Below are 115,343 nucleotides of genomic sequence, written 5' to 3'. Positions count from 1 at the left end.
ATATGGATATAATAACGATTGATCTCAATAATCTAATAAAAGAGCATATTTGCTGTGCCATAGACAGTAAAACAAGTGCTATCGGAATAGCCGCCAAGAAAGAATGGCTCAAAGACAGAATCCCTGAAGGACTGAAATTTAAGAAATTGAATGCCCGAGGTAAGGTATTTATTGAATATATCCCCGTTGAAAAGGGATGGTTACCAATCAAAGCAAAAGGATATATGCTTATAAACTGTCATTGGGTATCGGGTAGCTTCAAAGGTAATGGTTACGGCTCTGAATTATTGAAAGAATGCGAAGATGAAGCAAAAAGCCTCGGAATGAAAGGAATTATTGTTTTAACAACAAATAAAAAGAAACCGTTTTTGTCTGATAAATCATTCTATCTAAAATCTGGTTATGAATTAGTTGACTCAGCCCCACCCTATTTTGAACTTGTTGCTAAACGCTTTGAGAATGATGCAGAATTACCCACCTTCACTGATTCTGCGAAAAAAGGCTTTCCTGAGGAGATAAAAGGCATCGATATATTCTACACTGCACAATGCCCTTTTACAATTCCTTATATAGAGCTTCTAAAGCCTGTAATATTATCATCTGATATTTCTGTTCGCACACACCAAATAAAGTCACGGGAGGAAGCGCAATCCCATTTTTGCCCTGTTACAACATATAGCGTATTTATAGATGGAAAATTCCATACTCAAGAAATACTTACCCCTAAGAAATTGGAACAAATTATATATAAAATTCAAGCTCAATAAAAAAGCCTTTGCTCAAATATATGAGCAAAGGCTTTTAATTATAAATTACTATAAATTACTCGTTTTTCATTATACTATTCCCTGACTAATAGTTGCTCTCGCAACTTTCATAAATCCGGCAATATTTGCACCTTTCACATAATTAATATATCCATCGCTCTCGGTTCCATGTTTTACACACTGTTCGTGGATGCTATACATTATTTGATGCAGTTTTTGATCTACTTCCTCCGCAGTCCATTGATAATGCATAGCATTCTGAGTCATTTCTAAACCTGATGTTGCTACTCCACCCGCATTAACTGCCTTACCCGGTGCAAAAAGAATTTTATTATCAATAAACAACTTTATTGCTTCTTCGGTACAGCCCATATTCGAAATTTCGGCTACACACTGCACTCCATTAGCTAAAAGCAGTTTTGCATCCTCTTCACCCAATTCATTCTGAATAGCACAAGTAAGAGCTATATCCACTTTTTGTTCCCAAGGGCGTTTTCCTTCATAAAACTTCGCTTCGGGAAAAGCCTTTGCATAAGGTGCTACAATATCCTCACCTGTATACCGCAATTCAAGCATATAGTCTATCTTTTTAGGAGAAAGACCCTCGGGGTCATGAATATAACCATCGGGACCCGAGATCGTAACTACCTTGGCACCTAATTCCGTCGCTTTAAGAGCTGCCCCCCAAGCTACATTACCAAATCCGGATATAGCAACAGTTTTACCGACAAGGCTGATTCCTTTGCCTGCAAGCATCTCTTTTACAAAATAAAGACCTCCAAATCCTGTAGCTTCGGGACGAATAAGAGAACCTCCGTACTCAATTCCTTTTCCTGTGAAAGCACCTGTATTTTCACGAGCCAGTTTTTTATACATACCATATAAATATCCTATTTCGCGGGCACCAACACCTATATCTCCGGCTGGCACATCGGTATCGGGTCCTATGTTACGCCATAACTCTAACATAAAAGATTGGCAAAAACGCATCACCTCTCCATCAGATTTACCTTTACAGTTGAAGTCCGAACCTCCTTTAGCTCCACCCATTGGTAAAGTAGTGAGAGCATTCTTAAAGGTTTGCTCGAAACCTAAAAACTTCATAATCGATAGATTTACAGAAGGGTGAAATCTCAAACCTCCTTTATATGGACCTATTGCATTATTGAATTGAACCCTATAACCAATATTTACATGGATAGTACCTTTATCATCAACCCAAGGCACTTTAAACACAAGAACACGGTCGGGCTCTACAAGCCTCTCTATGATCTGGGCTTTCTCAAATTGGGGATGTTGTTCATAAACATCTTTTATTGAGATTAATACTTCTCTTACTGCTTGAATGTATTCTACTTCTCCGGGATGCTTAGCTTCCAAGGATGACAAAATGTTGTTAATATCCATATAAGACTAGTTTTTTAAAGTCATTTTTCTATTTCAAATATACTAATAAAGAGAATAATGTATCATTATAACAATATAAAAAAAACATGCTTTTTAATATAAAAACAAAAGAAATCTTTCAACAAATAACCTATTCTAAAAACGAAAAGGAAGAACATTCCATCTTGAAATATTCTTCCTCTTACAATTTATTTTTCCGAAACTTACCTTCGATTAATTCCCCCACTAAAAGAGGCATATGAAATATTCTTTCTAATTTAAATAATGATTTCTCAAATCTCATGATTGTGTTTTATTTTCGATTGCCTATATAACAGACCAAAGAGGAAAAAGTTAAACAACCAATAGATAAATTGACTAAAAAATATTCTTTTTAGGAGTTGTAGCTACAAAATCTTTCAGGTAAAAAGGTTCAAAATAAGCAGAATCTACAAATTGCTTAGCAGCATATGCTTCTTCCGACAACCGAACCATATATCTGGCAGAAGGATACACACCCTTCACGAAACGAGCGTTACTATCTGTAATACAATCATCGCATTTATCTGCTCCATTACCAAAGAATAAAACTTTCGATTTAGACAGATACTCTGCATAAGAGTCACCTTCTACAATATCAGCAGCAATATCTCTCACTACTTTTAACTCCTTGTCGTACAAAGCAGCGTATACCTCCATACGGCGGGCATCTATCATAGGGCATAAAAGCGTATTGGCTTCTAGTTCTTCTGTCTCAATAACCTTCTGAGTTAAAATCAGAGGTGTTTTAATAGCTATCATCGGGATACCCAAACCATAACAAAGACCTTTTGCCTCCGAAACTCCAATCCTTAGGCCGGTATAAGATCCGGGACCACAACTTACCGATACTGCATCCAACGTAAGACCTAAAGCTCTTACCTCTGCCATAGCATCGGCTACAAATACACCTAATAGACTTGCATGAGAAGGCCCTTCGGTATTTTCTCTTTCGAATACAATTTTACCATTACTTGAAACTGCTACCGAACATACAGGAGTTGCAGTTTCTATATTTAAGATACATGACATATATTTACTATTTTTTGAAGACACAAAGTTAAGATTTTCCTATATAATAAAAGTATGATAAGATTAAAAACAGAGTAGGATGAAACCTATTTAATATTTTCCACATCATGAGAACCATAATCCGTAACAACCTTCAAATAGCTAATTACAGACTTACATACGCTCAATATTAATTTGAATGAAAAAAATTTCTCCTAAAACAAAAGATCATAGACCAAAAATTGATATATTTGTTTCCAGAAAAAAAGTAGCAATGAGAAGTGATCATCCAAACCTACACGTAATGCATTTACAAAAATCATTCTTTAGATTGAGTTTTCATTTTTCATTCATATAATATACCCTCGGAAAATTTATTTTTCGAGGTTTTTTTTGATCTCAAAGTAACAGTTAGTGCTTTAATGCAATAAAAAGGTTTGATGCCTTAATTTATAAATTCGGTTGTATATGGAAAATAAGAGTTTGGTTTCGATTACCGATTATACGAAAGACGATATAATCAGGATACTTCAATTAGCAGAGAAATTTGACGAAAACCCCAATCGTCGCCTTCTGGAAGGAAAAGTATGTGCAACACTTTTCTTTGAACCATCCACACGTACCCGTCTAAGTTTCGAGACTGCTGTTCATCGACTAGGTGGGCGCATTATCGGCTTCTCGGACGTTTTGACGACTAGTTCGACTAAAGGCGAAACTCTAAAAGATACCATAGCTATGGTAAACAACTATGCCGATCTTATTGTCATGCGACACCATCTTGAAGGTGCTGCACGCTATGCTTCGGAACTATCGACTGTACCTATAATCAATGCAGGTGACGGAGCCAATCAGCATCCGACTCAGACCATGCTCGATATGTACTCTATTTACAAAACGCAAGGCACACTCGAAAATCAAACCATTACCATAGTAGGCGATCTTAAATATGGGCGCACAGTGCATTCTTTGATTATAGGAATGTCTCACTTCAACCCTACATTCAGATTTGTAGCACCCGAGGAGCTTAAACTTCCTGATACTTATAAACGCTTTTGTGACGAACACCATATTAAATACGAAGAGTCTGCCGATTTCTCGGAGGATATCCTAAACGAATCAGACATCTTATATATGACCCGCGTACAACGCGAACGCTTTACCGATTTGATGGAATACGAAAAGGTAAAAAACGTATATATTCTTCGCAAAGATATGCTGACAAACACACGCGAAAATCTACGCATACTACATCCGCTACCTCGTGTAAACGAGATACAACAAGATGTAGACGATAGCCCGAAAGCCTATTATTTTGAGCAGGCTCGCAATGGAGTATTTGCCCGTCAGGCAGTTATTTGCGATAGTTTAGGAATAGATGTTCAATAAAACAAAAAATTGAGAATCATGAGCGAAAAAAGAAAAGAACTTCAGGTAGCAGCACTTTGCAATGGTACAGCTATCGACCATATACCATCCAAACAAGTATTCAAAGTATTATCTCTTCTTAACTTGGGTGATCTTGAAAACCCTGTTACGATAGGTAATAACCTCGAAAGTAAGAAGATGGGAACTAAAGGAATCATTAAGATTTCTGACAAATTCTTTGAAGAAGAAGAAATCAATCGTATTGCCCTTATTGCTCCCAACGTAATACTCAATATAATTAAAGATTATAGGGTAGTCGAAAAAAAGAGAATCAGTCTCCCACAAACAATTCTGGGTATCGTAAAATGTAACAATCCAAAATGCATCACCAATAACGAACCTATGGTAACCCGCTTTGAAGTTCTGGATAACAACAATGTTGTATTGAACTGTCATTATTGCGATATAAAGATTCAGAAGGAAGATGTTATTCTAAAATAAAATAGTTGAAATAAAAGTCTTAAATGCAACTATTTCGTCACATAATAAAAGTCTTTAAAATCTAATCCCGGTTTTTAAAGACTTTTTCTTTTTATCAGAAAGAGAAATTATCTATCTTTGCAGAATAGAACTCTAAAAACATACTAAGACACAGACCTATTAAACAACTACCTAGGATTTAATAAGCCTGTTTATAAAAAAACTATATTCTTCAAAATATATTTAGGAAAGAATTAATTGATTTTAATTCACTTAATATATATTTGTTGTAGTTTGTTGTATCAAAGTTTTTGAGTGTAATTTTATTTATATAAAAATGCCAGCTTCTAAACGATTATTCAATATATTACCAGCATTTCTTCAACGAATATATCATTCGAACAAGAATAAATCTCAAATCTCGAAATGGGTTAGAAAAGGGAAACCTGTGCCTGTACCTCATGCCATAAAACAAGAGCTGGTTACACGATACCGAAAGAAGCATGATATATCTACATTAGTAGAATCGGGAACCTATTTGGGTGACATGATATGGGCTCAACAAGATAATTTCGAAAAAATATACACAATAGAATTAAGCAAGTATTTGCAGGAAGCAGCTAAACAACGTTTCCGCAATCGTTCTCATATCGAATTTATCCATGGAGACAGTGGTAAATTGATGTCTACACTAATAAAAGATCTTCCTGAGAAGACTCTGTTCTGGCTTGACGGACATTACTCTGGAGGTACTACTGCCCGGGGAGACAAAGATTGCCCTATAACAGAGGAAGTGAAAGCCATCTTATCTTCAGACATCGAGCATGTATTACTCATAGACGACGCGCGTTACTTTATAGGCGAGAGAGACTACCCTACTATCAATGGGCTTTCGGCATACATATTAAGTGTATATTCTAATAGTAGCATAGAAATAGAAAACGACTGCATTATTGTAGAATTAAAGAAATGACGTATGTATAAACTATGTGTAGCCTTATTTATAATATCCACAATTTGTATTTTTGTAAATATGATACTCATATTTAGAGATATGCAGAATACCAGCCATTATGCCAGAGCATGCACATTTATTATACTGTCTGCATCGTCATACTATTTGATGAAATACTACAAATCAAGAAGAAAATAAGGAATTTACAAATCCACTCTACACACCATTTAAAGCTACACAACTCTTTGTATATTTGCCTATCTTAAAATATTAAAGATCACAAGGCTAAAATATATGCAGAAACTATTCAACACTATTTGCAACGATAGTGTATATTTCGACCAAGAAACCATTATAATTCAACTAAACGGACACCGAAACGTTGTCAGCACCTGCAATCTAAACGGTGGGTACAAAGAAGACATTCAATACATCTATAACAATAGCTGCGGAAAAAGCATAGAAGCAGGAGATATTGTTACCATGAAAGGTAATAATATGATGGAGCATTATCATGCCCTCACTCTTGAACTGAATCTCCCCGCTGATAAAACTACCGGCATGTGTACTGCTGCCCTTATGGAAAACATGGCAACAGTAACCCAATCCAAGGAATCGATAAGTGTTACAGCAATGGTTACCGCCGGAATAGATATAAACGGAGGGCGCGCAGGAGACCCTGCTCAGTTTAACGAATTTACAAACGAACCTCTCGACAGCACACAGGGAACAATAAATATATTTCTACTGATTGATGCCCATTTGGATGCAGGAACACTCACCCGATCTCTCATCACAGCTACCGAAGCCAAAAGCGCCGCTTTGGAAGAGCTTATGGCAAACAGCATGTATTCGGAGGGCTTAGCAACAGGATCGGGAACCGACAATATTATAGCAGTAAGCAATCTAGATTCTAAAATTCAATTATATAATGCAGGCAAGCATTGCATATTAGGAGAACTTATAGGAGCAACAGTAAAGAAAGCAGTGCAAGAAGCCCTCAATAAGCAATCGGGGATGAATCCCAAGAGACAAGCATCCACTATCTGGCAAAACAAACGCTATGGTATTACCTATGATAAAATATTTCAGCATTATCAAAAGCTTTCAAACAACCCTAATTCTTCTTTAGAAGCCCTCTTACCGATAATAGATGAGATAGCATCCAACAATGAAGTATTGGCTCAAATAGCAGCTATAACGCATCTAATAGATCAAAACCGATGGGGATTACTTACAGAAGTCAATCTAAAAAAGACTGCACTGAGATATCTTAATCTATTGCGTAAAGACTATGATTTGACAGAAATACCAGAAACCAAAGAAGAGAATAAGGAGACACCTTTTTACAAACATCTTATTGATCTGATCAACAATACTTTGGGAGGTATTTTACATAACCATATAATAAAAAGAAAAAGGAACTAGTTATATAACTAATTCCTTTTCTTTTGAGCCTCTTGTCGGATTCGAACCAACGACCCCGAGATTACAAATCACGTGCTCTGGCCAACTGAGCTAAAGAGGCAGGTGGGTAAACTTACTATATCGCGCCGCTCAACCGACTACCCTTGCTGCGATCAAACCCTGGGGGATTAATCAGGAGCTGACCGTATAGGGCTTACCCGGGCACAAAGGTAGATATTTTTTTCACATTCCAAAATACTAAGTACTCTTTTTCCTTTGATTTCATTTTAGTATCTTTGTTGATAAGAATCAGCCGGGGGAATAATTATTTTAAATGCAATTAGTTATAAATTCAAAAGTTCTTTTTAAAGGCTGATATTTTTTTTGAAAATAATTTAAAACTTGAACAAAAACGATGAATGTAGTCGACAGATTTATCAAATATGTGAAATTTGACACCGAGTCAAGTACAGAAACTCACACTACTCCCAGTACTCCGGGACAATTAGTATTAGCAGAAGAGCTAAAAAAAGAACTGATAGAAATAGGGCTCGAAGATATATCATTAGACGGTAATGGATATTTGATGGCAACTTTACCTGCCACTTCGGATAAAAAGATACCAACAATCGGTTTTGTTGCGCACATGGATACAAGTCCCGATTTAACAGGAAAGAATGTAAACCCACGTATTGTAAAAGCATACGACGGAAAAGATATTATACTGAATAAAGATCTTAATATAGTACTTTCGCCAAATGATTTCCCCGAACTATTGAAGTTCACCGATCAGGATATCATTGTAACCGATGGAACTACCCTATTAGGTGCAGACGATAAAGCAGGTATAGCCGAAATTATAACAGCTATGAAATACCTGAAGGATCATCCAGAGATTAAACATGGTAAAATACGCATTTGCTTTACTCCTGACGAAGAGATAGGAGCAGGAGCTGATGAGTTTGATGTAGAAAAATTCGGAGCCGAATGGGCTTACACTATGGATGGTGGAGAGTTAGGCGAACTTGAATACGAAAACTTCAATGCAGCCGGCGTAAAAATAAACATACAAGGACGTAGTGTACATCCGGGATCGGCTAAAGACAAGATGATTAATGCACTTATTGTAGCCAATAAACTAGTATCACTCATTCCTGCAAATGAAAGACCCGAGCATACTTCTCATTACGAAGGATTCTTCCACTTGATGGGAATGTCTGGCTCGGTTGATTCAGCCTCAGTATCATTCATTATTCGCGATCACGACAAAGCATTATTTGAAAACAGAAAACAAATAATGAGAGATAGTGTTGAATACCTGCAAAAACTATATCCAAGCAGTACTATTTCGCTTGAGATAAAAGATCAGTATTACAACATGCGCGAAAAAGTAGAGCCTGTTATACAGATCGTAGACTACGCTTTCAACGCAATGCAGGAACTAGGTATAACACCTCTTGTAAAACCCATCAGAGGAGGTACAGATGGCGCTAGACTTTCATTCATGGGACTACCCTGCCCTAACATATTCGCGGGAGGATTAAATTTCCACGGACGTTACGAATACGTACCTATCCCATCTTTAGAAAAAGCTGTACAAGTAATCGTAAAGATTGCCGAATTAGTAGCTAAGGGTTAATACCTTTTTAGCACCAACGAATAATTCTTTTTTGATAAATTATCAAAATTAAAAATACAAAGCTCTATTGCTTTAAAACAAAAAATATGAGAAAACGATTGACTATAGCTCTAGTAGCACACGACCATCGCAAAGCCGATATGGTAGACTGGTGTTACTATAATTCAGATTTCCTATCAAGCCATCATCTGGTATGCACAGGAACCACAGGGCTTCTTATCCGACAAGCTTTCAGCGAAAAAGGTATTGATGCTGAAATAACCTGTATGAACTCGGGACCTTTGGGTGGTGATGCCGAAATAGCAGCAATGGTAGTACGTCAAGAAATCAATATGGCCGTTTTCCTTATCGATGACTTGAATCCGCAACCACACGAGGCAGATATTATGATGTTATTGCGCCAGTGTCGTGTACACAATGTGCCGATTGCATGCAATCGTTACAGCGCCGATTTGATGATCACCAGCACCCTTTGGGATAATGATGATTATACACCAACAAAACCTCGTTACGAACGCTTCGATCGTGAGAAATTTGATGAAATATATGGTAAGATAAAAGGCTAAGCCGCCAATTCTTTCCTATATTGCATAAAAAAGAGAGACAATTAATTGCCTCTCTTTTTTTGTTATATCTTATTCCGAAGAATCAGAATTTACTTATAATCTTCTGGAGTTATTTTAAAACGGTATATTGTCTTACCATCCAAGTTTCTGTAAATATATTCAGTTGAAATTCCATATCCGCGAATATCTTCCATTCCTGGATCATTTTTAGTCATCTCTTTTACCGAAGCAACAATTTCATCTTCAAATTGAAGTGTATCAAAAGCCGCTGTATCAGTATAAGTATAATAATGCTGTAAATCGTTATTTTTAAGAAGCACAGTACTATCTATACGAATAGTGGTATTAATCATTTGAGGAAGCTGCTTATTTATAGCGTCAACTTCAGTTTTTAATTGTTGATGAATTTTATCGCTGCCCGAGGTACATTGTACGAAAGACAATGCAACAAGAGACAATGCAGTACCAACTTTCAATAGTGATGTAAGTTTCATAATAGATATTTTTTATTTTTCACCCAAATACATGGAACACACTCCCAATGTATAAGTTTTACACTTCGCATTACAGAAACCGTTTTTAGCAAGCACTCCAACCATCTCTTTACCTTGTACAAAGGCTTCAATAGATTTGGGTAAATATGAGTATGCAGTTTTGTCTTTAGAGATAAACCGACCAACAGTCGGTATAAATAAACGAGAATAAAGCCAGTAGCCTTGTTTCATAGGGAAACTCTCGGGACTTGACAATTCGAGTATCATCAATTTACCTCCCGGTTTTAAAACCCGATGTATTTCTTTTAAGCCCTTATCTAAATTTTCAAAATTACGTATTCCGAATGCAACAATTGCTGCATCATACGAATTGTCTGCAATGTCTAACGCCATGCAGTCTTGCTTCTCGAAAGTAATTTTGTCTGACAAGCCCAATTTAGCCACCTTTTGACGACCAACTTCCATCATCCCTTCGGAGATATCTATACCTGTGATTTTTTCCGATCCAAGCAACCTATATGCTTCTATCGCCAAATCGCCTGTACCTGTAGCAATATCTAAAATAGATTGGGGTTTGAGATCTTTTAGAGTCAAAAGACCTTTCTTGCGCCATCCACGGTCAATACCCATAGATAGCGTATGATTCAGTGTATCGTAGTTTTCTGCAATAGAATCGAACATACGTTCGACCTGAGCTCCTTTATTTTCGGAACTCTCATAAGGAACTACTTTTTCTGCCTGATATGTCATGTGTAAGTTTAAGGTCACCGACCTTTTTATTTCTTTTGATAAGTGTAAGAGGACTCTCTTAACTTATTACTGAGTAGTTCAGCAATAAATTGCCCTATTACTTAAATGACGTCTGCTGCTTCAGCTTCAACGTCGTTGCTCAATTTGCGAGCTCTGACTTTAACGATTTTACCGTTTTTCGAAAAGATGAGATTACCATCTTCTATTTGCTTTTTTTCAATTAAACGTGTATAAGAAAGACTAAGACCAACCAATAATTTGCTTCTCAAAGCCAATTCGTTACGAGTCATATATTTTTAATTTGATTTAAAATCTCTTCATTATGTTCCTCTATCATATCCGATCTCTTTCCTTCGGCTACTAGACGAAACGGATTTTCCGAATTATTAACAACCAACCAGTAATCCGCTATCGGAGTGTATAAAGTAAACAGATTTTGTGCTCCTGCTCTGTATCTCCGACGAATTACATCCTGAGGCACATGATGCCCGCCGGCTTTAACTCGGTCTTCGACTCTTTTAATAGCTAATTCAGGAGAACTGAGCCAAAAATACAACAATGTTACGAAATAACCTACTTTTTGTGCTTTTTTAATAAATGATACATACGATTTGGTTGCGAGAGTCGTTTCTATGGCGAAATCCTGTTGCAATCTCAACATCTCCTCCATTCTCCGTATCATTATACGCCCTGCTTCGATGGAAGCTTTCTCTGGTTGAAAAGGAGAAAGTCCCTTCGCAATCTCATCGGCATTGATAAACTCTTTGCACTCGAGCATCTCTGGTAACATTGTATATGACGCCGTAGTTTTTCCGGCACCATTACAACCGGATATAATATAGAGATTTGGCATAAATTAAAGTTTTCTTGTTAAGGTCACAGACCCTCTTTTTCCTTCAGCAGTTTATCCACCAAAATTAATCATAATTGAAAATATAGCAATAACTATTTAGCCGTACTTAAGCATAATTCAATTGCTTTTAAATAAAGGTAACAATTTACCGCCAAATACCAAATAAGGTCTAAAACCTTTTTGACACTTTAATAAAATAGGCACCAACAATAGGCACTACTGAGGAATACTGCAAAAAACATACCAGATCGTTAATAAAAAAAACGTCTGTCAGAATATTTCCAAAAACAATTGGCTTATATCCGACAGACGATTTTATATCTGAAATTTACTGTGTTTATTTTTTCAAATAAGCAGTTATATTTTTCTCAATACGACCTTCAACATCAGCAATATCAGCTTTCATAAAAGGCTCGCCAACGATTTTTTCATATAGCTCGATATATCTTTCTGAAACAGAATTGCAATACGCCTCTGTCATTTCGGGAATGTGCTGTCCCTCTTTTCCTTGAAATCCGTTCTCCATTAACCATTTACGAACAAACTCTTTAGAGAGTTGACGTTGTTCTTGGCCTTTAGCAAACAAATCCTGATAAGTATCTGCATAAAAATAGCGAGACGAATCGGGTGTATGTATTTCGTCAATCAGATAGATTTTACCATCTTTCTTTCCAAATTCATATTTTGTATCTACAAGGATTAATCCTTTTTGAGCTGCCATTTCAGTACCTCTTTGGAAAAGAGCTAAAGTATATTTTTCAAGTTGCTCATATTCTTCTCTCGAAACCAAACCTTGAGCAATTATTTCTTCTCTCGAAATATTTTCGTCATGCCCCTCATCCGCTTTAGTTGTCGGTGTAATAATAGGTGTTGGAAACTTTTGATCTTCTTTCAAACCATCAGGTAAAGACAAACCGCAAAGTGTGCGAGCGCCATTTTTGTACTCACGCCATGCACTACCTGTAAGGTATCCGCGAATCACCATTTCTACTTTGTAAGGCTCGCAACGCAAACCTACTGTTACCATAGGATCGGGTGTTGCTTGCTTCCAATTAGGAACAATATCTGCTGTTGCATCCAAAAATTTGGCTGCTATTTGATTCAAAACCTGTCCTTTATATGGGATACCTTGTGGTAACACAACATCAAATGCCGAAATACGGTCTGTTGCAATCATTACCAATGTATCTTTACCAATTGAATAGACATCACGCACTTTACCATGATATACATTTGTCTGATCTGAAAAATGATAATCGGTAGTAACTAAAGTATTCTTCATTATCTGGATATATTTTATTTTTATAAATTGGGTTCGACAAATTTACCTACAAAATCTTACTTTTCCATCTTATTGAGTAGTCTAAAATATTTTATTTCTATATTTCACGACAACAACTTATTATTGCAATTATACTTCTTCGAAAGCAATAAAAAGGTATGAAATCTCAGATAAGAGAATATGAAAAATTTCTACTTCTATCAACAAATAAATTCGTCCTTTGTTCTCACACGATTAGACATTTTCCGTCAATTAACGTTGCTCTACCGTTTAAAGAACTCTGCCACTCAGCCTACCATCCGTTTATTTTAGGAGCTTCGTAATCCAAAATAAAACTGATAGTAATATCAGATATTACTCTTTAGACTCTGAGAACTCTTTTCGACGTCTCTCGTCTTCTTTTTCGTAGGCATCAACTATCAGCTGAACCAATTTGTGACGAACAATATCTTCTTTCGTAAATTCTATCTTTCCGACACCTTTCACTCCATCCAATACTCGTAAAGTATGCTTTAAGCCTGACATCTGAGAAGGTGGTAAATCAATCTGAGTAACATCGCCTGTTATTATCATCTTCGCATTCATCCCCAAACGGGTAAGAAACATCTTTATCTGATGTATGCTTGTATTCTGAGCCTCATCCAGAATAATAACGGCATCGCTCAAAGTACGCCCACGCATAAATGCAAGAGGTGCTATCTGAATAACTTTATTCTCAATATATTCTTTCAGCTTGGCGGGAGTTATCATATCTTCCAAAGCATCGTAAAGAGGCTGTAAGTAAGGATCAATCTTATCCTTCATATCTCCAGGAAGAAAGCCCAGCTTTTCGCCGGCTTCTACTGCGGGACGGCTCAATATAATGCGTTTGACTTCTTTATTCTTTAAGGCTTTTACAGCAAGAGCAATAGCCACATAGGTTTTTCCCGATCCTGCCGGTCCTAGGGCAAATACCAAATCGTTTTTCTGAAAGGCATTTACCAGCTTTTGTTGGTTCTCATTACGTGCCGAGATCGGTTTGCCATTCATCCCGAAAATAATCAGATTATCCTGCTTTACCCCCTGTGGAGATTTCCCTTTTACAATATCTATAATATTATCTTCGGTAAGCATATTGTGATCTACACAAAACAACTCAAGATCTCTCATCTTCTCTTCAAAGAAAGGAATCTCTTCAGCATTACCAATTACCTTTATAATATTACCCCGGGCAATTATACGTAGTTTAGGAAATAGTGTTTTTAGTAATTGCAGATTACTATTATTGGTACCGAAAAAAACGGCAGCATCTGCATTATCGAGTACAATTATTTGTTCTATCATCTAATTTTTATTCAATTTGACAAAAATACAATTCTTTCTTTTTATATCGCAATTTATCCAGACTATTATTTTGCTTTATATCAAGACACATACACATACAAAAAGAGCCTTTAAATTAAAGGCTCTTTGTTTTTGGAAGAAGTATGTTTTAATATCCCGGATTCTGATAATAACCTCCACCACCTTCGAGTGTAGAAGTAAATGTTGTAGAAATAGGACGTAATGCATATTCTGCATGGTAATACTTCGCTAAATCAGGGTGCGTACTTTTCAGATAACTATCGTCTTTGAGCATACCTGTACGTTTCAAGTCGTAAAAGCGGCTGTCTTCTCCACAAAGTTCGCGAGCACGCTCATCCAATATAGTGCGGATAGTAGGCATCTCTGTTAATAACTTTGCTCCGGCACGAGAACGAATCTTATTGATATATTTTGCAGCATTAGCTCCACCCGATACATAAAGATCGGCTTCGGCAGCAATAAGATATATATCAGCCATGCGCATTATCAAAACAGCATTGAGATTACCATTACGTTTTTGCGAAGCATTGGCTACAAAGTAATTGCTACTGTTATGCTTTGTTAGAGATGGATAGAAATAATTAAATAAGTTCTCAGAATTTCCGTTAGTAACATAACCTGCTGACGGATTTACATACGAATAGGTCATATTAATATTCTTATTCGCATCATTATAAATATCCTTATAATCAACTAACAAGTAAGGTACTTTATGTTTTTGAGCAACTTCCGCGTTATAGTCTGCATCCTGAGGCATTACAAATTTGATTGCCAAACTACCCAAAGCTAGAGAATTGCCAAGCACAGAAGCTTCTTTATCATATTTATTCACTGAGCCCTTATCCCAAGTATACTTCTGATTGGTTTTCCATTCTGTTTGGAATGAATGATGGAATCGAGGATCAAGCGTTCCATCCTCTTGCACATACAAACTCAACAAATGTTGTGTAGGCATGAAAATTCCCGGTTGGTTTCCACCCCATTTCAAACGGGTTTCCTGATCGTCTACCATAGCTCCGAAATTAGGAACCTTACAGTAGAAATACTCATTGTTACGGTTCAATCTGTAATTACCATTGCTCGATCCATGACCGTCGCCTCCTGCATACCAACGGTGTTTCCACAAAGCCTCTTTGTTTGTCCAGTTATTAGCCTCTTTAAACACATCTTCGTAAGATGGATAGAGATAAGCATTATATTTACCGCCACCTCCTTCGGCATCCTCTATCAACATTTGAGCATATTTAAGAGCATCAGCAGCATATGCTTTAGAAGCATCATATTCTACTGTTTGCAAACAAGCCCTAGCCAGAAAACCCAGTGCAGCTTTTTTAGTAGGTCGAGAAGTAGTTGAATGATCTCCAACGGGCAACCATTTAAATGCAAACTCGAGATCAGGGATAATTATATCCTTATATATTGTCAGAGGGTCGGTTCTTTCCGGATGAAAGTCTATCCCTTTAGCCGGTGAGGTAATTGCTGTTACACCACCAAATTGCTCTACTGCATTAAAATAATATACAGCACGCAAAAAGTAGGCTTCTGCAACAACTGCATTTCTCAACTCTTCGGTCTTGTATGGAGGTTTGTTTGCATACTCAATTGCAATATTGCATGAGCCTATTCCATCGTAAGTGCCATTCCACCAATTATTGGTATAGGTTGTATTGGGCGATGCTCCTGCAAAATACCAGAACCATTGAGTCCACGAGGTCGATTTGTTGGCTTGATAAGTCCACAAATCTGTGCCACCTTCCATTAAAGTAACCCAGTTATCGGTACCATAAAAATAGCGTTGCATCGAAAAATAACATTGATTGATTAGCGATTCGTATCCCTCGATAGATTCCGCAGCTTTTTCCATTGTAAATCCTCCGGGATTTTCTTCATCTAAGGAACAAGACGACAGAAACAGATTGGATATCAGAAATACAGATAGAAATGTTCGTATATTAAATATCTTTTTCATAATGATTTATCTTTTTTCAGAAGTTACTTCCATAACATTAAATATTCATTGTCATATTATTAGTAATAAAAGGTTTGAGACCCTTAAAACGATATATTTACCCCAAACACAAGCTGTTTGTAAAGAGGAAATGAATCCGATCCGTTAGTTTCAGGATCTGTACCTCTCAATTGTTTGTCTTTTACATACAAAAAGGGATTATATGCAGTTGCATAGAAACGACACCTTTCAATATTAAATAGCTTAGGTAAAGTATATCCTAATGTAATATTTTTGACTTTGATAAATGAACCGTCTCTGTATTTAAGTGCAGGCATTACTGTTTGCTCGCTTCCACTACCCGCAATAGGATAATAAGCTCCCTGATTGTTTTCTGTCCAATAATCAGCCCCCGCAATTTGATTGTTCGAACTGCCTGTTTTGGCAGAATACCATCCCAACAAATCGCTGGTTATAGTTTGTCCGTATCTTGCAGTTGCAAAAACACTTAAATCGAAACTCTTATATCTAAAGGTATTATTTAAACCTACAATAAAATCGGGATTCGAGTGTCCTAATATTTGCCTGTCTTTCTCACTGTATTTATGTTCCCCATTGTCGTTAACCTCTTCGCCATTCACAGTAGTGACATTTGGCACAGTTGCAATTTTCACCCATCCCGGTTTCACACCGTATTTAGCCAATTCTTCGGCTGATGCATTTGTACCCCAGATACCGTCATATTTGTAACCGTAAACTGATTTTATAGGCTGCCCAACAAACAAATTCTCATTTATAAGATCGCCACTTGGCAGAGATTCTATTTTCTCCTTGCTCCAAGTGAAGGTTACAGTTGAATTCCATACAAAATCACGAGTCTGAATATTTCGGGTATTGATAGTTACTTCAAGCCCTTCGTTACTTGTTTCGGCAATATTTTCCCAGCTTTGCAGAGGCGATCCCCATCCAGTACTTCCGCTTGTAACGGGCATTGTACGTTTAAATAATAGATTTTTGGTACGTGTACTAAACCAATCTACCGATCCGTCAATTCTATTTTTCAAGATAGCAAAATCCACCCCTATATTCCAGTTATAAGATTTTTCCCATCCTAAGCTAGAGTTACCATAAATACCTGCATATTGAGTAAAAGGTACTATTTTGCCATCAAGACTCACACCTGCCGACGAATACGCGGATGCATTGGTAGAAGAACTATATGCACCAATACCTCCATCGTTTCCGGTTACACCATAACCTACTCTCAATTTTAAATTGTCTAACCAAGCTTTCGAGTCATTCATAAAAGCCTCATCCGAAATACGCCATGCTAAAGCTCCTGCGGGAAAACTATCCCATTTGTTTTCTTGCGAAAACCAAGACACACCATCCCAACGATTAGAGAAGGTTACTAAATAACGTCCTTTATAAGAATAGTTTAGACGCATCGCATAAGACATCTTCATATTCTGAGTATAACCTGATTCAACCCTAGCTGAAGTTCCTGCCAACAATCGGTAAAAGCTCCACGAATCGATAAACTGTCCGCTAGCTGCTGCCTTATTGCTTTCATCCTCATTTTTAAGCCACGAAGACAATACAGTTGCCGTTATATTATGATCAGTATTAAATGTCTTATTGTAGGTAAGTATGTTATCCCACATATATCTGTAACGATAGCTATTGGTAATCTCAGCATGAGGAGAGCCCGCATAAGATGGTCGGTTGGCAGTTGCTTCACTACCCCAAAACTGACCTCTGCGAGAATTATCTAAAGTTCCATTGAGAACCGTTCTAAAATTAAAATCTTTTATAGGAGTTATATCAAGATATACATTGGCATTAAGGTATGTGTTACGCGTATTATCCACAAACTGATTCTTGATAAAGTCTCCCAAAGGAGAGTATTCATCCTGAGCAAATTCGTAATTGATATCACCGTTTTCGTCATAAGCATCACCCAATGGAAAAGCCGAAATAGCTTTGGTAAAAGTATTTCTAACACCATTGTTTCGGTTAGTATAAACCATATTAGATGTGAAACCTACCTTTGCCCATTTGGCTACTTCTTGGTCGATATTTAACCGCATAGCATACCGGTTTAGGTTTTCATTTTTCAATAAACCTTCCTGACTGTCATAAGACAGAGAAGAGAAAACTTTCGTTTTAGCATTACCTGCTGACACTGAAACGTTATATTTCTGATTTACAACCGAATTACCCGAAGCTTCATCTACCCAATCGATCCATTTATTATCGTTATAAGCAGCCAATTTCGTAGCATCAGTCAAAATAGAAGACATATCAGTAGGATACTGTCCGTTTAAATATTTATAAGCTTCGCGTTGATAGTTAGTCCACTCATCGCCTTTCATACCATGATAGAATTTTGCATCACCACTAAAACCAATAAATCCGTCGAAGTTTACTCCCACTTTTCCTTCCTTACCTCTTTTGGTTGTGATCATTACTACCCCATTAGCTCCAGCTGAACCAAAAATTGCTGTTGACGAAGCATCTTTCAACACGTCAAAACTTTCAATATCCATAGGATTCACTTGCTCGTAGCTGCCAATAACACCATCTATAATAAACAAGGGAGTGTTATTACCATAAATAGAACGGTTTCCACGTAAAAGAACTTCAACGTTTCCTCCTACCTGACCCGTTGTTTTCAGAATATCCATACCAGCAATCCGTCCCTGCAATGCCTCCATCACATTATTGGTTGGCGAGATGGTTATATCCTCATTTTTCACAGACGATACCGATCCTGTAAGATCTCTTTTCTTTACCGTCCCATAACCAATAACCACAACTTCATCTAAAGTCTCGGCATCTTCTGCCAATGTTACTGATATTGAAGTGCGGTTATTTATGCCAACAACTTGTGGCAAATAACCTATATACGAAATTCGAAGTGACCCGTTAGAAGGAGCACTTAGCACAAACTTTCCATCCAAATCGGTTACAGTTCCGGTAGTTTTACCTTCTACTATAACACTGGCTCCGATTATAGCTTCGCCCGATTTATCAACAACGCTTCCGCTTACACTAACTTGCTGCTGAGAATAAGCATCTAGCGAAAACAGACAACACAATATAAACACCCAAATAGGTTTTGCGAACAATCTCTTTGATGACAGATTATTCCTAAACATGAGTAGATCAACATAGGGGTTTCTCATAATTCTTACGGATTTTAAGATTTAAAAACTAGTATAAAAAACATGATAGCTTCAGATTAAAACATCAGACCTCTATTTTATAGGTCCGGTAAAGGCAACGGCAATCTACTACCAGTCCAATATTCTTAATTGTAAGTGTTGTCTCTTAAAAAAGAATTTATTGGAAAAGAGTAATATATCCTTCAAGAATAAAGATTAGGATATTATGATTGCATGATTATAAAGTAGCTCACCTCTTGAAGAGAAATTACAACTACTATTTTTAGATAAGTTTAGGTCAAAATGATTAGATATTAGGTTATTTTGCAGGTTACATCATATTTGGTATTCTTATCTGACAGTTATAAAATTACACACACGATATTTTAAGTGTAAAAATATACACTTAATCACTTAAAAAATTATACATATTGAGATTAATCATTAAGAATTTGATCGTAGTAACACAGCAGCAAGATGGAGTAATCGTTTAAAATACAACACATTTATTTACTTTTTGGTTACAGAAGATGCATAAACACCGAATAAACACAATACCGAACAAATTATAAAAGTGATGCGCATACTATACATTAATTCGGTATGTACATCAGCCGAAAACTTAATATTTCCTATTTGCACAGAGATAGCCATCATAGCAATACCCATACTCAACGATTGCCCCACCAATCGCATTGTACCAGCCGTAGCAGAGGCAAATCCGTAATACTGTTTATCTACGGAACTCATTAAAATATTCATATTGGGAGAAGAAAACACACCGAAGCCAAACCCAATTAAAACAAGCAGCCCAATAATGTAATAAAAATTCGTAGTCTCGCCTATGAAACACAACCCTATCAGCCCCACAAAGATAATAAACATGCCCAATGTCGCCAAAAACGAGGAAGACATTTTATCTGACAATTTACCCGAAGCAAACGATACGACAGCCATCATAAGAGATTGCACAATAAGAATAAGCCCTGCATCGCGAGGCGATAACCCTCTTACGTATTGTAGATATAAACTCAGCATGAAGGAAATAGCAAAAGTTGCCGAATAGTTTATCAATGCCGATATGGACGAATACTTAAACACCTTATTTTCCAAAAACACTCTGATATTAAACACAGGATTAGCCTGTTTTTTCTCATAAACGGAAAAGAACAGAACAATCAATATTCCTACAACAAGTAATATAAAGCCAGAAACATCTGGTAGGCTTGCAAAACCATATATAACTGCAGATAACCCTAAAGCATATAATATAGAACCCGTTATATCGAATTTCTGCTTTGCATCTTCTTTCCAATCCTCTTTAATAGCGAAGAAGGTTCCGATCAAGACCAGAAGTGCAATGAATGCAGAGACATAAAATATACTCTGCCAACCTAGATATTGAGTAAGTATTCCCCCAAGGAAAGGTCCCGCAGCCAAAGCAAAATAAACGGTAGCTGCATTTATCCCTAAAGCCTGTCCTCGTTTCTGCAAAGGAATTGCCGACATAAGAATTGCCGCACTTGTTCCAAAAATCATAGCACTACCAATACCCGATAAGAAGCGATAAACAATCAAACTTTCAACAGAAAAGGCCAAACCACTTAAGACTGAAAATAAAATAAAGAGGATAAGCCCCCAAATGAATACTGTCCGCCGTCCGATCATATCAGCCAATTTTGCACAAGGAATCTGAAAAATAGCAGTGGAAAGCATATAGCTGGTAGGAATCCAACCCGACAAGGTCGCATTTACTGAAAAATCATCATTAATATAAGGCAATGCCAAATTTAGTGCCGACCCCATAAAGGGTACTAATGAGGAAGAAAGACAAATAACGAACAATATGGCATTCGCATTTGCCTTTGATTGTATATTTTCTGTTGTCATATATATTTATCTCTTATGGAATTTATATTTAATTTGTCATCTATATAATAGAAAGCCTAATATACACAGAATACAAATATGAGTAAAAATATCAACATAAACTTACGAAAATAAAGTCACCTTATCCTCTAAAGAACAATATCCAGGACATCAAAATAGTATAGAAAAAACATCCTGCCATGAAAAGTTATCTAATAATAATCTCTATTGTCATATTTCTATTGAATCCCACAAAAGCTTTTTCCACAGCACAGGCTCCCGATTATTTAATATATAATGGAGATACTCTCGCTATTTTTTCGAATCCACTTGAAACCTATTTTCAACAGCATCCAAACATTAAGAATCCATTCTATGAACTGCCTCTTTTATCCACAGGATGCTGGCGAGGATATATCGCTTACTGGGAATTGAGAAACGACAGTTTATTCCTAAAGGATATTTATAGAAATGAGATCAAATTTGATATTACACAAGTAATAACAGACAGAGATACCAATAATGGTGTTTTTGCAGATTGGGTTAATCAGGATATACCTCACCCCTATGGAAATTTAGTTTACTACATACACGATGCTTATCAATCGATTTATGAATTCGAAAAAGTATTTCACCTCGAAGCAGGTATCCTAAAAAGTACTATAATATACGACAACTCTAAATCTCGAAGATCAAAATATATACTAAATTCAAACTTGCTAACCAAGTATATAGAAGATAATATCGATTACTCGAAACTTCCAAAAATAGAAAAACCGATTCGTGTAATTGTCAACATAACAGGCTCTGATAATAACGGCAAAATAAACGAAGCAGATATCCCCCGAAAAAGGAATGATATTTTTGATGAAGAAGCTATTCGTATAATAAAGTCAATACCCAAATGGGATGTAATATACAAAAGAGGCCAGCGCTATCAACAAGCATGGTTGATTCCTGTTATTTTTAAGTCACAAGAAAAATAATTGATAATATAATAAACCTTCAATCAAGATCAACTATTATATGTAATCTAAAAAAAAAATGAAAACTACTAACAGCATAGTTATCAAATAATAGTTCAAGGTATATTATCTTTTTACTACCTTTGCAAACTGTATTCACTAATAATAATTGACAATGAAGTTTAATTTTCCAATTTAGTAGAAGTAATCCACCCAAGCGATTACACAAGGATAAGATGCGAATCTTGTCGCTACACAGCTTTAGATATGAAAATATCACACAATAAAAACAGTCAATTAACCACGTAAATTAAGTAAGATAGATGATCGATTCAATGATATTAAGTGTAAAGAATCAAAAGGCGATTCTGGTAGGTCTTATCACACAACAACAAACCGAAGAACAAGTAAACGAGTACTTGGACGAATTGGCGTTTTTGGCTGAGACCGCAGGAGCAGAACCAGTGAAGAAATTTACACAAAAACTAGAACATGCAAATGCCGTAACTTTTGTAGGAACAGGAAAGCTACAAGAGATAAAGCAATATATGGAAGAAAACGAAATCGGATTGGTAATTTTCGATGACGAACTTTCGGCAAAACAAATTCGCAACATTGAGCAGGAACTGCAAGTTAAGATTCTGGACAGAACCAGTCTTATTCTTGACATTTTTGCCATGCGTGCCCAAACTGCATATGCAAAAACTCAGGTAGAGTTGGCGCAGTATCAATACCTCCTACCCCGTTTGACTCGTATGTGGTCTCACTTAGACAGACAGCGAGGCGGTGGTGCTATGATGCGTGGTGTGGGTGAAACACAGTTGGAGAGTGACCGCCGTATTGTTCAGGATAAGATTGCCGACTTGAAAGAGCAATTAAAATCCATAGACAAGCAAATGATTGTTCAGCGTAAGAACAGAGGCAAGATGGTACGTGTAGCGCTCGTTGGATATACCAACGTTGGCAAATCTACTATGATGACTATGCTTAGTAAATCTGAAGTTTTTACAGAAAACAAACTCTTTGCCACACTAGATACAACGGTACGTAAGGTTATCATAGATAATCTTCCCTTCTTGCTATCTGATACAGTTGGATTTATCCGTAAGCTGCCTACTCACTTGGTAGAGTCGTTTAAATCGACACTCGATGAAGTACGCGAAGCCGATCTTCTTGTACACGTAGTAGATATATCGCATCCTAATTTTGAGGAACAAATAGAGATTGTAGAAAAAACTCTTCTGGAAATAGATGGTGAGGAAAAAAATACAATTCTTGTTTTCAACAAAATAGACGCATTTACCTACGTAAAAAAGGACGAAGATGATTTAATGCCTGCTACGCGAGAAAATATATCGTTAGAGGAATTACGCAAAACATGGATGGCTAAGCTAAACAACAATTGCATATTTATATCGGCTACTAACAAAACTAATGTTGATGAGTTGAAGCAAATGTTATATGACCGAATTAAAGAAATTCATATAGAACGTTATCCTTACAACGACTTCCTATTTCAGAAGTACGACGAAGAGGAGGAGATATAATTATTATATTCCTGTAAAAAATCAAAGAGGTAGCTATTCTAAAATAGCTACCTCTTTTTTGTAGATAACATTCCTATTAATATAGGACTTGATTATTAATGAAAAAAGAACGCTTTTGATTATTCTAAAGAAAGAAACAGCAGAGTGTAATCACTACACCCCGCTGCGTACATAGTTATGCTTTGGTAAATTATATTTTAAAACAACGACGATAGAATCATTTACCACACAACCACCTTTATTTACTACTAAATACTATATATATTTTTTAGAGCTATTCTTACACACTCATATTAAGATAATCTACATCTCCTAAAAACTACTTTTTTAGTAGTTAAAACACAAGATATACACCAATCATAGTCAAAAAAGCACCTCTTTTAAAAGATTCTAGGACTATAAAAGCTCAAAAAAAATATTTTATTACTATAATTTTCTCCCCTTCTGTTACAAATATAAACTTTTTCGCATAACAATACAATATTTTTAGTAAATCTCACAGCATAAAATATACTACCTATAACAACAATCAACATAAACAACTATAAACAAGATACATAACAACAAAACAAACTACTCATTTATTCGCAAACTAATCAATAAAAATAATAATAAAGAGATAATAAAGAGAAAATAAACTCCACACACAAGCAAAAACAACTAAAAAAAGAGTAGCCACAGCGATAATAGACGTTAACAAATGAAACAGTCCTCATTTTATAGTTTGATTATTTTTTACTAATTTTGTCGAGATGTTAATACCACAACTAAATAAAATGAGAACTCCCGTATGCATTTAACAACTAAAGACAGAGTACTTCAATTTATTGACTATAAAGGAATAAGCAAAACCGTATTCTTAAACGAGACCGATATCAAACGGGGGTTTCTCGACAAAGACAAGTTAAAAGCCAGCGTTTCAGATATACTACTCGAGAAAATAATCCAGACATATCCCGAAATAGACTTAGTATGGTTAATAACCGGAAAAGGAAATATGTTAAAGAAAGGACTAGTTCACGGCAAAGGAACCATTGACAGTTTCGAGTCACAAAGCTATAACGAATTTCCTCCTGTTCCTGTGTATACTTTGGATGCTATAACAAATTCGAGCCATCCAGTTTATAGTGGACCTAAAGATGCCGAGTCGGCATTATTGATACCCCATATGCCCAATTGTGATGCAGCCTTATACATTCACACGGATACTATGTATCCTATATTAAGAACAGGCGACATTGTATGTTATAAAAGGGTTGCAGATGTAGATAATATATATTGGGGAGAAATGTATGTGATGGATATATCGAGACAAGAGGACGAAAATTATCTTACTTTAAAATACATACATAAATCAGACATAGGAGACGATTACATAAGTCTTCGTAGTCACAACCCTATATATCCGCCTCAAGATATATTAAAAAGCAATATAAATCGCATGGGGTTGGTAAAAGTCTGCATACGCTATAACTGCCTAGTTTGACAAAAAAAACAATAAACAACAAACACTCCAATTAAGACGTACCTAAAAAATGAAAGGGTTTCAAATTTATTTGAAACCCTTTCTCTATTTTAAATGTACTTCTACAATTATGCTTTACCTGCACTACCTAGTACAGCTTCGATTTTGTGTTTGTACAATTTCTTCATGTTATCGCGAGCTGGTCCAAGATATTTACGTGGATCGAATTCTTCTGGTTTAGTTGCAAAAACTTCACGAACAGCAGCAGTCAAAGCTAGACGGCTATCTGAATCGATATTGATTTTACATACAGCAGAAGCAGCAGCTTTACGCAATTGTTCTTCTGGAATACCGATAGTATCTTTCAATGCACCACCGTATTTGTTGATAAGAGCAACTTGATCTTGTGGAACTGAAGATGCACCGTGTAATACGATAGGGAAACCTGGAAGTTCTTTTTCACAAGCTTCTAATACATCAAAACGTAAGGGAGGTGGAATTAATACACCATTAGCATCTTTAGTACATTGTGCAGGAGTAAACTTGTTAGCTCCGTGAGAAGTACCAATTGAAATAGCTAAAGAGTCACAACCTGTTTTAGAAACAAAGTCAACAACTTCTTCTGGTTTTGTATATGTATGGTGTTCTGCAACAACATCATCTTCAACACCTGCTAAAATACCTAGTTCGCCTTCAACAGTTACGTCAAATTGGTGAGCGTATTCTACCACTCTTTTAGTAAGAGCAACGTTTTCGTCATATGGAAGGTGTGAACCATCGATCATTACTGAAGAGAAACCTGAATCGATACAGTCTTTACAAGTTTCGAAAGTATCACCATGGTCAAGGTGAAGTACGATTTGAGGATTTTCCCAACCTAAACTTTTAGCGTACTCAACAGCTCCTTGAAGCATGTAACGCAATAAAATAGGGTTAGCGTACTGACGTGCTCCTTTAGACGCCTGAACGATAACTGGCGATTTTGTTTCAGCTGCAGCTTGAACGATAGCCTGCAACTGCTCCATATTATTAACATTGAACGCAGGAATTGCATATCCGCCTTTTACTGCTTTTGCGAACATGTCTCTTGTGTTAACAAGACCTAATTCTTTGTAACTTACCATTGTTTTAATTTTATTATAATAATTATTGATAGAATATTTATTCTTTAATACAAAAGTAAAAAATAAATATGAATAAACTAGCTTTACGCAGATCAAAAATTGAGATTTAGATACCCACTTAACCTATATTTAATACTCTTTTCGGAACCTAATAATATACCACATTAATGGTATTGGTGTTTTATCCTACAATCTTCATCTTTGTATCAATCTATCTATTATAACAGAAAACGGAGAGCAAAGTTCAATAGGAATGCACCTCTCCTTATGAGCTATTTGATAATAAAGGAGTTAATAGGGCTCATTACATCCACAACTGTAAAGAATGAAGGTTTCAAACCTTTCATTCCATAACGAGGTATAACCGAGCCATTCGTCAGAATTATAAAACAGAGAAAAAGAAACAGTTGTTGTTACTTATATTATATTAATTATGAGCCTGTTTATTAAGAAATCTATTAGTACACTCGTTAATGAAGCCGATGACAGAGGTCAACACACGCTCAAAAAGACACTTGGCCCATGGAAACTCATAACATTGGGAATAGGAGCCATTATTGGAGCAGGGCTTTTTTCGGTAACAGGTAATGCCGCAGCCGACCATGCAGGATCAGCCATCACCATATCATTTATTATAGCCGCCGTAGGGTGCTGTTTTGCAGGGTTGTGTTATGCTGAATTTGCATCCATGATACCCGTTGCCGGCAGTGCATATACCTATTCATATGCTACTATGGGACAATTCATTGCATGGGTCATAGGCTGGGATCTTGTTCTTGAATATGCTGTTGCATCAGCCACCGTTAGTATAAGTTGGAGTCGCTACTTTGTAAAACTACTCGAAGACATAGGTATATTCCTACCTCCCGAACTCACCTCCTGCCCTTGGGATGGTGGTATCGTAAATTTACCCGCTGCTTTTATAGTTATCATAATGAGCTTTATACTCATCAGAGGCACGGGAAGAAGCTCAACCATAAATACGATCATAGTAATTCTTAAAGTAATTATTGTACTTGTATTCATCATAGTAGGCTGGAAATATATCAATAGCGAAAACTACACTCCTTACATCCCCGAAAATACAGGGACTTTCGGAGAATACGGTTTCAGCGGTATTATCCGCGCTGCAGCCATTGTTTTCTTTGCCTTCATCGGTTTCGACGCAGTGAGCACAGCTGCTCAGGAAACCAAAAACCCAAAGAAAAATATGCCAATAGGAATACTAGGGTCACTACTCATATGTACCATTCTATATATCTTGTTTGCCCATGTTATGACAGGGGTAGCACCCTACCTCAGCTTCAAAGGGCAAGATGGAATTGCTCCTGTATCGGTAGCCATAGATCATATGGGTAGTGTAGATGCAAACGGAGTATTTCAACCTGCCTATCCATGGCTAAACAAAGCCATATCGATAGCCATATTAGCAGGATACTCGTCAGTTATATTAGTAATGCTCTTAGGACAAAGCCGTGTCTTTTACAGTATGAGTAAGGATAAACTGTTACCATCGGTATTTTCTAAAGTTCATCCCAAATATCGCACACCCGTAAACAGCAATCTACTGTTTCTTGTGTTAGTAAGTGCATTTGCAGCGTTTGTACCTGCTCGTGTTGCAGGTGAAATGACAAGTATAGGTACTCTCCTAGCCTTCATTATTGTATGTACAGGAATACTTGTTATGCGTAAAACGATGCCCGATGCGCCCCGTGGATTCAGAACACCTTTAGTTCCTCTAATTCCTATTTTAGGTATTATCACCTGCCTCTTTATGATGGTATTCCTTCCTTTCGATACATGGATTCGTTTAATCGTATGGATGATTATAGGACTCGACATATACACATGGTATGGGCGTAAGAATGCGAATAGAAACAAAGAGATATTCAGTAATAGAGAGAATAACATCCTCAATCTATCCAGCATTGCCTTATCCGCTGTATTGATTATTATTTCGGTATGGCATCAATACGCAATAGGACTAGACCAAGACAAAACATTGACAGGCTTTGCAATAGTATTAGGCACAATTCATATCTTCATTTTTGGATATAGATTAATACTAAAAGAGAGTAAAAAAATTCAATAAAAAGATGACATATATGACTACCATTCACAGATATCTCTGAGAAATAAAGCTCTCAAGGCTTAACTTAGAACTATTATAAATTAGCTCTAAAATAGAAACACTTAAGTCCTGCTAATCGCCTGAATGAGTAGGACTTATTTTTCTCTCCAAGAAAATATACTTTCCAATATAAAAAACATACTTTTTTGTTCCATGCTAAATTGGTAAATTTGTAAGTATCAACCAGAAAGATCCAAGAATGTTTATGATAATTGATAATATCATAATACTAACTGTACGCCTTAAATAAGAGACACAACAGATCAACTAAATAAATTAAACTATCAAGAATCATGGAAAAAAGTATCAAAGGTACAGAAACCGAAAAATGTCTTTTAACCTCATTTGCAGGTGAGTCTCAAGCAAGAATGCGTTACACTATGTTTGCAAAAGCAGCTAAAAACGAAGGATTTGAGCAAATAGCAGCCATTTTTATGGAAACTGCCGAACAAGAAAAAGAACATGCTGAACGTATGTTCAAATATCTTGAAGGTGGAATGGTAGAAATCACTGCCTCTTATCCTGCAGGAAGAATCGGTACAACCGCTGAGAATCTAATTGAAGCTGCTGCTGGAGAGCATGACGAATGGGCATCAGAATACCCTAAATTTGCTGATATTGCAGAAGCTGAAGGTTTCAAACAAATAGCTGTTATGTACCGCATGATTGCTAAGGTTGAAAACATGCACGAAGACCGTTACAAAGCTCTTTTAGCTAGAGTAGAAAGCGGAGAAGTATTTATGCGTGAAGAACCTATCGAATGGCAATGTATCAATTGCGGATTTGTAATCAAAAGCAAAACTGCACCAAAACAATGCCCAGCATGTTTACATCCACAAGCATACTTCGAACCGCTTAAGTGGAATTTCTAATTTAAGTAGTGACAACTAGACATAAAAGTTTGCCCTTATCCTTTGGATGGGCGAACTTTTTCTTTTTACAATCGATATAATATTACGATAAAGAGTATATTTGTAACAAATTTTAAGATTTCAGAATCTATTTACAGTTTAGCTGAGTACTACGGCAACTATTTGCTATAACATTGATAGAATCAGAAAAAATTCTTACTTACTTAATCTTTGTTTACATGCGGTTTATTTTAGCCTTATTTCTTCTATTACCATTTATCAATATAAATGCGGATGATGACGTTTTTTCAAGTGAAATTATTAATTACATTTCTCATCGACAAGTAAAAGACGGTAAATTAATAATTAGTGACACCACTACCATCCAGATAAACAATAGAGACGGAGACAGTGATGCCGAAATACGAATACCTTACTCGAAAGGAGATAAACTCTCCATTGGAGATGCGTGGATTGAGGACATGTCTGGCAATATCATTAGAAAACTAAAAAGTAAAGAAATATTAGATAGGAGTTCTATTTCACATATATCACTCTATGAAGATGATTTTGTAAAAGAATTTGAATTAAAACATAATCAATACCCATACAAAATTGTATACTCCTATAAAATTACTTTAAACAAATTCTTCCAGATAGCATCTTACGATTACAGAAACAGAAGTCGGAAAACAAATAATTCGATAGTTATAGTTGAAACACCCGAAAACCAACCTATAAAATACAGGCAGAGAAATATTGATACACCTAAAATAGAAACAGCGGCTAAAACAACACGCTATATCTGGCAGTTTAGCTACGAACCCTTAACCAGAGAAGTCAACGCATCTATTAATAACAGCAAGGCTCCTTTATTAGAAATTGTACCTCTCAACTTTATATATGGAGTAAGCGGAAATTGCGAAAATTGGCAAACCTTCGGAAATTGGATATATCGATTAAACGCAGGTAAAGATATTTTACCCGAATCCGAAACAAAGAAAATAGATGAACTTCTCAAGGATGTAAAAGATGACAAAGAAAAAGCAAAGATACTATACCGCTATTTACAGGATTACAATCGCTATATCAATGTAAAATTAAATGTAGGTGGATTGCAAACACATTCGGCAGAATACGTTGCAACCAACCGATACGGAGACTGCAAAGCTCTGACAAATTACATGCAGGCAATACTCAAATACGCAGGAATAAAATCATATTATACCCTCATCAACTCGGATGACCGAGTGGAAGACATCGACCCTGACTTTGCCTCTCAAACCTTCAATCACGCCATACTTACTATTCCATTTAGCAATGACACTACGTTTTTAGAATGTACGACCAATAACCTCCCTTTTGGATATGTTCATGCATCTATTCAAAACAGAAAAGCATTATATGTATCTGAGAACAATAGCCAACTCATTACAATTCCTGCCCACAGTCCGCAAGATGTGTTATGCAGCCGCAATATAATAAGCCGATTAAACAATGATAATTCGGCTAGAACTGAAATTCTAATAACCCTACAAGGGGAAGAATACGAAGCTGCTAATTACATATCTACAAACATCAACAAAAACACGGTTGACAAATATATCCGTAATAATATACTTCAAGGATCGTTCGATCTAATCAATTTCAACTTCATAAAAGCCCCCCGTGATAGTGCTAAAATACAATTGCAGATCGAATCTAAAATGCACAACATTTATAAAAAATTCGGAAATAATATATCCATAACTCCCTATTCTCTAAAAATACCCTATTACGAGAATGCAGACAAAAGGACTCAAGACTTACAAATAGATCTCCCTGAATACTATGAAGATAGTTTGATTTATGAGATTCCGAATACTACTATAAATAAAATACCATCAAACATACAGATAATAACTCCCTACGGACATTATCGTTTACAGTTCGAGGCAAAAGACAATCAACTTTTGGTTCAAAAATCGATACTTATAAAAGCCGGTAATTATGCATTATCCGAATACGGGAAATTCCAGGAATTTATCCAGCAACTTAGAAATATTGAAATAAAAAATTATTATATCGAAGTACAATGAAAACACTAGTTCTATGTGTTCTTGTGGTTATAGTTCCACTCATCAGCAATGCTCAGGAAAAATACTCGGAAGAATATGGCAAAGTTACGCAGCACGAAATCTCGATGACTGAATACGTGCCCGATCCCGAAGCCGAAGCCGTAGTTATATACGAGATTGGTACTAATTATTTTCAAGGAGACGATAATCGCGGCTTCCTTCTTCATAAAGAGAGAAGAACCAAAATTAAAGTACTGAAAGCTGCCGGAACAGAGTATGCTAAAATAGAAATTCCTTTCTACACAGATAGTAGAAACGGCGAATCGGTAATAGATATAGAGGCTACAGTATATAATCTGGAAAATGGCAAGCCTACAAAAACGAACCTCGACCCTAAGAAGATATTCGAAGAGAAGATCGACAACGATCTTTCAGTAAAAAAGATAGCACTCCCAGATGTTAGAGAAGGTTCCGTTATAGAGTTTAAATACCATATTATTACTCCTTTTTTCTTTAACATGGGTACATGGGCTTTTCAAAAGAAAATACCCGTCATACACAGTCAGCTTATTTACAAAGCAATACCTTATTATGAATACACTTATATAATGCGAGGTACTAAAGAGTTTCACGAATTTGATTCTGTTACAAAAAATCATGACATACACTTTGGGTCACTGTTATACCAAGAAAAAATTTACACATTTGGAATGAAAGATCTTCCTGCTTTTAGAGACGAAGAATTTATCAGTGCCGAAGAAGATTATATGATAAGTATAAACTTTCAGGTATCGAAGATTTATTTCGCCAGCGGAAGTAGTCAAAACTATATATCAACATGGCCTGCTCTTTGTGATGACTTTTTGAAAAAAGATAACTTTGGAAAATATATAAAGAATAGTGAGAAAGAAGGTAAAAAACTACTGCCAACACTAAACCTTGACAGCAAGTCGCAGCTTGACCAAACCATAGAAATCACTCAGTATGTAAAATCTATGTACAAGTGGAATGATGTAAACAACAAGTTTGCAGAAGACAAATTATCCGATTTTCTAAAATCTAAAAGTGGCAACTCTGCAAACATCAACCTATATCTTATAGGTCTTCTTAAAGCTGCAAACATAAATGTTAATCCTCTTGTCTTGAGCACCCGCAATCATGGAGGAGTAAGTAAAAGTCACCCGTTTCAACAGTTTCTCAATTACGTAATTGCACAAGTAGAAATAGATGGAAAAACCTATTTTATAGATGCAACCGAACCTTTGCGTTATTTTGATGAATTACCTACCCGCTGCACCAATGTTGAAGCATTGGTTGTCAAGCCAAAAAACGAAGAATGGGTTATTACAACACAAAAAGAGGTTGCCCGCACAAGTAAAGCATTCAAGGTAAAAATTAACCCTGACCAACAAACTCTAGATATAAATATAAAATATACACTGTCGGGGCAAGATGCCTATCAGTTCCGTAATATATATGAGGGTAAAGATGATAACTTAGTTAACTACTTTAAGAAAAACAACAATGTAAATATTGAAGATAGTCTGATCACAAACGATTACAAAGAGCTGAACAAACCTTTCAGCTTCTCCTTTCAGTCAAGTACAGGATTCGAAAAAGCATCAGATAAGTTATTCATAAGCCCTTTCTGCAACTTGTCAGTTTCAGAAAACATATTTAAGCAAGAAACCCGTACACTTCCTATCGACCTAATATATCTGCGCAATGCAGATTATACATCGGAAGTTGAAATTCCTAAAGGATATAAAGTTGAATATTTACCTAAAGAACTAAAACATGATAGTCGCTTAATGTCTATCAAATATTCAACGAAGGTGACAGATAATAAAATAGAAGTCACAGCAGGCTATTTCTTCAATACCAATCTATATGATGCTAAAGACTATGCGCGTCTCAAGTATTCGTATGCAGAAATAATCAAACAATTCTCAGATATGATTGTATTCGTAAAAGAATAATAACTTCAAACATTTACTAAAGCATCTACATAAAAAGAGAGTCGGACTAAATAGTCCGACTCTCTTTATTTATATAACACCTTTAATCCAAAGATTTATCTATCCTCTCATCATCTTTATACCAATTGATATTCCGTGAAACAAACATCACAATAGCCAAAGCTATAAACAATCCGATACTACCTAATAAGAGTGCCATATCCTCTAATTGAATAACCACATATAAGAATATATACAATGCACTTAAAAACAACCCCATAAATAAAGTCTGCTTTCTCGATTTAAATATAGAGTGAGAATACGCCGTAATAAGCATAACGATAGCCAATGCTGAAACCAGGTACGACCAATCAAAACCAATATGTTCTGACAACGCCAGCAAGAGACTATAAAACAAGACCAGAGCAAAACTAACCAATAAGTATTGAACAGGATGTATTCGTTTCTTACTCAATATCTCAACCATAAAAAACACAAGAAAAGTAAGAGCTATAAACATGATAGCATACTTTACAGCACGCATCGTTTTTTGATAATGATCGACAGGTAATAACAGATCTAAACCCAGCTTAGTACTGCCAAATGAATCGTTTTTACCCACCCACATCTGAGTATAGCTTCTATTATAATCAAATATGTTCCACTGAGCATCAATACCCTCTTTTACATCTGCCTTTTCAGTAGGCACATAATCACCAGTGTATGCTACGGATTTCCATGTAGAATTAAAATGCACGTTTGTTTGCCTTCCCACAGGAAGAAAATGCAACCCATCGGTGCCATTAAGTACCAGATCGAAATCGAAATTGCAACTTTTCCCCATGTCAGCAGCAGCCAAAGGCATTCTAATCATCACACCCGACCTTATTAAATCGTTATCTGCTACATTTGCTAAAATCTCCTGAGGATGTCCGTTTATATTAAACACAATCTTATTTTTCACCCCTTGAAGGTTAGATATCCCCATAACAATATATGCTTCATCCCACTGAATAAGAGCCTCATTGAGATCTAAACTCTTATAGTCTGGAAATATAAATTTTCCCTCGAAATGCATCGTAGATTGATAACTCAGAATCTTCTGTATTCCTCTAGTTCGTTCCTCGGGCTTAATATCCCCCGTCACATTATATTCTTCGGGTAAACAATACACAAAACTTGGAGCTGCACTTCCAACGGCTAAACTCTGTTTATACGGAAGCACCAAAACCGGCCCCGTTAACAATTGTCTACCACCCCACCTATCACTCATCTCCGTTTGTTCTGCCACTTTATTACCTTCACGCTCTGTAATGAGAGACCTCACCATTCCGATTGGGATTAGCATCAATAAAGTCAATATAACTACTATTACAATTTTTGTAGTTAAAGCCTGATTCTTGAAAAAATTCTTTGTTGTTTCCATCTCTTTCTATTTTAAAAGAACTTTGAATTTCAAAGTTTATAAGTAAAAAAATTTTATGTTAAAGGATTAATTAGTTTTTCGAGTGCGTCAATATGTTCCTGAAATAGTTTTCTACCTTGGTCGGTAACACTATACGAGGTATTAGGTTTCCGTCCCACAAACTGCTTCTTTACAACTATTACTTCTTCTTTCTCCAAAGCCTTAAGATGACTTGCCAGATTACCATCGGTTACTTCGAGCAATTCTTTCATTGTATTGAAATCAACACTATCATTAACCACCAACACCGACATAATACCCAAGCGTACCCGACTATCAAATATCTTATTTAGACCTGATATTATATCTTTCATTATCCATTAGCTTTATCTGATTTAGCATCATATTTCATGTACATCACAATGCCATACACAATATGCAGTACACCAAATCCAATTGCCCACAACAACAGACCATTTCCGATAAATACGCCCGCCAATAAACCTAGTACAATCTCGCAAGCTCCCAGTATTTTAATATCGCGATATGTTCTCGCTCCAGCATTAATCAACGCAATTCCATAAAAGATAAGCATTGCAGACGCTGTCATCCCAAAATAGCCTTGATATACCAATATCAGACTGAACAAACCTCCTACAACAAGGGGAACTCCTGCATCCTTAATTAATTGGACGGTTACCTGAGTCCAAAACTTGGCTCCTATCTTTTTAGCCTTCCTTGCAGAAAAATATATGCCTGCCGAACATGCCACAACTAAAACAATAGCAGCTAGAATAAAAAGATCAAATAACAAAATGCCTGTAAGAGTAAAAGAGCCTTTCATTATAAGATAAGCAAGGTAAGCGCCACATAAGGCTACTAAACCTGCTATTACTCCCGAAATTCCGCTCAATGAAAGGAATTTGGTAGAACGTTCCATAGTAGAACGGATATATCTTAAATCATCCATATTGCGATCCATATACTTTTCACTTTGAATTACAAAGTAGGTTCTTTATTTTGAATTCTGCAACAAAAAACAACTCTTTTTTTTCTAAAAAAGAAAAGCAGCAGAAATTTCCATTTCCACTGCTTACTTATATTATCATAAAAGGTGTAAAACCTTAACTATATACTCTCTAATCCCTCTTTCAAGTCATTTAGCTCTTTCTTTATATCCTCCAAACGGTGAATCAGATCTATACGGCGAGTTTCCTCATCCTTCTTCAATTTAAGCGTCTGGCGTGCCCCCTCCAAAGTTAACCCCTTATTTTTAACCAACGAATAAACCAATTCAATGGCTTCAATATCTTCCCGAGTGTACTGACGCACACCTCCCGGAGTTTTACGAGGTTTGATTTCCTTGAACTCGGTTTCCCAGAAACGAAGAAGCGATTCATTCACACCAAAGTGATTTGCTACCTCTTTTATGGTAAAATACAATTTCTTACTGTTACTAAAGTCTATCATACTCCAACAAACAAAATTAAGTATTGTGAAATATTTACTGCTGCATTTTACAGCTATAACTATTTATTGCAATTACGCTTACCAAAGTAATAAAAAAGATTTACAATCTTAATCCATTACCTGACCATGGTTAGCAGCAATCTGTAACATCTTATCATATTCTTCAGGCGTTAAGTCCATGAAGTAGTATTTCGCAGGGTTATCAGGCTTACCTTTCACATGTACCTCATAGTGTAAGTGAGGTCCTGTTGATTTACCCGTACTACCAATCTTACCAATAAGCTCACCACGTTTAACCTTCTGACCACGTTTAGCTACATACGAGCTCATATGACCATACAAAGTTTCGAAACCATAGCCGTGATCTATTATGATGCAATTACCATAACCTTGACGCCACTCTGCCCAAGTAACAACTCCATCTCCTGTAGCATAAATATCTGTACCCTCCTTAGCCGTAAAGTCCATACCGGCGTGGAATCTCAGTGTACCATAAACAGGGTCGATACGAGTACCATAACCCGAAGCTACACGCGACAAATCTTTATTTGCAACAGGCTGTATGCTTGGTATGTGCTGCAAACGATCTTTTTGCTGCCTCGACAAATCGAGTATTTCATCAAAAGATTTCGATTGCACATATAATTGTTTCGATATTAAATCTATCTTCTTCGATGTTTGAACAATCAAGTCAGGATTCGATAATTCCATCAAATAATCATACCGCCCGATTCCTCCGGCAGTAGAATTACGTATAGCAGAAGCAATAGGCTCTGCATGGAATATAGCCCTATACATATTATCATCTCGTTGTTGGATATCCTTTAACACTTCGGATACATTATCCATTCTTTTGGACAATACATTATATTGTGTGCGGATCAGTCTATTCTCTTTCTTCAATTCCATTTCTTTAGGAGAATCCAGTACATAATACATTAAAGCCCAGAAACCTAAAGCTCCTAAGATTATTCCTCCCAAAAGATTACGAATGATAATAAATATTTTTTTTCCCAGGCTCGGATACACTCGCTCATAGGTCAGCGATTGCGGATTATATATATAAAATACCTTTTTTGCCATTCTTTAAGATCAAGTCACCTCAATTTTATTCGCTGAGATGGGCACAAAAGTAAAGTTTTTAGCTTATTTTTGCAAGCTATTATTTATTAAGAATCTGTAAAACAAAATACATAGTTATAAATATCATGACTTCTAAAGAAATCCGTAATTCGTTCAAAGAATTTTTTAGGTCTAAAGGACATCAAATTGTTTCTTCAGCCCCTATGGTGATTAAAGACGATCCCACATTGATGTTTACCAATGCCGGTATGAATCAATTTAAAGACATCATTCTGGGCAATACACCTATTAAATATCCAAGAGTGGCGGATTCTCAAAAATGTTTACGTGTAAGCGGAAAACATAATGACTTGGAAGAAGTAGGACACGATACGTATCACCATACCATGTTCGAAATGCTTGGTAACTGGTCATTTGGCGATTATTTCAAAGAAGAAGCTATTGCATGGGCATGGGAATATCTGACTGAGGTTTTAAAACTTGATAAAGAAAGATTATATGTAACCGTATTTGAGGGAGCACCCGAAGACGGACTTTCTCGTGATGATGAAGCTGCCGACTTCTGGCTTCAATATCTACCAAAAGAGAGAATCATTAACGGAAACAAAAAAGATAACTTCTGGGAAATGGGAGACACAGGTCCCTGTGGTCCTTGCTCAGAAATACATATAGATATACGTTCGGATGAAGAGCGTGCTAAAGTAGACGGAGCATTGTTAGTAAATAAAGATCCGGACGTTATCGAAATCTGGAACCTTGTTTTCATGCAATTCAACCGCAAAGCAGATAAGTCGCTTGAAGAGCTTCCTGCTAAAGTAATAGATACAGGTATGGGATTCGAGCGTCTTTGTATGGCTGTTCAAGGTAAAACGTCGAACTACGATACTGATGTATTCCAGCCTCTAATCAAAGCTATTGGTGAATTAACTAATAGTACTTACGGAGAAGACGAGAAAAAGGACATAGCAATGCGTGTTATTGCCGACCATATCCGTACAATTGCTTTCTCTATTGCTGATGGACAATTACCATCGAACGCTAAAGCTGGATACGTAATTCGTCGTATTCTTCGTCGTGCAGTTCGTTATGGCTACACATTCCTCAATCAGCAAAAAGCATTCATGTATAAGTTGATTCCTACCCTTATCGAATCGATGAGTGAGGCTTATCCTGAGCTATATCAGCAAAAGACCTTAATCATCAGAGATATACAGGAAGAAGAGGAATCTTTCCTACGTACTTTAGATACAGGTATAAAACTACTAGACAAGCAAATAGCTGAAACTAGAGCAAATAACTCAACAATATTAAAAGGTCTTGATGCCTTTACATTGTACGACACATACGGATTCCCTCTTGATTTAACCGAGCTTATATTGCGCGAAAACAATATGAGTGTCGATGAAGAAGGATTTAAAGCCGAAATGCAGAAACAAAAAGACCGTGCACGTAATGCTGCGGCTGTAGAAACAGGCGATTGGATTATCATACGTGAAGGTGAGCCTGAATTTATCGGATACGATTATACTCAATGTGAAGCAGAAATACTTCGCTATCGCCAAATTAAACAAAAGAATAACGAATTTTACCAAATAGTGCTCGATCGCACTCCTTTCTATTCAGAAATGGGTGGACAGGTTGGCGATACCGGCTGGTTAATTGATGATGATGAAACAATCGAGATAATTGACACTAAGCGTGAAAACAATCTGGCTGAACACATCACCAAGAAATTACCTAAAGATGTTACAGCTCATTTTGTGGCTCGCATCAATACCGAAAGACGTACGGCTGTAGAATGTAACCATACTGCAACTCACCTTTTGCACGAAGGTTTGCGCGAGATATTAGGTACACATGTAGAACAAAAGGGATCTTTTGTATCACCATCAGTTCTAAGATTTGACTTCTCTCATTTCCAAAAACTCACAGATGAAGAAATTCGCAAAGTAGAACGCTTTGTAACTTCTAAAATAAGAGAAAATATCGCATTAAAAGAAGCTCGAAACATTCCAATCTCAGAAGCTCACTCAATGGGAGCGATGGCTCTGTTCGGTGAAAAATACGGTGACGAAGTTCGTGTAATACGTTTTGGTGATTCAGTTGAACTATGTGGTGGTACTCACATTTCATCAACCGGAAGAATCGGTTCTTTCCGCATTATCAACGAGAGTTCTATTGCAGCAGGAATAAGACGTATAGAAGCAATTACTGCCGAAGCATGCGAAGAGTATTTCTACGCTCAACAAGACATTATTGCAGAGCTCAAAGCTTTGATGCACAATGCTCCAAACTTGACTCAGGCATTCCAAAAATTCTTCAGCGAAAGTGCAGAAATGAGAAAACGCATCGATGAGTTCATGAAAGAAAAAGCCGTTCAAGTAAAAAACTCTATCATCAAAAGCAGACAGATTGTTAACGGCATCGAAATATTCACATTGAGAGGACATTTCCCTGCTGAGATTGTAAAAGATATTGCATTCCAAATCAGAGGACAATTCCCCGAACACGCTGCATTCATTGGAGCAACCGACATAGACGATAAGCCTAATCTAACGCTTATGCTATCGGACGATCTTGTTGCACATGGCTTAAATGCATCAACAATAGTACGCGAAGCTGCCAAAAACATACAAGGTGGCGGTGGCGGTCAACCTCACTTTGCTACGGCAGGTGGCAAAAACTCGGATGGCTTAGCAAAAGCTGTGGACGAAATTCTGGAAAAGCTGAAATAAAATAATCAAAGGATACATATTTTTTTAGTATCCTTTGTTCTATTTTAAATAAATAACTTTTTGATATAGCTATTTTACTAAATAAAGGCTATAAAAGAGTCTAAGACCTAAAAACGGTTCAATAATAGCTTATTATATATTGAACCGTTTTATTTTTTCATAACCCCACTAAAACTGGAGTAGATAATATGAATCGACAAACACTAACTAAAAAGCCTGAACGCGACTCCAACATTGAATTATTGCGTATAGTACTGATGGTGATGGTAATCTTACATCATTTGATAATCAAATGCGATCCTGACAGTTGGAACAAAACTTTGCTGTTCACACTCGTGAATACTTTTGCAATAATAGCAGTCAATTGCTTTATATTTATTTCGGGATATTATGGTATAAAATTCAAACTCAAAAGCTTGGTATCGTTTATATTTCAAGGAATGTTCTATTCTGTTGGAGCATACATTATTTACAACATATTATTATCACCCGAAAACTTTTCACTTGTTGACTTAGTTAAGAGATTTTTTCCCTTAACATATCCTGTATGGTGGTTTCTAAATGCATTTGTAGGAGTATATATTTTATCACCCTTTATCAATAAAGGTATAGAAGCCCTAAAAGCTTATCAAACGGGAGCCCTTATTCTTATTTTGCTATATCTAAGTTGTAGCTATCCTATCACAGGGAACAACTTCTACGGAGGTGGTGGTTATGGACTCTTTACAATGTTACTAATTTATATAATTGCCCGTTATTGTGGCAAATATATACCATACATAAAAAGAGCAATCCCCATACATATATGTATCTACTTGCTAACATTTACATGGGTTATAGGTAGCATATTATTAGGAAAAGAAAATTTCGCATGGCGACTTATGTCTTACAATTCCCCTTTAGTTATTTTAGGCGCAGTTTTCTTCTTTTACTGTTTCAAAAAACTTAAATTAAAAAGTCGGATCATCAATAAAATAGCTCCCCTTACCTTTGGGGTATATTTAATACATGAAACACCTGACAACAGATTTATTCTAAAGAATATTATACAACAAGTAAATAATGCTATAGATAACCCTATATTAATGTTTATAGCACTAATAGCAGTTGCAATTATAGTATTCCTAATCTGCGCAGGTATCGAAAAAGTGCGACAACAGATATTCGATCCTATTATAGATTTCATGGATAAAAAAACATTTGGGCTGCAATCGAAACTTAAAACATCTCTCAATAAAGTAACCACACGATAACGAAACAAAGATATAAATCATTACAAAATAAGAGTCCGATGGAAACTATCCTTACGGACTCTTTCTATTGTCCAACATCAGCTTTTACATTATATTTGTCTTCGTGTTTACATATCCATTAAACCTCAAGAATGAAAATATTATTATTTGTAACTGTCTTTCTTTATACTCTCCTTCCTATTTCTGCACAAGAAAAGGATTTCTATGATCAATTATCAGATGCAACCATAGAATTAACTAGATCCAGAGTTACTTATGACCCCACATATTTTAGTATTCCTTACCCTAACGGAGATGTGCCTGCAAACAAAGGGGTATGTACCGATGTTGTAATAAGAGCGTATCGAAAAATGAATATCGATTTGCAGAAAGAAGTGCATGAAGACATGAAAGCTAATTTCAGCAAATACCCCAGTCAAAAGAAATGGGGCTTAAAGAAAACAGATACTAATATTGATCATCGCCGAGTGTACAATCTCGAAACATTCTTCACTCGAAACGGTACAGTAAAGCCTATAACTACAAACCCTGAAGATTATCGAGCAGGAGATATTGTATCGTGGACTCTCGACAATGGGTTAGCACATATAGGAATAGTAGTAAACCGAAAATCGCAAGATGGAAAAAGACTCCTCATTGTACATAATATAGGTGGAGGTCAAGTAATAGAAGACCGTCTATTTGCGTGGAAAATTGTAGGTCATTACAGATACAAATAAGTAAACATAAAATACATTTTATTCAGACTAATGAATGTATCATTAAATACTCTAAGTTACTTAATATGAAATATGCAATTTATTTAAATACAACCTTACCAATTCGATCAGAAGCCAGTGAAGCATCCGAAATGGTCACTCAATTATTATTTGGTGATACATGCGAGATACTTGAAGAATCGGACTCTTTTGTCAAAATTAGAAACAATGGAGATGGCTATCTTGGATGGGCTGACTCAAAATCTCTAACTGAGATTGATGAAGAAACTCATAAAAAGATAATAGATCATCCCGTATTTCGTACTTGCGTACCTATTGCCGATATATTCTGCATAACAGATAAAACCATATACCGCTTATCAGCAGGCAGTCTCCTACCCCTTTACAATCCAGAAAAGAGTAGCTTTGAAATTAGTGGAAAAGTATTTCAAATTCACCCCACTTTTGTAACATACTTACCCGAAAGCAATAAAGACAACATTATTGAATCGGCCATGCTATTCGTTAATACACCTTACCTTTGGGGGGGCAAAAACATATTAGGAATAGATTGTTCGGGTTTAGTACAAACAGTATATGCCATGAATGGATTTGCATTGCCTCGTGATGCCAGTATGCAGGCTTTAGAAGGAGTAAAAGTAGATACTCTAGAAGAAGCACAACCTAATGACCTATTATTCTTCGAAAAAGAAGGACGTATAACTCATGTAGGGATATTTCTTGGAAACAATAAAATTATCCATGCATCGGGTAAAGTAAAAATAGAACAAGTTGATCAACAAGGTATTTACAACCACGAGACGACAAAGTATACGCATACACTCTCAACAATAAAACGAGTATAAACCCACTTTCAGTAAAAAATCTTATCTTTGCGACAAAGTCAAAAAGTAGTAATTTCTGATTATCCAAATAGAATGTCCGTAAGAATTGTACCAATAAACGATAAAGCTTCTAAAAAGAAATTTATCAAATTTCCTATACGTTTATACAAAGACTGTCCCTACTATGTACCATCCTTGGTATTAGACGAATTAGGTACATTAGATTCAGAAAAGAATCCTGCATTTGACTTCTGTGAGCAACAGTTATTCTTAGCTTATAAAGACAATAAGATTGTAGGACGTATTGCTGCAATCATCAATCACAGATCCAATGAAATATGGAACCAAAAGCATGCACGTTTTGGTTTTGTTGATTTTATTGATGATAACGAAGTAGTCGATGCACTCTTCTCAACTGCCGAAGAATGGGCACGCAACAAAGGCATGAACGCCATACAAGGTCCAATGGGTTTTACAGACCTAGATCACGAAGGGTTGCTAGTTTTCGGCTATGACAGAATATCTACAATGGCTACGACTTATAGCTACCCTTACTACAAGGATCAGATAGAACGTCTGGGATACGAAAAAGATGTAGACTGGCACGAGTTCTATATTCCCGTACCCGAGGCTGTACCCGAAAGACATCAACGTATAGCAAATATAATTGCTAATAAATATGGTCTTAAACTTCTCAAGTTTAAAAACCTAAAGCAGATAACACCTTATGTAGATAAACTATTTAATCTACTGAATGAGGCATATGCTCCGCTTTACGGATTTGTACCTTTGACTCAGAAGCAAATAGATTACTATGTAAAAATGTATGTTCCATTGCTAAGATGGGATATTGTTTCTCTTATCATAAAAGAAGATACTGACGAACTTGTTGCCTTTGGAATAGGAATGCCTAGCTTATCATTAGCACTGCAAAAAGCAGGTGGAAAATTATTCCCCAGGGGTTGGTACCATTTACTTAAAGCTCTTAAATTTAAGAGTAATAAAGTCATTGATCTTTTACTAATCGGTATTGCCCCCGAATATCAAGGAAAAGGAGTAAATGCTATGATATTCAACGACTTCATACCTTCAGCTCACAAAAGTGGATTTCATTTTGCAGAAAGCAATCCCGAATTGGAACAAAACAACAAAGTATCAGCACTTTGGGATGATTTTAATGCAGAACATCATAAAACAAGAAGGGCATTTACGAAAAAAATATAAGCCTGATAGACCTATTTATCTCAATATTTGCAATCAAATAATACAAATAACATCAAGCGGACTTTTTAATAATAAAGTTCGCTTGATTCATTTTCTAAAAATTCACTATCTTTGCTAGAAAGCTGATTTTTGACACACGAATATCTATGGAAGAAGAATTAGAGATCAATTTACCTCAGGAAAATTATTCAGATGACGACATAAAGACTCTTGATTGGCAAGAGCACATACGTCGCCGTCCGGGTATGTATATCGGAAAACTTGGCGACGGAACTTCTCCCGACGACGGAATATATGTACTTCTTAAGGAAGTGCTCGACAACTCTATTGATGAATACATGATGGGGTTCGGAAAAACGATAGAAGTCTCCATCAAAGATGGTGAAGTATCTATACGTGACCACGGTCGTGGAGTGCCTCTCGGTAAGGTGAAGGATGTATCATCCAAAATGAATACAGGTGCTAAATATGACTCTAAGGCGTTTAAAAAATCAGTAGGTCTTAATGGTGTTGGTATAAAGGCAGTAAATGCCTTGTCATCCTACTTCAAGATTCAGGCTTTTAGAGAAAAACAAACGGTTTGGGTTGAGTTTAGCAAAGCCATAGTAACTGACGAAGCACCAATAGAAGCAACTACACAAAACAACGGAACGCTGGTAGAGTTTATTCCCGATACTACTATATTTGGCGAATATCTGTACAGAGACGAGTATGTAGAAAGCTTATTGAAAAACTATGTTTATCTGAATACCGGATTAACGATAGTATACAATGGAAAGAAATTCTTATCAAAAAATGGTCTGGTTGATCTTCTGAACGAAAATATGACTTCGGAAGCCCTCTACCCAATCATTCATCTTAAGGATACCGATATAGAGATCGTTATAACTCACACCAATCAGTACGGAGAAGAATACTACTCGTTCGTAAACGGACAACATACAACACAAGGAGGAACACATCAATCGGCTTTCCGTGAGACTGTTTCGCGTGTTATAAAAGAATATTATGCTAAGAACTTCGATTATGCCGACATTCGAAGCGGTATAGTAGCAGCTGTCAGCATAAAAGTAGAAGAACCTGTTTTTGAGTCGCAAACCAAGACTAAACTAGGTTCGAGAGACATGGGCCCCAACGGACCCTCGGTTCAAAAATTTATTGGTGATTTTATAAAAAAAGAACTTGATAATTATCTGCATAAAGACTCCGAAACTTCGGAAGCTCTATTAAAAAAGATTCTGGATTCGGAGAAAGAACGTAAAGCAATTGCAGGTGTTACCAAATTGGCTCGCGAACGTGCGAAGAAATCAAATCTTCACAATAAAAAACTTCGCGATTGCCGTATTCACTATAATGATACTAAAGGTGATAACTTAGATGAAACATCTATTTTTATTACCGAAGGAGATTCGGCTAGTGGATCTATTACCAAAAGCCGTAACCCAAATCTTCAAGCAGTATTTAGTTTGAGAGGTAAGCCACTTAATAGCTTTGGACTGACCAAAAAGATTGTGTATGAGAATGAAGAGTTCAACCTGCTTCAAGCTGCCCTTAATATAGAAGATGGCTTGGACGGACTTCGTTACAATAAAGTAATTATAGCAACTGATGCCGATACCGATGGTATGCACATCCGATTATTGCTACTTACATTCTTTTTGCAATTCTTCCCCGATTTAGTAAAGAAAAATCACGTATATATCCTGCAAACTCCTTTGTTCAGAGTGCGTAACAAAAAGGAAACTATCTATTGTTACAGTGACGAAGAACGTATTGCAGCGATAAATAAACTAGGTGTAAATCCCGAGATTACCCGATTTAAAGGACTGGGGGAGATTTCGCCCGACGAGTTCCAACACTTCATAGGAAAAGATATACGTCTCGATAAAGTGACCATGAAAAAAGAAGACTTAGTGAAAGATATGCTAAACTTCTATATGGGCAAGAATACACCCGAAAGACAAGTATTTATTATTGATAATCTGGTTCAAGTAGGTGATTAAAGCATTCTTATTCATTATCGCGTTTTTGTTTTTGCCATTTGCCAATCAGAATAAAATACAAGCAAATTCTGCTGACTCAGCAACTTCAACCAAGTCCTCAAATGATTCACGGACTTTAGAAGTGGAACAAGCCGGCTTATCATTCTATAAATGGTATTTGAATGCCACAGAAAGCCGTGATATACCTTTTGATGCACATATAGCAAAGGATAAAAACGGTATGTGTCAGCTAGATTCTGAACCCTATTTTAATGAGTTAAGAAAACTGGGAACAATTTCCGAGAAGTTTATAGCATCTGAAAGAAAACGCAATTCTACTTGTGAAGAGTATGTAAAAAAGGTTCATTATAAGGTCTTTGAAAGCGGCGATGCTTACACCTTCGATGGCATATGTCCTCAGTTTGCTTATATGTATTGGACATCGAGTCAAGATACATACCAGGAGGTAAAAGCTATCCAAACTATCATTAATAAAGATGATTTATCTGCTCACGTAGATGTAGTCTTTATATATACGGAAGGCGGAGAACCTCCCATAATTTCGAAAACTCCTCATGCGAGAGTATTTCTCGAACGAGAACAAGGCAAGTGGAAAACAGTAAAGATTGAACGATTAGATCAAGATGGACAAGTTGTTCTACAAGACGAAGATGGTGCTAACATAGAGGATCAATCATCCCTTTTTGCTTCGTGGTCTAATGATATAGTGAACTTTAGTATTTCTGAAAAAAGAATAACTTTTAAATACCATGGGCAATGCGTATACTACTATCCTGTACAAGTTGTCAATAAACAAGAAGTAATTCTTATCTGGTCAAACAATATGGATTGCAAATTCGATAACGGAACATCTCAAACATTCGGTCTAAAGGAACACCCAATAATAGGTAAACCTTTCGCACGGTATACATTAGAAGCCGGTGTTTTATACACCGAATATTTCTATAAAGAATGGATTGAAAAATATAGGGAAGAAGTAAATGAAGATATATTTACCGACCTATACTTTTACACATCAAGTGATTCAGAATAAAACTCAAAAAGTTTACATACTATAAAATACGATTCGTACAATGAAAGATTCTCGTGCTACTATTTTAATTTACTCTCCCGATCAGCCGGGTTTAGTGGCTGCTGTTACTGATTTTATCTGTGTAAATGGAGGAAATATTATTCAACTCGAACAACATGTTGACAAGCAAGAGGATATCTTCTTTATGCGTGTTGAATGGGATATAACAAAGTTTCTGATCCCTAAAGATAAAATTGGCGAATACTTTCAAACGATGTATGCCAATAAATTTGAGATGACATTCAGATTATACTTCAATGATTATACGCCTAAGATGGCTGTCTTTGTATCTAAAATGTCACACTGCTTATTCGATATACTGGCACGTTATACAGCAGGTGAATGGAATGTAGAGATACCTCTAATCATTAGTAATCACGAAGACCTTAGATGGGTTGCCGAGCGATTCGGAATAGAATATCACGTAATCAAAATCACCAAAGAAAACAAAGATGAAATGGAAGCCAAACAAAAGGCTTTACTCAAAGAAAAAGGAGTTGATTTCATCGTCCTTGCACGCTATATGCAAATTCTTACAGATGAGTTTATAAAAGAATATCCAAATAAGATTATCAATATACATCATTCGTTCTTACCCGCTTTCGTTGGAGCAAAACCTTATCATGCAGCTTACGAAAGAGGTGTGAAAATTATTGGAGCAACAAGCCACTATGTAACCACCGAATTAGACGCAGGTCCTATCATAGAGCAAGATATCACACGCATATCGCATCGCGACAGTATATCTGATTTAGTACGTAAAGGGCAAGATTTGGAAAAGATTGTTCTGTCTCATGGTATCGAATACCATATCAATCGTAGAGTATTGGTTTACAAGAATAAAACGATACTATTCTCATAAGGTCGCAGACCTTTTTATTGCTTTGGCTGAGTTATAGATTAACGTTCGTTAGAACTATACAATGATGCAATAAAACTGTATATCAATCACAATTCTATTTCGTCAGCAGAAATATATCCATGACTGATGCAGTAGAAAATAAGTCCCGAAACGGTTTTAATACCCAATTTCGCTGTAATATTTTTACGGTGAGAAAGGACTGTGTTTAAACTGATATTAAGACGATCAGCTATCTCCTTATTCAATAAGCCAAGAGCTATCAGTTTTAAAACCTCCAATTCGCGAGGAGAAATAGTATGCGATTCATCCGATAATTGATGCGATTTTGGTTTACCAATCAAGCTTTGCCAATCATCAATACCCGCTTCCGATAACTCTGCAATCATCGGTTTTAATATCTTCTCTCTTATTCGATTGTGCTTAGTCAAATCGTTCAGTAAACTATCAACAGAAAACACAACAGCATAACAAAGGTTCTCATTAAAACTACCTGATATATGCTTTATCAGAATATTCTTTAAGTCTAATAATAGAGCCTGCGAGGTATCATCATCCAGCAAACCATTGTCGATGCGATGAATTAATGCATCTTTAAAACGAATGAAAAGTTTACGAATAAGTTCTAACTGCTTATTATTGGGGTCGCTCGTCGCAATCAGAGCATTGAGGTGTTTCTCTATATTAGTTATCTGACCATGAATATAATACATATCAGTCCGTTTTAGATAATCAGTAACAAGATCTATTTCAAACTCTTGCAACTTCTTCTCCGGAAAATAATCTTCATTGAGATACGTATTCAGAATAGTTAGAAAAAAATCCATATTCTGATTGTATTCTTCACTAATAGTCTTAACTGATTTATCTCCTAATCCTAACTTAATACCAAATCGATTGATAACGGGTATCAATAAGTAGTTAACGCTCACAATTTCGGATAAGATAGAAGAAGGGGTCAAAAAAGCCATAACAATTTGATTATAAGAAATGTAAATATTTCACATTACATTTTACAAAGATAACTACTTCAATTTTTTGTATCTATCAAGGTAATAGAAGGTCTGAAACCTTATCTTTCCTCAAATTTACAGAAATAATCTGACATCACCTTTCAGCTTAAGTTAAAATTCGGATCACAGACTATTGAGCTTGTTCAATCCGTTTTTGTTGAGTACTTTTGAGCCGCATTCTAAAGTTGCAGACTCTTTATTGCTTTGGTTAGTAATATGGTAAAGCTATACTCAGAGAATATATCATTAAATATTTACTTTTACTTATAAATAAATGAAGCCTGATAGTTTAATTTTTGACATGGACGGTACTCTTTGGGATGCCGTAGATACTTATGCTTATAGCTGGACACAAGTTTTGCAAGAAATGGGAATAATAGATAAACCCTTAACAAAACAAGATATACAAGGCTATATGGGCATGGAAGCAAAGCAAATATACAAAGTGATGTTCCCCGAGTTGCCAGAAGAAACTATTGAGCAAATCTATCAGAATATTATCGTGAAAACGGATGAATTACTACCCAAAATGGGCGGAAATATCTATCTCGATGTATTGGAAGGTATTGAGCAATTATCAAGAAAATACAAATTGTTTATGTTGAGTAATTGTCAGAAAGGAAGCATTCGCGACTTTATGATATATACCCAAACTAAACAATACTTTTGCGATTATATCGAATATGGTTCTAACCATCAACCTAAGCACATCAATATGAAAACATTGATTGACAGGTATAATCTCAAAGCACCCATGTATATAGGTGATACCGATTCAGATAGAAAACAATCCGATCTAGCATACGTTCCTTTTGTATTTGCATCATGGGGATTTGGTACAACAGATTCTTATGCACACAAATTTGACAGCATGAAAGAACTAACCGAATATTTCATGAGCCTATAAAGTCTCAAACCTATTTGAAATTTTGGTGTAGGGGAAAACCTATCTGCTCACTCCAAGAAGACAGGCAATAGATTTCCCCTGTAAATAATAAATACAGAATTAAATACATACACTTACATAATAGGCTATGATAGGAACAACTATTTTAATCATATTTGCAGCCTACTTCGGAATATTATACCTCATATCTGTTCTCATTAGCAGAGGAAGCTCAGATAACGATGCTTTCTTTGTAGCCAACCGAAAATCACCTTGGTATATTGTTGCTATCGGAATGATAGGAACAAGTGTTTCGGGCGTTACATTTGTTTCGGTACCGGGAATGGTTGGAGCATTTAATATGTCGTATATGCAAATGGTATTCGGATTCTTTTTCGGATATCTGGTCGTTGCCTACCTGCTTCTGCCTCTTTATTATAAGCTCAATCTTACCTCAATTTATACTTACCTCGATCAACGGTTTGGTAATTACTCGTACAAAACGGGAGCTTCATTCTTCATCCTTTCTCGTATTATAGGCTCTGCTGCAAAATTGTATCTGGTAGCACTTATATTGCAGACTCTCGTATTCGATCATTGGCATATTCCTTTCTGGATGACTGTTAGTGGCATCATACTTTTCATCTGGATATATACTAGAAAAAGTGGAATCAAAACAATTGTCTGGACAGATACATTACAAACTCTGAGCTTTATTATAGCTGCTATCCTTATCATATGGCAGGTATCATCGCTATTAAAACTCGATTTAGGAGAAGCCATAAGTACTATATCAAACAGTCCACATTCTAAAATATTCCATTTTGAATGGAAAAGCCCTTTGAACTTTTTCAAACAGTTTTTCAGTGGTATATTTATTGTCATCGTTATGACGGGACTCGATCAGGATAATATGCAAAAGAACCTGACTTGCAAAAACCTGAAAGATGCCCGCAAGAATATGCTCACCTACGGCTTTTTATTTACCCCGATCAATTTTCTCTTTCTGTCGTTAGGTATTCTTCTATTAGTTTTTGCCTCACAACAAGGCATTACATTGCCAACTGTTTCGGACGAAATACTACCCTATCTGGTAAGTAATTATCTGGGCTTGCCTTGTCTCATCTTCTTTACTATTGGTATTATAGGAGCTTCGTTTGCCAATGCCGATTCGGCTCTGGCATCGCTTACAACCTCTTTCTGCGTAGATATCCTTGGCATGAATCAGAATAACGATAAAGAGGCAAATACCACCCGAAAAAGAGTTCATATAGGCATGAGTATTGTCTTTATCCTTGTGATTCTTTTTATCCATCACATTGGGCAAGACAATATATTGAACACCATCTATAAGGTAGCATCTTATACCTATGGTCCACTCCTCGGACTATTCGGTCTGGGTCTATTTACGAAAGTGCAGATTAAGGATAAATTTGCACCCATAGTATGTATTCTCACTCCTATTATATGTTATCTCATAGAAGAAACATTAGCGGCTTCCTTTAACTATAAGGTAGGATATGAAATTTTAATGCTGAACGGATTACTAACGGTTATCGGACTATTAATCATTTCGGAACGGAAGACAACTCCAAAACTTACATAATAAAAAACAGATACCATTAGAAATGATATCTGTCTTATATATTTTATAGGAAAATAATCCTAAATCAATGCGTCCAAGGCATCAAATGAACTCCTCCCAAATTAGCTTCCTTATATTTTTCTTTATTGAACGAATACAGGTAAGGAGCTTTATGAGCACCATTCTTACGTTTTTCATCTAATCGATTTATTAAACCCACAGACAACATTTTACGTTGAAAATTGCGTCGATCGAGTTCATAACCCAAGATAGCCTCATAAATCAAACGAAGCTCAGGCATTGTAAATTTTTCCGGCAATAATTCATAACCAATTGGTACAATACCAATTTGTATACGAATTGTATTAATTGCTTTTTCTACTATTAAACGATGGTCTGCATAGAGTTCGGGCAATTTATCTAAATCATACCAGCCCACTTCCTCAACTGCTTCATCCACACTTATTGACACCTTATTATACTCTACAAGAGCATAATACCCCATCGATACAAATCGTTTTAGAAACCAATGCCCATCTTCGGGTGTTATACCCCAAGAGTCTAACATCTTTAAGCTTTCTTCTTTTCTTGTTCTATCGCAACTACCAAAAAGATGAAATTGTTTTAAATAGAGGTTTGCAATACCTAATCTAAATTTCAAAATACGATTTGCTGCATCATCTACATCTTCATCAATATGAACAAATCCGCCGGGCAACATCCATTTATCGCTTATTTTAAATTTATTGAGAAGGACTTTTAAACTACCTTGATGAAAAGCTAAAATCACACAGTCGACAGAAACACTGTCCAAGAAAGTATCATTAGCTTGTGCAAGAACTTCTGCTGTAGGATACCGTTTTGTCATTTTTAATTATGTTTTTTGTCTACCATTAATAAAATAATTCTAATAAAAATCAGATTTCTATTGTGTTATATCTACAAAGATAATATTTTCATCATTAAATTAACTTATTTATCAACAAAAACTCCATCTTCCATTCTTTTAGGATCAGCAAAAAGCATCATTCCTGTCTTCATTTTCTTAAATCCGAGCTTTCTGTAAAAGTCTTCTTTTCCGGGCGAAGCGTATAAAACAAAATTACAATCGGGAGTCGCATTCACCAATCTATCCATTACTTTACGACCTATTCCACAACCTTGGTAAGTAGGATCGATTGCTATGTCGTACAAAGCCGACTGACGTACTCCATCCGAAATACTACGTCCGATACCAACCATTTTTTTCTTATCAAAAACAAAGACTACGGCAAAGCTATTTTCGAACGAAATACGATGTCTTTCAACATCAACAAATGACATTCCTACTTTTTCGAGCAATTGAGGAACTTCTTCCCAATTTATATTATCACAGTTTTCTTGATATATTAGTTCCATAAGTATATATTAATATGATTATAACCTCGTAAAATAATAAAATATTCTGAGACCTTAATCCTCATCAGGATCAATACCCTTTATTTCGCGGGCAATCATCAGATGTTTTATAGACAATTCTTCATTACCGATAGATGAATAACACTGAGCCAAATACTCGTGGCAAGGGGCATGGTCGCGTTTAATTACAGAAGCACGATCTAAGTCGTTTATAGCCAATTCGTATTCTTCCATGGCTATTCTATTCTTACCTCTATTGTATAGAGCTTTAAACGACATTGGACTAAGGCTTACAGCTTTATTAAAGCAAACATCGGCTTCATAATAATCCGTCAAATCGTATAGAGTAACCCCTTTGCGTACCCAAGCATCTACGTATGTGGGATCTAAATCGAGTGCCTTATTGAAGTTAGCCAAAGCAGCTCTTGTATCTTTATAAGAAACAATACATTCGTTACCCAACAAATAATATTCTTCGGCATACTTATGCAAAGCTGTTCTTTGCTCCAGCATTTTACTGATCAACAATTTATTTTGTTGTTCAAGCTCATTGATAACATTCAACTTACGACGAATAAATCGTTTCGATAGAGGTTTTTCAATATCATAACGGGCACGTATTGCTCTAAAGAAAGTATCGATACACTCTTCGAAATTACGATCTTCGAATTCGCTTACCGTCTTACCATACAGATAATCGGCATCGGATTCTTTCAAGGCTTTTTCGATCAACTGTTGATTATTGAACTGACGACTGAATTCTATAATCTCTGGACGAACAAATACATCTGATCTGCTTATCATCTTCCGCAAAACCATACCTTCCAATGAGGTACATCTACTTAAGGCAACATAAGCCTGACCTCCTGCAAAAACTCCCCCGTTGAAATCGACAATCACTCGGCTAAAGGTCAATCCCTGACTTTTATGCACAGTGATAGCCCAAGCCGCTTTAAGTGGTAACTGAGTAAAAGTGCCTATTATTTCTTCTTCTATCTTTTTCTCTGCTTCATTGTACTTGTATCTGTAATTTCGCCAAGTTTCGAGATCAACCAATACTTCTTTGCCGTCTTCCAACAAGACATAGACATTGTCCATTTCATCGATGTTGGACACTACTCCCAAGGTTCCGTTAACCCAACGTCGAGGCCATTGAACATCGTTATGAATAAACATTACTTGTGCATGCTCCTTCAATAACAAGTTTTTGGCAGTTGGTAAGCTCGATTCGGGGAAATCTCCGTCTATTGTACCATTACTGATAAACTCGGGAGTTTCCAATTCAGCCATTTTCTTTTCGTTAATGTAATCAACATTGTCACGACGTGTAGCCAATGTAATATACATCTCGTCTTCCGAAGGATTAAATGAGGGCTGAAACCTTGTATTCAACGTCTGCATCTCTGCCGAACCTACTACTCCTGTTCTTATTTTATCGAGAATAGAAATAAAGACTCGATCAGTCTGACGGTATATCTTGGTAAACTCAATAGGGACCAATTTAGCTTCGGAAAATACTTTAGCCGAAAAGAAGTAGGGATTAGGATAAAACCTACTCAGAATATCTTTAGAATCGCTTGTAACAACAGGCTCTAACTGAAAAACATCACCCACGAAGACCAATTGCTTCCCCCCGAAAGGAGTACGCATATTATTGGAGTACACACGTAGAATACGATCAATACAATCGATCATATCAGCACGTACCATCGAAATCTCATCAATAATAATAAGCTCAACCTCTTGAATCAGCTTTCTATGATCTTTCTTATATTTAAAGAATTCAAATATACGTCCATTAACCAAACTCAAATCCTGGTCGTCGAGTAACATCGGACGGAAAGGCAATTTAAAGAATGAATGAATCGTAGATCCATTGGCATTTATGGCAGCAATACCCGTTGGGGCAAGCACCACATATTTTTTCTTCGTTATATCACACAAATGTTTTAAGAACGTAGATTTTCCTGTACCTGCTTTTCCTGTCAAAAAAACAGACTGACGGGTACGGGTTATCAAGTCTAATGCATTCTTAAATTCGGGATTGGATGTATCTATAGATGGCGTCAAAATTTTCTCCTTTTTCTTGTAATACAAAAATACAAAAAAGCCTTGATTCGGGATACCGATTCAAGGCTTCTATTTATTATATTAAGTACTCTTAAGTATTTACGACCTGAGTCTTGTTTATCATTCTATGAAGTGAATCATTGAAAATCGGTATCAGAAACACCTTCATTCACCTTCACATCCACAACATTGAGTTCTATTTCAACTCCCACATTCATTGTTGATTTGTAAGGTATCTTCACTCCCGAAATCTCTCTGTAATCACTATAAAAACCGATTTGATCGACTTCCTGACCTGGAGCAACTTCTTTCTTCACACCTTCGGCAACCTTCAACCCACTATTTACGTCATAATAGTAACTGATAGAACCGTCAACTAATTTATAGGCATCCGCCCCGTTTAGATTCTCAATTCCTGTGACTCCAATAGTAGAAGATTGAACCATCAACAATTCGGGGAAAATAGCAGAATATTTTAAATCAGCCAAATCTTCGGCCGACATATCTTTGCGTTGCCCCTGTACTTCTACAAACCCTGTTTTACCATCATATACAGTTTTTAGCAAAGTCATCCCCATACCTGTTATGATTTGAAGCGATTTTCCATCCGCAGTCGCTTTCTTTAACAGAGTTATCTCTTGTCCCTGTATGCTGGCTGTTGATGTATACGAAAGTGTTTTTATTTCCTTAAGAGCTTCTTCGCCTCCTATTGCATTTATATACTTAGCTAATATATCTTTTACAGTAACACCCTCTTCTACTTTCTTCTCTTCGGGTCTGGTAGTCGGATTTCCGTATTTATCAAAAAACTCAACAGGAATACCTAATCTCTCTAAGCCAGGCAATACATCCGAAGCTTTACCTGCAATAACTATACGTGCAGCATCGTCCGAAAAATACTTTTTAGCGGCAGCCTGCACTTGCTCTAAAGTAACTGCATCAATATTCTTGATATAATTTTCATAGAAATCGGCTGGTAATGATTGTGTTCTTTCACGAAGTGCGAAACTTGCAATAGTTGTTGGCTTCTCTGCATTCATCACAAAATTACCAATGTATTTTGCCTTAGCCAACTCAAGCTCTTTCTCCGAAGGTAGAGTTGTACGTATTCTTTTGACTTCATTCAACATTTCCACCAAAGCACTATCTGTCACAGCATTACGCACAGCAGCAGATGCCGAAAAATCAGAAGTACGTTTATCGCCCGATAGGCTCGAATAAGCCCCGTAAGTCCAGCCATGACCTTCTCGAAGATTCATAAACAGATATCCATCGCTACCTCCACCTAAAATATAATTAGCCAAGAGAGCAGCAAAATAATCGGGATCAGTCATTTTCAAATTCACAATATTATTAACCGAAATTTCAGACTGAACAGCGTTTGGCACATCTACAAATCCTATTTTGGTTTCTGTCAGATTCACAGGCTCAGTATAAACACTCTTAGGAGCTGAAGCTTTTTTCCACGAAGAGAAATTTTCTGTAACTAGTTTCTTTACCTCATCAAACTTCACATCTCCCACTATTACCAAATAAGCATTTTCGGGTACAAAATATTGTTGATAGTACTTATTCACATCTGCCAATGTTATCTTGTTGATAGATTCTTCGGTCAGATACTCTCCCTTCGGATGATTTCTACCATACAACAATACATCTTGCACTCGTGCAGCAATAGCACTTGCACTCTTCTCCTGAACTTTAATATTGTCAAGTAATTTAGCTCTTTCACTTTCAAGTTCTTCTTCCGTAAATAAAGGATCAAGTGCCCCTTTAGATGCTAATGTAAGCACTTCGGGAAAATATTTTGATAAGGTTGTACCTCCAATATTATGAACACTAAACCCTATGGATGCTCCGTAGAAATCGAGTTGTTCGTTATACTCATCCTTACTTACTTTTGATGTACCATTGCCCATCAAAGAACTGGTCAGGTTATCAACACCTTTGATAGCTCCTTCAACCGATGGAGGATTATCTAGCGACAAAGAGAATGTTACTCTTGGTAATTTATGATTTTCGACCACCAATACTTTCAACCCATTTGGCAATGTAAAGGTTTGAGGTTTTCCCAAATTAATGGTAGGTGCGGGACCCGGTTTGGGCTGTACCGATCTGTCTATCTGTGCTTGCAAAGACAGAGATATTACAAATGCAACAGCTATATATAATATTTTTTTCATTTTCTATTCTTTTAAGTAATGCTAAATATTTAATACTATGTTTTATCAACATAACTGCCTACGGTTATTAGCCGAGACACAGCAATAAAAAGGTCTGAGACCTTTGATTGACTTTAGCTATAATGAAACTTTATTTTTTAGGAAGATAATCAAGTACCAGTCGTTGATTTGGCTGCAAATATTTATTAGCCACATCTCTGATTTCCTCTCTCGTTATCGATCTGTAAATATCTATTTCGCTATTGATAAGTTTAACATCGCCATATAACAAATAATATTCGGCTAAGCTATGTGCTACACCTTCACTTGTTGCATTTTGACTCACATAAGCATTTTCGAACTGATTCTGCAATTTCTGATACTCTCTTTCCGAGATTAGCTCAGTACGCAATTTAGCTACCTCTTCATCTATAACCACTTGAATTTCGGGTAATGTTTTACCTGTCATTGGCAACGCATATACAATATATGCACTGTAATCTTCTTCTGCCAGATTAAATGAGCCAGCCTCCAAAGCCAGTTTATCTTTATCTACAAGTCTTTTATAAAGTCTCGAACTTTTACCTCCACTCAACACCGAAGATATCATCTCTAAAACCCGAGCATCACGCTCCTTCATCGAAGGCATGCGATATGCATTAAGCAACATCGGAATCTGAATATTAGCATCTTCGTGAGTAGCATTAATTTGTGTAGTAATAGGATCTTCTACAAATTGTTGTTTAATAACATCCGCTCCTCTTGGAATAGTTCCGAAATAGTCGGTAATCCATTCCTTTGCTTGTTTAGTATCAAAATCTCCAGCAACTACCAATACAGCATTGTTTGGAACATAGTATTTTTTGAAGAAAGCTTTAAATTCGTCCAAGGTGGCAGCATCTAAATGCTCCATCGAACCAATTGGAGCCCAACGGTAAGGATGTTTTGTAAACAGATTCTTCTTGATTACTTCCCAAAGACCTCCATAAGGTGCGTTGTCCATTCTCATTCGTTTCTCTTCTTTCACTACTTCGCGTTGAGTATCTACTCCTATCTGATTGATTACAGGATGAAACATACGCTCCGATTCCATCCACAAAGCCAATTGTAAATTGTTAGAAGGAAAAGTTTCATAATAATACGTTCTATCGTCATCGGTATTGGCATTTCCCTGCCCACCGTTTGCACCCAGAATTTTATCCCACTGTCCGCGAGGAATATTCTCTGTACCTTCAAACAACAGATGCTCAAAGAAGTGAGCGAAACCTGTACGATCGGGATTTTCATCCTTAGCACCCACATGATACATTACGGACGTAGTAACTACGGGAGCCGATTTATCTTGCTGCAAAATAACATGTAATCCATTATCCAGAGTAAACTCCTCAAACTCGATATGTTGTGCCATAACAGCAACTCCCGAGATGAGAAATAGTCCGAATGCTATAAAAACTTTCTTCATACCTTCAATTTTCAACTATTTATATTCAGTAATGTGAGTTATTCTCTCTTCAAGTTAAACTCTGCACCACCTTGTTTTAAAATCATTTTATTTTCGTCAGGGTAAAATTCTATTTTAAGTTTAGCCTGATCGAATTTGAATTTATTTACGTCGAAACACTCCAACGCAAACGCAGGCTGCCCTGTACCTTGCCCCTTCAGAATATTCCCTTCTTTGCTTATTGTTAGTTTTATAGGGAAATTCGGAGCAGAATAGACTCCCAGATATTTATCCAGATCTTCCGATTTTAGAGTAACCGCTTTTTCAAATACCGGAACTTTGTATTCTTTATCCCAATAGATACTTAAAGCACCAAGCACTATATCATTTAATGGAAAGTCTACAGCATTAGAGGTTAAAGCAATTGAAACCTTTTGCTCTGGAAAATAGAACACATTTGCCTGAAAGCCATCTATCCCTCCTGTATGTCCAAAGCCTTTCAGATCATAAAAGGGAACTTGAAATAATCCTATTCCAAATCCATATTTTATAGTCTTCATCAACTCCAAACTTTTTTGATCGACTATTTTTCCGTCAAAAAGCTTATTATAGAAAATGTTTAACTCCGTAGGAGTAGAAATTATAGCTCCTGCACCTAATACAAAACTCAAATCAGTCTCTTTTTCAAGTCTCCACTCTCCAAGTTTGGTATACGAGTCAGCTTCATTCTTCGTTTTGTTTATTTTTGATCCTAGCGAAGTATTTTTCAAACCACATGGTTTTATTATATATTCACTTAGCAAGTCCGAAAATGTTTTATGACTAACATCCTCAGCTATAAAAGTCAACAGAACATAATTGGAGTTTGAATATTCGGCTTTTTCATTCGGTTTAAACGAATTCCCATAAGAAACCATTTTATCTAAAAGTTGCTCTTTAGACAGTGGCATCATATGCCATTCTAAATAATCAGGAGCATTCGTAAAGTTAAATATGCCGCTTCTATGTCGTAACAAATCTTCAATTGTAATATCATCGGCATTTATTATCTGCGGATAATATTTACTTAACTTAGTATCCAGAGTCAACTTCTTATCTTCCACTAATTTCATTATTATAGTGGCAGTAAATGTTTTCGACACAGACCCTACCCTATACTTAGTATCGGAGTTTGCATTGGTCTTATTTTCAATATTAGAATACCCGTAACTCTTACTATAAACTTCCTTACCGTCATGAAAGATAGAAATGCTGCCCATCCCTTTGTCATTATTCTCTATAACAGAAAAAAGACTATCCATTTTCGATTTTTCAAATGAAAACACAGTAGGAATCACACCCAAGAATAGAGCTAACGTAAAAAACATCAATCTCATTTTGTTACTATTCATATTAAGACTTTAGACCTTTTAATGTTTGCTAAATACAACGGAAATAAGCTTGTTATCAATAAGAAAGTATATCACTAAATACTTTTACCTACCTATTTGTCGATATTTGTAAAAAACAATCACACAATATTAATGATTTCATCACAAATAAAGACCTGTTTCTTTAGTTTTGTTTTGGATACAAATTATCCCACCAAGAAGAATCGTCTTGCAACCATTTAGAGAACCAAGCATAGATCGAATTATTCCATTCAATGCGCTTTTTATAATCTCTTATACCATGGTTTTCGCCTTTTACTTGTATAAATTCAACAGGCTTTCCTAATATTTTAAGAGCTGTGTACATCTGAATACTTTCGCCAATAGGCACATTAGTATCTTCTGTACCATGCAGTAACAAAATAGGAGTCTTCACTTTATCGGCCTGAAACAATGGACTTTGTCCTACATACATCTCTGGATTATTCCAAGGGTAACTATGTGCACTTGCCCCCGAGCTATATGTATATCCCCAAAAGCCTTCGCCCCAATAGCTGGCAATAGAACTTATGCCTGCATGAGATATGGCAGCCGCAAACAAATCGGTTTGAGTTTGTAAATACATAGTCATAAAGCCACCATAAGAAGCCCCTATACAGCCAATCTTATTGCCATTTACAAAAGGATGCTCTTCTACAAACTTTTTAGTTCCCTCTATAATATCATCAGCAGTTCTCTTACCCCATGCATTTACATGACGTGCCGCAAACTCTTGTCCATATCCTGTTGTTCCACTTGGTTGAAGCACATATACCACATATCCCAAAGCAGCATATACCTGCGATGGATAAGGCGATTCCAGAGTTCGTGGTGTTGGCATTGTTCCTCCATAGTAATAGACAATCATTGGATATTTTTTTGTCGGGTCAAAATTAGGCGGTAGGTAATACCTGCCATCAATAGTTGTACCATCCGAAGCAGTAAAAGTCCAATCTTCTGTTTTTCCTAAACTTAATTGATTTAATGTCTTGTTATATGGATCGGCAATGAGTGTAGATCGTTGGTTCTTCAAATCTAATGAATAAGCACGGGTAGAATTAGAAAGACCTACACCAAAATAAGTTGCAGATGTACTACTTTCAGCAAAAGAAATAGATCTGATCACATCCTCACTTAAAGGTAAAAGTGTGAATTGTTTTTGTTTGGGATCGTATTTATAGATTCGCTCATAATCTTTATCAGTCACCGAAAAATAAATCATACCATCCGATACATTCCAAAACGATCTATTGATGCTTGGCGTAAAATCACGGCTGATAGCTTCTACTTTGCGAGTTGCAACATCCATAATAAAAGCCAAATTATTATAGCTATTTGCAATCTGCCCTTCTTTTATATTCTGACCGATTCCTCCAAAAGCTTCACCCGAACCTCCGATAAGAATACTCTTTCCATCGGGCGAAAAAGAAGCTGAATTTGCAAAACCTTCATTAGTCCACAAGGTGTCTACGGCTAATGTTTGCACATCGAGTCTATACATAGATGTGTGAAAGAATGGGCGAACTGTTGGAATATATTCTGTTACAGAATAAAGCAGATAGCGCGAATCTTTACTTATATCATTCAAGCCCGTGGAGTGCTTACCAAATGTCAATCTTTGTTTTACCCCCGTAGAAAGATCATAACGAGACAGAAAATACCGATCATAATTATTAGGTTGTCTGCTCTCCGGAGCAGTCAATAGAATAAGATCTCCCTTTGGAGCATCGGCAACCTCACGATCTGTATATATCAAATATTGCTCATTGTATGCTATTTGGAAATCGCCCGTAGGTATATTATTAGACAATACTTGTTCAACCATTGTTTCGGGATCAACTACTATCAGTTTTACTTCGCCACTTGCATTATCAGTATAGTAAAACTTGTTTGTAGTAGGCATCCACTCATATTTATTGCTGCTTGCCAATGCTATCCTCTTATTGGTTTTAAGAGACAGAAGTTCCTTAATAGAGAATGTTTTGCCATCACTCTTAGTAGTTGTATAGCCCAATAAAATATACTGTCCGTTGGGAGAAATTGAAGTCGACGACACACGCTCACCATCTAAAAGGTCTTTTATCGTGATATTTCTTTTATCTCCATTGTCGAAAGTGTAATTTACAGTCGAATTTTTATCTTCGGGCTCTATTGTTACTTTGATTCCTTCGGCACTTTTATTAGTTGCCAAACTCATATACTTAATAAGTACAGTATATGTACCTGGCAAAGCCGGAAAGTTAAGTTTTATTGTTTTAGAAGTCGAAAGCGTATCCTCTATCGATGTTTTAGAGGTTTCTTTGTTTCCATTTATATATGCTTCAAACATACTGGGAGCAGTTATTCTTATGTTCGTTTTTGCATACTTATCTACATTTACCCTAAAAGAGAGCAAATGAAAGCGTGCACCTCGTTGAGCTTTTGTTACAAAAAAGTAATTAGACAAGTCAGGCTTCAGTTCCTCTGTAAAAGCACTCTGATCGGGAAACGAAATAAAAGATTCCAACAAATCTTTATTATCAAACTTACTCCCTTTCAGATTAACTGAATCAATCATTACAGGATTTTCGACATCATATGATCTGGTTGTCGAAAACAATCTTTTCAAAGTAATGGTTTGCTGTGCAAAGGCAGTATGGCAAATTAGTAAACAACAGAGGATAAAATAATACTTTGGCTTTGTCATAATTACAATATTTAATCCTGCTCTAACAAGATTTTGTTTATGTTTTGGTCTCAGACCTATTTATTTGTGTACTTTATTCAGTAAATATACACAGAATAATGTTTTAAATAATAGTTGCATTTAATGATATATTCTCAGATTATAACTTTTATAACTGTTTTAGTTACAAATACACGAGAATGCATGCAACCTTAGTTTTTTCGTCCAAAATTAAATAATGGAGATTCGGTACGTGCATTATCCATAAGAAGTACAAGTTCATTCAATTTCTCTGGTTGAAGAGTTGCCAAATTCTGATCTTCATGAATATCCTTATCTAAATCGTATAACTCCAATATAGTTTCGCCTACTATCGGTTGACGGATAAGTTTCCAGTTTCCACTACGTAGAGCTTCACGTCCATTCATTTCGTGAAATTCCCAATACAAATATTCATGTTGTTTCTGATCGGTAGTCGAAAATAATGTAGGAAGAAAAGATATTCCATCGCCTTTTTCGGGTAAGGTAACATTTGTCAGTTCAGCCAAAGTAGGCATCACATCCCAAAAAGCACTTACATGATCGGTTTTTACACCTCCCTTTATTTTAGCGGGAGACCATACAATCATAGGCACACGTATTCCACCCTCATACACGTCACGCTTTACACCTTTTAGAGGACCATAACTTTTAAAGTAATCGGGATTAGCTCCACCTTCACGGTGAGGACCATTATCACTGGTGAAAATTATGATTGTATTTTTATCCAATCCTAAATCTTTCAATTGGGCAACTACTTCTCCCACATACATATCGAGTCTCGAAACCATTGCTGCAAAAGATGCATAAGGTTTCTCGCTTGCATAATAACCCGCACTTCCATCGTAAGGAACTTCCTCAAAAGCATTTTCGTACATCTGATAAAGTGAATCATGAGGTAAATTCAATTCGGCATGTGGTAGTGTATATGTCAGCATAGCGAAAAAAGGTTTGTCTTTATTCGCTTGTATAAACTGCATGGCTTGTCGATGGATTAAATCCTGAGAATAAACTTTCCTACCGTTATTTTCATTTTCGGAAAGTGGAACAATATCATCGTTATGCCACAAATGTTCAGGGTAATAGGTATGAGCTTCGCGTTGGCAATTATAACCATAAAATTCATCGAATCCCATTTTTGAGGGAACAGAACTTGAACCGGGATACCCCAATCCCCATTTACCAAAGATACCCGTAGCATATCCGGCAGATTTCATCAAAGTACCTAGTGTATAAGTACCCTCTTGCATGGGTTGCTGACCTTCGGGTTCGATTTCTTTATTTCCACGTATTTGCGAATGTCCTGTATGTAGTCCAGTCATTAGCGAACCTCTTGAAGGAGCGCTTACCGTACAGCCTGCATAATGTTGGGTAAATAACATCCCTTCTCCCGCCAGTTTATCAATATTAGGAGTCTTTATTTTCTCCTGACCATAACATCCTATATCACCATATCCTAAATCGTCCGCGAGAATATATATCACATTCATAGGCGTTTGATCTTTAGGTGTCTCGCTTTTACATGCAGTTTGTACAGATAAAAATGCAGTGGATAGAAACAACATTTGAACTTTCATAGCTTATAATTATATTAGAATTAGGTTTTAATCAACAAACTCTATCAAACACAATTTCTGTTATTGTCATCTACTGAGAGAGTAACAATAACAGAAACTTGCCGGATATTTATCACAGACAGGGCAACTCCCTATCTCTGTAATCTATTCAATTAAGCGTTTTTAGCTTTGAATGCCATAGCGTAAAACCGCATTTGTTTTACCATCGATACCAGTCCATTTGATCGGGTTGGCGAAAGATGCTCATTCAAGCCTATTTTATTTATAAAATACAAATCTGCATTTATAATTTCGTCTGGTGTATGATTAGTCAGAACTCGTATCAATAAGGCAATAATTCCTTTTACAATCACCGCATCACTTTCTGCTTTGAAGGTTACAATACCATTTTCGCATTCAGCTTGTAACCAAACACGGCTTTGACAACCTTCTATCAGGTTTAGTTCCACCTTATACTTTTCGTCTAAAGGTTCTAATGAATTTCCCAATTCTATCAGATAGGCATATTTATCCATCCAATCTTCGAATATCGAAAATTCCTCAATTATTTCGTCTTGAATATCGTTTATTTTTGCTTGACTCATTTCTATTAATGTACAATGAAATATTAAAAAAACAGATAGGTTTTTTAAACCTTATTTCTCTTTATAGACTACTTCCAATACGGTCTGTCCGACAGCCTTAAGCGTCTCTTTACTGATATTGCTCATATCGTCTTTTGTAGTATGCCAGTACCATCCGAAACCAGAATCGGTGTTCGAATCATAATGTATAATATCTATGCTAGGTATGCGTCTATGCTCGTTTACAGGCACATGATCATCGGTAATACCACCACCGTCTCTATCAACAAAATATTTTCCATATCCTAAATCGCGAGCCGTACCCCATACCTTTTCAACAATACCTCGGGCATATTGTCTCGATATTGCTTCTTTGTAAAAAGTAGCATCGGGTGCTCCTACCATATCCAACAGAATACCAAAACGTGCTTTATAACCTGGTATATGAGGATTTTTAGCCCAATACTGCGAGCCTAAGCACCACCAATCGCCTCCAGCAGCATTTTCCTCAAAATAGGGTGTGCCATAATCTTCGGCATCAAAAAATATAATATCAACTCCTAAATTCGGAGTTTTTTCCTGTAATATACGAGCAACTTCTAGTAATACTCCCACTCCACTAGCTCCGTCATTGGCACCTTGCACGGGTGTACGATGGTTTTTCTGATCAGGATCGTGATCTGAGAAAGGACGTGTATCCCAGTGTGCAAATAATAATATACGCTCGGGATTTTCGGGATTGAAAGAACCTATTATATTACGAGCATGTAATACTGTTCCGTCAAAAGCTTTTAAATCAGCTTTCTGTTCAAAAACTTTAGCTCCAAATTTTTCTAACTGCGATACCAGAAAATCACCGCATGCCTTATGAGCTTCGGTGTTAGGAACACGTGGTCCGAAAGCTACTTGTTTATCAACAAAATAATAAGCACTGTCCGAATTAAAATCGGGAGATACTTGTTCATAACGTTCCGACACTGTTGTGTTATTTACGGTTTTCTGCCCACACGAACAAGCCAATAGGCTCATCATAAAACAGGTTAAAGTTACATTTCTAAAAATCATAAGTTATATAAGTAACGTAAATATTCATGGTTTCTCATAGGTAATACCTTTATACTTTTGTCTTTACAACAAAAGATCACAAAGGTCTCACACCTTACTTTCTTACAAAGATATGTAATGATAGCAATAAATGGGTCTGTAAACCTCATTTTATTATTTATGATGACCGCCCGACAACCCCATATTCTGATATGTTTGAGTCAAGGTTTCCTCACTATTCATCATTACCAAAAGCTTATCACCCACATGCAATTCGGTCTTACCTTTGGGCACAAAATATTTGTCATTACGCTTTACCATCACCACCAAGGCATCGTCAGGTAAAGGCATATTCATTAATTTATTTCCATCCTTAACAGCATACTCCGTAACTTCTATTTCAATAGAAAGAGAACCTATTTCTTCAGGTAAGTCCATGTCAAAATCGTCATGACGTCGGCGTACTTTAGTTGGACCTAATAACCCTAACCATTTTGCCATCTGAGTTAAGAAAGTACCTTGCAACAGAATAGACAACAAGGTTATAAAAAACACGATATTAAAAATAAATTGAGCATGGGGTACTCCTGCGGTAAGAGGAAAAATAGCAAAAATAATAGGTACAGCACCTCTTAATCCAACCCACGACACAAATATTTTATCTTTAAAGCAAACCTTTCGAAAAGGCAGCATACTAATAAACACACTTACTGGACGTGCTACAAACATCATAAACAAACCGATAAGCAGTGCAGGCACAGCAATAGGAAGTAACTCCGTTGGATTGACTAATAACCCTAATGTTAAGAACATCAAAATCTGACTCAACCACGATATAGCATCAAACATTTTGAAGGTGGTTCGCTTGGTAACAAACTTAGAGTTACCAATAATTAAGCCACCTATATATACAGCTAAATATCCATTCCCATTTACAAAGTGCGTAAACGAAAAAATAAATATACAGAAAGTCAATACAATAATAGGATAATAAACCTCATTGCCAATCTTTATCCTATTGAGAACATACACAGCAAACCGTCCAACAAAATACCCCACAGTAGCCCCTACAAGTATCTGCATAATTATAGACAGAACTATCATAAGAATATTGGGTTCACCTCCTGCTTTTATCAGCCCTATAAGAGTGATTGTAAGCATATAAGCCATAGGATCGTTACTTCCACTCTCAAACTCGAGAGTAGGTCTCAGGTTATGTTTTAATTGTACATTCTTCGATCCGAGTATAGCGAATACTGCAGCCGAATCGGTAGACGACATTACCGATGCTAATAATATAGCAGTCAATAGAGAAATACCAACTGAGGGCAATAACTCGCCACACAACCACCAAGCAAAGAAACCCGTAAGAGCCGCAGTTACAACTACACCTACGGTTGCCAGCATTATACTTTGCCCAATTATCGGTTTTATTTCCCTGAACTTAGTATTTAAACCACCCGAGAATAATATAATACAAAGAGCTACAGTACCTATAGCCTCAGCCAATGCCAAATTATTAAAAATGATTCCCACTCCATCGGAACCAAACAGCATACCCACGGCTAGAAATAAGACAAGCACGGGAATTCCCAAACGCCCACCTATTCTACCAACCATTATACTTATAAAAAGGAGTACCGACAATACCAATAACACAGTTTCTAACATCACTTACTCCTTTTCATTATTACTTTATCTTCTTTTACTCTCAGCTCTACCATTCCACCATGTAAAAGAGGGTAGTTATTTTTCACATGCCCTACGGGAAAATCAAAAACAACAGGGTAATTATATTCATCAACCATACCTCTGATCGATTCATAAATGGTAGAACACATACCCATGTCTTCAGGGCAATCGGTAAACTGACCAACAACTAATCCCGATATACGACTTAGTATTCCCGACAATTTCAATTGCCAGATCATGCGATCTATTTTATAAGGAGCTTCTCCAATATCTTCAATAAATAATATCCCATTTTCAGGAACATCTACATAATATGTACCAGTCAATCCTGTTAACACTGCTAGATTTCCTCCAAACAATATGCCTTCCACAAGTCCTTCTCTATTTAAAAGATGAGAACTTATTTCATATTTGGGCATACCAAAGAATAATGATTCTTTAAGAAAACCGCTTGCTATATCATTACTGTCTTCACTTAAATGGCGAGCCATAGGTGCATGCAATGAGGCTACTCCCTCTTGCAACAAAGCCAAATGTAAAGCTGTGATATCACTATAACCCACAATCCATTTAGGATGCTTCTTTATGCCTTCGAAGTTGAGTTTATCCAATAACTGAACAACACCATAGCCTCCTCGGGAACAAAAAATCAGGTCTATATCTTTATCATCCATAGCCTCTTGCAGATCAGAAAGCCTTTCTTCTATTGTACCACCATATCGTCCATACTCTCCTCTTGCATGAGATGCAACCTCTACCATCAAGCCCCAATCTTGTAACACTCGACAAGCGTTATCAATATATTGAGAATCGGTACTACCAGAAGGAGATATTATTATTGCTTTATCAAGTTTATTTAAGAGAGGGGGATATATCATTTTATTCATCCTAAAAACATTTCCTTTAAAACAAATGTAGTAATTATTAAGAAAAACAAATCGAAAAAGAATCTTTTTATGAGTCTGAAATACACAAAAAAGGGATACAATATATATTGTATCCCTTTCCTTTTTTATATTATAAGCCTATTCTTATACGTCGATCTTAGCATAAGTAGCATTTTCTTCGATAAACTCACGACGAGGAGCAACATCTTCACCCATCAGCATCGAGAAAATATGATCAGCTTCTGCTGCATTTTCAATCGTTACCTGACGAAGTGTTCTATGTTCTGGATTCATGGTTGTATCCCAAAGTTGAGAAGCGTTCATCTCTCCAAGACCTTTATATCGTTGTGTATGAATAGCACTTTCGTTACCATCACCATATTTATCGATAAATGACTGACGTTGTCTTTCATCCCAACAATACTCTTCAACCTTACCTTTTTTACATAAGTAAAGCGGTGGAGTAGCAATATATATGTATCCCAACTCAATCAATGGTCTCATATGACGGAAGAAGAATGTAAGAATCAATGTTGCAATGTGACTACCGTCAACGTCGGCATCGGTCATGATAACCACCTTATGATAACGGAGCTTTGCAAGATTCAATTCTTTGGTATCATCTTCGGTACCAATAGAAACACCTAGAGCTGTATATATATTTCTAATTTCTTCGCTTTCTAACACCTTGTGCTGCATCGCTTTCTCCACATTCAGAATTTTACCTCTCAATGGTAGAATAGCTTGAAATCCACGGTCACGACCTTGTTTAGCAGTACCACCCGCAGAATCCCCTTCGACTAGGAATATTTCACAAACCGCAGCATCTTTACTCGAACAGTCAGCCAATTTACCTGGCAATCCACCACCCGTAAGCGGAGATTTACGTTGCACCATTTCGCGAGCCTTACGGGCTGCATAACGTGCAGTAGCTGCAAGTATAACTTTCTCTACGATAATTTTAGCTTCTTTTGGATGCTCTTCAAGATAGTATCCTAAAGCTTCACCAACTGCCTGATCTACAGCACCCATTACTTCATTGTTACCCAATTTAGTTTTGGTCTGTCCTTCAAATTGAGGTTCAGCCACTTTAATAGACACAACAGCAGTTAATCCCTCACGGAAGTCATCGCCACTGATATCTACTTTCACTTTATCCAACATTTTCATATCATCGGCATACTTCTTCAAAGTACGCGACAATCCTCTACGAAAACCTGTTAAGTGAGTACCTCCTTCTATTGTATGGATATTATTTACATACGAATATACATTCTCATTATAAGATGTATTATATGTTATAGCAACTTCTACAGGAACTCCTTGCTTTTCAGTATTGATATGTATAACATCCTCAATAAGAGCTTCCTTAGCTGCATCTATATATCTCACGAATTCTTCAAGACCTTTTTCTGAAAAGAAAGTATCAGATTTGTAAGAACCATCGTCTTTTTTATGTCTCAAGTCAGTCAATGACAACTTAATACCTGCATTCAAAAATGAAAGTTCACGCAAACGCGAAGCCAATGTATCATATTTATATTCTGTAGTTATAAATATAGTATTATCTGGTGTAAACGTAATAGTTGTTCCTGTGTCAACAGCATCACCTAAGATCTGAACCTCATGCAATGGCTTCCCACAAGAGAAATCCAACATATGTATTTTACCTTCCCTGCGTACTTCAGCTTTCAGATAAGTAGATAGTGCGTTCACACACGACACCCCTACTCCATGCAGACCTCCCGATACTTTATAAGTTCCTTTATCGAACTTACCTCCGGCATGTAGAACGGTCAATACAACTTCGAGAGCCGATTTCTGCTCTTTCTCCATTATACCTACAGGAATACCCCGTCCGTTATCCCATACCGAAATAGAGTTATCCTCTAAGATCGTTACTCTGATATCATTACAATAACCTGCTAACGCCTCATCAATAGAGTTATCGACGACTTCGTAAACCAAGTGATGTAAACCTTTTTCACCTATATCGCCAATGTACATGGCGGGTCTTTTTCTAACAGCCTCAAGACCTTCTAATACTTGAATATTGTCGGCGGAATACGAGCCGCTTGCTAGATTTTTTTCGTTATCTGTCATTTTATTTCATTTAGCGTGCATCTTCAAGAAGTTTCAAACTGTAGTGCACAAACCTCCTCGAAAAAAGCAAACAAATATACGAAAAATTACCCGTACAAACAAGCTTATTCACATATCATAATTCCAAAAAAGCAATACTAAAATACGCTCATGCTACCACAAAAAAAATCGCTAATAATCAATAATATGACTACTAGCGAATCCCTCAGACAAAAGCCTGATTTTTATTCTTTTCTTATTTCTTCTTTGGAGTTGAAGCAACTTCTTTCTTATCAGTTTTTGCTGTACAAGTACCTTTTTTGTCAGTATCTTTTTTCGCAGAACAACAAGATTTAGTTTCTTCTGTTTTAGGCTTATCAGCTTTTGTTGCTTTTGCATCCTGAGCCATAACTGCTGTTGAAGCCAACAAAGCACAAGACATAACTAATGATAATGCTATTTTTCTCATATTCTAAACAATTTAATTGCGTTACTCTTTTCTAAACATTAGAAAGACACAAATATAGCATATATCGCAGAAAAGCGTTCAACTTCCTTTTCTTTTAGTCTTAATTAATATTTCAGAACACTTCACAACATAATTCATGAGCAACCTACAACAAGCCACAATATCAAAACTAAACAAATAGCAAAGAGATCAAACTTAAAAGTTCGACCTCTTGTATTATTTTCAGATATAATTTCTTATAAAGAATTCATGTAATGAGCTAGCTTAGATTTCAAATTAGCTGCTTTATTCTTATGAATAACATTCTTTTTAGCTAATTTATCAAGCATTGAAGCTACAGATGGATATAATTTTCTAGCCTCATCTTTATCAGTCAAAGCACGAAACTTTTTAACCGAACCACGAGCTGTTCTAGCTACATATCTATTACGCAGACGTTTTACATCTGTTTGTCTTATTCTTTTTATCGAAGATTTATGATTTGCCATTTGACTAATCTATTTCCTTGTTTAATTTCTATTTCTTTTTCTGTAGTCCATAGGGGAGTCGAACCCCTCTTTCCAGGATGAAAACCTGGCGTCCTAACCGATAGACGAATGGACCAATTTTCGAGTTATAATGCTTGACTTTTCAAGTATCGTTGTCTCTCGATTGCGGATGCAAAGGTAGTGGATATTTCTATTCTTGCAAACATTCTCAATACTTTTTTTCAAAAAAAATAGCGATAAAACCCTAAAATTTTAAGAATCAAGAACATAAAAGTACATCTTTTTTTCATTATTTCAAAGCCCGATATGCTTTTCCTATATATTCGATCATATCACTAGGTAACATTCCTTGTTGAGATTTTGACTTTGCGGCTAAATCTCCGGCTAATCCATGTAAATACACCCCTAAAATTGCAGCATTTTGTGGTAAATATTTTTGAGCAAGCAAAGAAATTATCATTCCGGTCAACACATCACCACTTCCGCCGGTTGCCATTCCGGGATTTCCGGTCGAATTAAAGTATACTTTTCTCTCAGGAGTTACAACGGCAGAGTATGCACCTTTCAATACAATATAAACATCATACCTATTCGCAAACTCTTTTGCCTTCTGCAAGCGATCATATCCATTAACAGACACAACACCTACCAAACGGTCAAATTCGACAGGATGCGGCGTAATAACACTTTTAGGAGGTATCTTATTTTTGAGAGATTCATCCTCTGCAATAATATTGAGCGCATCGGCATCAATAACTATCGGCTTACGGCATCTATCGAAAAGATCAGACAATAAATCTTTGGTTTTATTATCCGTACCTATACCGGGACCAATACCAATAGTAAATTGGTCAATATTATCTCCTACCCGACTTACATTCTCAGCAAACTCGTCTGCCTGAACCATTGCTTCGGGAACAGCAGTTTGCAAAATATCCACTCCACAACGGGGCACATGCATCGTAAGCAACCCCACACCCGTACGAAGACATGCACGAGCCGACAAAACTGCTGCACCCATTTTACCATACGAACCTGCCACTAATAAAGCTTTTCCAAAAGTTCCTTTATGAGAAAAAATTATCTCGTGGTATGGGCAATTTTGCTACATCCGATTTCTCAGTAAAAAACAAATTAGCCTCTTCCTCTTTGATACATTTATCGCACAACCCAATATCTACAAGAATCATTTTCTTACAAAAGCTTGCACTGTCGGGCAGTAATAAGGATAGTTTTGGAAATTGGAAAGTAAATACCTTTTCTGCCCTTATAATACCTTCTCGATTATTAATAGCATTATCCTCAACAAATAAACCCGAAGGCATATCGATAGAATAAACCTTATTTCGAGAGGCATTAATCACCTTTACAACCTCCAAATAAACACCTTCTAAAGGACGATTAAGACCTGAACCAAATATCCCATCTATAATAATACAATCTTCTGGAATCTGCGGTATATCTTGATTTTCTTTAATCAGCTTCACATCAGTCAATCGCTCCAAACATTCTTTATTGACAAGACAGTCATCAGAAAACCTCTCATCGGGAGCTATAATATAAGTATGCAGTTTAAAATGTTTCGACAACAATACACGAGCAATAGCCAGCGCATCGCCACCATTATTACCCGTTCCTGCAAAAACAACTATACACTGATTGGGGTCTAAAAAACGAACAAGCCTTTCCGCAACTGCAAGCGAAGCTCTTTCCATCAAATCGATGGATGTAATACCCTGATTGACGATTGTACAACCATCAATCTTCTTAATCTGAGAAACATCAAAAATCTTAATCATAACTTAGTTCTTTTAAAAACCCTTTATTCATAAAGGGTCATCAAATATTGCAAATTGCAGTGCATGAGGATAGTAAAAAGCTAAACGCTTTTCGCCATTATATTCAAACAAAACAGCTTTGCTTGCCGCCAAATGTTTACTATAAAGAATTCTAATTTTAGTAGCATCATATCCGGTAACTTTGCCCAATCCCTTCATTAAATCCGTCAAACTATTACTTTTTAGCGGCACCCAATTCAGTTGATTCTGTTTTCCTGCATTACTACCATTCCATTCAAAACTATCTATTAACTGAGAATAAGCTAGATTTTCGGAATCTGAACCCAAACTTGCTTCGCTTTTGATAAGCTTAAAGCCCGAATCTGTAGGGAATATTTTAAATACACCCAGATCTTTATTCGGATAAAACTGCTCATTCTTACAAAAGCCACCAATAAGAATAGAATCTACATGTAATAAAACACGATCGTCATCTAAAAGTTTAAATTGACCATACACATTCGGAAAGCAATCATTACCACAAGGAGCTGTATAATAAGATATAAAAGTTCCATCTGGATTGAAACTAGCCCAATTACCCCAGTCGAACGTACGTCCATCTGATTGAGCAACATTATATAAGTTATATTCCTGATGATCTTCAACTTGATTATACCATAGAGATATCAAAAAGTCTATTTTCCATTGGCCAATAATGTTTTCTTGAGATTGGAGGCTTTGAATACAAGCGAAGAGAAAAATAAGGGAGAAATACTTTTTCATAGATAAGTGAAATTTTAGTGTGTACATACCTAAACTTTACCTATACAGGTATATTATATAGATTACGTAAACACCAAAATTCCACAATTAAGGCTGCGAACCTTTTACAGATTCGGCAAATACAGGTACAACTTGTAACTATCACTGCAAGAAACAGCTACAAGTATTACCTCTGAATTTTTTAATCTTATTCCTTGTGGAACACTGTAGCCGAAGCCTGAGCTTTTGCCATCAGCAATATATCTTGTACATCCACATGATCGGGAGCCGATACCGCATAAGAAATAGCGTCTGCGACATCGTCAGCTGTAAGAGGCACAAAGCCATCATACACTTTATCTGCTCGACTTCCATCTCCTTTAAAACGTACTAACGAAAATTCAGTTTCAGCAGCTCCGGGACAAACTAAGGTTACTTTAATACCGTAGTTAACCATATCTAAACGCATACCCTCCGACAATGCTTTTACAGCATGCTTGGTTGCACAATACACCCCACCATTGACATACACCTCTCTCGAAGCAATAGAACCAATATTGATAATATGACCCGATTTGCGCGAAACCATAACGGGAGAGATTATACGGGTTACATATAACAACCCTTTGATATTGGTATCAATCATTCGCTCCCAATCATCCACTACTCCTTCTTGAATAGAATTAAGACCAACAGCCAATCCTGCATTATTCACAAGTACATCTACATTCTTCCATCTTTCAGAAAGATTACCCAGATGTTTTTCAACTTCAGCATAATTACGAACATCAAATTCAAGAGAAAGTACCTCAGCCTTATATTCTTTTTGAAGTAAGCTTTCTAACTCTTGTAGTTTTTCTTTTCGGCGTCCGGTAATAATAATATCAAAACCATCTTTTGCCAGTCTTTCCGCAGTAGCTTTACCTATACCAGAAGTAGCTCCGGTTATTAATGCAATCTTTTTCATTCGTGCTTTATTATTAAAGGTCACAGACCTAATTTAAACAAATGTATTATAAGGGTTCATTTTTCAGAGCAATAACACGTATCGCTTTTTCACTTACAAAAAAAGCAAACAAGTCCCAGACCTTAAATTTACAATTCTCTTGATTAATAGACCTTATAATTTCAGATAAAAATCTCTTACTAATTCCGAAAAATCATTCGTATATATATGACGTTCCTTTTCAATAATTAAATCTGCAACTTCTAACTCCTGTTTTATCACCGAAAACTCGAGCAATACTCTTTTGGCTTGCAAATGAGCCATCGGGTAGACATTCGTAATTCGAGATACAAACAAGCCTGCATCTTGTGCCAACTCTATCAACAAATCTTTTTCTGTATGCGGAAATACTAGAGACAAATAACCATTGGGAGATAATAAACGAGCCGAAGCATTCATAAACTCAGCCATTGGTAACGAGTCGGTATGTCGTGCCAATGTACGTTGCCCATTTGGAGAATGTAAAGAGGATGAAAAATAAGGTGGATTAGATACAATCAAATCGTAACGCTTATCACAACCAATTACATACTCTTGCAACGAAGAATGTATCGCTTTTACATTCTCAAAAGGCGTGCGTTCCACATTTTCGACAGTTTGCAATATTGCACTCTCATCTATATCAATAGCATCAATAGATAATAGACCCTCTGAACGTTGAGCAACCATCAAGGAAATCAACCCCGTACCCGTACCAATATCCAGAGCAGTTTTAGCTTCTCGGATTTTAACCCAAGCACCAAGCAATACACCATCAGTACCCACTTTCATGGCACATTTGTCGTGATAGACAGTAAATTTTTTAAAACTGAAATAAGGATTAGACATAATAGATACAAGTTATAGACAAATTGGCAATACCAACTCTTAAGCAAACAACACAAAACTATACTGGCACAGTATTTGTTAAAGTAAAAAGTAAAGCAAAGTTAACTATTATTACTAACTTTGCACACCTCAAAATAAACAACAGATATGACAACATAAGGTCTAAGACCTTTTCTTATTGTTTTGACAAAGCAAGTTATAATTCTAAGGTTTTATATCACTAAATGTTTTCATTTACTTAAAACGAGATAGCATACAATGTTTGAAAATAAAGACAGAGATTTTTTTAGTATTGACGGGAACTCTGAGCCTGTAATTTCTATAGTTTCAGACGAATTAGGCAATGTTGATTTTGACATTGACGAAAAGTATCTGAAAGAAGAAATTCCGGTTCTGGCACTTCGAAACACTATCATCTTCCCTGGAACCAGCCTTCCTATTACAGTAGCCCGACCTAAGTCGCTTAAAGCTCTAAAAAGCTTGAAGAACAAAAAGGGTATTGTAGGAATGGTCTGTCAGAAAGATGCAGAAACAGAAGATCCCGAACAAAACGACTTATATGACATTGGTGTCATCGGAGAAGTGATCCGTATCATTGATATACCCAATGATCCCAATCTAACAGTTATATTACAAGGTAAAAAGCGTTTTAGAATAGATCAGTTAACAGCAACCGAACCATTCTTAAAGGCAAAATACACGATTAAAGAAACAACGGCTGCCGACAAAGACGACAAAGAATATCAGGTTCTTTTAGAATCTATTCGTGACCTTACCATACATATGCTACGTATGTACGGAGATCCTCCCAAGGATTTAATTGTAAAACTCAACGAAAATTCTAAATCGCCATTATTAGTAAACTATTGTTGCACAAACCTGCCGGTGCCAGGTTCTGAAAAACAAGAATTACTAAATATTGATGACGATAAAAACAGAGCGTATCGTTTGTTGATGATTCTGAACAGGGAAACTCAAATGCTGGAAATGAAGATGAATATCCAGATGAAAACCCGTGAGGAATTGAATCAGCAACAAAAGGAATACTTCCTTCAACAACAGATCAAAACTATTCAAGACGAGCTGGGAGGCAACCCTCAACAAGCAGATATAGATGATCTGAAAGAGAAAGTAAAAACTAAAAAGTGGGATGAGAAAGTAGCTGAGAGCGTAGACAAAGAAATTAAGAAATTGGAACGTCTGCATCCTCAGTCACCAGACTATTCTACACAATATACTTATTTGCAAACTCTATTGGATTTGCCTTGGAACGAATACACCAAAGACAATTTCAATTTGAAACATGCTCAAAAAGTACTTGATCGTGACCACTTCGGACTCGAAAAAGTAAAAGAACGCATCATAGAGCATCTTGCCGTATTGAAGCTGAAAGGTGACCTTAAGTCTCCTATCATCTGCCTTTATGGCCCTCCCGGAGTAGGTAAAACCTCTCTAGGAAAATCGGTAGCCGAAGCTCTTAATCGTAAATACGTAAGAGTATCTTTCGGTGGTTTACACGACGAATCGGAAATCAGAGGACACCGTCGTACATATATAGGCGCTATGCCCGGACGTATCATTCAAAACATACAAAAGGCAGGAGCATCAAACCCTGTATTTGTATTGGACGAAATAGATAAAATTGGAAACGACTTTAGAGGCGATCCTGCATCCGCTCTTTTAGAAGTACTTGATCCGGAGCAAAACTTTGCTTTCCATGACAACTATTTGAATATCGATTACGATTTATCGAAAGTACTGTTCATTGCAACAGCCAATAATGTTTCGGCAATATCGCAACCCCTACTCGATCGTATGGAGTTGATTGATATTAGTGGATACATCATGGAAGAAAAGGTTGAGATTGCCCGCAAGCATCTTATACCAAAACAACTAGAGAATCATGGTCTAAAGAAAGAGGATATTGATATTCCTAAAAAGACTATCGAGAAAATTATCGAAGATTACACTCGCGAATCGGGTGTACGTTCTTTAGATAAAACTTTGGCTAAAATAATGCGTAAAGTTGCTCTAAAAGTAGCTTTAAAAGAAGATTACTCAAAGACTCTAGATGTTGTAAATCTGAATGACTATCTAGGTGCAAATCGTTTTTCAAGAGACGAATATCAAGGAAACGACTATGCAGGTGTTGTAACAGGCTTAGCCTGGACTTCGGTTGGTGGTGAAATTCTATTCATAGAAACATCTCTAAGCAAAGGCAAAGGAAGCAAGTTGACTCTTACCGGAAATCTGGGAGATGTAATGAAAGAATCGGCTATGCTGGCTCTCGAATACATACATTCTCACAACCAAAGATTAGGCATTGATGATAGTGTACTTGAAAACTGGAATGTACACGTACATGTACCCGAAGGAGCTATTCCAAAAGACGGACCTTCTGCCGGTATCACAATGGTGACATCGCTAGCTTCGGCATTTACACAACGTAAGGTCAGAGCAAATCTGGCCATGACGGGCGAGATTACACTTCGTGGGAAAGTACTTCCGGTAGGTGGTATCCGCGAAAAGATTCTGGCAGCCAAACGTGCAGGTATCAAAGAGATTATCTTGTGTAAAGAGAATAAAAAAGATATAGAGGAAGTAAAAGAACTTTATCTAAAAGGCTTAACCTTCCATTACGTGTCCGATATATCTGAAGTTCTGGACATCGCACTTCTTAAAGACAAGGTGAAAAACCCTCTGAGCTTTGAGATAAAAGAACCAGAGAAGAAAAGCAATTAAAAGTCTAAGACTTTTATACTATAATGTAGGGGTAAACCTATGTGTATGTCCTAATTATTGGCAACACATAAGTTTGCCCCTACTCTCAAAATAAGAAGTTACAATTTAAGGTCTTTGACCTTTTTGATACTATACAAATGTCCGAACTTATAAGAACCAATAGCGAGAACAACGATTTCAAAAAATTGATTACAGAACTCGATTACGAACTAAGCATTCGCAATGGAGATACACAATTTCAGTATGACATTTATAATAAAATTCCATTTATAGAAACCGTTGTAATAGCTTATTCAGATCAGGAAGCTATCGGCTGTTGCTGTTTTAAAAGGATTGACAATGAAATGATAGAGATAAAGAGAATGTACCTCAACATCAATCACCGAGGCAAGGGTATTGCCTCTAAAATGCTTAACGAGGTAGAATCTTGGGCTACAGAGAAAGGTTTTTCGATTGCAATTCTCGAAACAGGTTATAAAATGACTGAAGCCATCCATCTATATAAAAAAATGAGATATAAACAGATACCCAATTACGGACAATATGCCGATAATCCCGAGAGTATTTGTATGAGCAAGCAATTATCCTAAAATACAGATATGAACCAAAAGGCAGATGGTAAGGCATCTGTCTTTTTTTCATTTTTAGCAAGATTGGATAAGTAAACCAAAACAAGATATACCTATCTTTGTTTTCGAATATAAACAACTAATTATTAACATCATGGAACAAACTTTTTGTCAAAGCTGTGGTATGCCAATGTCAGCAGAATTTAATAGTACAAACAAAGACGGATCAGTAAACACAACCTATTGCAGTTATTGCTATAAAGATGGTGCATTCACCTCAGATGTAACAATGGACGAAATGATCTTGAAGTGTGCAGAATACGTAGACGAATTCAACAAAGATTCGGATATAAAATACACTAAAGAAGAAGCAATTGCAGGTATGAAGCAGCACTTCCCTACCCTTTTGCGTTGGAGAAGCTAAAATCTAAGACATTTTTATTACTTTGGTAAGCATAATAACTCTTTAATTATGAGGGTGTATTAAGAGAGATTCAGCACACAGAATACGCTGATATTACATATTTCAACGTATTCTGTGTGCTATTTAGTCTTTTGAGACCTCTCTATTGTTTAAAACCTATGGAATATACTATTTGTCAAAGTTGCGGAATGCCCCTGCATCAATTAAATGAATTTGGAACCGATAAAAGAGGAGTCAGAGTAGAAGATTATTGTCAGTATTGCTTCAAAAACGGACAATTCACATCAGATTCTACGATGGACGAAATGATTGAACTCTGTGCCAAATATATGACAGATATTACACCGAACGAAGCCATAGATCATCTAAGAAAAAAGTTACCTACACTAAAAAGATGGGCACAAAAAGAAAACACACAAAAGGAATATCACAAGTCAATCAACAAAGTGCTCGATTATATTAACGAGCATTTGAACGAGAAACCCGACCTTACAACTTTATCGCAGATTGCCAATGTATCGCCATTTCATTTTCATCGCATATTTAAAGCTATTATAGGCGAAAACTTAGGCGAATATGTACAACGCTTACGTTTAGAGTACATAGCCGGTAAGCTTAAAACAACAGAACTAAGCTTAAATACACTAGCAGAAAAAGCAGGCTACAATACCGAACAAGCACTATCTAAAGCATTCAAAAAGCATTTTGGAACGCCTCCTAGCATTTACAAACAGGCATCAGTAGACAAAAGAGATTACAGCAAACATCAACTATCGCCACAAATTTGCGAAATAGAGCAAAAAAGCCTCATCTATATAAGAGTTATAGCCCCATACGGTACTCAAGATGTATATAAACGAGCTTGGGAAGAACTGCATCAATTTGCAGCAGACCATAATTTACTACAAGAATCAAACGAATGGTTAGGTATCAGCTTTGATGACCCCAATACTACACAAACCAACAAATGTCGTTTCTATGCCTGTCTTACTATTGATAAAACAATTGTTCCAACAGGTAAAATTGGGTGTAAAAACATTAAAGGCGGACAATATGCAGTTTTCACTCACAAAGGTTCATACAACGGCTTGCACGACTTCTACAAAAATATCTGGTTTGGATGGCTACCCACCTCTAATTATCGCCTAAGAAAAGCCACTTTCTTCGAAAAGTATGTAACCGATCCCAACAAAGTAAAAGAAGAGGATATCATTACCGAAATATATATTCCCGTATTATTAAGCAAATAATAGTATACCATCCTATTATTTCAATTAGCAATAAGCTATTGCAGCTATGCTTGTCTAAACAACAAAAATGGTCTGAGACCTTAAAAAAGTGAAACGAAGTAATAGCACCTTGTTTATATCTACTCTTTTTTTGCTACTTTCGCATTGTCATAAGGTCACAGGGTTATTTTTCGAGTTGAATCGTAAATACAAATAATTAGTTGTTCAATAATTTGCAGTATCAACAGTTATTCGCCCAACTAAAATCGTTTATCAAAAACATTATACAGGATCGAAAATGACTTTATAAAGAGTGGTTTTAAATAATAAATTTGCATGTTCAGATCATAATATTCTTTGGATTAATATACAAGCCAAGGAATCAGAAGACCTGAAACCCATTAAAAAATATGAGCGAAAACAAAAATAGCATGGTATCTACTGCCATGAATTACGCAATACCATTAGGGATATTCTGGATATTCAAGTATTTGTTTGTTATAGGTGGCGAATATGCCGAAATAAGTAAATACATCAATAGTATTCTAAGCATTGGTACACCCCTTATCGCTTATGCGTTACTATGCAGATATAGGGACAAAGAACTGAAGGGACATATTATGTATGGAGAAGCCATTTTGTTTACTCTCCTCATCTTCGCTCTAGCTTCACTTTTCGAAGCAGTAATTACCAGCCTTCACCTACTGGTGATAAACCCCGGTATAGTTACTCAGATGAACGAGGAAATCTACAAGTTATTCAGCCAAATGCATCTACCCGAAGCATACATGAGTCAGTTAGATACTATTTTTTCATACGGAGCAGTATATTATATTGTCTCTTTTATTATTCAAAACATGATCATAGCACTTTTTCTGGCTTTAGTACTCGGATATTTCGTATCACGCCCGAAAAACAACTACCCTCATAAAAATATCTAAGTTATGGATTTATCAATTGTCATCCCCTTATATAACGAAGACGAATCGTTACCCGAACTATACAGTTGGATAGAGCGAGTTATGACCGAAAACAACTTCTCTTACGAAGTAATATTTGTGGATGACGGAAGTACCGACAGATCGTGGCAGGTGATAAAGGAATTGAGAGAAAAGTCGCCCAATGTAAAAGCAATCAAATTTCGCCGCAATTATGGCAAATCGCCCGCATTACATTGTGCCTTTGAGATGGTGCAAGGCGATGTAATTATCACTATGGATGCCGATCTTCAAGATAGTCCCGAAGAAATTCCGGCACTGTATAATATGATCGTCAACGAAAAGTACGATCTGGTATCAGGATGGAAAAAGAAGCGATACGACCCCATAACCAAGACCCTGCCTACCAAACTATTCAATGCAACGGCACGCAAAGTATCAGGTATAAATCTGCACGACTTTAATTGCGGCTTGAAAGCATATCGTATAGATGTAGTAAAAAACATAGAGATATACAACGATATGCACCGCTATATACCCTATCTGGCAAAAATTGCAGGCTTTAACCGTATTGGCGAAAAGGTTGTACACCATCAATCCAGAAAGTATGGCAGCAGTAAATTTGGTATCAGCCGTTTTTTTAATGGCTATCTCGATCTGCTTACTTTATGGTTTCTTTCGGCTTTCGGACGTAAACCTATGCACTTTTTCGGACTAATGGGCAGCTTTATGTTCTTCATCGGGCTTATTTCCGTTATTTGGGTAGGAGCATCCAAGATGTATGCCATGAGTCACGGTATGCCCTATGCGCTGGTTACAGACTCTCCTTACTTTTATATATCGCTTACTACAATGATATTGGGTACGCAGCTTTTTCTCGCCGGATTTATAGGCGAACTGATCTCGAGAAACTCGGCTGGGAGGAACGATTATAAGATCGAATCTCAGATATTATAGCTACCTTAGATGAAAACGTAATAGAAAAAAACAGCACCATCCAATCGACCAAACAAAATAATGTTAATCAATTGAGATGGTGTCCGATTTTTTTACAAATAAGAAAAAACGGCTTATATAATAAACAATTTGATTACTTTTGCCGTTTCATTGTATGAATACAAAAAAATAACATCGAATGCAGAAAAATTTAGTTATAGTGGAATCTCCTGCTAAGGCAAAAACAATAGAAAAGTTTTTGGGCAAGGATTACAAAGTGATGTCCAGCTACGGGCACATTCGTGATCTCAAGAAAAAAGACTTGGGTATTGATTTAGCAAATAGTTACAGACCCCTATACGAAGTACCGGCAGATAAAGAAAAATTGGTATCCGAACTCCAAGCTGCGGTAAATAAAGCTGATGTTGTATGGTTGGCTTCCGATGAAGACCGCGAGGGAGAAGCTATTTCGTGGCACTTATACGAAACCTTGGGCTTAAGGGACAAGCAATATCATAGAATTGCTTTTCACGAGATTACCAAAAATGCTATTTTTCACGCGATAGAAAATCCACGAAGAATAAACAGAGACTTGGTTAATGCTCAGCAAGCACGCCGTGTACTGGATCGTATTGTAGGTTTCGAATTATCTCCAATATTATGGAGAAAAATTAAACCTGCCCTTTCTGCGGGACGTGTACAGTCGGTAGCTGTACGACTTATTACCGAGAGAGAACGCGAGATTGAAGCTTTCCAAAGTGAAGCAGCATATCGTGTACAAGCTACTTTCCTGAAAAAAGAAGGAGATACACCTTATCAGATAAATGCAGAATTAAATAAGCGATTAAAAACTAAAGAGGAAGCTCTTGAGTTTTTAAACAGGCTCAAAGATATCAACGCTTATACCATAGACAGCGTTATAACCAAGCCTGCAAAAAAATCGCCTGCCGCACCATTTACAACATCTACACTTCAACAAGAAGCTGCTCGTAAATTGGGATTTTCGGTATCACAAACCATGTCGGTAGCCCAAAAGCTATACGAATCGGGAAAGATTACCTATATGCGTACCGACTCTGTGCATCTTTCGGCTTTGGCTATCAATGCTTCGAAAGCTGAAATTGGAGACGCATACGGCAAAAAATACGTTAAGACAAGACAGTTCTCGACTAAATCCAAGGGAGCACAAGAGGCTCACGAGGCTATACGTCCCACTTATATGAATGCCCACCAAACAACGGGTACTTCACAAGAGCAAAAGCTATACGAGCTTATATGGAAACGCACCATTGCCTCTCAAATGGCTGATGCGGAACTAGAGAGAACAACTGTTACAATCAATATTTTTGATGATGAAGATGTAAAATTCGTATCAAGCGGTGAGGTTATCACCTTTGACGGATTTCTTCGTGTATATCTTGAAAGTACAGATGACGAACCTGCGGATAACGAAGAGAGCACATTGCTACCTCCAATCATGCGTAAGGACATTCTGGATTTGAAAGAATCTACTGCAACAGAACGTTTCACTCAACGCCCTGCCAGATACTCGGAGGCTTCTTTAGTAAGAAAGCTTGAAGAACTAGGAATAGGTCGTCCATCAACTTATGCACCAACAATTTCAACAATTCAAAATAGAGAATATGTTGAGAAAACAAACATAGAAGGTACAGATCGCGAATACAATGTTTTGCATTTGAAGAAAGGCAAAATAACAGACGCTATCAAAACCGAAAAAACAGGTGCGGATAAGAATAAACTAAAACCAACTGATACGGGAATAGTTGTAAATGATTATCTGACTGAATTCTTCCCTCGTATTTTGGATTACAACTTTACTGCGGATGTAGAAAAAGAATTTGACTACGTAGCAGTAGGTGCCGAGGTATGGACGGATATGATTGATCGTTTCTACAAGAAATTCCATCCCGTTGTAGAGGAAGCTCTCAATACTCACGAAGATCACAAAGTAGGTGAACGTATTTTGGGTACAGACCCAAAAACAGGAAAACAGATTTCGGCAAAAATCGGTCGATTTGGTCCTATGATTCAATTAGGAACTCAAGACGATGAAGAGAAACCTCGATTTGTGTCTCTACGCAAAGGTCAGTCGTTAGGAACAATAACCATAGAAGAAGCTATCAAGCTATTTGATCTGCCTCGCTCTATCGGAGAATACGAAGAAAAAGAGCTGACTACCTCTATCGGTAAATTTGGTCCTTATGTTCGTTTCGATGGTAAGTTTATATCATTGCCTAAAGATGCCGATCCATATACAATAACTCAAGAAGAGGCTATTGAACTTATCGAAGCTAAAAGAAAACAGGACAGAGAAAAAGTCATCAAAATTTTCGAAGGAAAAGAAGGCAAAGGTGGTAAAGACGAGGTTCAGATACTTAATGGTCGCTACGGTCCGTACATAGCATATAAGGAAAAGAATTATAAGATTGCAAAAACAGTAGATGCAACAACTCTTACCTTAAAAGAATGTATGGAGATAATCAAAACAACCAAAAGCAAAACAAAAGCCAAGGTTGAGAAAAAAGAAAAGAAAAAGACCAAAGTAACCGAGAAAAAGAAAAAAGTATTAGAAGAGGAAGCTAAAGAAAAGAAAACTAAAGCAACCAAGAAGTAAATATATCTTTCGAAATATGAGATTTTTTATTCCTTTGATAATAACTAGAGCAACTGCTCGTTATAACTAAGAAATAAAATACTAAACAGTCGAAAGCTACTTATAATACTAAGTTACGTGAACATTGATCATAATCAATTGTTATAAAATTAGACATAAAAATTTAAACATAAAATATCATATGAGTGCTGAAGTAGATCCAATAGGTTATGACGAAGATGATGCTGTAAAATATATACAGAACTACCTTCCTCAAGAATTGAAAGGCAAATTTTCTAATGATGAAATTAATTACATCATTGATATTATATACGAATTTTACGAAGACAAAGGTTTGTTAGACGAAGGCTCACCCGACGACGAAATCATCGACATTGATGAAGATGAGTTAACTGCGTTTGTTCTTAAAAATACTAAGAAAGACAAACTGAAGGATTTCACTGCTGATGAAATCACATTTATAATACAAGGAGAACTGGCATATTGCGAGTCCATAGACATTTTCGAGTAAGAAAATTAAAATAAAAATATTTTGATTATGAACAGAAACATTTTTGGGGCACTAGCCCTTTCCGCAGCATTATTATTATCAAGTTGTGGAGCAAGCAATACAGTTAAAGGTACAGGTGTTGGCGCAGGTGCAGGTGGTGCATTAGGTGCAGGTATAGGTGCAATTCTAGGTGGTGGCAAAGGTGCTGCTTGGGGTGCAGGTATAGGTGCCGTTGTAGGCGGTGGAGCTGGTGCAATCATCGGTAACAAAATGGATAAGCAAAAGAAAGAACTAGAAGAAATAAATGGTGCTCAGGTAGAATCTGTTAATGATGGACAAGCTATCAAAGTAACATTCGAATCGGGTATATTATTTGCAACAAACTCTAGCTCATTGAATTCGGCATCACAAAACGCACTTAGTCAGTTTGCTATATCATTGAAGAGCAATCCTGATACAGATATCAATATCACAGGTCATACCGATAGTTCAGGTTCTGACGCAATCAATAACCCACTATCTGAAAAACGTGCTCAAGCCGTTTATAACTTCCTTTTACAACAAGGTGTTGCAGGCAATCGTATGACTTCAGCAGGTATGGGATCTACAGAACCAGTTGCTGACAACAACACTTCTGCAGGTAAAGCTCAAAACCGTCGTGTGGAAATATATATTCATCCAAACGAAAAAATGATTAGAGACGCTGAAGCTGGTAAATAATTTGATATTTATCTCCAGATGTTAAAGATAATCAAGACTATTAAAGAAAGTAATGGAGGAAAATATGGAGTCGGCCTTCTGATCTATTCAAACATTCAATGCCTCATGGTGAGATCTGATGGTTATTAAAATGCCTAGGGGAATAAGCGCTAAATTACAGAAAGATCACTTATATTCTTTCATTTATGATAGTATGAATAGTTTTTTAGTATTTTTTTTAAGCTCTAATATATTTAGCTGTTCCGGAATACTTCATAATTTACCCTAAATCGTTGTCGTTTATTTTGGGTATACTTGTTTAACATTTTCCTCTGGTACAGCTATGTTTAATAGTATTATGTAGTGATACATGATACTATTTTTTTATCTAGATGAAAATAATAACTATAAATGAGTAACAAGCTTCTCTTGTAATTCTTTTTCTGAACATGTGGTTTAGTAACAGAAATACTGCATAATTTCACCTTGTTTTGATTTTTTTTAAACTGATATTTAATGAAAATTGATTCATCTTAAGTGTGTTACATGTTTGTGTTCTATATTCTGTTTTGCTTGCTTGGGGGGAATTATCCACTCTCTAAGGCACTCCAAAGCAATGCATCTTCTACAAGCAGAAGTAAATATAAGATATATATTGGGGTATCCGTTCAAACAACAGTATTATATGCCAGAGTAGATCTAAAATCAAAACGAGAGCTTTAGAGAAAGTTTATGCAGGAATATACCAGAGAAGGTGAATCTATGCAGATGGATGATTCAGATCTGAAAACTGACTTATCAATCTTGGAAACTAAATGGCATAAAATAGAAATAAAAACATCAAATATCAACCAATAATGTATTCATAAAATTATACCCATGATTATCTATCCATTAGAGATAGTCTTAATCGTAATTATGTAAATTCTATACGATTAATTATTGACAAACTAAAAATAATAATACACTACAAAATGTCATAGACTTTTATTGATAACTTAAAGTGAGATTTACACAAATTTGCAACAAAAAGACTTATTCTGTGACATATTATTAAATCAACTTATACTTGTTTTAGATAAACAATCAACGAAATCATAAAGCATTATAATCAAAACAAAAATAACCGGAAGACCATCCTCCGGTTATTTTTTATAAATTCGACAAAAAGAATTAATTATCTTTTATAGCCTTTGGCAAGAAATATAGTTCTGATGATTTGTTAGCCCAAAAGATAGGAGTAGTCCAATTGTCATCTGCTGCCACTTTAGCAAATTCTTCCGCATTATTAGCACGCTCTGAATCGGGATAACGGTAGCGTTCAAATACCATTGTCGCATTATTCAATGCAGGAGTGCCCTTCAAAGCTCCACTCGCATAACTAGTGATAGGTTCCAATCGTGGATGACGCGTACGGCGCAATTCCGCAAACAATTCGTAAGGACCGTGCAAGTTCAAGTGGATATACTTTTGTTGCATGATGATTTCCATCTTGCCGTCTTCCCCGGCTGCCTTAGCAAAATCATCTTTGATAATACCTGCATACTGTGCCGCTGCCGCAGAATTTTTTGTCGGCTTCAAGATTGCTTTAGCCAAATCTGAAAACTCAACTTTTTCAGTAATATAAGAATCCGGACCTGAACCATTGATCATATACCAATAATCAACCGAATGTAATACAGCATCTTGAACGTGATCGTCAGCCGATTTACCTGTAGAAGCCAGATTCTTTAATGCCACTTCGGCTAGAAATAAATCAATTTCCGAGCGTGTTTCTATATTAAACGGCGTTTCACTCACAACATAAGTAACCGGATTGTAATACGTCCATGGAGTACCTTTGACAAATTCATCAGGTGTACCTCCGCTCAGATTACGAAGATGTATGGCTTTTTTAGTCGTATTTCGATCTTGCCCATCTTGTGGGTAGATATTTTTACGAACAGGTTCACCCAACAATGAAATACCTTTGGTTATAGTGTCAAGCATTATTTGTGTATTTCTTATATAATTACCCGACATGCCATAATATTCCACATCGTCAGCATCACCCGTAGGCGTATAACCCATGGCGATAACTGGTAAACGAGGGTCATCTTTACCTACTTCGTATTTCACAGAACCTCTGTTCATACGTGCAAGGATCACATCAGGAATAGCAAAGCAAGCACCCCAAGAATCATAAATACCACGTTGATAGATACCACCATTACCACTACTACCCCAACGACATTGATTGAGTTCCCTTCCTGCAAAAGTAAAGTCTTCTTGTGGCAGATTTTTAATCGCTTCAGCCAAAAATGGTTTCACATAATCTGCATCCACACCTGAAATACGTACACAAGAACGCAAGATTTGTGCATTTACATATTGTACCCATTTGTTGATATCACCTTTGAAGAATAAATCTTGCTTGTTAAATGTCGTTTTAGACGTTTCAGACATCTTTGCATAAAGGTCAGGTAATTCCTGAGCAATTTTCGCATATTCTTCTATTACCGAGTGATAGATTTCTTTTGGATCATCATAAGGAGTAAAGAATACGGCTTCAGCTCCTTTAAATGCTTTTTTATAAGGTATTTTATTAAACAAATCTACGGTTTGCAAAGCCACTATATCTTTCAAAATAGTTGCTAAGCGGGCATAAACAACAGTATTGTCATAATTAGTCCCTGAAGATTGGGATACTTCTAATTGGATCAGTGCATAATTTGTCAAATTAGTATAGAAATAGTCAAACCGTTTACGATCTTCTTTATTTGTACCTCCACCAATAGCGCGGGTTGGATCACCGTAGTTAATATCCGCAAAGCGACTATTATAGACCGGATTTAGAGTATTCCAAACGAGGCTATCGGTTCCAAAAGAGTTTTTTAAAGGTTTTCCATCCGGACCATTTACAGTTTTAGAAGCAATATTGTTGCGGCCAGCCATCAACTGGATAAGTGCCGGCATACCATCGAAGTCGGTATACATCCAATACCATTCGCCATAATCTTTCTGCCAAAAGCGTGTTTTTTCCAAATGAGTAAACAATCCGGATACAACCTCTTCTGAGGCCGGGGTATAGTCATTCGGATTATTATACTCGTCATCTAATTTGTCTTCACAAGAAATCATCATTCCTCCAAAAAGGAAAATTAATGCTATATAATATATTTTCTTCATTTTTTCTTCATTTTTTAATTTAAAATCCAAGTTTGATACTCAATCCGAAAGTACGGCTTGATGGATAACCAGAGTTTTCAATCCAACTATCATTACCGGTTCCTAAAACCCCTTCCGGATCAATGTTACCAATCGACTTATAGATATAGAACAAGTTACGGGCTGTAAGTCCTACTCCCAAACGTTGTACTCTCAAGGCACTTGTAATGTGAGCAGGAAATGTATAATTTAAAGCGACTTCTCTAACTTTTAGATAATTATTTGTTTTGATTTCATCTGGTTGCCATCCGCTGGACATATCATGATTGAAAGACGCATAATAGTCATAAGCAGAAATAATCTTATCATTCGCTGAACCATCAGCTTTTACTCCCGGAAGAATCAATCCATCATGGCGTTCTCTACCATCAGCATCGGTATAAATCAAACCTTCATGGGCAGTATCGCGATATTTTAAAGATTCTTTAGACAATCCATTCCCTTTCAGGTAGAAATTAGAGTAAGATAATATTTCCCCACCTAATCTGTAGTCTAGACCAATTGAAAGATCTGCTGCACCCCAATTGCCGGTCATACCAAAATTCGTGGAGATGCCACCAAACATATCCGGATGGATATTTCCGACAGCGATTTCATCACCAGTAACAGAATACAGCCCATTCGCACCGACAATTCTATTGCCATTACTATCTTTTAAATAATCTTGCATATACATTTGTCCCATCGGTTCACCTTCTTTATCTTTGATGATCACACCATTAGTAGAGCGGTTATTGGAAGGAATGCCCGGATATAATTTCACCACTTTATCCCATTGACGAGCCAAAGTAAATATCCAGTCCCAGCGATAATTCTTATCTACTAGTGGGGCAACTTTCAACATAAGTTCAATACCTGTATTGCGTACTTCTCCTGCATTGATTCTAATTTTAGAATATCCCGTAGCCGGAGAAAGATTTACCCCCATAATTTGGTTATAAACAGTATTGTTATATACTGAAAAATCAATTTCCAAGCGGTCTTGATTAAACATCTTCAAATTGAATCCAGCTTCAAACTCACGTTTGCGTTCCGATTTCAAATCTCCCGATAATAAATCGGTAGGACCTGTTACATCGTTAACCCCCAGATTTGGAGTTGGTAATGATTCAACAGTATAATTTCTTAGAGCATAATAACGAGGTGCAGGACGTCCGACATCAGCCCAAGACAGACGAAATTTACCGTAATTAACTTTTGGAATTTCGACATTCTCTGTAAAATTATAAGTAAACGAAATACCTGGATAAAAATACGACCGGTTTTGTTTCGGTAAAGTAGAAGACCAGTCGTTACGTGCCTGGAATTCCAAATAGTAAATTCGATCCCAAGAAAGAGTCGCTTGTCCAAACACACTATAAGTCAAGTCACCTTCACTCCTGTAGTTAGCGATACGATCGTCATAACTTGTCCCCCATTCACTGATATTTTTCAGAGACCAGTAATCCGGGTAAAGAAAGTGACCTAATGTTCCTACGCCAACCTTAGTATACTCATCTTTACGGTAAGAACCTCCAACGAATGCAAACAAATCCATTTTTTTATACATTTTCGATTTATCGAAAGTCAGCAATGCTTCATAATTTTGAATTAATGATTTTTCATTTGCAAATTGGAATTTACCGCCTTCCCATTCACCTTTTGTCGTATTATAACGTTTTACTTTGTCCTGTTTAGTATAGTCAGTCGAAGTGTAATCCAAACCACCCTGTAACTTCATGGCCATAAATGGTAAGAATTGTAAGTTCATTTTTACAGAGGTTATGGAGTGATGTTTGGCATCAGTATTTCGATTTTCGTTGTTGTTCCACAACATATCGAAGAATCTGTTACCTTCAGAGAATGCAGCCGGCCAACCTTGGTTGGTATATTCTTCGGCTGTATACATATATCCATGTTCATCTTTATAACTATTCATTGCGGTCTTAAGATCGTAATCGCGATTAAAAGCTCCATAAGCGATTACACCTGCAATATTGGGGCGACGATTTTTTGTTTCGGTAATAAACAAATTTTCTGTAAAATCGAAAGTTAATTTATCAGATGCCTTGAATGAACCGTTGAAACTCAACGAGTTTTTCTCATGTGTCTGATTTGCCATAGTTCCATCATAGTTGTAACGAGTATAAGCAAAACGCGCATTCCCTCTTTCTCCGGCTGATGTTACAGCTACTGACACATTATTGGATTGTCCGGTTTGAAATAAATCTAGATAGTTGTTGTCATATGGATTGTATGTACGAGTAGAACCGTCAAAGAATGAAATAGGTGAACCATCAAATTTAGGTCCGAAATTATAGCGACTACTTACTGTTTTGCGTATATCACCTTCAGTAACGATGTCATATTCATTGACTCCACTGCCATATTCGTTTTGGAAATCGATATAAGATACCGGTTTTTCCCATTCGTGGTTGAAAGATATATCGATACCTAATCCTTTTCTACCAGCTGAACCGCTTTTGGTGGTAATTAACACTACGCCATTTGCTCCTTTTTCGCCATATAACACAGAGGCTTTGGCTCCTTTGAGTATCTCCATCGAAGCGATATCGTCCGGATTGATATCATTGATACCCGAACCATAATCGAATGAATTCAATGGGTCATACCCACGACTAGCCATACTTGACTCACTATCCGCCATGGGTACCCCGTCTACCACGAATAACGGACGTACTGATTGATCCGGATTCATAGAAGCTGCTCCACGAATTTTAATTTGCATTCCACCCATAGGTCCCGCTGATGTAGATTGAATACCCACACCAGCACTCTTTCCATAAAGAGCAGAAATAGGATTAGCTGTCACCCCGGATTTGATAAGGTCATCCCCTTTTACCGTGCTAACGGCATAACCTAAAGCCCGGGTGTCGCGTTTGATACCTAAAGCGGTAACAACTACTTCATTCAAAGTTTGCGAATCTTCGACGAGTTTGATTTGCACGTTTTCTTGCCCTGAATATACGATTTCCTGAGGCACATATCCCATGAAACTTATTTGGATAATATCTCCTTTTTTTATATTCGACAATACAAAATTACCTTCCAAATCGGTTATCGTACCAATAGCTGAATTTCCTTTGACTATCACCGATGCTCCGACTATCGATTCTTTGTCGTCTTTTACAGTACCTTTTAATACATTTTGCTGTTGAATCTCATTTACATAAATACCCGAGGGATTACTATAGATATTTGAAGGAGCTAAAATAATCCCTCCTAATACTAAGACCCAAAAAGATAAGATTTGTCTTTTCATAATTTTTAGATTAATAATATAAATAAATACAAATTCACTGATATCGACTTTTATCTTGCTGTAAATCTCATTATAAGCATAGAGTAATTTCTCTGTGCATAAAACTTATAGAATCTGAACGTTAAAAAAATAAATACAGAGGTTTTCTATTACATGGAACTTATAAATCAACCTTTTAGTTGTTATCAGGATCTTATCTCCCCAGATTGATCCTGATAACAGGAACTAACTTGAATAAAAACAGAACGAACTATCTTCGCAGACAATCAACGTCCCTAATCTCACTAAAAAATAAACGTGTACATTATCAATAAAACAGTGAATAATTCACTTAATCAATCGGTTTGTTCTCTTTATAGTAATTAAAAAAAACAGACAACGACCTGTACAAAAAGGATATAAAGCAAAATAAAATAATAAAAACATCATCCTACTCTAAAGGATTCAGGCATATATCAAATGCCAATAATTTATAAATACAAATTAATAATAAAGGAAAATAATAACTGTTTAAATAGCGTTACCTATTTTTGTCCGAATGACATCTATTTGACAACCAAAGGAACTATGCTTTGATATCCCATCGTCCAGCTTACCGTATGTACCAAGGTTTACGCACGGGTAGACACGCCATCTTAAATTTGGAGTAGCTGAATAGTAAATGAAAATATAAACCAATAAAATTATAAATGAATGGAAATTGTAAATATAGAAGCCCAAACTTTCAAAGCAATGATAAGTCGCCTTGAGGCATTTGCCCAGCGAGTAGAGAAAATCTGCGAAAGGCAGGATAAGAGCCTACACCGCTGGTTGGACAATCAGGATGTTTGTCAGATTCTCAACATCAGCAAACGTACTCTCCAAACACATCGAGACAACGGTACACTGGCTTATATGCAAATTAATCACAAGGTGTTCTACAAGCCTGAAGATGTCGAAAAAGTCATTAACAAACTAAAACAGAAATAGCATGAGCGAAATCCTTACCAAGGAGAATGAACGAATCAAAGGGTTCTTTCACTCCATCGAATGAATGTTGGACAGCATCGAAAATTATACCAAAGATTACCGACCAACCTTGAACGGCAAACGGTTCTTAACCGATGCGGAAGTATCGAAAAGGTTGAAAGCCAGCCGCCGAACACTTCAAGATTATAGGACGAATAGAAAAATATCGTATATTGAGTTAGGCGGCAAAACTTTGTATCGAGAGTCCGATATTCAAAAGTTGTTGGATGAACACTACCGTAGCACATTCGAATAACCCCCCGAAAGCCCCCTCCACACTGCATATTTTTTTCCTTTTTTAATCGGTAAACACCCCTCTAATGGTGGAGAATGAATAAGACAACCCTTTTGAGGAGAATACTACCCGAAGTGAAGCTTAATCTTAAAAGCGTAGCGTAGGTGTGGAGATTCTGCTCAAAACCCTTTCGGGCTTGGGGTTGGCATTTTATTCCCGCAGTGAAATTTGTGTCCGAATGAAAAAGAAAAGTATTTTTAAGAATTCTATTATTTTATGAATTACAATATCATACAAAAGAAACAGGCTTTGGATATTTTCCGAAGCCTGTTTCGTAAATATAAATACAATACTTATCAATTTTCTGAAAATTATTGCTTAGTTCGTTTCTTCCTCCATTGCTTTCATCTCGTCCAACAGTAGTGTTTGAAGTTCTTCTTTGGGTAATAGAAGTTGGTACTCAGCTACGCCAATCGGTTTATTTAGTATCTTGCAGAGCTATCTTCACATCCAAATAAAGGATAATGCCTATTGATTGATTCTCATTTTCGCCCCGTTCCAAACGATTGAGCAACGAAAGGTAAAGATTCATTTTACCCACATATTCCGCTTTAAAACTCCCTATTTTCAACTCAATAGCCACTAATGATCGTAAACCGCGGTGGAAGAAAAGCATATCGACAAAATACTCTTTCCCATTATATTCTAAGCGGTGCTGATTGCCTATAAAACTAAACCCTTTGCCAAGTTCCAAGACGAAAGACTTAATCTTTGCGACCAACCTTTGCTCAAGTTCCAACTCACGTATAGGTTCAGTGGTTCGCAAAAAGCCTAAGTTGTATGAACTCCGAAATACCTCATTGGCATATTCGGTATGCGCTTCGGGCAAGGTCAGATCGAAATTATGAGATTTGGGTTGTTTCTGTGCAGCTGTATAGGTATCCATTTTGATAGCATTAAGCAATAGGTCTCTCGACTAACCTTTTGCAACCACTTTGTTTGTATAGAATAACGTTTCTTCGACCGACATATCTTTGTTCAGCAGTAGCAGATTGTGACCCCAAGGCCAGCCTGTGGAGTAATGGACGGTAAGCGGAAAGAGAATCTAAGAAATGAGATTATCGACTTGATAAATGAAAAGTAAGCCATGAATATAGATTTTCCACCACCATCCAAAGGCACATATAATAATGCAGGTAGCAGCCGAAGATTGGCTTCGTACCTCGAGCACGAGGATATGGAACATATGGAGCAGGGAATCTATACCGAAGGCTTTTTCAATCTGACAGAAGAGAATCTATATAAATCACAGGTAGTAAGAGATATAGACAGCAATAAAGCTCAGTTACTCAAAATGGATGCTAAATTTTATCCTATCCATGTCAGCCCATCGGAAAAGGAACTCAAAGCAATGGGTAATACAGAACAGGAGCAAGCTGAAGCCATGAAACGCTACATCCGTGAAGTGGTGATTCCCGAATATGCTAAGAACTTCAATAAAGGACTATTGGCAGAAGATATCAAGTTTTACGGCAAGATACATTTTGATAGGGACAGGTCAGATAACAAAAATAATATGCATTGTCATTTGATTGTTAGTCGGAAAGACCAATCGAACAAAATAAAACTTTCCCCATTGACCAATCACAAGAATACCAAGAAAGGGTCAGTTATGGGAGGTTTTGATAGAACGAATCTATTTCAGAATGCAGAAAAAGGTTTTGATAAGCTGTTCAATTATGACCGACAGCTAACAGAATCGTTTGAGTATTACAACACGATGAAGAACGGCAGTATCACAGACCAGTTGAAAATGCAGGAGCGACAACTTACCCATGAAAAAGAAAACAACTTTGCAAATTCTCAAACTTTCAATACTGCAAATATACAATCTGTAAATCAAGAAAATAAGGAAAATGTCAATTTGCCAAATTTGGGATTATCCTCTACTTTAGGATTGTTTACGCCTGATGTGTCTAACCAAGACAAAGAACAAGTTCCCATGAAAAGAAAAAATATAAAACCGAAGCGAGGATTAAAGAAATAGTGACTATCTAAAGGATAACATACTTAAAATTTGATGATTATTATGTAAATTTGCACTTGATTATTTGTGAGAATAAATGTATTTAGAATATATAGAGAAGAGGTTCAATGTTAATTGTCAATATGTCATCAGTAATCACCTATACGTCAACTAGTAATTTTTAATGTAAAACAGCAATGGAAGACTTTTTGAAAGATCTAAATAAATCTGATTTATTAGTTATAGCGATTTCTTGTATCAGTTTATTTGTATCCGTAATTGTACTTCTATTCACTTATAAAACTTACATTTTAAAATATGGACATAAGGTTCGTGGTTGGACAGGAATTTCATATTCAATCACGTCATCCAGTAATTATTTTCATACTCTTATTTTAGAGAACTTGAAAGATAAGGATTTGATAGTTTTTGATATTTTTGTTCGCTTTGGACATAATATCTATTTGGATATGCTTGACAAAGACAATTTAAATGAAAGCTATTTTCATATAATTCCTGCACTAAGCACAAAAGAATTTCGCTTTGGACCAGCAATAGAATATACTTCTGGCACTGATTTAGTAAATTTATCCCAACTTTTTGCTAATGAAAAGATAAGTAAAAAGATTATTCTATCGACCAATCAAGGTAAAGTTGTTGTTAACCCTTTCAAAAAAGGATGGAGTCCTATTTCCGATTATTTTAATAATTATGGTACTGTGATAATTAATCCTATTAGGTACTATTCTGATAACTCAATCTATGGGAGAAAAGGTAAAGAAAAGGAGCAAACAAATCCTGCAATTGATTATAGCACTTATGGCAACCAGACATTATACTTAGTTATTATCAAAAGAAAACATTTTGGACTAGTAACATACCCAATATGGAAAGATGCTAAAGTGCAGTATTTTAGTGATATAGATTTTACAGAAGAATCTCTTGAAAACAAAGATTCTTTAAAAAAGTTTCTCCTCAAGGCAAAAGCCAATAATAAGATTGATTTTGAGACAATTGATACAATTGTGGATTTTCAATCATATGTTAACAGTATACGCAAAAAATATTCCACTTCTCCAATCTTGTTAGAAGCTGAAAATTGGTATACATACCACATTTCTGATAAAATTCAAACTTATTGGTATAAACTTAAAGAGTATTGTAAAGGAAAATGGCAAAAGAAAGGAAAGTAGTATATTCCTAAAGATAATTTTATAAAATGTAAGGCTCATTGCTTCCGCAGTTATTTACCGTGCAACTTCGGTTATTTACCGCTTATGGCTTCCCTGCCGTTTTGGAGGCGGAAGCCCACGATAATAACCGATTGCCCGATAATAACTTCTGCTTTTGTAAGGTGTGAAATGACGCAAATATGCTTAAGGTTTCCCTGAACTAGCGAGGAATAGGTATCCAAGGATAAGATTACTCATCTAATCCTTTTACTGTAGATATTTCAAGATTAAGTACTTTTTTAATACTTTCTTTCCATTTTATCTTTGGATTATTTTTTAGTTTTTTATACAATAATCTAATATGACTATCAGACTGTGACTCAATCAATTTTTTTGCCTGTTCAATTGTCTCATCATCTGTGACTCCATTCATCGTTAATCTCCGATGAAGAAAATTCGCTTTTCCTATCCAAATAAAATCAGTAACATAGTCCTGTAAATCTGAAACTAGACTTACGGTGTTGCTATCTAACATTGGCTCACAAGAAACACTTGTCTCAAAACCTTTATCAAATGCATATTTCAAACATCTTTTTCTCTCTTCGTAGTTAGTTGCTCCTGGCTCCCAAAAATTTAATATTCCAGATTTTTTTGAACCTATTGTAAAACGAAATAATATATTTTTTTTGTATTCTGAAAAATTACAACAAATAGCTTCTATAACTTCAAAATGAGGTTTTGAGACTATCAAAATATTATTTTTAGCCTTCAATAGTTTTCCTAAAAAAACAATGGTACTCGGCAAATTATCAGGAGTGATGTCGTGGCTAGAAGGAAACATTATAAAACCATCTACTTTTTTTATCTTTTTATTAAATTGATTGTAGTTAATTTCCTCTGTACTCCAATTTTCCGTAGTCTTTCTTTTAAATCTTATTGCCATTTCACGACTATAGCAATATTTGCAATTATTTCTACAGCCACTTATGAAATTTGCATTTTCAACAGCCCATTCGTATGTTCCAAAAACTTGTTTTATATTATCTTTCATTTCACAAAAATATCAAAAAAGTTGACGTTGTCCATCAAATTGTATCTTATTTGCTTTTTCCCAAAACTCTCTTCCTTTTTCATGAGACGAGGCAAATACTAAATCATAATAGTGCTCAATGTGTTTGAAATCGAAATGTTGATAACCTATTTCTTTAAGACTATTAATATATGCACCTCTAAACATTAAACGTAAATCCCTTTGAGATGCCGTTTTGACAAGTGGGTCATTAAAGAAAGCTCCAGAGCCTAAAAAAGATTTATATTTATTTATAACATTTTGATGTGTATCAGGAGTATCAATAGCTTTCCCTATGTTACGGTTAAAATCTGTTCCGATAGCAAAGTTTACTATAAAATCAATATTTTTTAATCGACTTTTTAAAGTCCTAAGTAATGAAAAAGGGACACTACAATCTGTCGGGTCAATAAATACAAGATATAATCCTATTCCTTTTGTTTCTCTAATAATATCATCACAGATCTTATCAGGATTATTATAGTCACCTATCAATGCTATCGCATTGGAGGTGTTATTTGCTTTTATCCTTGCATTTAAAGTGTCTATAACCTTTTGATTATAGTCAAAGAACATTGCTTTATTAAGATACCTACAAGCATCATTCTGAATTATACACAAAGATGTTCCATTGAACTCATAACCATTTTCTCTATTAACACAACGTCCGGGACCACTACAAATCTCAATGTAGTTAATTTTACCATCCCATTTGTTTTTCATGCCTAAAGAGAAGATTGTGAAATATTGAACTAGATGGTGTATCTTTTGAATAGCCCAAGAACCAACACATCTTATTGGTAGTTTATCTGTTTCTGAGACTGTTTCCGTACATAAATCTTCTTCTGTGACTTCTTTACGTTTTTGCTTATTACATCCCCTGCTGCATGATGCATTTAAGGTTTCCTTTATATCAATTCGAGTGCTTTTTGCCATAGCGTAATACGATAATTTTCACAATATTACAAATATAATTAGTATTAGTTTAGCTTTTTCGATTATAATATTGTTTTTTTGGATGTATATTTCGGCAATTTATATTTTCCCTCAATCCTCTCCGCTAGGTTTGTCATATCCTCATTAATTTTCGTCCGAGTAACCTCCGCATAGATTTGAGTTGTTTTGATAGAAAGATGTCCCATCATTTGACTAAGCGTCTCAATCGGAACACCTTGTGTCAGGCAGATAGTCGTTGCAAACGAAAATCGGCTCATATAGAATGTCAGCCGTTTATCAATCTTGGCAGCTTTAGCAAGCCGTTTCAGTTGCCAGTTCATATTCACATGAGTTTGTAATTTGAAAACACTACCATCCTCTCCTGCAAATTCCGAATCTTTATATCTGTCAAGAATCTGAATAGGAATATCCAATAGTGGAATATAAGAAGTAGTTCATGTTTTCTGTCGATTCAGCACAATCCACAAACTTCCATCTTCTTGACGTTGAAAATTGGAGTGTTGCAGATTCCGTAAATCTATACAAGTGATGCCTGTAAACACACAAAAATAAACATATCCCGAGTAAAGTTCCATGTAGCGTGTTTGGTATGTACTCCCATCAAACGCTCTATCTCGTCCATTGTTAGCCACGGACGTTTGGGTATTATTTTTTCGGAAACATAATCAAAGAATGGGTCTTGCCGCATCAGTCCCTTATGTTTAGCCTTTGTAATACAAGTTCGTAAAGGAATTAAGTTACATTTTACCGTTCTTGGAGTCATACGCAAGTCTAGTTTTAGATAAAGCGAATAGGCTTCGATAAATGCAATATCCACTTTTCCGAATGGAATATCCGTCACATTGTATTTTGTCGCTAGAAAATCTTTCAGATGCCTGTAAGCATTCGGATATACAGGATAGGTAGATTCTTTTATTTTGATTCCGACACTTTTACGTTTTTCTTCCACTAACTCTGCAAATTCCTGCATCAAAGTATTTCGATTCGTACCAATACCACGCAAAGCATTTTTTAGAGATTCCGCAGTAATGTAGCCTTTACCTTCTACCATTGCTTTGTAATGGTTATTCAGTTCAGATTTATAGTTCTCGATTTGCTTGTTAATCGAAGTATTCGACTTTCCGATAGCCAATCCTCCTTGTGCGTTCCATTCATCGGGGAGAATATCCATTCCTGTACTGAATGCTGTGCTTTTACCATCTACACTGATACGACCCATTACTGGGCATTTACCTGACTTCTTTTTCTTACTTGTATTTAGATAGAATAATATGCTGAATGTACTTCTGTTGTATTCCATGATTGTGTTTTTTATTGGTTATTAGCAGAATAGGTAAATTTATTGGCAAGCCGATTTGATAGAACCTTCATATCACTACCGATTTTCTCATTATTGACACGAGCGTAACGTTGGGTTGTCTGAATATTTCGGTGTCCCATCATACGGCTGACGCTTTCAATAGGTACACCTTGTGAGAGGCAAAGTTGGCTTGCAAAGCAGTGTCGGCTAACATGGAAGCTGATTTTGGTTGAGATATTGCAATGTTTGGCAATTACTTTTAGAGCATAGTTGATTCTGCCTTGGCTCAATACAGCAAAGACAAGGTTGTCTTTTGCCAATCCCTTGTATTTCTCCATAATCCGAATAGGGACATCCAACAGTTTTACATTAAATGGAATATCAGTTTTCTGTCTTGACATAGAAATCCACAAGCTACCATCCTCTTCGGTGATAACATCTTTCCATGTCAGTTGCTTCAAATCAATGAATGAAAGTCCTGTGAATGCTGAAAAGATAAATAAATCACGGATAAAGCTTTGACTTGATGATTTAAAAGGAGTTGATATCAGGCGGTCTAGTTCTTCGGCAGTTAATGTACGTTGCACAAATTCGGGCTTCCCCAATTTGTAACCTAAGAATGGCGGATAGGTAATCATATTTCGGTGCAGAGCGATTCGAACCGCTTTCAATAATAGAGCAACAATAGTAACAATGGACTCTGCTTTGAGCTTGCGTTCTACTCGAAGATAATAATCATAGCTTTCGATAAACGGTAAATCCAATTGAGTCAATGGAATATCCTCAATGTGGTATTTTTCTTTGAGGAAACGTTTGAGATTTTTGTAAGTGACATTGTATTTGGGATAGGTATTTGCAGAACGGTCAATACCTATCCGTCTGCGAAATTCTTCTGCCATATCCTTGAAGTGGACAAGCAGGGTTTTCTGTGTGGTAGCTATACCCGACTTGACATTCCAAAGATGTTCAGGGACAGATAGTTTAGAACCAAATTGAGCAATACTGTTTCCAATAATGATTTTACCGATTATTGGATAGCTAACATTCTCTTTGGTATTACTTTTTTCAAGTCTACTCTCTCTTTTTATATAAAAAAAGACTTTCAATTCGTTGTTCATAACGCTCACATTTTAAAGTTGATAAATTTACTTCTTATGTGAGTTATTCGAACAATGTAAACCGCAGACAAACAACGTTATAATCAGCCAATAAAGGTCATCAAACTGCTGTATTTTGCTCCGTTCAAAATGGGTAACGGTATAGAAACGGAACTCCTGCTTATATCTGCCGAAATCGGTATTTTAGCTACTAGGCACTCAATGCCATTAAAGGACATCCGCCTCTGACTATTAATTCGTTACCTAGATTTTCTTTCCTTTGCTTTTTATCTTCTAGGTTGCTGTAGCAGCTGAAGACAAAGAGGTCCCGTATGGTTGTAAGCCGAGGTGTCAGGAACTATTTCTGCCATATGGCATCGACTTCTTCCTCCAGCAGTGATATGCGATCTGATTTATCAAAACGGATTATGTAGAAATGAAAGGGATTGTGTGTAACGAGTCCTAGTTTTTCGAAGAATTTCATGATTGTCGAGAATCGTTGTATGTATTCCATGTTTGCGCTATTATAGCGGTATTATTCTTATAAAGAAGATCTTTTCTCATGTATGTGTGAAATTTTTCCAGGAAACCAACAGTAATCTGCTCCATCCGGATATCGGATTGGTTGTATTCCTTTTCCAGAAACTCCTGTATACGTCTCCATGTCAGTCCATAACGAAAGGAAGTATTGCTGCCTATATTCTTACCTGTTTTGGATTGAAAGAACTTAACCTGCTCTGTAAACTGAAAGCTTAGTTTGGTTTCGTCTTCGAGAGCCAGATAGGCTTTTTTCAGCATCAGCGGGGTAACATATCTGTATTTTTCTCTTAATCTGCTGTGATCGTATGTGGTCGAGCTGCCGGTTTATTTCTTTGGCATAGGTTGTACTGCCTTTGGCTCTTCCCTGATTCGTTATCCATTGTTCGGGGAATATATCTGTTTTGGTGCTGAACTGAAGATAGGTTCCTTCGATTGTTATGCGTGTCATAATGGTGCATAAACGGTTTTTCTTGGGTTCGTTCTTTTTGATAAAGAACAGGATACTGAATGTGCTTCTCATCATTTGAATGTTTTAAGTAAATAATCATACCTGAAACTAATGAATGTTTCAGGTATGATCTTGCTTTTTTGTATTTTCTTAATTATTCAGGAATGATTGTAATGTGCTGTTTTTCTGCGAAATGGGATGGTGGCAATAAAATGCGTATTAAAGCAATAAGATGAAGTAGGGTATAGGATAAAGCATTAATTAATAACGGGTTTCATCTAAAATCTGTATTTCACCGCATTTTGCTTCGGGTCCTGCTGGACGGGAAGATGAACCTGAAACTCAATACTCTGAATATCAATATCTTGCAGATGTCTAAAAATCCAGTCCCACGAATAAACCCACGCGTATTTTTCGCCAATTTTCGTCGTAATGTATTGTATCAATTAACTTTGATTGCAAAGATAAGCGGTACTTTTGTAAAAACGGTACTTGAACCTGAATTTAACTATTTAAAATTGTTTGTTTTTGTGTAATTTTCTCATGTATATTATCATATTTTTCTGATTAATTTCAATCTGTATAAATACTCATACTAAGTATAATTTCAGCTAATACAATCAAAAGTACACTGCAATATATTCGAGTAAGAAAGAATATTTTCACATTTTAATAGATAATTTCTGTCATAGACGATAGATTTGCATCTTTAAAGAAATGTAACTCGATAAAGTTTATATACTTCTTCATCTTCAGGTTGATATCGAACAGATTGAAAATAGATTAAAGACTATCCGAAATAGCTTAAATAAGGTAAAGTAATATATTGAAATAAGTTATCTTTGAAGTAAAATAAATATTGTATGACTACTATCCAACCCAACGATTATAATCATTTCCTGATTGAGATTAAGGAACGAATTCGTTCTGCTCAATATGAGGCAATGAAAGCAGTCAATAAAGAAATGATACAACTTTATTGGGATATCGGTAAGCAAATAACAGAAAAGCAGCAGGCATCCGGTTGGGGAAAAGCTGTTGTCGAGACATTGTCAAAAGATTTACAGAAAGAATTTCCGGGCATTCAAGGCTTTGGTGCACGTAATATCTGGTATATGCAGCAGTTTTACACTGAGTATGAGGGAAATGAAATTCTGCAACCATTAGTTGCAGAAATTAGCTGGACTAAACATTTAGCAATAATGACTAAATGTAAAGATATACAGGAGCGACAATTTTATATCTTGTCAACCAAGAAATATGGATGGACCAAAGATGTGCTTATACATAAGATAGAAGCAAAAGCATTTGAAAAATATCTGTTAGGACAAACTAACTTTGACAAAACATTACCTGATAATATAAAACATCAGGCTGTTTTAGCAGTAAAAGACGATTATACTTTCGACTTTCTTGGATTAGGTGAAGAGCACTCAGAAACAGAACTGGAGCAGGCATTAATCAAAAATATCCGTTCATTCCTTATTGAATTCGGTACGGACTTCACATTTGTAGGAAATCAATACCGTATTGAACTGGAGGATGAGGAGTATTTTATTGATTTGCTTCTGTATCATCGTAAACTTCAATGTATGGTCGCCGTCGAGCTGAAAATAGGTAAATTCCTTCCTGAATACAAAGGGAAAATGGAATTTTATCTCAACATTTTGAATGATAAAATCAGACTGCCTCACGAAAATCCTTCCATTGGAATTATTATATGTAAATCTAAAAAGCGTACAATAGTAGAATACGCACTTAAAGATTCAAATCAGCCAATAGGTATTGCCACTTACAGCCTTACAACTGAATTACCGGAATCATATCAGGAGCTATTACCTGATGGGGACGAGATAGCTAAAAAGTTAAATTTGCTAATGGACAAATAAAGGTAGAATGTTCCTACGTAATTTATCGTTTTTGAAGTTTCCATGCTGACAAATTTTTATCATACGAATCTAGTCTAAAGGCACGATTTGTTTTCGCTATCAGGCTCATTAGTTTTTACTGATAGGTTCAGATAATAGACAAAGCAAATTTCTCATATTCAAAAAACTTATACTGATTACACAATCACTTTGTTATTACTTTTGAAAAGAGCAATAAACCGTTTGCACTTATCTATGGTATGAACAATAACTATCAGTATAAAAAGATGCCCTATCACATTATGAAATTTCAACAATGGCATTCCAATCATAAAAAAGATAATACTTAAAAACATCAGGAGAAAACAAATGATTGTCAGTGCAGTTATCTTGTTCTTTAAAATGACTTTCTTTTTGGTGAATGATTTAATCAAACGCCAATGTTGGGCTACATGAAGTATTATCAGTGAAAACCACACTACACCCATAATACAATGGACAGAATTCCAGTAAGCGGATATTTGTCCGACATGACCTGCAATCCTCAGTAAAATAAAGCCGAGTACCAGTAAAATATCAACTATTATTTTAGCTTGCTTTGATAAGAATATGTTTTCCATTTTATTTGTTGGATTTGTTCAGGTTTGACTAAATACCCTATGAGGGCAGGTTTTGATACACTTCATACAACCCGAGCAGTCTTTCGAATTTTTAAGTACAATATGCTTATGCCATAAAAACTCTATTTTACCGATCACTTACTTTGAACAGGCTTCGACACATTTCCAACAGGCTACATATGTCCGGGGATTTATCTTTATGTGTGCTGTATTCCTTTTGCTTAATATCTCTGTTGCTTTTTCCATTTTTTCATTCCTGTTATTATATTGATACAAAATAACGGAAAATAACAGCGGATGGAAATAGAGAGATTACGGTATAGGTTGGACTATTTAAGGTATTTCTTGCGGAACTGTGTTGGCGAGAGCTTAGATGCCTTAGTAAACAGGCGTGTAAAATAAGCATAATCTTCGTATCCGAGTTCGAAGGCAATCTCCTTGACACTCTTATTGGTATAGAATAATAGGCGTTTAGCCTGAATAATAAGTTCGTTTTGAATACACTGACTGACAGTTAGCCCTGTGGTCCTCTTTACAGCTTCGTTTAAATATATGGGATACTGTACACCAATTACCAATCATTGAAACGTCCGTCACAATACGCAGACAAAATAAATAAGTAATGTTTTAAATTGAAAAGTAATAGCTGCCAGTCGTTTATTTTCAGAAACAGACAAGCCTTTCCGGTATATTTCTGCTGTGATTCCGATATAATAAGAGAGTAAATCGTGGATAATACTTTCTTCGATATATTGTCTTTCGGGTTTTAGCCTTTTGTGGATGGCTGAAGCGCAATATTTCAGGTCGTTAATCACATCTTCATTTAGATTTACTTTACTTCCCATTTGAGAGACTTGCTCGAATATTTCTTTGTATTCATCTTTCACAAGCATAGTATCTACTGCCAGAATCCAGCCACATGCTTTTATTACCGACACGGATATGGACTTGTCCGGGTAAGATGCAGTGAACGTTAGTTCCTGTTATTTCATGTTCTTTAAATAGTGAAAATAAATTCATCTACGCAAAAAAAGCTGCGTACCATTACTCTTCCTTTGTCTCAGAATCAAAAAGAAAAGTAATGAAAATATCTAATTTGCAGAAAGAAACAGAATTGATGATCGCAGAATCTCTTATCGCAGAATTTAGCAGTAAGCGGTATGTAGACTGGGCTATCAAATTATTAAGCAATGGCTATGAGTCAGAATATCTTAATGTTCTTGCCGGATTGGACAATGAAGAGTCTGAGACAGTAGATAAATATTTTAAACAAGTACTTTTTGATTTAAAAATAGAAGTCGAATCCGATAAAGAAAAGCTAATAGAAATCTATGCTACATATATCGCTGAAGGTGTTGTAAAAAAAGAGATAACAACTGAGAATGGTTTACTGGCTTTTGTGAAAGTAGCGAATTTTATGGATTATGAAAGCAAATATCTCGAATTTACATATTTATCCTATGATATATACGGGCTTGAGAATGGAGAATATTCATATTATCACGATGGTCTGACTCTTGAAAATAAGGAAGAATATATCATTGAGGAATTCAGATTATTTTTAGAAATTTAGAAATCCAGATAGTGCTAAAGAATTTGTCTACTGTGAAATATGTACTCATGTTGGTAAATCTATTTTGAAAAAGACCTTATTTAATAGAAATGGAACTTTAAGATGTGAAAAATGTGGCTCTAAGAATATACAAAGTTATTGGAATCAAAAAGGAAAAAGAGGTATTGTCGAATATTTAACGAAAAAACAATGATAGAACTAAAAGGAAAATATAACTTCAAGTGGATAAATGACAATTTACAGAATCAAAATTTTATCAGTTTTTTATTTTACTGATGATAATTTGAAATTATAGAATGACACCTGAAATATTTATTCTCCAATATCATTATACCTTTCCTTTGCCAATCTGAATTTCCATGCCATAAAATCAACCAATGACTGAGGCGAAAGAATCTTTATAGTATCAGCAAAACCGAAGAACTCTCGTTGAAGTTCCTGATTAATTACTACATTCAATTCAAATATCATACAGCCATCCTCTTGGGTTTCAATTAGCTTTTGGCTTTTATGGAAAGGCTTAGTCTGCACATAAGGAGCATTCTGTTGATCTACCCAGAAATGAACAGTTTCTGTTTTCATCCCAATGTTTTTAGTAACACCGATAACATCAGAGAAGAAAGTTTGGGAATCAAACAGATTATTATCTATAAATCGTTCTTTTCCTGCGATCTCGATATTATGTATCCTGTCCAAAGCCAGATTAATTAACGAGCCTTTTCGTCGTCCAAATACAACCCAGCGGTTACGGTATTCTTTTAGCAGATAAGGGAAAAGATAAACGTATTTGCCGAGCGGACTTTAAAGGAACGGTACATTTATCAATATACTCACTTATTTGTAGGGTTTGAAGTCCAGCAGTGGACGAAAATAAGATATTGGGGAATTCTTCTCAATATCTTCTATAATAGTATAAAACCCTCTTTAGATAAAGAAAAAATCATTCCAGGGGAATTATAACCGCCTATTAGATCATTGAAGTTTATACTTATATTTTCAGTGTATTCATATTTGTCTAATATCGAATATAAAATAACTTCAAATGGTAAGTTTTCTCTATTTTCATAAGGTATATTATACCGATGTAGAGCTTTATGATCTTCATGAATAGTTGTCCTTGTTAATAAACTGAGTTCTGAAAATATACTGGAATATATATCTTCAATATCTCCTTGTTCATCTTGTGGTTTGGTATACATTCTTCGAAAAACTGAAATGTCGTTAGATATCGTATTTTCGTTATATATATTATTTTGCTAAGCTTCTTTTTTTTAATATTCATGCAGTTGATTATCAGAGAATTATAGGGTATTTATTTTCCTGAAACCGTTGAAAAACAAATTATAGATTGAGGCATAATCTGATTTTACAAGATGATAATGCAAGAGCCACAAAGTACCATAATCCTCTAACTACGAGTCTTTACCATTCTCCCCGAATAGATAATTCGCTAGAATTGTCAATTCACATTTATCGTCACACAAGCCGAATACTTTTAATCAATAGGCTATTGAACTTACCATATTTTTACCAACACCTAAGTCTATAACAGCAGTGTCTGATGTAAACCTTTTTTGTTGATTTAGAAAATTACAACCTTTTTTTAACCAAGGTTGTTTGCAGACAAATGTTTCGTGTCCAGAAAACCTCATTCTTTTATTTTAAATTATAGATAAATGTTTACAAAGATACTAAAAAGTGAGTGGATGCCATTTTAATGTGTAGAGCTTTTTATATTCTCTCAAATTTACATACTCACTCTTGTGAATTTCTCCTAAACCTCTCCGATCTCTCCTCATAACCACGAATATACATTCGTTTCAACTTATCGTCGAGAAACGACTGCTCAGTTAAGGTGTAAACCAAAGGCTGAGATACCAGAAACTCATCCAGTATTTTCCTTATTTGAATATCCGGGACAGCAATCAGTTTGCCGAAAATCACAAAATCGTCCTGACAAGGATGTCTTTTTCGTAGATAGATATCTGAGTAATATTCTTTGTCGAATAACCCACCTTCCAAAGCGAAATCTTCATCTTTAACATGCAGTGAACTATTTAGTAAATCATAAGCAGGACTTAAAACATAGTCTCCGTTGATTGTTTGTTGTAACGAGAAGTTCTTCAAATGAGCATCACCATTACCAAACACATAATTGAAAACAACTAAGCGAAAAAATTTAACAATCTCCACTTGCCAGGCTGCAACATACTTAGGAAACAAAAGTCCCATATCTGTGTAACTGCCCGTATATTTAAAATGCTTCCCGTGGGTTTCGCTTGTCTTTTGAGAAAGAGACGCAAAATCTTCTTGTTTTATTTTAGAGTTATCAGCATTTATATCAAAACGCTTAGTAATATAGGCAGCTTGTCCGTCTTGAAAAAATATCAAAGCATTCTCCGCTGTCTGGATATTATAGACTTGCCGAGCTATTTGCATTGTCAGATGCTCATTCGCTGGCATATATTGGCGATGCTGTATCCTTTTATAGTCAGGAGCAGGCTTAATGATATAACGTCCTTGCATCCCCTCGGGGGTAAGTATTATTTGCCTTTTGTCAATGATAGCTGAAAACTTCTCTTGAACTCCCGAGATAGAGATCTTACCAATGTTATCATCAATAATGAGACGGAGGTTATCATCGTTCGAGAAATCGAGTATGTGGCTTACTTTCTTACTATCAAAGACCCGGCGAATAGCTGTTGGACTATAAGTGCTAAAGCCTACAGAAAGAGTTCCTGGGCAATTTCTTATTTCTATATTTTTCGCCATATTCAAATACCCTTAATCGTTATTGCTCCAATAGTATCCTCATTCGCCGTTGCTAAGAGTAAGCTAAAGTAATCGTTCTCATCAATTTTATACTTTTCAGTCTGAACCTGTTTATTCACTCCCTCTGATAACATATTGAAAAAGAATGGGAATAGTGTTGAAGAATGGTATTCTTTTTTCGATTTGGGAAATGTGAGGCTTATGGCTGATTTTGTACTGTCATTGAAATATTCATCTGTATAGCAAAATATGAAAGAGCCGTCCGTATTCTCGGTCAGTATCCCTGCCAGATCACCATTTACATACACATTCGCTTCTCTCATACATTATCTAAGTTTTTTATAGTTAAATCAAGCGTCATACCTAATACACCCGCTATTTTATTCAGTGTATTGACTGCGGGATTTCCTTTACCTGTTTCTACCTGTTTAATAGTCCGTAAGGCAACTCCCGAAATATCTGCTAAATCCTGCTGCGTAATGCCCAGCAGAATACGCCTGTCTTTAATTTTCTTATAAATATCCATATAGTGTATTATATTGCTCTTTTATGCAAAGATATGATAATAATTCAATGTAAGTAATAAATAAGCTATTATATTGCACTTTCTGAATCGGGTTATTGAATGTTTCAGATAAATTCGTATCTTTGATTCAAACAAATGTTTGATTTAAAGATGTTTAAATTCGTTTCTAAATCATTACTATTTAATCTTACGTTTACAGTTAAAAATAATCACCGTAAAGATTTAACTTACAGCGATTATCTTTCTTTTTATTTATTATTTGGCGGAGAGAAAGATTCTAACCATTGTTCCCATATAAATCAATCATATTGTTACTCATTCAATAAGAACTTCTTATTCACATTCCTCATATCCCTTAAAATACTCTTGTCCAAAACCTTTGCATATTGCTGAGTCATTTTTGTGTCCGAATGCCCTAGCATTTTAGCGACATTCTCCATCGTAACCCCATTGGCGAGACAAGTAACCGTCGCGAAAGTATGCCTGGCTACAAGGTATTTGTCGGGCCTTGTGTTTTTATATTTTTCAACAATCTGTTGAGGGATCGGAAGAAGGGGGATTTGCGATACTTCATCGGTTTTCATTCTGTGAATACTGATCCAATAGTGGTTGTCATGGCTGAGCTGTATGTCGTCTTTCTTCAGCCTGCATAGGTCGATATGAGAGAGGCCGCTGTAGCAGCTGAAAACAAAGAGGTCCCGTATGATTGTAAGTCGTGGTGTCAGAAACTGTTTCTGCCATATGGCATCAACTTCTTCCTCCAGCAGTGATATGCGGTCTGTTTTATCAAAACGGATTATGTAGAAATGAAAGGGATTGTGTGTAATCAGTCCGAGTTTTTCGGAGAACTTCATGATGGTTGAGAATCGTTGCATGTATTTCATGGCGGTATTATTCTTATAAAGAAGATCTTTTCTCATGTATGTGTGAAATTTTTCCAGAAAACCAATAGTAATCTGCTCTATCCGGATATCGGATTGGTTGTATTCCTTTTCCAGAAACTCCTGTATACGTCTCCATGTCAGTCCATAACGAAAGGAAGTATTGCTGCCTATATTCTTGCCTGTTTTGGATTGAAAGAACTTAACCTGCTCTGTAAACTGAAAGCTTAGTTTGGTCTCATCTTCGAGAGCCAGGTAGGCTTTTTTCAGCATCAGCGGGGTAACATATCTGTATTGTTCTCTTAATCTGCTGTGATGGTTATGGAGTTGTGACCGTATGTGGTCGAGCTGCCGGTTTATTTCTTTGGCATAGGTTGTACTGCCTTTGGCTCTTCCCTGATTCGTTATCCATTGTTCGGGGAATATATCTGTTTTGGTGCTGAACTGAAGATAGATTCCTTCGATTGTTATGCGTGTCATAATGGTGCATAACCGGTTTTTCTTGGGTTCGTTCTTTTTGATAAAGAACAGAATACTGAATGTGCTTCTCATCATCTGAATGTTTCAGGTATGATCTTGCTTTGTTGTATTTTCTTAATTATTCAGGAATGATTGTAATGTGTTGTTTTTCTGCAAAATGGGGTTGTGGCAATAAAATGCGTATCGAAGGAATATGATGAAGTAGGGTATAGTATAAAGCATTAATTAATAACGGGTTTCATCTAAAATCTGTATTTCACCGCATTTTGCTTCGGCTCCGAGCAAGAACGCCCGAATTTATATCTAACACTATTGTTATTCAATGTGTTACCAAAACATTACAACTTAGTCAGTAGTGATTTAGTGGTTATATTTGGCTTTGTACTGTCTCTCAAAACACCACTCTTGGCTTGGAGTTGACTATGTATTCTTATAGAATCAAAGATACAAACTTATCCTCTAAGTGCACACTATAAGGATGGAATTTATTCCTTATCTTCTTGTTTATCATCCTCAGCTATGATATTGCCCGAATGCCTGTTCGAGAATTAGGGAGACAAATTTAACTTCTATTGATGCCCATATCTATGGGCATCAATAGAATAACTTTAATTACGAATTGTAAAAACCACTTCATTAGCCATGCTCTGTGGGACATAATATAACAATTAGATTATGGATGTCTAATATTTAGGTTTATTATCAAATAAAACTCGTTAGATTTGTTTGTATGAAAGAGTGAGAAAAGTATTAACTTTGTCTAAATTAAGTTGACCTAGAGAGTTCTTCATCTATTATTATGAAAAAACTTTTATTATTTATACTCATTTGTTTAATAGCCTCCAATGCATATTCACAAGAATTGGATTATGGTCTATTTTTTAAATCACATTCTTATAAAGGAGGTGAACGGACTTCTTTACTTTTAGAAAATGGAGATTTTTTTGGTCTTGCAGATAAGTTTACGTTCTCTTTTGATTTATTTCTTCGTTCTAATGAAGATCATTTTGGTCTTGTTTCTCGTATAATGACCAATGACAATCAAAATATTGATTTAGTTTTTAGCCCGTCAGGGAATAATTTAGGTAATTTAGTTTTGGTTATTAATGAAGAGTCTTATCCAGTTTTAAATGGAATGCCTGTTGACCAATGGACGCCTATTTCAATAACCCTGATTCCTAAAAGAAATAAAGTCGAATTATTTTGTGGATCCTCTAATAAGACATATTTGGTGTCACTAAAAAAATCAAATCAAATAATAATATCGATGGGTGCATATCGCTTGAAAGATCTTCAATGGACTGATGTTGCCCCTATAAATATTAAAGATATAAAAATTGAAAAAAATAACAATATTTTTCGTCATTGGGAATTAAAGAAGCATTGCAATGATACTTGTTTTGATAAAGTGGCTAATATGCCGGCTATAGCTGAATCTCCAATTTGGTTAATAAATGATCATGTTAGATGGAAGAATTTATATTCAATATCTGGACAAAATATTCAAATAACATATAATCAAAAGGATGATATATTTTATATCGCAGAAGATAACAAGAAGTTAATATCATTTAATCCGTCGAATCTTGAAAATATAATTACGATTGTAAAATCAGGATACCTAGCTTCAGGATATGAAAACCAATTGATATACGATACAATCTCAAATAAACTGATTTCATATAATTGGGACGATGAAATCACAACCTCTTTTTTCTCGTCTGAAACTCAAAGTTGGAGCCTTAAAAGTAAGAATAATAATGAACCTAAATACTGGAATCATTCTAGTTTTTATTCAGCAAAAGATTCTACATTATATATGTTTGGTGGATACGGTTATTATAGATATAAAAATGATTTAGTTTTATTTAATCCCTATACAAACAAAACAATAAGAAAAAACATACCGAAAATTACCCCTCGCCATTCATCATCATCAACAGTTGTTGGAGATAAGTTGTATTTGTATGGAGGACGTGGGAATAAAGGGGGGAAACAAGAATTGACCCCTAAAAGTTTTTATGACCTATATTCTATTGATTTAAATAATTTCAATGTCGAAAAGCTATGGGAAATTCCAGAGACATCAGGTCCGGCTCATATTCCCACAGCTAATATCATTTATGAACCTTCTGAAAAAGCATTTTATACCCTCATTACAAAGGGTGGAGGTTTCTTAATGAAGATACCTATAGATTCATCTAACTTGGAGTGCATGGCAAAGCCTATAAATGAGCTCTTGACATATTCTTTTATGTATTTCAATATCTATTATTCAGAAAAAGCTAAGAGAATTTACGCCGTTTTTAATAAGACGTTGATTGATGGTACGTCCCAATTATCAATTTACTCGCTTAATTATCCTGCTATAAATGAAATTGATACTTTACAAGCACCACCTCAAAACAAAAGAGCATCATCTCTGCTAATCTCTATTTCTTTAGCTCTATTTTTATTGTTGGCTATAGTGTTGATTTTTATTTGGATAAAAAAGATTAACCATCAAACAAACAACCATACCACCATTGATGGGGAAGACAAAAACTTTGCTTCTATTGGAAAAGAGGATAGCATTATAAGTATAGATACGTTTGAGAATAAGAATCTCTATTTCGATAGAAGTAAAAGGACAATATCTCTTTTAGGTGTATTTAATGTCAGAGATAAGAATGGCATCGATATTACGAGTAAGTTTTCGCCTAAACTAAAAGGTTTATTGATCTTACTTCTCTTATTTGGAGAGAAAGAAAAAAGAGGTATAATGAATAAGGAAATTGAAGAATTATTATGGAATGATAAAGACGAAGAGTCGGCACGTAATAACAGAAGCGTTTCACTCCGAAAGCTACAGGTTTTGATGGAAGAGGTTGGAGATATCGAGATTGAAAATAACAATAAATTCCGTCGAATAATCTTAAAAGACGATATATTTTGTGACTACACAGTTGCTCTAAAATATATTTATGAAGCAATGTCTGAAAATGAGTCATCTCCCAATTTCAATGATCAATTAATAGAATTACTATCTTGCGGACCTTTACTTCCCAAAACTAGTGTCGAATGGCTGGATGAATTTAAAGGGAATTATTCTAATCTCGTTATTGATGTAATTGAAGTATTATTAAATTCCACTCAATATAAAACAAACGACTTAGCTAAACTTCGCTTAGCTGAGATCATTTTCATGCATGATAATCTCAATGAGACTGCTTTATTTATAAAATGCTCTATTCTTTATAGTAGTGGAAAAAAAGGTCTGGCTAAAAACACCTATGATAATTTCTGCAGAGAATATCTAAAAGCGATGGGAGAAACTTACAATACTTCTTTTAATGGTCTCTGCAATTAATTCTGACTTTTCCTTTCTATATTTTCTCAATAACTATACTAGTTTCTAACTATATCCCCAAAATATCATAGAAGTATCTTGCTTATTTATCCCTCAAATATAATAATATAGAAGTAGGGAATCATGAATATATACATCTAAGTAGATGTGCATGTTCATAAAAAAAACTGTCAAATTTTAAGCGAAATTATTTTTAGGCTCTCTCACCTTCTCATTATTGTTGGCTAAGTTATCTTTATTCTCAAAAATATCCCAATTAAGACAAAATTAAGACAAAATTAAAAGGATATTAAGAAGTTGTTTCTTATAAAATTAAGTCCACACGGCTATATTTGCTTAAATCTATACCTAATGAAACAATTTTTATTCATCCGATTCAA

The 115,343-nt window shown here is 36.0% G+C and carries 97 protein-coding genes, 2 tRNA genes and 4 pseudogenes; 42 read left to right on the top strand and 61 right to left on the bottom strand.

The features are described from left to right. Positions 1 to 2: 2 nt before the first annotated feature. Entirely contained in the window at positions 3 to 767 is a 765-nt protein-coding gene (locus HGC4_RS10355) for a GNAT family N-acetyltransferase (protein ID WP_050710059.1), read from the top strand. A 69-nt stretch (positions 768 to 836) separates the two neighbouring features. Here HGC4_RS10355 and gdhA read toward each other — a convergent pair whose 3' ends face one another. Both gdhA and tsaB read right to left on the bottom strand, forming a co-directional pair. Then, on the bottom strand, positions 837 to 2,174 hold the full coding sequence (gene gdhA / locus HGC4_RS10350; protein ID WP_050710058.1) for an NADP-specific glutamate dehydrogenase: 1,338 nt from the start codon (positions 2,172 to 2,174) through the stop codon (positions 837 to 839). A gap of 357 nt (positions 2,175 to 2,531) precedes the next feature. After that, entirely contained in the window at positions 2,532 to 3,224 is a 693-nt protein-coding gene (gene tsaB, locus HGC4_RS10345) for a tRNA (adenosine(37)-N6)-threonylcarbamoyltransferase complex dimerization subunit type 1 TsaB (RefSeq protein WP_050710057.1), read from the bottom strand. A 447-nt stretch (positions 3,225 to 3,671) separates the two neighbouring features. Between tsaB and pyrB the strand changes: the two genes are divergently transcribed. From pyrB to HGC4_RS10325, 4 genes are all read left to right on the top strand, one after another. Further along, positions 3,672 to 4,589 (top strand): aspartate carbamoyltransferase, encoded by a 918-nt coding sequence (gene pyrB, locus HGC4_RS10340; RefSeq protein ID WP_050710056.1) that lies wholly within the window; start codon positions 3,672 to 3,674, stop codon positions 4,587 to 4,589. A gap of 15 nt (positions 4,590 to 4,604) precedes the next feature. Beyond that, positions 4,605 to 5,069: an aspartate carbamoyltransferase regulatory subunit gene (pyrI, locus tag HGC4_RS10335; RefSeq protein WP_185099967.1), complete on the top strand. Its 465-nt coding sequence runs from the start codon at positions 4,605 to 4,607 to the stop codon at positions 5,067 to 5,069. Between the two features lie 316 nt (positions 5,070 to 5,385). Further along, on the top strand, positions 5,386 to 6,021 hold the full coding sequence (locus HGC4_RS10330; RefSeq protein ID WP_050710054.1) for a hypothetical protein: 636 nt from the start codon (positions 5,386 to 5,388) through the stop codon (positions 6,019 to 6,021). Between the two features lie 276 nt (positions 6,022 to 6,297). Then, positions 6,298 to 7,431 carry an adenosylcobinamide amidohydrolase gene (locus tag HGC4_RS10325; RefSeq protein ID WP_050710053.1) on the top strand — a complete coding sequence of 378 codons (1,134 nt, stop codon included), beginning with the start codon at positions 6,298 to 6,300 and terminating at the stop codon, positions 7,429 to 7,431. A 26-nt stretch (positions 7,432 to 7,457) separates the two neighbouring features. Here HGC4_RS10325 and HGC4_RS10320 read toward each other — a convergent pair. Further along, positions 7,458 to 7,531, bottom strand: a tRNA-Thr gene (locus HGC4_RS10320). A gap of 294 nt (positions 7,532 to 7,825) precedes the next feature. On the opposite strand from HGC4_RS10320, the gene pepT reads away from it, so the two are divergent. Continuing rightward, the gene (gene pepT / locus HGC4_RS10315; protein ID WP_050710052.1) at positions 7,826 to 9,049 is read left to right on the top strand and encodes a peptidase T; all 1,224 of its coding nucleotides are present in this window, start codon (positions 7,826 to 7,828) and stop codon (positions 9,047 to 9,049) included. 86 nt (positions 9,050 to 9,135) lie between these two features. Next, entirely contained in the window at positions 9,136 to 9,615 is a 480-nt protein-coding gene (locus tag HGC4_RS10310; RefSeq protein WP_050710051.1) for a methylglyoxal synthase, read from the top strand. Positions 9,616 to 9,704: 89 nt separating this feature from the next. Here HGC4_RS10310 and HGC4_RS10305 read toward each other — a convergent pair whose 3' ends face one another. The 9 genes from HGC4_RS10305 to HGC4_RS10265 all read right to left on the bottom strand — a co-directional run bounded on the left by HGC4_RS10305 (position 9,705) and on the right by HGC4_RS10265 (position 21,343). Beyond that, positions 9,705 to 10,109 (bottom strand): hypothetical protein, encoded by a 405-nt coding sequence (locus HGC4_RS10305; RefSeq protein ID WP_050710050.1) that lies wholly within the window; start codon positions 10,107 to 10,109, stop codon positions 9,705 to 9,707. A gap of 12 nt (positions 10,110 to 10,121) precedes the next feature. After that, positions 10,122 to 10,859: a bifunctional demethylmenaquinone methyltransferase/2-methoxy-6-polyprenyl-1,4-benzoquinol methylase UbiE gene (ubiE, locus tag HGC4_RS10300; RefSeq protein WP_050710049.1), complete on the bottom strand. Its 738-nt coding sequence runs from the start codon at positions 10,857 to 10,859 to the stop codon at positions 10,122 to 10,124. Positions 10,860 to 10,960: 101 nt separating this feature from the next. Further along, positions 10,961 to 11,149 carry a hypothetical protein gene (locus HGC4_RS10295; protein ID WP_050710048.1) on the bottom strand — a complete coding sequence of 63 codons (189 nt, stop codon included), beginning with the start codon at positions 11,147 to 11,149 and terminating at the stop codon, positions 10,961 to 10,963. Next, entirely contained in the window at positions 11,146 to 11,712 is a 567-nt protein-coding gene (locus HGC4_RS10290; RefSeq protein ID WP_050710047.1) for a zeta toxin family protein, read from the bottom strand. Before HGC4_RS10290 ends, HGC4_RS10295 begins: the two co-directional genes overlap by 4 nt. A 337-nt stretch (positions 11,713 to 12,049) precedes the next feature. Then, entirely contained in the window at positions 12,050 to 12,994 is a 945-nt protein-coding gene (locus tag HGC4_RS10285; RefSeq protein WP_050710046.1) for a phosphoribosylaminoimidazolesuccinocarboxamide synthase, read from the bottom strand. Between the two features lie 354 nt (positions 12,995 to 13,348). Next, on the bottom strand, positions 13,349 to 14,317 hold the full coding sequence (locus tag HGC4_RS10280; RefSeq protein WP_050710045.1) for a PhoH family protein: 969 nt from the start codon (positions 14,315 to 14,317) through the stop codon (positions 13,349 to 13,351). 148 nt (positions 14,318 to 14,465) lie between these two features. Beyond that, a complete protein-coding gene (locus tag HGC4_RS10275; RefSeq protein WP_050710044.1) occupies positions 14,466 to 16,307 on the bottom strand; it encodes a RagB/SusD family nutrient uptake outer membrane protein in 1,842 nt (613 codons plus the stop codon). 83 nt (positions 16,308 to 16,390) lie between these two features. Further along, positions 16,391 to 19,447, bottom strand: a complete 3,057-nt coding sequence (locus tag HGC4_RS10270) for a SusC/RagA family TonB-linked outer membrane protein (protein ID WP_373419309.1) — start codon at positions 19,445 to 19,447, stop codon at positions 16,391 to 16,393. Positions 19,448 to 19,963: 516 nt separating this feature from the next. Then, positions 19,964 to 21,343: an MFS transporter gene (locus HGC4_RS10265; protein ID WP_050710043.1), complete on the bottom strand. Its 1,380-nt coding sequence runs from the start codon at positions 21,341 to 21,343 to the stop codon at positions 19,964 to 19,966. Between the two features lie 179 nt (positions 21,344 to 21,522). Here HGC4_RS10265 and HGC4_RS10260 point away from each other — a divergent pair, with 179 nt between their 5' ends. The 3 genes from HGC4_RS10260 (at position 21,523) to HGC4_RS10250 (ending at position 25,320) form a co-directional block, all read left to right on the top strand. Further along, entirely contained in the window at positions 21,523 to 22,308 is a 786-nt protein-coding gene (locus HGC4_RS10260; RefSeq protein ID WP_050710042.1) for a hypothetical protein, read from the top strand. A 302-nt stretch (positions 22,309 to 22,610) separates the two neighbouring features. Next, positions 22,611 to 23,834 (top strand): GTPase HflX, encoded by a 1,224-nt coding sequence (gene hflX, locus HGC4_RS10255; RefSeq protein ID WP_050710041.1) that lies wholly within the window; start codon positions 22,611 to 22,613, stop codon positions 23,832 to 23,834. A gap of 790 nt (positions 23,835 to 24,624) precedes the next feature. Beyond that, positions 24,625 to 25,320 carry a S24 family peptidase gene (locus HGC4_RS10250; RefSeq protein ID WP_050710040.1) on the top strand — a complete coding sequence of 232 codons (696 nt, stop codon included), beginning with the start codon at positions 24,625 to 24,627 and terminating at the stop codon, positions 25,318 to 25,320. 107 nt (positions 25,321 to 25,427) lie between these two features. Here the strand turns inward: HGC4_RS10250 and HGC4_RS10245 are convergent, their stop codons facing one another. Further along, positions 25,428 to 26,423 (bottom strand): class II fructose-bisphosphate aldolase, encoded by a 996-nt coding sequence (locus HGC4_RS10245; RefSeq protein WP_050710039.1) that lies wholly within the window; start codon positions 26,421 to 26,423, stop codon positions 25,428 to 25,430. Positions 26,424 to 26,856: 433 nt separating this feature from the next. Here HGC4_RS10245 and HGC4_RS10240 point away from each other — a divergent pair, with 433 nt between their 5' ends. The 4 genes from HGC4_RS10240 (at position 26,857) to HGC4_RS10225 (ending at position 33,441) form a co-directional block, all read left to right on the top strand. After that, entirely contained in the window at positions 26,857 to 28,515 is a 1,659-nt protein-coding gene (locus HGC4_RS10240) for an amino acid permease (RefSeq protein ID WP_050710038.1), read from the top strand. 332 nt (positions 28,516 to 28,847) lie between these two features. Further along, positions 28,848 to 29,426 carry a rubrerythrin gene (rbr, locus tag HGC4_RS10235; protein ID WP_050710037.1) on the top strand — a complete coding sequence of 193 codons (579 nt, stop codon included), beginning with the start codon at positions 28,848 to 28,850 and terminating at the stop codon, positions 29,424 to 29,426. Between the two features lie 218 nt (positions 29,427 to 29,644). Then, entirely contained in the window at positions 29,645 to 31,483 is a 1,839-nt protein-coding gene (locus HGC4_RS10230) for a DUF3857 domain-containing protein (protein WP_050710036.1), read from the top strand. Beyond that, entirely contained in the window at positions 31,480 to 33,441 is a 1,962-nt protein-coding gene (locus HGC4_RS10225; RefSeq protein ID WP_050710035.1) for a DUF3857 domain-containing protein, read from the top strand. The genes HGC4_RS10230 and HGC4_RS10225 overlap by 4 nt, the downstream gene beginning before the upstream one ends. 82 nt (positions 33,442 to 33,523) lie before the next feature. On the opposite strand, the gene creD is transcribed toward HGC4_RS10225, so the two are convergent. From creD to HGC4_RS10200, 5 genes are all read right to left on the bottom strand, one after another. Further along, entirely contained in the window at positions 33,524 to 34,846 is a 1,323-nt protein-coding gene (gene creD, locus HGC4_RS10220; protein WP_050710034.1) for a cell envelope integrity protein CreD, read from the bottom strand. A gap of 53 nt (positions 34,847 to 34,899) precedes the next feature. Further along, entirely contained in the window at positions 34,900 to 35,199 is a 300-nt protein-coding gene (locus tag HGC4_RS10215) for a winged helix-turn-helix domain-containing protein (RefSeq protein WP_050710033.1), read from the bottom strand. Beyond that, positions 35,199 to 35,807 carry a hypothetical protein gene (locus HGC4_RS10210; RefSeq protein WP_050710032.1) on the bottom strand — a complete coding sequence of 203 codons (609 nt, stop codon included), beginning with the start codon at positions 35,805 to 35,807 and terminating at the stop codon, positions 35,199 to 35,201. The genes HGC4_RS10215 and HGC4_RS10210 overlap by 1 nt, the downstream gene beginning before the upstream one ends. 146 nt (positions 35,808 to 35,953) lie before the next feature. Then, positions 35,954 to 36,295 (bottom strand): MerR family transcriptional regulator, encoded by a 342-nt coding sequence (locus tag HGC4_RS10205; protein WP_050710031.1) that lies wholly within the window; start codon positions 36,293 to 36,295, stop codon positions 35,954 to 35,956. A 108-nt stretch (positions 36,296 to 36,403) separates the two neighbouring features. Further along, positions 36,404 to 37,378 carry a M23 family metallopeptidase gene (locus HGC4_RS10200; protein ID WP_050710030.1) on the bottom strand — a complete coding sequence of 325 codons (975 nt, stop codon included), beginning with the start codon at positions 37,376 to 37,378 and terminating at the stop codon, positions 36,404 to 36,406. A 122-nt stretch (positions 37,379 to 37,500) separates the two neighbouring features. Between HGC4_RS10200 and alaS the strand changes: the two genes are divergently transcribed. From alaS to purU, 8 genes are all read left to right on the top strand, one after another. After that, positions 37,501 to 40,113: an alanine--tRNA ligase gene (alaS, locus tag HGC4_RS10195; RefSeq protein WP_050710029.1), complete on the top strand. Its 2,613-nt coding sequence runs from the start codon at positions 37,501 to 37,503 to the stop codon at positions 40,111 to 40,113. Between the two features lie 188 nt (positions 40,114 to 40,301). Next, positions 40,302 to 41,366: an acyltransferase gene (locus HGC4_RS10190; protein ID WP_050710028.1), complete on the top strand. Its 1,065-nt coding sequence runs from the start codon at positions 40,302 to 40,304 to the stop codon at positions 41,364 to 41,366. Between the two features lie 131 nt (positions 41,367 to 41,497). Next, entirely contained in the window at positions 41,498 to 42,085 is a 588-nt protein-coding gene (locus HGC4_RS10185) for a DUF1287 domain-containing protein (protein WP_050710027.1), read from the top strand. A 65-nt stretch (positions 42,086 to 42,150) separates the two neighbouring features. After that, positions 42,151 to 42,930: a C40 family peptidase gene (locus HGC4_RS10180; RefSeq protein ID WP_050710026.1), complete on the top strand. Its 780-nt coding sequence runs from the start codon at positions 42,151 to 42,153 to the stop codon at positions 42,928 to 42,930. Positions 42,931 to 43,002: 72 nt separating this feature from the next. After that, positions 43,003 to 44,133 (top strand): hypothetical protein, encoded by a 1,131-nt coding sequence (locus tag HGC4_RS10175; RefSeq protein ID WP_050710025.1) that lies wholly within the window; start codon positions 43,003 to 43,005, stop codon positions 44,131 to 44,133. 146 nt (positions 44,134 to 44,279) lie between these two features. Beyond that, entirely contained in the window at positions 44,280 to 46,136 is a 1,857-nt protein-coding gene (locus tag HGC4_RS10170) for a DNA topoisomerase IV subunit B (RefSeq protein WP_050710024.1), read from the top strand. After that, positions 46,129 to 47,169, top strand: coding sequence for a hypothetical protein (locus HGC4_RS10165; protein WP_050710023.1), 1,041 nt, complete (start codon positions 46,129 to 46,131; stop codon positions 47,167 to 47,169). Before HGC4_RS10170 ends, HGC4_RS10165 begins: the two co-directional genes overlap by 8 nt. Positions 47,170 to 47,209: 40 nt before the next feature. After that, on the top strand, positions 47,210 to 48,070 hold the full coding sequence (purU, locus tag HGC4_RS10160; protein ID WP_050710022.1) for a formyltetrahydrofolate deformylase: 861 nt from the start codon (positions 47,210 to 47,212) through the stop codon (positions 48,068 to 48,070). 86 nt (positions 48,071 to 48,156) lie between these two features. Here purU and HGC4_RS10155 read toward each other — a convergent pair whose 3' ends face one another. After that, positions 48,157 to 49,038 (bottom strand): LuxR C-terminal-related transcriptional regulator, encoded by an 882-nt coding sequence (locus HGC4_RS10155; RefSeq protein ID WP_050710021.1) that lies wholly within the window; start codon positions 49,036 to 49,038, stop codon positions 48,157 to 48,159. 316 nt (positions 49,039 to 49,354) lie between these two features. Here HGC4_RS10155 and HGC4_RS10150 point away from each other — a divergent pair, with 316 nt between their 5' ends. Together HGC4_RS10150 and HGC4_RS10145 are read left to right on the top strand one after the other, a co-directional pair. Next, positions 49,355 to 49,987, top strand: a complete 633-nt coding sequence (locus tag HGC4_RS10150) for an HAD family hydrolase (protein ID WP_050710020.1) — start codon at positions 49,355 to 49,357, stop codon at positions 49,985 to 49,987. A 127-nt stretch (positions 49,988 to 50,114) separates the two neighbouring features. After that, on the top strand, positions 50,115 to 51,572 hold the full coding sequence (locus HGC4_RS10145; protein WP_050710019.1) for a sodium:solute symporter: 1,458 nt from the start codon (positions 50,115 to 50,117) through the stop codon (positions 51,570 to 51,572). A 64-nt stretch (positions 51,573 to 51,636) separates the two neighbouring features. Here HGC4_RS10145 and HGC4_RS10140 read toward each other — a convergent pair whose 3' ends face one another. The 21 genes from HGC4_RS10140 to HGC4_RS10045 all read right to left on the bottom strand — a co-directional run bounded on the left by HGC4_RS10140 (position 51,637) and on the right by HGC4_RS10045 (position 75,911). Continuing rightward, positions 51,637 to 52,419 carry an NUDIX hydrolase gene (locus HGC4_RS10140; RefSeq protein WP_050710018.1) on the bottom strand — a complete coding sequence of 261 codons (783 nt, stop codon included), beginning with the start codon at positions 52,417 to 52,419 and terminating at the stop codon, positions 51,637 to 51,639. A 104-nt stretch (positions 52,420 to 52,523) separates the two neighbouring features. Next, a complete protein-coding gene (locus HGC4_RS10135; RefSeq protein WP_050710017.1) occupies positions 52,524 to 52,949 on the bottom strand; it encodes a GNAT family N-acetyltransferase in 426 nt (141 codons plus the stop codon). Positions 52,950 to 53,003: 54 nt separating this feature from the next. Then, positions 53,004 to 55,019, bottom strand: coding sequence for an AAA family ATPase (locus tag HGC4_RS10130; protein WP_050710016.1), 2,016 nt, complete (start codon positions 55,017 to 55,019; stop codon positions 53,004 to 53,006). 137 nt (positions 55,020 to 55,156) lie between these two features. Beyond that, positions 55,157 to 57,202: a M16 family metallopeptidase gene (locus HGC4_RS10125; RefSeq protein ID WP_185099965.1), complete on the bottom strand. Its 2,046-nt coding sequence runs from the start codon at positions 57,200 to 57,202 to the stop codon at positions 55,157 to 55,159. Between the two features lie 130 nt (positions 57,203 to 57,332). Further along, complete coding sequence (locus HGC4_RS10120) at positions 57,333 to 58,643, bottom strand: M16 family metallopeptidase (RefSeq protein ID WP_050710015.1); 1,311 nt, start codon at positions 58,641 to 58,643, stop codon at positions 57,333 to 57,335. A 38-nt stretch (positions 58,644 to 58,681) separates the two neighbouring features. Next, positions 58,682 to 60,013, bottom strand: a complete 1,332-nt coding sequence (locus tag HGC4_RS10115; RefSeq protein WP_050710014.1) for a serine hydrolase domain-containing protein — start codon at positions 60,011 to 60,013, stop codon at positions 58,682 to 58,684. Between the two features lie 163 nt (positions 60,014 to 60,176). Next, positions 60,177 to 62,717, bottom strand: coding sequence for a S9 family peptidase (locus tag HGC4_RS10110; RefSeq protein WP_050710013.1), 2,541 nt, complete (start codon positions 62,715 to 62,717; stop codon positions 60,177 to 60,179). Positions 62,718 to 62,908: 191 nt separating this feature from the next. After that, positions 62,909 to 64,312 (bottom strand): arylsulfatase, encoded by a 1,404-nt coding sequence (locus HGC4_RS10105; protein ID WP_050710012.1) that lies wholly within the window; start codon positions 64,310 to 64,312, stop codon positions 62,909 to 62,911. A 152-nt stretch (positions 64,313 to 64,464) separates the two neighbouring features. After that, on the bottom strand, positions 64,465 to 64,896 hold the full coding sequence (locus HGC4_RS10100; protein ID WP_050710011.1) for a SufE family protein: 432 nt from the start codon (positions 64,894 to 64,896) through the stop codon (positions 64,465 to 64,467). 51 nt (positions 64,897 to 64,947) lie between these two features. Next, positions 64,948 to 65,940 (bottom strand): M20 family metallopeptidase, encoded by a 993-nt coding sequence (locus HGC4_RS10095; RefSeq protein ID WP_050710010.1) that lies wholly within the window; start codon positions 65,938 to 65,940, stop codon positions 64,948 to 64,950. Positions 65,941 to 66,093: 153 nt separating this feature from the next. Continuing rightward, positions 66,094 to 67,590, bottom strand: coding sequence for a potassium/proton antiporter (locus tag HGC4_RS10090; RefSeq protein WP_050710009.1), 1,497 nt, complete (start codon positions 67,588 to 67,590; stop codon positions 66,094 to 66,096). After that, the gene (locus HGC4_RS10085) at positions 67,590 to 68,498 is read right to left on the bottom strand and encodes a S66 peptidase family protein (protein WP_050710008.1); all 909 of its coding nucleotides are present in this window, start codon (positions 68,496 to 68,498) and stop codon (positions 67,590 to 67,592) included. The genes HGC4_RS10090 and HGC4_RS10085 overlap by 1 nt, the downstream gene beginning before the upstream one ends. A gap of 144 nt (positions 68,499 to 68,642) precedes the next feature. Continuing rightward, positions 68,643 to 70,601 (bottom strand): DNA topoisomerase (ATP-hydrolyzing) subunit B, encoded by a 1,959-nt coding sequence (gene gyrB, locus HGC4_RS10080; RefSeq protein ID WP_050710007.1) that lies wholly within the window; start codon positions 70,599 to 70,601, stop codon positions 68,643 to 68,645. A 235-nt stretch (positions 70,602 to 70,836) separates the two neighbouring features. Continuing rightward, the gene (locus HGC4_RS10075; RefSeq protein WP_050710006.1) at positions 70,837 to 71,049 is read right to left on the bottom strand and encodes a hypothetical protein; all 213 of its coding nucleotides are present in this window, start codon (positions 71,047 to 71,049) and stop codon (positions 70,837 to 70,839) included. Positions 71,050 to 71,285: 236 nt separating this feature from the next. Continuing rightward, the gene (gene rpsT / locus HGC4_RS10070) at positions 71,286 to 71,537 is read right to left on the bottom strand and encodes a 30S ribosomal protein S20 (RefSeq protein ID WP_050710005.1); all 252 of its coding nucleotides are present in this window, start codon (positions 71,535 to 71,537) and stop codon (positions 71,286 to 71,288) included. A gap of 43 nt (positions 71,538 to 71,580) precedes the next feature. Then, positions 71,581 to 71,652, bottom strand: a tRNA-Glu gene (locus HGC4_RS10065). 174 nt (positions 71,653 to 71,826) lie between these two features. Beyond that, positions 71,827 to 72,579, bottom strand: coding sequence for an NAD(P)H-hydrate dehydratase (locus HGC4_RS18465; protein WP_157258234.1), 753 nt, complete (start codon positions 72,577 to 72,579; stop codon positions 71,827 to 71,829). Between the two features lie 25 nt (positions 72,580 to 72,604). Next, positions 72,605 to 73,336: an NAD(P)H-hydrate epimerase gene (locus HGC4_RS18460; RefSeq protein WP_082204141.1), complete on the bottom strand. Its 732-nt coding sequence runs from the start codon at positions 73,334 to 73,336 to the stop codon at positions 72,605 to 72,607. A 27-nt stretch (positions 73,337 to 73,363) separates the two neighbouring features. After that, positions 73,364 to 74,098, bottom strand: coding sequence for a hypothetical protein (locus tag HGC4_RS10055; protein WP_050710004.1), 735 nt, complete (start codon positions 74,096 to 74,098; stop codon positions 73,364 to 73,366). Positions 74,099 to 74,285: 187 nt separating this feature from the next. Continuing rightward, entirely contained in the window at positions 74,286 to 75,044 is a 759-nt protein-coding gene (locus HGC4_RS10050) for an SDR family NAD(P)-dependent oxidoreductase (RefSeq protein WP_050710003.1), read from the bottom strand. 153 nt (positions 75,045 to 75,197) lie between these two features. Then, positions 75,198 to 75,911 carry a tRNA1(Val) (adenine(37)-N6)-methyltransferase gene (locus HGC4_RS10045; RefSeq protein ID WP_050710002.1) on the bottom strand — a complete coding sequence of 238 codons (714 nt, stop codon included), beginning with the start codon at positions 75,909 to 75,911 and terminating at the stop codon, positions 75,198 to 75,200. Between the two features lie 258 nt (positions 75,912 to 76,169). Here HGC4_RS10045 and lon point away from each other — a divergent pair, with 258 nt between their 5' ends. The 11 genes and pseudogenes from lon to HGC4_RS19095 all read left to right on the top strand — a co-directional run bounded on the left by lon (position 76,170) and on the right by HGC4_RS19095 (position 87,431). After that, positions 76,170 to 78,653: an endopeptidase La gene (gene lon, locus HGC4_RS10040; RefSeq protein WP_050710001.1), complete on the top strand. Its 2,484-nt coding sequence runs from the start codon at positions 76,170 to 76,172 to the stop codon at positions 78,651 to 78,653. A 137-nt stretch (positions 78,654 to 78,790) separates the two neighbouring features. Next, positions 78,791 to 79,243: a GNAT family N-acetyltransferase gene (locus tag HGC4_RS10035; RefSeq protein ID WP_050710000.1), complete on the top strand. Its 453-nt coding sequence runs from the start codon at positions 78,791 to 78,793 to the stop codon at positions 79,241 to 79,243. A gap of 133 nt (positions 79,244 to 79,376) precedes the next feature. Continuing rightward, on the top strand, positions 79,377 to 79,646 hold the full coding sequence (locus HGC4_RS10030; protein WP_050709999.1) for a zinc ribbon domain-containing protein: 270 nt from the start codon (positions 79,377 to 79,379) through the stop codon (positions 79,644 to 79,646). Positions 79,647 to 79,804: 158 nt separating this feature from the next. Beyond that, positions 79,805 to 80,896, top strand: coding sequence for a GyrI-like domain-containing protein (locus tag HGC4_RS10025; RefSeq protein WP_242047109.1), 1,092 nt, complete (start codon positions 79,805 to 79,807; stop codon positions 80,894 to 80,896). 389 nt (positions 80,897 to 81,285) lie between these two features. After that, positions 81,286 to 81,816, top strand: a complete 531-nt coding sequence (locus tag HGC4_RS10020) for a DUF4199 domain-containing protein (protein ID WP_050709998.1) — start codon at positions 81,286 to 81,288, stop codon at positions 81,814 to 81,816. A gap of 3 nt (positions 81,817 to 81,819) precedes the next feature. Next, the gene (locus HGC4_RS10015) at positions 81,820 to 82,770 is read left to right on the top strand and encodes a glycosyltransferase family 2 protein (RefSeq protein WP_050709997.1); all 951 of its coding nucleotides are present in this window, start codon (positions 81,820 to 81,822) and stop codon (positions 82,768 to 82,770) included. A gap of 178 nt (positions 82,771 to 82,948) precedes the next feature. Next, on the top strand, positions 82,949 to 85,384 hold the full coding sequence (gene topA / locus HGC4_RS10010) for a type I DNA topoisomerase (protein WP_050709996.1): 2,436 nt from the start codon (positions 82,949 to 82,951) through the stop codon (positions 85,382 to 85,384). Between the two features lie 181 nt (positions 85,385 to 85,565). Continuing rightward, positions 85,566 to 85,895 (top strand): hypothetical protein, encoded by a 330-nt coding sequence (locus HGC4_RS10005; RefSeq protein ID WP_050709995.1) that lies wholly within the window; start codon positions 85,566 to 85,568, stop codon positions 85,893 to 85,895. Between the two features lie 27 nt (positions 85,896 to 85,922). After that, positions 85,923 to 86,594 carry a YiaD family glycine zipper/OmpA-like lipoprotein gene (locus tag HGC4_RS10000; protein WP_050709994.1) on the top strand — a complete coding sequence of 224 codons (672 nt, stop codon included), beginning with the start codon at positions 85,923 to 85,925 and terminating at the stop codon, positions 86,592 to 86,594. A 571-nt stretch (positions 86,595 to 87,165) separates the two neighbouring features. Next, positions 87,166 to 87,331: pseudogene (locus tag HGC4_RS19100) on the top strand (integrase); the annotation flags it as partial. After that, entirely contained in the window at positions 87,306 to 87,431 is a 126-nt protein-coding gene (locus HGC4_RS19095; RefSeq protein ID WP_255349828.1) for a hypothetical protein, read from the top strand. The pseudogene HGC4_RS19100 and the gene HGC4_RS19095, both read left to right, overlap by 26 nt. Positions 87,432 to 87,746: 315 nt before the next feature. On the opposite strand, the gene HGC4_RS09995 is transcribed toward HGC4_RS19095, so the two are convergent. Both HGC4_RS09995 and HGC4_RS09990 read right to left on the bottom strand, forming a co-directional pair. Further along, a complete protein-coding gene (locus HGC4_RS09995) occupies positions 87,747 to 89,741 on the bottom strand; it encodes a SusD/RagB family nutrient-binding outer membrane lipoprotein (RefSeq protein WP_157258232.1) in 1,995 nt (664 codons plus the stop codon). 19 nt (positions 89,742 to 89,760) lie between these two features. Then, on the bottom strand, positions 89,761 to 93,042 hold the full coding sequence (locus tag HGC4_RS09990) for a SusC/RagA family TonB-linked outer membrane protein (protein WP_050709992.1): 3,282 nt from the start codon (positions 93,040 to 93,042) through the stop codon (positions 89,761 to 89,763). Positions 93,043 to 93,735: 693 nt separating this feature from the next. Here HGC4_RS09990 and HGC4_RS09985 point away from each other — a divergent pair. Beyond that, on the top strand, positions 93,736 to 94,011 hold the full coding sequence (locus HGC4_RS09985; protein WP_050709991.1) for a helix-turn-helix domain-containing protein: 276 nt from the start codon (positions 93,736 to 93,738) through the stop codon (positions 94,009 to 94,011). A 1-nt stretch (position 94,012) separates the two neighbouring features. Beyond that, a pseudogene (locus tag HGC4_RS09980) lies at positions 94,013 to 94,306 on the top strand (helix-turn-helix domain-containing protein). A 357-nt stretch (positions 94,307 to 94,663) separates the two neighbouring features. Here HGC4_RS09980 and HGC4_RS09975 read toward each other — a convergent pair. Then, a pseudogene (locus HGC4_RS09975) lies at positions 94,664 to 95,351 on the bottom strand (PDDEXK nuclease domain-containing protein); the annotation flags it as partial. Positions 95,352 to 95,432: 81 nt separating this feature from the next. On the opposite strand from HGC4_RS09975, the gene HGC4_RS09970 reads away from it, so the two are divergent. Further along, positions 95,433 to 96,332, top strand: a complete 900-nt coding sequence (locus tag HGC4_RS09970) for a DUF5712 family protein (protein WP_050709990.1) — start codon at positions 95,433 to 95,435, stop codon at positions 96,330 to 96,332. 176 nt (positions 96,333 to 96,508) lie between these two features. After that, entirely contained in the window at positions 96,509 to 97,504 is a 996-nt protein-coding gene (locus HGC4_RS09965) for a hypothetical protein (RefSeq protein ID WP_050709989.1), read from the top strand. A 229-nt stretch (positions 97,505 to 97,733) separates the two neighbouring features. On the opposite strand, the gene HGC4_RS09960 is transcribed toward HGC4_RS09965, so the two are convergent. From HGC4_RS09960 to HGC4_RS18455, 8 genes are all read right to left on the bottom strand, one after another. Next, positions 97,734 to 98,534 (bottom strand): radical SAM family protein, encoded by an 801-nt coding sequence (locus HGC4_RS09960; protein WP_050709988.1) that lies wholly within the window; start codon positions 98,532 to 98,534, stop codon positions 97,734 to 97,736. 12 nt (positions 98,535 to 98,546) lie between these two features. Continuing rightward, positions 98,547 to 99,488, bottom strand: coding sequence for a three-Cys-motif partner protein TcmP (gene tcmP, locus HGC4_RS09955; RefSeq protein ID WP_050709987.1), 942 nt, complete (start codon positions 99,486 to 99,488; stop codon positions 98,547 to 98,549). 62 nt (positions 99,489 to 99,550) lie between these two features. Continuing rightward, entirely contained in the window at positions 99,551 to 99,922 is a 372-nt protein-coding gene (locus tag HGC4_RS19090) for a tyrosine-type recombinase/integrase (protein ID WP_242047134.1), read from the bottom strand. 104 nt (positions 99,923 to 100,026) lie between these two features. Next, positions 100,027 to 100,809, bottom strand: coding sequence for a phage integrase SAM-like domain and Arm DNA-binding domain-containing protein (locus HGC4_RS19085; protein ID WP_242047135.1), 783 nt, complete (start codon positions 100,807 to 100,809; stop codon positions 100,027 to 100,029). Between the two features lie 11 nt (positions 100,810 to 100,820). Continuing rightward, complete coding sequence (locus HGC4_RS09945) at positions 100,821 to 101,927, bottom strand: site-specific integrase (RefSeq protein ID WP_050709986.1); 1,107 nt, start codon at positions 101,925 to 101,927, stop codon at positions 100,821 to 100,823. Positions 101,928 to 102,264: 337 nt separating this feature from the next. After that, complete coding sequence (locus tag HGC4_RS18850) at positions 102,265 to 102,420, bottom strand: hypothetical protein (protein WP_185099968.1); 156 nt, start codon at positions 102,418 to 102,420, stop codon at positions 102,265 to 102,267. After that, positions 102,387 to 102,704: a phage integrase SAM-like domain-containing protein gene (locus HGC4_RS19275; RefSeq protein WP_050709985.1), complete on the bottom strand. Its 318-nt coding sequence runs from the start codon at positions 102,702 to 102,704 to the stop codon at positions 102,387 to 102,389. The genes HGC4_RS18850 and HGC4_RS19275 overlap by 34 nt, the downstream gene beginning before the upstream one ends. After that, positions 102,634 to 102,966, bottom strand: a complete 333-nt coding sequence (locus HGC4_RS18455; protein WP_157258230.1) for an Arm DNA-binding domain-containing protein — start codon at positions 102,964 to 102,966, stop codon at positions 102,634 to 102,636. Before HGC4_RS18455 ends, HGC4_RS19275 begins: the two co-directional genes overlap by 71 nt. A 791-nt stretch (positions 102,967 to 103,757) precedes the next feature. On the opposite strand from HGC4_RS18455, the gene HGC4_RS09935 reads away from it, so the two are divergent. Then, entirely contained in the window at positions 103,758 to 104,783 is a 1,026-nt protein-coding gene (locus tag HGC4_RS09935) for a PDDEXK nuclease domain-containing protein (RefSeq protein WP_050709984.1), read from the top strand. A gap of 176 nt (positions 104,784 to 104,959) precedes the next feature. Here the strand turns inward: HGC4_RS09935 and HGC4_RS18845 are convergent, their stop codons facing one another. The 4 genes from HGC4_RS18845 to HGC4_RS09925 form a co-directional block, all read right to left on the bottom strand. After that, on the bottom strand, positions 104,960 to 105,382 hold the full coding sequence (locus HGC4_RS18845; protein ID WP_050709983.1) for a hypothetical protein: 423 nt from the start codon (positions 105,380 to 105,382) through the stop codon (positions 104,960 to 104,962). Between the two features lie 18 nt (positions 105,383 to 105,400). After that, entirely contained in the window at positions 105,401 to 105,520 is a 120-nt protein-coding gene (locus HGC4_RS19270) for a 4Fe-4S binding protein (protein WP_157258228.1), read from the bottom strand. 191 nt (positions 105,521 to 105,711) lie between these two features. Continuing rightward, the gene (locus HGC4_RS19265; RefSeq protein ID WP_082204139.1) at positions 105,712 to 105,960 is read right to left on the bottom strand and encodes a helix-turn-helix domain-containing protein; all 249 of its coding nucleotides are present in this window, start codon (positions 105,958 to 105,960) and stop codon (positions 105,712 to 105,714) included. Between the two features lie 15 nt (positions 105,961 to 105,975). Then, positions 105,976 to 106,320 carry a hypothetical protein gene (locus tag HGC4_RS09925; protein WP_157258226.1) on the bottom strand — a complete coding sequence of 115 codons (345 nt, stop codon included), beginning with the start codon at positions 106,318 to 106,320 and terminating at the stop codon, positions 105,976 to 105,978. 143 nt (positions 106,321 to 106,463) lie between these two features. Here HGC4_RS09925 and HGC4_RS09920 point away from each other — a divergent pair, with 143 nt between their 5' ends. Continuing rightward, entirely contained in the window at positions 106,464 to 106,955 is a 492-nt protein-coding gene (locus HGC4_RS09920; RefSeq protein ID WP_050709981.1) for a hypothetical protein, read from the top strand. A 312-nt stretch (positions 106,956 to 107,267) separates the two neighbouring features. Here HGC4_RS09920 and HGC4_RS09915 read toward each other — a convergent pair whose 3' ends face one another. The 6 genes and pseudogenes from HGC4_RS09915 to HGC4_RS09890 all read right to left on the bottom strand — a co-directional run bounded on the left by HGC4_RS09915 (position 107,268) and on the right by HGC4_RS09890 (position 111,686). Next, positions 107,268 to 107,720 carry a helix-turn-helix transcriptional regulator gene (locus HGC4_RS09915; protein ID WP_242047142.1) on the bottom strand — a complete coding sequence of 151 codons (453 nt, stop codon included), beginning with the start codon at positions 107,718 to 107,720 and terminating at the stop codon, positions 107,268 to 107,270. Positions 107,721 to 107,857: 137 nt separating this feature from the next. Continuing rightward, positions 107,858 to 108,607: pseudogene (locus HGC4_RS19260) on the bottom strand (DUF4007 family protein). 103 nt (positions 108,608 to 108,710) lie between these two features. Continuing rightward, on the bottom strand, positions 108,711 to 109,727 hold the full coding sequence (locus HGC4_RS09905) for a type II toxin-antitoxin system HipA family toxin (RefSeq protein WP_050709978.1): 1,017 nt from the start codon (positions 109,725 to 109,727) through the stop codon (positions 108,711 to 108,713). A gap of 2 nt (positions 109,728 to 109,729) precedes the next feature. Continuing rightward, positions 109,730 to 110,050, bottom strand: coding sequence for a HipA N-terminal domain-containing protein (locus HGC4_RS09900; RefSeq protein WP_050709977.1), 321 nt, complete (start codon positions 110,048 to 110,050; stop codon positions 109,730 to 109,732). Beyond that, positions 110,047 to 110,253 (bottom strand): helix-turn-helix domain-containing protein, encoded by a 207-nt coding sequence (locus HGC4_RS09895; RefSeq protein WP_199327735.1) that lies wholly within the window; start codon positions 110,251 to 110,253, stop codon positions 110,047 to 110,049. The genes HGC4_RS09900 and HGC4_RS09895 overlap by 4 nt, the downstream gene beginning before the upstream one ends. Positions 110,254 to 110,564: 311 nt before the next feature. Further along, positions 110,565 to 111,686 (bottom strand): site-specific integrase, encoded by a 1,122-nt coding sequence (locus HGC4_RS09890; protein WP_185099964.1) that lies wholly within the window; start codon positions 111,684 to 111,686, stop codon positions 110,565 to 110,567. Positions 111,687 to 112,413: 727 nt separating this feature from the next. Here HGC4_RS09890 and HGC4_RS09885 point away from each other — a divergent pair. Next, positions 112,414 to 114,963, top strand: a complete 2,550-nt coding sequence (locus HGC4_RS09885) for a Kelch repeat-containing protein (protein WP_050709974.1) — start codon at positions 112,414 to 112,416, stop codon at positions 114,961 to 114,963. The last annotated feature ends 380 nt before the right edge of the window (positions 114,964 to 115,343 follow it).

Origin of the sequence: Dysgonomonas sp. HGC4, from assembly GCF_001261715.1 — a bacterium.
Classification (GTDB): Bacteria; Bacteroidota; Bacteroidia; order Bacteroidales; family Dysgonomonadaceae; genus Dysgonomonas_A.
This window is presented reverse-complemented; position numbering and strand designations above follow the sequence as displayed.

Excerpts from the sequence above, each read along its gene's own strand:
- ubiE (WP_050710049.1), bottom strand. The coding sequence starts at position 10,859 with ATGACATATCAGGCAGAAAAAGTAGTTCCTTATGAGAGTTCCGAAAAT.
- HGC4_RS10020 (WP_050709998.1), top strand. The coding sequence starts at position 81,286 with ATGAGCGAAAACAAAAATAGCATGGTATCTACTGCCATGAATTACGCA.
- HGC4_RS10000 (WP_050709994.1), top strand. The coding sequence starts at position 85,923 with ATGAACAGAAACATTTTTGGGGCACTAGCCCTTTCCGCAGCATTATTA.
- HGC4_RS10030 (WP_050709999.1), top strand. The coding sequence starts at position 79,377 with ATGGAACAAACTTTTTGTCAAAGCTGTGGTATGCCAATGTCAGCAGAA.
- HGC4_RS10185 (WP_050710027.1), top strand. The coding sequence starts at position 41,498 with ATGAAAATATTATTATTTGTAACTGTCTTTCTTTATACTCTCCTTCCT.
- HGC4_RS10260 (WP_050710042.1), top strand. The coding sequence starts at position 21,523 with ATGAAAAGTTATCTAATAATAATCTCTATTGTCATATTTCTATTGAAT.
- HGC4_RS09905 (WP_050709978.1), bottom strand. The coding sequence starts at position 109,727 with ATGGCGAAAAATATAGAAATAAGAAATTGCCCAGGAACTCTTTCTGTA.
- HGC4_RS09935 (WP_050709984.1), top strand. The coding sequence starts at position 103,758 with ATGACTACTATCCAACCCAACGATTATAATCATTTCCTGATTGAGATT.
- HGC4_RS19275 (WP_050709985.1), bottom strand. The coding sequence starts at position 102,704 with ATGCTGAAAAAAGCCTATCTGGCTCTCGAAGACGAAACCAAACTAAGC.
- HGC4_RS10135 (WP_050710017.1), bottom strand. The coding sequence starts at position 52,949 with ATGGAACTAATATATCAAGAAAACTGTGATAATATAAATTGGGAAGAA.
- rpsT (WP_050710005.1), bottom strand. The coding sequence starts at position 71,537 with ATGGCAAATCATAAATCTTCGATAAAAAGAATAAGACAAACAGATGTA.
- HGC4_RS10330 (WP_050710054.1), top strand. The coding sequence starts at position 5,386 with ATGCCAGCTTCTAAACGATTATTCAATATATTACCAGCATTTCTTCAA.
- lon (WP_050710001.1), top strand. The coding sequence starts at position 76,170 with ATGTTTGAAAATAAAGACAGAGATTTTTTTAGTATTGACGGGAACTCT.
- HGC4_RS10120 (WP_050710015.1), bottom strand. The coding sequence starts at position 58,643 with ATGAAGAAAGTTTTTATAGCATTCGGACTATTTCTCATCTCGGGAGTT.
- HGC4_RS10275 (WP_050710044.1), bottom strand. The coding sequence starts at position 16,307 with ATGAAAAAGATATTTAATATACGAACATTTCTATCTGTATTTCTGATA.
- HGC4_RS18850 (WP_185099968.1), bottom strand. The coding sequence starts at position 102,420 with ATGGAATACATACAACGATTCTCGACAATCATGAAATTCTTCGAAAAA.
- HGC4_RS09965 (WP_050709989.1), top strand. The coding sequence starts at position 96,509 with ATGGAAGACTTTTTGAAAGATCTAAATAAATCTGATTTATTAGTTATA.
- HGC4_RS10355 (WP_050710059.1), top strand. The coding sequence starts at position 3 with ATGGATATAATAACGATTGATCTCAATAATCTAATAAAAGAGCATATT.
- HGC4_RS19095 (WP_255349828.1), top strand. The coding sequence starts at position 87,306 with ATGCAGGAATATACCAGAGAAGGTGAATCTATGCAGATGGATGATTCA.
- pyrB (WP_050710056.1), top strand. The coding sequence starts at position 3,672 with ATGGAAAATAAGAGTTTGGTTTCGATTACCGATTATACGAAAGACGAT.
- HGC4_RS10110 (WP_050710013.1), bottom strand. The coding sequence starts at position 62,717 with ATGACAAAGCCAAAGTATTATTTTATCCTCTGTTGTTTACTAATTTGC.
- hflX (WP_050710041.1), top strand. The coding sequence starts at position 22,611 with ATGATCGATTCAATGATATTAAGTGTAAAGAATCAAAAGGCGATTCTG.
- HGC4_RS10075 (WP_050710006.1), bottom strand. The coding sequence starts at position 71,049 with ATGAGAAAAATAGCATTATCATTAGTTATGTCTTGTGCTTTGTTGGCT.
- HGC4_RS10230 (WP_050710036.1), top strand. The coding sequence starts at position 29,645 with ATGCGGTTTATTTTAGCCTTATTTCTTCTATTACCATTTATCAATATA.
- creD (WP_050710034.1), bottom strand. The coding sequence starts at position 34,846 with ATGGAAACAACAAAGAATTTTTTCAAGAATCAGGCTTTAACTACAAAA.
- HGC4_RS10100 (WP_050710011.1), bottom strand. The coding sequence starts at position 64,896 with ATGAGTCAAGCAAAAATAAACGATATTCAAGACGAAATAATTGAGGAA.
- HGC4_RS18845 (WP_050709983.1), bottom strand. The coding sequence starts at position 105,382 with ATGGAAAACATATTCTTATCAAAGCAAGCTAAAATAATAGTTGATATT.
- HGC4_RS10015 (WP_050709997.1), top strand. The coding sequence starts at position 81,820 with ATGGATTTATCAATTGTCATCCCCTTATATAACGAAGACGAATCGTTA.
- HGC4_RS18455 (WP_157258230.1), bottom strand. The coding sequence starts at position 102,966 with ATGAGAAGCACATTCAGTATCCTGTTCTTTATCAAAAAGAACGAACCC.
- rbr (WP_050710037.1), top strand. The coding sequence starts at position 28,848 with ATGGAAAAAAGTATCAAAGGTACAGAAACCGAAAAATGTCTTTTAACC.
- HGC4_RS10190 (WP_050710028.1), top strand. The coding sequence starts at position 40,302 with ATGAATCGACAAACACTAACTAAAAAGCCTGAACGCGACTCCAACATT.
- tsaB (WP_050710057.1), bottom strand. The coding sequence starts at position 3,224 with ATGTCATGTATCTTAAATATAGAAACTGCAACTCCTGTATGTTCGGTA.
- HGC4_RS10150 (WP_050710020.1), top strand. The coding sequence starts at position 49,355 with ATGAAGCCTGATAGTTTAATTTTTGACATGGACGGTACTCTTTGGGAT.
- HGC4_RS10215 (WP_050710033.1), bottom strand. The coding sequence starts at position 35,199 with ATGAAAGATATAATATCAGGTCTAAATAAGATATTTGATAGTCGGGTA.
- gyrB (WP_050710007.1), bottom strand. The coding sequence starts at position 70,601 with ATGACAGATAACGAAAAAAATCTAGCAAGCGGCTCGTATTCCGCCGAC.
- HGC4_RS09960 (WP_050709988.1), bottom strand. The coding sequence starts at position 98,534 with ATGAAAGATAATATAAAACAAGTTTTTGGAACATACGAATGGGCTGTT.
- HGC4_RS10095 (WP_050710010.1), bottom strand. The coding sequence starts at position 65,940 with ATGATTTTTAGAAATGTAACTTTAACCTGTTTTATGATGAGCCTATTG.
- HGC4_RS10005 (WP_050709995.1), top strand. The coding sequence starts at position 85,566 with ATGAGTGCTGAAGTAGATCCAATAGGTTATGACGAAGATGATGCTGTA.
- HGC4_RS10270 (WP_373419309.1), bottom strand. The coding sequence starts at position 19,447 with ATGTTTAGGAATAATCTGTCATCAAAGAGATTGTTCGCAAAACCTATT.
- HGC4_RS09990 (WP_050709992.1), bottom strand. The coding sequence starts at position 93,042 with ATGAAAAGACAAATCTTATCTTTTTGGGTCTTAGTATTAGGAGGGATT.
- HGC4_RS10200 (WP_050710030.1), bottom strand. The coding sequence starts at position 37,378 with ATGGCAAAAAAGGTATTTTATATATATAATCCGCAATCGCTGACCTAT.
- HGC4_RS10045 (WP_050710002.1), bottom strand. The coding sequence starts at position 75,911 with ATGTCTAATCCTTATTTCAGTTTTAAAAAATTTACTGTCTATCACGAC.
- HGC4_RS10290 (WP_050710047.1), bottom strand. The coding sequence starts at position 11,712 with ATGCCAAATCTCTATATTATATCCGGTTGTAATGGTGCCGGAAAAACT.
- HGC4_RS10055 (WP_050710004.1), bottom strand. The coding sequence starts at position 74,098 with ATGAAAAAGTATTTCTCCCTTATTTTTCTCTTCGCTTGTATTCAAAGC.
- HGC4_RS10140 (WP_050710018.1), bottom strand. The coding sequence starts at position 52,419 with ATGACAAAACGGTATCCTACAGCAGAAGTTCTTGCACAAGCTAATGAT.
- HGC4_RS09920 (WP_050709981.1), top strand. The coding sequence starts at position 106,464 with ATGAAAATATCTAATTTGCAGAAAGAAACAGAATTGATGATCGCAGAA.
- HGC4_RS10085 (WP_050710008.1), bottom strand. The coding sequence starts at position 68,498 with ATGAATAAAATGATATATCCCCCTCTCTTAAATAAACTTGATAAAGCA.
- HGC4_RS09890 (WP_185099964.1), bottom strand. The coding sequence starts at position 111,686 with ATGAGAAGCACATTCAGTATTCTGTTCTTTATCAAAAAGAACGAACCC.
- HGC4_RS09895 (WP_199327735.1), bottom strand. The coding sequence starts at position 110,253 with ATGGATATTTATAAGAAAATTAAAGACAGGCGTATTCTGCTGGGCATT.
- HGC4_RS10325 (WP_050710053.1), top strand. The coding sequence starts at position 6,298 with ATGCAGAAACTATTCAACACTATTTGCAACGATAGTGTATATTTCGAC.
- HGC4_RS09945 (WP_050709986.1), bottom strand. The coding sequence starts at position 101,927 with ATGAACAACGAATTGAAAGTCTTTTTTTATATAAAAAGAGAGAGTAGA.
- HGC4_RS10205 (WP_050710031.1), bottom strand. The coding sequence starts at position 36,295 with ATGATAGACTTTAGTAACAGTAAGAAATTGTATTTTACCATAAAAGAG.
- HGC4_RS09900 (WP_050709977.1), bottom strand. The coding sequence starts at position 110,050 with ATGAGAGAAGCGAATGTGTATGTAAATGGTGATCTGGCAGGGATACTG.
- HGC4_RS10090 (WP_050710009.1), bottom strand. The coding sequence starts at position 67,590 with ATGTTAGAAACTGTGTTATTGGTATTGTCGGTACTCCTTTTTATAAGT.
- HGC4_RS10280 (WP_050710045.1), bottom strand. The coding sequence starts at position 14,317 with ATGATAGAACAAATAATTGTACTCGATAATGCAGATGCTGCCGTTTTT.
- HGC4_RS09970 (WP_050709990.1), top strand. The coding sequence starts at position 95,433 with ATGAATATAGATTTTCCACCACCATCCAAAGGCACATATAATAATGCA.
- HGC4_RS10240 (WP_050710038.1), top strand. The coding sequence starts at position 26,857 with ATGAGCCTGTTTATTAAGAAATCTATTAGTACACTCGTTAATGAAGCC.
- HGC4_RS10145 (WP_050710019.1), top strand. The coding sequence starts at position 50,115 with ATGATAGGAACAACTATTTTAATCATATTTGCAGCCTACTTCGGAATA.
- HGC4_RS18460 (WP_082204141.1), bottom strand. The coding sequence starts at position 73,336 with ATGATTAAGATTTTTGATGTTTCTCAGATTAAGAAGATTGATGGTTGT.
- HGC4_RS10125 (WP_185099965.1), bottom strand. The coding sequence starts at position 57,202 with ATGAAAAAAATATTATATATAGCTGTTGCATTTGTAATATCTCTGTCT.
- HGC4_RS10250 (WP_050710040.1), top strand. The coding sequence starts at position 24,625 with ATGCATTTAACAACTAAAGACAGAGTACTTCAATTTATTGACTATAAA.
- topA (WP_050709996.1), top strand. The coding sequence starts at position 82,949 with ATGCAGAAAAATTTAGTTATAGTGGAATCTCCTGCTAAGGCAAAAACA.
- HGC4_RS10295 (WP_050710048.1), bottom strand. The coding sequence starts at position 11,149 with ATGACTCGTAACGAATTGGCTTTGAGAAGCAAATTATTGGTTGGTCTT.
- HGC4_RS10180 (WP_050710026.1), top strand. The coding sequence starts at position 42,151 with ATGAAATATGCAATTTATTTAAATACAACCTTACCAATTCGATCAGAA.
- HGC4_RS10105 (WP_050710012.1), bottom strand. The coding sequence starts at position 64,312 with ATGAAAGTTCAAATGTTGTTTCTATCCACTGCATTTTTATCTGTACAA.
- purU (WP_050710022.1), top strand. The coding sequence starts at position 47,210 with ATGAAAGATTCTCGTGCTACTATTTTAATTTACTCTCCCGATCAGCCG.
- HGC4_RS09985 (WP_050709991.1), top strand. The coding sequence starts at position 93,736 with ATGGAAATTGTAAATATAGAAGCCCAAACTTTCAAAGCAATGATAAGT.
- HGC4_RS10115 (WP_050710014.1), bottom strand. The coding sequence starts at position 60,013 with ATGAATAGTAACAAAATGAGATTGATGTTTTTTACGTTAGCTCTATTC.
- HGC4_RS10025 (WP_242047109.1), top strand. The coding sequence starts at position 79,805 with ATGGAATATACTATTTGTCAAAGTTGCGGAATGCCCCTGCATCAATTA.
- HGC4_RS10170 (WP_050710024.1), top strand. The coding sequence starts at position 44,280 with ATGGAAGAAGAATTAGAGATCAATTTACCTCAGGAAAATTATTCAGAT.
- HGC4_RS10155 (WP_050710021.1), bottom strand. The coding sequence starts at position 49,038 with ATGGCTTTTTTGACCCCTTCTTCTATCTTATCCGAAATTGTGAGCGTT.
- HGC4_RS10265 (WP_050710043.1), bottom strand. The coding sequence starts at position 21,343 with ATGACAACAGAAAATATACAATCAAAGGCAAATGCGAATGCCATATTG.
- HGC4_RS10050 (WP_050710003.1), bottom strand. The coding sequence starts at position 75,044 with ATGAAAAAGATTGCATTAATAACCGGAGCTACTTCTGGTATAGGTAAA.
- pepT (WP_050710052.1), top strand. The coding sequence starts at position 7,826 with ATGAATGTAGTCGACAGATTTATCAAATATGTGAAATTTGACACCGAG.
- HGC4_RS09995 (WP_157258232.1), bottom strand. The coding sequence starts at position 89,741 with ATGAAGAAAATATATTATATAGCATTAATTTTCCTTTTTGGAGGAATG.
- HGC4_RS10245 (WP_050710039.1), bottom strand. The coding sequence starts at position 26,423 with ATGGTAAGTTACAAAGAATTAGGTCTTGTTAACACAAGAGACATGTTC.
- tcmP (WP_050709987.1), bottom strand. The coding sequence starts at position 99,488 with ATGGCAAAAAGCACTCGAATTGATATAAAGGAAACCTTAAATGCATCA.
- HGC4_RS10035 (WP_050710000.1), top strand. The coding sequence starts at position 78,791 with ATGTCCGAACTTATAAGAACCAATAGCGAGAACAACGATTTCAAAAAA.
- HGC4_RS09885 (WP_050709974.1), top strand. The coding sequence starts at position 112,414 with ATGAAAAAACTTTTATTATTTATACTCATTTGTTTAATAGCCTCCAAT.
- HGC4_RS10225 (WP_050710035.1), top strand. The coding sequence starts at position 31,480 with ATGAAAACACTAGTTCTATGTGTTCTTGTGGTTATAGTTCCACTCATC.
- HGC4_RS10305 (WP_050710050.1), bottom strand. The coding sequence starts at position 10,109 with ATGAAACTTACATCACTATTGAAAGTTGGTACTGCATTGTCTCTTGTT.
- HGC4_RS10310 (WP_050710051.1), top strand. The coding sequence starts at position 9,136 with ATGAGAAAACGATTGACTATAGCTCTAGTAGCACACGACCATCGCAAA.
- gdhA (WP_050710058.1), bottom strand. The coding sequence starts at position 2,174 with ATGGATATTAACAACATTTTGTCATCCTTGGAAGCTAAGCATCCCGGA.
- HGC4_RS19085 (WP_242047135.1), bottom strand. The coding sequence starts at position 100,809 with ATGGAATACAACAGAAGTACATTCAGCATATTATTCTATCTAAATACA.
- HGC4_RS10210 (WP_050710032.1), bottom strand. The coding sequence starts at position 35,807 with ATGGATCGCAATATGGATGATTTAAGATATATCCGTTCTACTATGGAA.
- HGC4_RS10175 (WP_050710025.1), top strand. The coding sequence starts at position 43,003 with ATGTCCGTAAGAATTGTACCAATAAACGATAAAGCTTCTAAAAAGAAA.
- HGC4_RS10285 (WP_050710046.1), bottom strand. The coding sequence starts at position 12,994 with ATGAAGAATACTTTAGTTACTACCGATTATCATTTTTCAGATCAGACA.